The sequence below is a fragment of the Pseudomonas sp. S1_G07 genome (genome assembly GCF_054668565.1).
The window spans coordinates 6,055,665-6,136,488 of the sequence record NZ_CP162778.1 but is presented as its reverse complement, the minus strand read 5'-3'; the positions used below and the strand labels follow the sequence as shown (position 1 = coordinate 6,136,488).

The window sequence follows — 80,824 nt, the reverse complement described above, 5'->3', positions numbered from 1 at the left end:
CGCGGTCGGAAAGTGCAGAGGGGCTCATCGCGGCCGTCTTCAATGCTAAAGTCCATGCCTCGATTTTGCTTTTCCCAAGGAAGCCGTTATGCCGGATGCGACGTCCCTCAGCGCTGGGTTCATGGTGGTTCACGGCAATCGCCTGGACGAACTGCGCAGCTTGGTAGTGAGCTGGATGCGCCGTTATCCCCTGGCGCCCCTGGAAAACGAAATCGCCCTGGTACAAAGCAATGGCATAGCCCAATGGCTCAAACTGGCCCTGGCTGAAGACCCGGAAGATGACGATATGGGTGGCTGCGGTATCGCTGCCGCCATCGACGTGCAACTCCCCGGCAGCTTCATGTGGCAGCTCTATCGCATGGTCCTGGGCCGTGACGAAATCCCCCCCAAATCCCTGCTTGATAAAGCCCCGCTTACCTGGCGGCTGATGCGCCTGCTCCCGGAACTCATCGACCAGCCGCACTTTGAACCGCTGCAGCGCTTTTTGACCCACGACACAGACCTGCGTAAGCGCTACCAATTGGCTGAACGCCTGGCCGACCTGTTCGACCAATACCAGGTGTACCGCGCCGACTGGCTGGAAGACTGGGCTGCCGGTCGCCACCAATTGCGCAATGGTCGTGGCGAATCCAAGCCCCTCAACCCCGCCAATTGTTGGCAAGCCGAGTTATGGCGCGCCTTGCTGTTGGACGTCGGTGAAGAGGGTATGGCCGAAAGTCGTGCTGGCGTACACCAGCGCTTTATCGAACGCATCAATACGCTTGAGCACGCGCCTGCGGGCCTGCCTTCTCGGGTCATCGTCTTCGGGATTTCTTCGCTGCCTGCCCAAGCGCTCGAAGCGCTCGCTGGCCTCGCCCGCTTCAGCCAGGTCCTGCTGTGCGTGCATAACCCTTGTCGCCACCATTGGTCCGACATCGTCGCCGACAAAGACCTACTGCGTAACGAATACAAGCGCCAGGCACGCAAAGTCGGCATGCCAGTCACCATCGACCCCCAAACCCTGCACCAGCACGCACACCCCTTGCTGGCCGCCTGGGGCAAACAAGGCCGCGACTACATCAGCCTGCTGGACAGTTACGACGATCCCAACAGCTACCGCGCAGCCTTTCGCGATGGGCGTATCGACCTGTTCAGCGACAGCGCCCCCACCACAGTGCTCAACCAGCTCCAGGACGACATCCTCGAACTGCGCCCACTCAATGAAACGCGCGAATTATGGCCGGCCGTCGATCTGGGGCGTGACACCTCAATCCGCTTCCACATCGCCCACAGTGCCCAGCGCGAAGTGGAAATTCTTCACGACCAACTGCTCCAGCGCTTCAGCGACGACCCCGCGCTACGCCCTCGGGACATCATCGTCATGGTCCCCGACGTCGACAGCTACGCCCCGCACATCCGGGCGGTGTTCGGCCAGTTGGAAAGAAGTGATCCCCGCTTCATCCCTTTCACCCTGACCGACCAAGGCCAACGCGGCCGCGATCCCCTGCTGATCGCCGTCGAGCACCTGCTCAAACTCCCCGACAGTCGCTTTCCCGTCAGTGAAATTCTTGACCTGCTTGACGTCCCCGCTCTACGCGAACGTTTCGCCATCAAGGAGCGCGACCTGTCCACGCTGCACCGCTGGATCGAAGGTGCCGGTATCCGTTGGGGTCTGAACGCCGAGCAACGTGCCGGGCTTGGTCTACCGGGCGACCTGGAACAAAACAGCTGGCGATTCGGCCTGCGCCGCATGCTCCTGGGCTATGCCGTTGGCACCGGTGCGGCCTGCGAGGGCATTGAACCCTACGATGAGATCGGCGGGCTCGATGCAGCCTTGATCGGCCCGCTGGTCGCTTTGCTCGACGCACTCAACGATGCCCATCAGGCTCTGTCGCAACCCGCGGTTCCCCAGGAGTGGGGCGAGCGCCTGCAACGGCTGATGCAGCTCTTCTTCCTGCCCGCCAGCGAACACGATGACTACCTGTTGGGCCAGCTCGAACAACTTCGGGAAACCTGGCTGGAAACCTGTGAGTCCGTTGGCCTGCAGGATGAGTTACCGCTCACCGTAGTCCGTGAAGCCTGGCTGGCTGGGCTGGACCAAGGGCGCCTGTCCCAACGCTTCCTCGCTGGTGCTGTCAATTTTTGCACCCTGATGCCGATGCGTGCGATCCCGTTCAAGCTCGTCTGCCTGCTCGGTATGAATGACGGCGACTACCCACGCGCCCAGCCGCCCCTGGATTTCGACCTGATGGGCAGCGATTACCGTCCCGGCGACCGTTCGCGGCGTGAGGACGACCGTTATCTGCTACTCGAAGCCCTGCTGTCCGCCCGTGACCAGCTCTATATCAGCTGGGTTGGCCGCAGTATCCGCGACAACAGCGATCGCCCGGCCTCTGTACTGATAGGTCAACTGCGCGACCATATCGCCAGTGGATGGCATAACGTACAAGAACAACCGTTGCTGGAGGCGATGACCCAGGAACACCCGCTCCAACCCTTCAGCGCGCGCTACTTCCACGAAGGCGACCCGCTGTTCAGCTATGCCCGCGAATGGCAATTGCTCCACGAAGCGCCGGATACCATCTCTGACGATGAAGAACTGGCGGACCACCAGCAGGAAGAGCCCCTGAGCCTTGGCCAGTTGCAAGACTTCCTGCGCAACCCGGTCAAACACTTCTTCAGCCAGCGCCTGAAAGTATTCTTCGAAGCCGCCGAGGTGCCCCTGGCCGACGAAGAACCCTTCGTCCTCGACGCGCTGCAGCGCTACAGCCTGAGTGACAGCCTGCTGAACGCCGCATTGACCCAGCCCGATCAACTCGACCAGGCCCTTAATGCCCAAGCCCTGCGTTTGCAAGGCAGTGGCCTGTTGCCCATGGTCGGTTTCGGCGAGTCCCTGCGCAAAGAGCTGATCGAGCCCTTGCCCGATCTGCTGCAACGCTACCAGCACTTGCTGGCTCTTTGGCCAACCCCGCACATGGGGGCCGAACCGATCAGTTTCGAGCACCAAGGCCTTCAGCTGGAAGGCTGGATCAGCGGCCTGCATCGGCGCGCTGATGGTGGATTTCTCAGTGTTACCACCATCCCCAACAGCATCGGTTCGATCAAGACGCGTAAATGGCATCGCCTGATCCGACCATGGGTCAATCACGTGGTGGCCTGTGCCTGCGGCCTGCCATTGAGCACCGGCCTGGTGGCCAGTGACGACACGCTGCTACTGGCGCCGCTGGATAAAACCACCGCCCGGGACATCCTCGGCAACCTGTTAATGGCCTGGCACAGCGGAATGCGAAAACCGCTGCCGGTTGCCGTTAAGACCGCATTCGCCTGGCTCAGCCAAACCGACCCGGTCAAAGCCCACGCCGCAGCGAGTAAAGCCTACGAAGGCGACGGCCTGACCAGCGACGGCGAGCGCCGCGAAACCCCGGCGCTCAGCCGACAATTTCCCGATTACGCGGCGTTATTGGCCAGCGAAGAATTCGAAGGCTGGTGCGAAACCCTGTATCGACCATTGATCAATGCCCCCTGGCGATCACTCATAGGCGAAGAGGCCGGCGCATGAGCAGCACACCCTTGGCCCTGGCGTTCCCGCTAAAAGGCAGTCAACTGATTGAAGCCAGCGCCGGCACCGGCAAGACCTTCACCATCTCCGCCTTGTACCTGCGCCTGGTCCTCGGCCACGGCGACGACGAGTCCGGTTTTGGCCGCGAACTGCTGCCGCCGCAAATCCTGGTGGTAACGTTCACCGATGCCGCCACCAAGGAACTGCGCGAACGCATCCGCATCCGCCTGGCCGAAGCCGCGCGATTTTTCCGCGATGAAATCGACCAGCCAGATGCCTTGATTGCGGATCTGCGCGCGCAATACTCCCCCGAGCAATGGCCTGCCTGTGCCAACCGCCTCGACATCGCCGCCCAGTGGATGGACGAAGCAGCGGTTTCCACGATTCACAGTTGGTGCCAGCGCATGCTGCGCGAACACGCATTCGACAGCGGCAGCCTGTTCACCCAAACCCTGGAAACCGATCACAGCGACCTGCTGGGCGAAGTGCTGCGCGACTACTGGCGGTTGTTCTGCTACCCCCTGCACGACGACGCGCTCAACTGGGTGCGCAGCAACTGGGGCGGCCCCGCCGCGCTGATGCCTCGGGTGCGCGCGCTGTTCGGCAGCGAACGGCCCAACGACGAACATCGCGAGCCGGCCGAGCTGATCAACGCCTGCCTGCAAGAGCGACGTGAAGCCTTGGTCAATATCAAAGCCCCCTGGCAACAATGGGCTGCCGAGTTGCGCGATATCTGCCTGCAGGCCGTGGCCGCCAAAGCGGTGGACGGCCGCAAGATGCAAGCTCGTTACTTCGAACCCTGGTTCGAAAAAATCAGTGCCTGGGCGGCCGACGACACCCAGGAGCAACTGGACATCGGCACCGGCTTCACCCGCCTTTCTCCCGACGGTATGGCCGAAGCCTGGAAGGGCGACCCGCCGCAGCACCCAGGCATCGACGCCATGGCCGGGCTCAAAGCCAGCCTTGACGCGCTGCCAACCCCCGACGCCGCCGTGCTGCAACATGCTGCCGGTTGGGTCGGTAAACGCTTCGAAGAAGAAAAACGCCGACGTGCCGAGATGGGCTTCGACGACATGTTGATCCGTCTCAACGCGGCCCTTCAAGCCGAAGGCGGCGAGCGCCTGGCCAGTGTGATTCGCGAGCAGTTCCCGGTCGCGCTGATCGATGAATTCCAAGACACCGACCCGGTGCAATACAGCATTTTCGACCGCATCTACCGCATCGAAGAAAACCACCTCGACAGTGGCCTGTTCCTGATCGGTGACCCCAAGCAGGCGATCTACGCCTTCCGGGGTGCCGACATCTACACCTACCTGCGTGCGCGCCAGTCCACCACCGGTCGGCACCACACCCTGGGTACCAACTTTCGTTCCAGCCATGCCATGGTCGAAGCGGTGAACCATGTGTTCCAGCGTGCGGAAACGGGCCGCGGCGCGTTTCTGTTCCGTGAACCGAATGGCGACAACCCGGTACCCTTCCATGCGGTGTTATCCCAAGGCCGCAAAGAGGCGCTGCAGGTCGACGGCCAAACGCTGCCGGCGATGAACCTCTGGCACCTGCCCACCGACCAGCCGGTTTCCAACGCCATTTACCGTCAACACCTGGCCGCAGCCTGCGCCACGCAGATCGTCGAGTTGCTCAATGGCGGCCAGCAAGGCCGCGCGGGTTTCCTGCAACCGGATAACAGCTTCAAAGGCGTACTGCCGTCGGACATCGCCATCCTCGTGCGCGACGGTAAGGAAGCCCAGGCCGTGCGCGCCGAGTTGGCTGCCCGCGGCGTGCGCAGCGTGTACCTGTCCGACAAGGACTCAGTCTTCGCCGCCCAGGAAGCCCACGACCTGCTTGCCTGGCTCAAGGCCTGCGCCGAGCCGGACGTGGAGCGCCCGCTGCGTGCGGTCCTGGCCTGCGTCACCTTGAACCTGTCGTTGTCGGAACTGGAGCGGCTGAACCAGGACGAATTGGCGTGGGAAGCCCGTGTGATGCAGTTCCGTGGCTACCGCGCGATCTGGCGCAGCCAAGGTGTGCTGCCGATGCTGCGTCGCCTGCTCCATGATTTCAAACTGCCGCAAACCCTGATCACCCGCAGTGACGGCGAACGTGTGTTGACCAACCTGTTGCACCTCAGCGAGCTGCTGCAGCAAGCCGCGTCGGAACTCGATGGCGAACAGGCATTGATCCGCCATCTGGCCGAACACCTGGCCCTCTCCGGGCAGGCTGGGGAAGAACAGATCCTGCGCCTGGAAAGCGATGAGCAGTTGGTCAAGGTAGTGACCATTCACAAGTCCAAGGGCCTGGAGTACGACCTGGTGTTCCTGCCCTTCATCTGCTCGGCCAAACCGGTGGACGGCAGTCGCCTGCCGCTGCATTACCACGATGAACAAGGCAAGCCCCGCGTCAGCCTGCGCCCGACCGCCGAGTTGATTGCACAGGCCGATGACGAGCGTCTGGCCGAAGACCTGCGGTTGTTCTACGTGGCCCTGACTCGCGCCAAACATGCCTGCTGGCTCGGCGTGGCCGACCTCAAGCGCGGCAACAGTAGCGGCTCGGTATTGCATCTGTCAGCGCTGGGCTATTTGCTCGGCGGCGGGGCTTCGTTGGGGGAATCGGCAGGCCTCGCGCGTTGGTTGCTGGATTTGCAGGGCGGTTGCCCGGCCATCCACTATGCCCAGGTGCCCAACGCCCAAGACATCGTGTTTCACCCGCCACGTAACCAGGCTACGTTGCTCGCGCCGCTGCTGCCCAAGCGCAAGGCCGCCGAAAACTGGTGGATCGCGTCCTACAGCGCCTTGCGCATTGGCGACAGCATGAGTGTCGCCAACCTCGAAGCGCCGGAAAGCCCACAAGCGCAAAAGCTGTTCGATGACGAACGCCTCGACCCTGACGCACCGCGCGAAGTCGCGGCATCCGGCGGTGATATTCACCGTTTCCCACGTGGCCCTCATCCTGGGACTTTCCTTCACGGCCTGCTGGAGTGGGCCGGCGAAGAAGGTTTCAACGTGACACCGCAAGCCATTGAAAAAGCCGTGGGCGCCCGTTGTAACCGCCGCAACTGGGAAGGCTGGATCATCACCCTCAGCGATTGGTTGGGCCACTTGCTGCAAACGCCGCTGCCGGTCGATAACGATCACGTCACCCTGAGCAACCTGCAGCAGTACCAGATCGAGATGGAGTTCTGGTTCGCCAGCCACAAAGTCGACGTGCTCGGCCTCGACAAACTGGTGTGCCAGTACACTCACAACGGCGTCTCCCGCGTGGCCGCCGAACCGGTATTGCTCAACGGCATGTTCAAAGGCTTTATCGACCTGACCTTCGAGTATGGCGGCCGGTATTACGTGGCCGACTACAAATCCAACTGGCTCGGCCCTGACGATTCGGCCTACACCCAGGACGCGATGGAACAGTCGATCCTTGAGCATCGGTACGACCTGCAATACGTACTTTACCTGCTGGCCCTGCATCGCCAACTCAAGGCGCGCCTGCCGGGCTACGACTACGACCGTCACATTGGCGGCGCGTTGTACCTGTTCCTGCGTGGCACTCGGTCGAGCAGCCAAGGTGCGTATTTCACCCGGCCGCCACGGCAACTGATCGAAAGCCTGGACCTGCTCTTCCAGGGCAAGCCCATACCACCCAAGGTTGAGCCCGCCTGGGAACAAGGAGTGCTGTTATGAGCCTGTCGCCGTTACCGCTTGAGGCGTTGGCCCCCCTCCGTCGCGCCACTGACCTGCTGCAACTGCTGGAACGGTGGGTTGACCGGGGATGGCTGCGAGCCTTGGACAAAGCCTTCGTCGGCTTCCTGTACGAGCTCGCTCCACAGGCCGACCCCTTGGTGCTGCTGGCGGCAGCGTTGACCAGCCACCAACTGGGCCACGGCCACGTGTGCCTCGACCTGTTCGAAACCCTCAAGGCGCCGGACTTCGCGCTGTCCTTGCCGCCCGAAGGCGACCTGCAGACCGGCGCCATGCTATTACCGTCGCAGTTGCTTGATGGCCTCGACGGCGCCCACTGGTGCCATGCCCTGGCCGCCAGCCCATTGATCGCCCTGGCGGTGGATGGCAGTGAGTCGGCGCACAGCCGCCCCTTGGTATTGTCGGGCAAACGCCTGTACCTGCGCCGCTACTGGGCCTACGAACGGCGCATCGATAGCGCCCTGCGGCTGCGGCTGGCGACCCGGGAAAGCGTCGCCGCCGACTTGCCCCAACGCCTGAATGGCCTGTTTGATCAGCCGGCGCCCGAGGGTGTGATCGACTGGCAAAAACTCGCCTGTGCCCTGGCCACTCGCGGTGCATTCAGCATCGTCACCGGCGGCCCCGGCACCGGCAAGACCACCACGGTGGTGCGCCTGCTCGCGCTCTTGCAGGCACCGGCCGTGGAGGCCGGCAGCCCGTTGCGCATCCGCCTGGCCGCGCCCACCGGCAAAGCCGCCGCGCGCCTCACCGAGTCCATCAGCCAGCAAGTGTTGTCGCTGAAAGTGCCGGAAAGCGTGAAGGAAAAAATCCCGACCCAGGTCACCACCGTTCACCGCCTGTTGGGCAGTCGCCCGGGCACCCGGCATTTCCGTCATCACCTTGGTAACCCCCTGCCGCTGGATGTGCTGGTGGTGGACGAAGCCTCGATGATCGACCTGGAAATGATGGCCAGCCTGCTGGACGCTTTACCGCCCCATGCGCGATTGGTATTGCTGGGCGACAAAGACCAACTGGCCTCGGTGGAGGCGGGCGCGGTGCTCGGCGACCTGTGCCGTGACGCCGAAGCCGGCTGGTACAGCCCCCACACCCGCCAATGGCTGCAAGCCGTCAGCGGCGAAGACCTCAGCGCCAGCGGCCTGCACGAAGACCTTGACGGTAGCCATCCGCTGGCCCAACAAGTGGTGATGCTGCGCTACTCGCGCCGTTTCGGCGAAGGCAGCGGCATCGGTCAACTGGCGCGTTGGGTCAACCAGCAAAACGCCGAAGAAGCCCGCAAGCTGCTGGCCGCGCGCAGCCACCACGATCTGTTCTGCGTCAGCCTCAAGGGCGAACACGACCACGCCCTGGAGCGTCTGGTGCTGGACGGGCAGGGCGACGGTGCCCAAGGCTATCGCTATTACCTCAATTTGCTGCAGAGTGCGCGTCCCGCCCTCGACACCCCGCGCGACGACATTGCCTGGACTCACTGGGCGCAACAACTGCTGCAGGCGTTTGATGCGTTCCAATTGCTCTGTGCCGTGCGCAAGGGCCCTTGGGGCGTGGAAGGGTTGAACCTGCGCATCACCGCGGCCTTGCGCAAAGTGCGGCTGATCGAGGGGGACGAGCATTGGTACGAAGGTCGTCCGGTGCTGATGACGCGCAACGATTACGGCCTGGGCCTGATGAATGGTGATATCGGCATCGCCTTGAAACTGCCCGAAAGCAACGGCGGCCCCCCGGTACTGCGCGTCGCTTTCCCACGCAACGATGGCCAGGGCGGCGTACGTTTTGTACTGCCCAGCCGCCTGAATGATGTGGAAACCGTGTACGCCATGACCGTGCACAAATCCCAGGGCTCGGAATTCACCCATACCGCGCTGATCCTGCCGGATGCCTTGAATCCCGTGCTGACCAAAGAACTGATCTACACCGGCATCACCCGTGCCAAACGCTGGTTCAGCCTGATCGAACCGCGTGGCGGCGTGTTTGAAGAGGCCGTGCGGCGCAAGGTCAAGCGCTTGAGTGGGTTGATGCTGGAGCTGGGTCAGGAGTCAGAAATATCCGACGCTGTGCTATCGTTGCGGCATCACCCTGAAAACACCTGAGAGTATCGCTGCATGAACGTGGCCGAGCGTAGTTTGAGCGGGAGACGCCTGCTGCTGCTGGCGGTTCTATGCCTGCTGGTGCCCCGCGTATTTGCCGAGGCTCCGGGCCCGGCTGACCAGCGCGCGCAGGCGGTCACCCAAGTGGTACTCGGTATCCTCAGCTATGCCCGCTGGCCCGTAGAGCCTGTGCAACTGCGCCTGTGCATCATCGGCCCGACCCAATACACCGACGACTTGATCAAAGGCACCACCCAGGCCACCGGTCGTCCGGTGGTGGTGCAACGTCTGCTGGCCGACCATCCCGATATCGTCAATGCCTGCGACGCCGTGTATATCGGCAAGCTCAGCAATGACGAGCGCAGCCAGCTTTTCGCCTCGTTGATCGGCCACCCGGTGCTCAGCATCAGCGAAGGTGGCGACCAGTGCACCGTGGGCAGCCTGTTCTGCCTGCGGGTGGACGACGAGCAAGTGTCGTTCGAGGTCAACCTCGACTCGGTGGCGCGCAGCGGCGTGCGCATTCATCCCAGCGTGTTGCAACTGTCCCGTCGTCGAGCGCCCGCGTTATGACCGCGCAGACAATGCGACCGACCCTGCGCTCCGTTATCGGCCGCGGGCACCTGATCCTGGCGCTGGTGGCGGTGACACTGGCCAGTGTGTCGCTGACCCTGCTCGGCGTGCTGGCGCTGCGAGTCTACGCCGAGCACAACCTGCACCTGATCGCCCGCTCCATCAGCTATACGGTGGAAGCGGCAGTGGTGTTCAACGACCGCGCCGCGGCCACCGAGGCCCTCAGTCTCATTGCGTCCACGGAAGAAGTGGCCCAGGCCGAAGTGTTCGACGCCAACGGCAAGTTGCTGGCGCAATGGATACGCCCGGAAACCGGCATGCTGTCCCGGCTTGAACTGGAATTGGCACAGAGCCTGCTCGAACAGCCCATCAGCCAACCGATTCTCCACCAGGGCCGCCCCATCGGCAGCATCCACCTGACCGGCCACGGCGGCAGCCTGCTGCGCTTTCTGCTCAGCGGCCTGGCCGGAATTCTGATCTGCACCGCCCTCAGCGCCTGGGTCGCCCTGCACTTGGCGCGACGGCTGTTGCGCGGTATTACCGAGCCGCTGCAGCGCCTCGCCGCCGTCGCCCACGGTGCCCGTAGCGAGCGTGACTTCGACCGCCGTGTGCCGCCGGCGCGGATCGCCGAACTCGACAGCCTGGGCAGCGACTTCAATGCCTTGCTCGGTGAGATGGAAGCCTGGCAAAGCCACCTGCAAAGCGAAAACGAAACCCTGGCCCACAAGGCCAACCACGACAGCTTGACCGGCTTGCCCAACCGCGCGTTCTTCGAAGGCCGGCTGATCCGAGCCCTGCGCGGCGCGGCCAAGGTCGATGAGCGGGTGGCGGTGCTGTTCCTCGACAGCGACCGCTTCAAAGACATCAACGACAACTTTGGCCACGCCGCGGGCGACGCCGTGCTGGTGGCCGTCGCCAACCGCGTGCGCGCGCAACTGCGTGACGATGACCTGGTGGCGCGCCTGGGCGGTGATGAGTTCGCCATCCTGCTGGCGCCGCTGCACACGGTAGAAGACGCTCAACGCATCGTCGACAAAATCATCGCCAGCATGGACATGCCGATTGCCGTGCCGGGCAATACCCAGGTGTTGACCTCCCTCAGCATCGGCATCGCCATCTATCCCGATCACGGCGCCACACCCGGCGCCCTACTCAACGCCGCTGATGCGGCGATGTACCAGGCCAAACGGGGTACCCAGGGTGGCCAGCAAACGGCGGAGTCGGAGCACTCTGTCGTCAACGTTCAACACAGGAGTTGATCCCTTGTTTTCGACCGCACGCATTTTATTCATCTCGTTGCTCGTAGCATTCCTCGCCCTCGGCGGCTGCCAGACCGCTCCCCCCAAGGGCCTCACCCCGGCGCAGATCGCGGTCCTCAAGCAGCAAGGCTTCAAGCTGACTGACGAAGGCTGGGCATTCGGCCTGTCGGGCAAAGTGCTGTTCGGCAGCGACGTCGAAACCCTCAACCCACCCAGCACCGAGATCGTTCAACGCATTGGCAAGGCCCTGCTGGGCGTCGGTATCCAACGCGTGCGCATCGACGGCCACGCGGACGCCTCGGGTAAAGAGGCCTACAACCAGCAACTGTCCATGCGCCGCGCGAAAAGCGTGGCCACGGTGCTGACCGGCGTGGGCATGAAAGAAGAAAACGTCCAACTGCGCGGCTTGGGCAGCAGCTACCCGGTGGCCTCCAATGACACCGTCGAAGGGCGTACCGAGAATCGGCGGGTGTCGATCGTGGTGATAGCGGACTGAGCGAATGCATCCAGCCTCAATCTGAAATGCAATCAAACGGTGGGAGCGGGCTTGCCCGCGATAGCGGTTGTTCAGCCAAGAATGTATAGACTGCCCCCACCGTATTCGCGAGCAAGCCCGCTCCCACAATTAAACCGCGTTCGCTTAGTTCCTTGATGTCATCGCCTGCGTCAAGTCATCCACCACGGCCTTGCCCATCTCACACAGGTAATGCGCAGCCCATGCGTATTGCTCGCCTCGTACATCCATGGCGGCTTCCATTGCGAGTTTCTTGGAGTAAAAAAGCAGGGTGGAGGCATGCTCCAGGGCTTCCTCGATTGGCATGCCGGCATTGACGCGGAACAAGGGTTTTTGATTTTCGCCATAGTCGCCGAAGGTGACGATGCCGAGGGTGATGATGGAGGAAAGCGGTGGATCGGGGACGATCTTGGACATGGTTTTTCCTTAGGTTAATAAGTAGAAACCGCCACGGCACGTCGCTAAACATGGAGAGGTGGCAGCTGCACGCAGGTTAGCGAACCGGTAACCTAGGGAACCCGGTAGACCCAAAGGTCTCCCGCGCACAGCCGCCATAACACGATAAGGCCGGCAAAAACTGCCGGCCAAAAGAGTTGAGGAAGTCGTACCTACGTTTCTCGGGTCGCTAAACCCAGTCGCCGTTATGCAGCGACCCGAGGAGGCTAGACACTCAAATCCTATGGCGCAATAGGGTGGAGATTCTCTAGGAAACGTCCTGCAATTTAAAGGGAATCGTCGCAGTTAGTGCTTTCATCCTTCAACCATGAGTTCTTCTTTCGACTCGGAGCATGCCCTCTCAGAACGCATTATCCGGTGAGCAAGCGAGGGGTTCTCTGAATGAAACCGGAGAGTTATTGCAAACAGCCGAAAATGAGTGAAGTGGAATTTTTCCTATTTGAGGCGTTAAAGTGCCATTAGTCGGTTCCATATTGACATCATTCGTGTCTCTCGCGAACACTCACCAATAACCCTCGTGTCAATAAGGATATTAACAATGAAAAAGCGCTCATTTTTGGTGCCTCTAGCAACCTTGGCAGCTGCTTTAGCTACAGAGCAGGTTTCAGCTCTGACCTCTAACGACGTTGTCGCTCCCGGCTCGGAAGAAAAAAACACATTTCAAGCTCAGGCTCAAAGCGAGCATCTTTCTGTTCGTGGTGGCAGTGATTTGTTCGCCTTCATTCTCAAGCGCGGAGACCAGGGGCAACTGATGGCCTACCACAGTTCTCATAGCTCCCATGCTTCACATAGCTCGCATAGCTCCCACTACTCGGGGCGATAATGGCTTTTTTTCAAAGTGTTATCTTCGATGAGCAGCTTTACGACGCACAGGTTTTACAGAAGGCGGCTTATCGATCACTCAATTCCCTGACAGTTGAAATCACTACTGGGAAAGGGGAGCTTTGTTGCGCTTTGTCGTCAAATATTGGTGTGGATGAGCCGGCCTTTCTTCTTGCTATCCAAGAGTTTAAGAAAGATGTGCTCGACTATCAGTTACGCCACCAATTGGCGGTTGAGACGCAGCCTATCAAAAATTTAATACTCGGATTGGCTTTTTCAAAAACCGGTTTGATTAGTGAGTAAATTCCAAAAACTCGAGTTTTACGCGCAACTACATTCGTATGAGTTGCTTCCATTTAAATTTGATCGTCTGAATGACGATGAGTACGTCATTACCAGTATGGCTGGAGAGTTTCATGTCATACCGGTGCCGATGCTTGAACCAATTATCCGCAAGACACTACCGTTCTCATCACCGCTGTTTGCTACGCTTCGATCAAAGCAGTTCATTCGCTTTGCAAATGAACAGGCGCCACTTCAGCTTCTAGCGCTGAAGGTGCGAACGCGGCTGTCTAGGTTGGCTGAGTTCACCAATCTGCATATTTTTGTGGTGACACTTCGGTGTGACCATAGCTGTCCGTATTGCCAGGTATCGAGAAGGTCGGAGAGCAAAGGCGAATTCGACATGACCACAGCGATGGCCGACAAGTCGCTTGATTTTGTCTTCAGATCACCCAATCCAGCTATCAAAATTGAATTTCAGGGTGGAGAGCCGCTGCTAAATTTTGAGATGGTGAGGTATGTTGTTCTTGAGGCAAATAAACGTAACCAGCAGGAAGGGCGTGACTTACAGTTCGTTATTGCCACTACGCTTTCACTTCTGACTGATGATGTGCTCGACTTTTGTAGTCAGCATAATATTGTGCTTTCGTCTTCACTCGACGGTCCAATGGACTTACACAATGCGAATCGCCCAAGACCAGGTAGAGATAGTCACCAGCGTTTTGAGGCTGGACTGAAGAAGGCCCGCGCTGCACTTGGTTATGACCAAGTTTCAGCTTTGATGACAACCACAGATAAGAGCTTGCCAAAAGCCCGTGAAATCATTGATGAATATTTACGCTTGGGTTTTGATAGCATCTTCTTACGCACGCTTTCCCCTTATGGCTTTGCGATAAAAACCAGAAAGTTTATGTCGTACGACACTGAGCGCTGGCTTGAATTTTATAAGGAAGGTCTTGAGTACATCATTGAGCTGAATAAGTCTGGAATAAGATTTGTAGAGCAATATTCTGCACTCGTACTTACGAAAATGCTGACTTCAGGTGACCCTGGATTTGTCGATTTGATGAATCCTGCTGGTGCAGGTATCGCTGCCATTGTGTTCAACTACGATGGAGCTGTCTACGCATCAGATGAAAGTCGTATGCTTGCGGAAATGGGTGATCATGCATTCCGTTTGGGCAATATTCTTGAGAGTTCATATGAAGAGATCATTCTTTCTGATCCGTTACTTGATGCGCTTGAAAATTCATTTACTTTAAGTGCTCCAATGTGTTCGGACTGTGCATTTGAACCATATTGCGGTGCTGAACCTGTATATCATCACGCGATCCACGGGGACGTATTAGGAAGAAAACCCGAATCTTCTTTTTGCAAACGGAATATGGCGATCTTCAAGCACCTCATTGAACTTATGAGAAATGATGAGAACACAAAACAGATTTTCATGGGGTGGGCCAACCGATGCTGAAGCTTGGCGGGAAGATCAACCGCATCCACGCGGTTGACGTTTACAAGACCCTAAATCTGTTGAAAATTTCGACCAGTCATAGCCTCCCTGCAATTTTAAGAAGGGAGATGGCCTACTTAGTTTCCAATGAGCATATTCCCCAAGGGTTCGCTCAATATTTACTATTAGAGCGATATAAGCACTTTGCTGAAGTTCTTCCTTCAGGCTCTGGCTACTCAATCTTGCCGAATGACTACAGTTATCTTGGTGATGGTGACATTGTCCGTCTATCGACGGATCGTCAGAGTATTAGCGTATTGTTTCGAGCATCGTCTCCTCACAATAGCATTCTGATCACTGAGCAATGTAACCATTACTGTCTGATGTGCTCACAACCTCCTAAAGATGTTGATGACTCGTGGATACTTGATGAGATCGAAAACCTTATCCCGCTCATTCCAAAAGATACTCGAGAGCTAGGTTTTACTGGAGGGGAGCCAACGACAAACCAAGAACGCTTCCTTAAAATCATCGGATTGACAAAAAGCTATCTACCGAGAACCGCAATCCACATCCTCTCGAACGGTCGCAGCTTTAAAGATAGATATTTCGCAGAAAAGTATGCGCAGCTTAACCTGCCAGATTCGATGATTGGTATTCCCCTCTATTCTGACGATCCGACGTTGCATGACTACATTGTGCAAGCCCGAGGTGCGTTCGACGAAACAATTCAGGGTATTCTTAACCTGAAACGTTTGGGGCAGAAGGTTGAGATCCGAGTTGTCATTCACAAGCTGTCGGTGCAACGCCTTCAAGAACTTTGTGAGTTTATAGCTCGCAATCTGCTATTTGTTGACCATGTAGCGCTGATGGGGCTCGAGATGATGGGTTTCACTAGGGCTAATCTTGATGAGCTTTGGATTGATCCAGTCGAATACAAAGACGTCCTTAGTCGATCGGTAAATACTATGGCTAAGTATGGAATGAATATATCGGTTTATAATCATCAGCTGTGCTTAGTTAATTCAGATGTTCAACCTTATTACCGAAAGTCGATCAGCGACTGGAAAAACGAATACGCACCGGAGTGTACAAAATGCACTCAGCAGCGAGAGTGTGGAGGTTTTTTTGCGTCAGGCGTTAAGTTTGGCTATAGCAAGCACCTAGTACCGTTCTAAAACCCGTAAACCCGTAAACCTGTGAGCACCACGACATCGTTGAAGCTACGCATTAGCTTGATCTGTCGTGGCACTTGTTTGAGTTGGTCGTGAGCGATTTTTTCGAACCCTTTAATCCGCAAACTTTATCTCCCGCGTCTCCCCCATCAACAACCCCTGATTCTGCTCCGTCACCTCCCTGATGTAGTCCCACAACAACGTAATCCGCTTCAACTTCCTCAGATCCTCCCGGCAATACATCCAGAACTGCCGCGTAATCGCAATCTGCTCCCCAAGCACGGGCAGCAAGCGCGGGTCCTGCGCTGCCAGAAAACACGGCAGTATCGCCATCGAGCGCCCTTGCTGCGCCGCCACGTACTGCGCGATCACGCTGGTACTGCGCAAACTCGCGCTGGCGCCAGGCACCACGTTCGCCAGGTAAAGCAGCTCCGAACTGAATGCCAAATCATCCACATAGCTGATAAACGGATGCTCGGCCAAATCCGTCGGGCGGTGGATCGGCGGGTGTTGGTCGAGGTAGTCCTGGGTCGCGTACAACTGCAGTTTGTAGTCGCACAGTTTGCAGCACACGTAGGGCCCGTGTTCCGGGCGTTCCAGGGCGATGACGATGTCGGCTTCGCGCTTGGACAGGCTGATGAAGTGGGGCAGGGGCAGGATGTCCACCGAGATCGCCGGGTAGGTGTCGACGAAGTGGCTCAACTGCGGGGTGACGAAAAAGCTGCCAAAGCCTTCGGTGCAGCCCATGCGTACATGGCCGGACAGCGCCACGCCGGAACCGGAGACTTGTTCGCAGGCCATGTGCAGGGTGCTTTCGATGGACTCGGCGTAGCCCAGCAAACGCTGGCCTTCGGGGGTGAGCACAAAGCCGTTGGTCCGGGATTTTTCGAACAGCAACGTGCCGAGTGACACTTCCAGTGAACTGATGCGCCGCGACACGGTGGTGTAGTCCACCGCCAGGCGCTTGGCGGCGACGCTGGCCTTGCGGGTGCGGGCCACTTCGAGGAAAAACTTCAGGTCATCCCAGTTCAGGGAGCCCAGGGATGTGATGTTTTTTTGCATATTGAACCGGCTTTTATGTGCGTTCTTATTAGAGATTTGCACATCTATACTCCAAAAACAGTCCGAACGCCTCATTCTTCAAGGCGATTCAACGCCTTGGTTCTCTGCATAACGACAAGATCCTGGAGACCACATGAACGCATCTGCCGATATTTCCGTGCAACAGGTCAAATTGCTGATCAACGGTGAGTGGGTCGAGTCCAAGACCACCGAATGGCAAGACATCGTCAACCCCGCCACCCAGCAGGTGCTGGCCAAAGTCCCGTTCGCCACGGCCGATGAAGTCAACGCCGCCATCGACGCCGCCCATCGTGCCTTCCAGACCTGGAAGCTGACGCCCATCGGCGCGCGCATGCGCATCATGCTCAAGCTGCAAGCCTTGATCCGCGAACATTCCAAACGCATTGCCGTCGTCCTCAGCAACGAGCAGGGCAAGACCATCGCCGATGCCGAGGGCGATATTTTCCGTGGCCTGGAAGTGGTCGAGCACGCCTGCTCCATTGGCACATTGCAGATGGGCGAGTTCGCCGAGAACGTTGCCGGGGGCGTGGATACCTACACCCTGCGCCAGCCCATCGGCGTGTGCGCCGGCATCACGCCGTTCAACTTTCCGGCGATGATTCCGCTGTGGATGTTCCCGATGGCCATCGCCTGCGGTAACACCTTCGTCCTCAAACCGTCCGAGCAGGACCCGCTGTCGACCATGCTGCTGGTGGAGCTGGCGCTGGAAGCCGGTGTGCCGGCTGGTGTGCTCAACGTCGTTCACGGCGGCAAGGAGGTGGTGGATGCGCTGTGCACCCATAAAGACATCAAGGCGGTGTCCTTTGTCGGTTCGACTGCTGTCGGTACTCACGTCTACGACCTGGCCGGCAAACACGGCAAGCGCGTGCAGTCGATGATGGGCGCCAAGAACCACGCCGTGGTCCTGCCCGATGCCAACCGCGAACACACCCTCAATGCCCTGGTCGGTGCCGGTTTCGGCGCGGCGGGCCAGCGCTGCATGGCCACCTCGGTGGTGGTGCTGGTGGGCGCGTCCAAGCAATGGCTGCCGGACCTCAAGGCGCTGGCGCAGAAGCTCAAGGTCAATGCCGGCAGCGAGGCCGGTACCGATGTGGGCCCGGTGATTTCCAAGCGCGCCAAGGCACGTATCCTGGAACTGATCGAAAGCGGCGTGAAAGAAGGCGCCAAGCTGGAGCTGGACGGCCGTGACATCCAGGTGCCGGGCTTCGAGCACGGCAACTTCGTCGGGCCGACCCTGTTCTCCGGCGTGACCACTGACATGCAGATCTACACCCAGGAAATCTTCGGCCCGGTGCTGGTGGTGCTGGAAGTCGATACCCTCGATGAGGCGATCGCAGTGGTCAACGCCAACCCATTCGGTAATGGCACTGGCCTGTTTACCCAGAGCGGTGCGGCGGCGCGTAAATTCCAGAGCGAGATCGACGTAGGCCAGGTCGGTATCAACATTCCGATCCCGGTGCCGGTACCGTTCTTCAGCTTCACCGGCTCCCGTGGCTCCAAGCTCGGCGACCTGGGCCCATACGGCAAGCAAGTGGTGCAGTTCTACACCCAGACCAAAACCGTCACCAGCCGCTGGTTCGACGACGACACGGTCAACGATGGCGTCAACACCACCATCAACCTGCGCTGATTCCGGGAGACGACCATGAAGATTGCATTTATCGGCTTGGGCAACATGGGCGCGCCCATGGCCCGTAACCTGATCAAGGCTGGCCACGCGCTGAACCTGTTTGACCTGAACCAGGCGGTGCTCAAGGAACTCGCCGAACTGGGCGGCAGTATCAGCGGCTCGCCGCGCGATGCGGCCCAGGGCGCTGAGCTGGTGATTACCATGTTGCCGGCCGCCGCCCATGTGCGCAGCGTGTGGCTCGGTGACGACGGTGTCCTGGCTGGCATCGGCAAGGGCGTGCCCGCGGTGGATTGCAGCACCATCGACCCGCAGACCGCCCGCGATGTAGCCGCAGCAGCAGCCCAGCACGGTGTGGTGATGGCTGACGCGCCGGTGTCCGGTGGTACTGGCGGAGCACAAGCCGGGACGCTGACCTTCATGGTCGGCGCTTCCCCGGAACTGTTCGCCACCCTGCAACCAGTGCTGGCGCAGATGGGCCGCAACATCGTGCACTGCGGTGACGTCGGTACCGGGCAGATCGCCAAGATCTGCAACAACCTGCTGCTGGGTATCAGCATGGTTGGGGTCAGCGAAGCCATGGCTCTGGGCGACGCGCTGGGTATCGATACCCAAGTGCTGGCCGGCATTATCAACAGCTCCACTGGGCGCTGCTGGAGTTCCGACACCTACAACCCATGGCCAGGCGTGATCGAAACCGCGCCATCAGCACGCGGCTACACCGGTGGTTTCGGCGCCGACCTGATGCTCAAGGATCTGGGCCTGGCCACCGAAGCTGCACGCCAGGCTAAGCAGCCGGTGATTCTGGGCGCCGTGGCGCAGCAGTTGTATCAATCGATGAGTCAGCGTGGGGAAGGGGGCAAGGACTTCTCGGCGATCATCAACAGCTATCGCAAGCCCAAATAATCTTGTAATGGGCAGGCTTACTGTGGCGAGCGGGCTTGCCCCGCGTTGGGCTGCGCAGCAGCCCTGATCCAGACGCCGCGATCTTCCAGCAAGATCGCGGCGTTTTCCTTTAGGGCTGCTGCGCAGCCCAACGCGGGGCAAGCCCGCTCGCCACGAAGTAGTTCACGGTAGACGTGAGTCAGGCAAACACAAAATACTTACGCACAGTCTCGACCACTTCCCACGTGCCCTTCATCCCTGGTTCCACCACAAAGATATCCCCAGCCCGCAGGTGGATCGGCGCCATCCCTTCAGGGGTGATGATGCAGTAGCCTTCCTGGAAGTGGCAGTATTCCCACTTCACGTAGTCCACGTACCACTTGCCCGGTGTGCATATCCAGGTGCCCATGATCTTGCTGCCGTCTTCGCTGGTGTAGGCATTGAGGTTGACGGTGTGCGGGTCGCCTTCGAGCTTTTCCCATTTGCAGGCATCCAGGACCGGCAGGGGGTGGGTGTCGCGCAGTACGGTAATGGGCTTGGACATGATGGCTCCGAGGCAGGAAATGGAAAGATGCACCCTAAGGCCTTGAGCGCTGTGCCAGTGGTCTGAACTCGACATTGGGATGCCCAGAAGCGCAGCACCATGCGATCTCTCAGGCACAGTGCCGTCCCACACTGGATCTTCATCGGCTGATCGACTGTCATCAAACGAAATTTCAAAGCGTGAATCAGCCCTTTCCTCGCAGTAAGTGCGAAAGAAATCACTCTCGACGCAGGAATTCGCAAGAAAATTCACGGCTGGCCCTCGTATCATTCTCCTCAGTAACCGCGAGAGCCTTCAAATGAACCCAATAAAAACATGGTGGGATATCAGCCCGCCGTTGAGTACGGCGACCCCGACATGGCCGGGGGATACGCCGTTCCAGGAAGAGCGCGTGTGGCAGTTCGGCCCGGAATGCCCGGTGAATGTCGGGCGCATTACCTTGTCGCCGCACACCGGCGCCCATGTGGATGCGCCGCTGCACTACAGCGCCGACGGCGCGCCGATCGGCGAGGTGTCGTTGGATGTGTACATGGGCCCGTGCCGGGTGCTGCATTGCCTGGGCAGTGGCGCGCTGGTGCAGCCGCACCAGCTGGAAGGCCGTGTGGATAACGTGCCGGAGCGGGTGCTGCTACGCACTTATTCACAGGCGCCGCTGACCGAATGGGATTCAAACTTCACCGCTATCGCCCCGCAAACCATCGAGTTGCTCGCCAGCCTGGGCGTACGCCTGATCGGTATCGACACGCCGTCCCTGGACCCGCAAGAGTCAAAGACCATGGATGCCCACAACGCCGTGGCGCGCCATGGCATGGCGATTCTCGAAGGCATCGTGCTCGACGACGTGGCCGAAGGCGACTACGAACTGATCGCCTTGCCGCTGCGCTTCGCCAACCTGGATGCCAGCCCCGTACGCGCCATTCTCCGCCCACTCAAGGAGCCCACGCGATGAGCCAATGTCCCTTCTCTGCCGACTACCAGCCCCCGGAAGAATGGCATAACGCCGAACTGAATTTTTCCGAGTCGATGAGCTACGGCGACTACCTGGACCTGGGCAAAGTGCTCAGCGCCCAGCACCCGCTGTCGCCGGACCACAACGAGATGCTCTTTATCATCCAGCACCAGACCTCGGAGCTGTGGATGAAACTGATGCTCCACGAACTCAAGGCCGCCCGCGAACACGTGCGTCAGGGCGAACTGCCGCCGGCCTTCAAGATGCTGGCGCGAGTGTCGCGCATCTTTGATCAACTGGTGCACGCCTGGGCGGTGCTGGCGACCATGACGCCCTCGGAGTACAAGGCGATCCGCCCGTTTCTGGGCCAATCGTCGGGGTTCCAGTCGTTCCAGTACCGCGAGATCGAATTTATCCTTGGCAATAAAAGCCCGGCGCTGCTGCGACCCCATGCCCATCGCCCGGAGCTGTTGCAGGAGCTGCAGGTGGCGATTGCCACGCCATCGCTGTATGACGAGGCGATCAACCTGATGGCCAAGGCCGGTTTGGCGATTGACCCGCAGCGCGCCGAACGCGATCCGACGGCGGCGACGGTACACGATGCTTCCGTGGAGGCGGCGTGGCGCGAGGTATACCGCGACCCGAGCCGCTATTGGGACCTGTATCAGTTGGCCGAGAAGTTTATCGATCTGGAAGATTCCTTCCGGCAGTGGCGCTTTCGGCATGTGACCACGGTGGAGCGGATTATCGGCTTCCAGCCGGGCACAGGCGGCACCGAAGGCGTGGGGTACCTGCGCAAGATGCTCGACACCGTATTGTTCCCCGAACTGTGGCGAGTGCGCTCTACGCTGTAAACAAAAAGCCCCGGATCACCGGGGCTTTTCATTTGCAATGCAATCGGATGTGGGAGCGAGCAAGCCCGCTCCCACAGGCGGTTACTGCGTTACCGCAACTTTCGTGTTTCTGCTGCGCAACCGATACGCAACGTAGATCACCCCCACCCACACCGGCATCGCATATACCGACTCACGAATACCCGGAATCGCCAGCATCACGCTGATGATCATCAGCATGAACGCCAGGCACAGGTAGTTGCTGAACGGGAACCAGAAGGTCTTGAACGACGGCGTCACGCCTTGCTCGTCCATGGCCTTGCGGAACTTGATGTGGGTGATGCTGATCAGCGCCCAGTTGATCATCAGCGACGCAACCACCAGCGCAAACAGCAATTCCAGGGCACTCTTGGGCGCCACGTAGTTGACCACCACGCACAGCATCGTCACCAGTGCCGAGATCGCCAGGGCACGCAGGGGTACGCCCTGCTTGTTGAGCTTCATCAGCGCCTTCGGCGCGTCGCCTTGTTCGGCCAGGCCGAACAGCATGCGGCTGTTGCAGTACACGCCGCTGTTGTACACCGACAGCGCTGCGGTCAGCACCACGAAGTTGAGGATGTGCGCGGCGGTGTCGTTACCGATCAGCGAGAAGATCTGCACGAACGGGCTGCCGCTGTAGGCATCGCCCGACGCGCCGAGGGTTTGCAACAGTTGATCCCATGGGTACAGCGACAGCAGCACGGTCAGTGCGCCGACATAGAAAATCAGGATGCGGTACACCACCTGGTTGATCGCTTTCGGGATGACTTTACGTGGCTCATTGGCTTCGGCGGCGGTGATGCCCACCAGCTCCAGGCCACCGAACGAGAACATGATGAACGCCATGGACATCAGCAGCCCCATGCCGCCATTGGGGAAGAACCCGCCGTGGCTCCACAGGTTGCTGATGGACGCTTGCGGGCCGCCGGTGCCGCTGAACAGCAGGTAGCAACCGAGCACGATCATGCCGACAATCGCCACCACCTTGATGATCGCGAACCAGAACTCGGTCTCACCGAAGAACTTCACGTTCAGGGTGTTGATCAGGTTCACCGCCATAAAGAACACCAGCGCGCTGACCCAGGTCGGGATTTCCGGCCACCAGAACTGAATGTACTTGCCCACTGCCGTCAGTTCGGCCATGCCTACCAGCACATACAGCACCCAGTAGTTCCAGCCGGCCAGGAAGCCTGCGTAACCGCCCCAGTATTTGTGTGCGAAGTGGCTGAAGGAGCCGGCCACCGGCTCTTCGACGATCATCTCGCCGAGCTGGCGCATGATCAGGAACGCGATAAAACCGGCAATCGCGTAGCCCAGGATCATCGATGGCCCCGCCGATTTGAGTACGCCGGCCGAGCCGAGGAACAGCCCCGTGCCAATGGCTCCTCCCAAGGCAATCAGCTGAATATGCCGGTTCTTCAAACCACGCTTGAGGCCCACCGGGTTAACCATGTCATCCGCCATTAACATTCCCTTCTACTTGTTTTTCTTGAGGGTGAATGCAGCCGCATCAGCCCCTCAGAAGTGCTGAGGAGTCAGATATTACTCTGGGTGAACTTTTCGTAATACAACTGGACGCCAACAAGTGCCTGATCCGCGAGCCATTGTTGGATGGATTCGACCATTGGAGGGGGGCCGCACACGTACATATCTGCCGATGTGTCCCGTAGTTCGGCCAGGTCGAAATGCTGGGTGAGGTAGCCGCGCTTGCCGGGCCACTCCGGTGAGGCGTCGCTCAGCACTTCGGTATAGCGAAAACCTGGAATTGCCGATGCGTAGGCCGCGATGCGTGCCGCTTCGCATAAATCCTCGGCACTGCGTACACCGTAGTAGAGATGCACAGGCTGGTCGCAGCCCGTGGCGACCAGTTCATCGAGCATGCCCAGCAACGCTGACAACCCGGTACCGCCCGCGACCAGCACCAGCGGTTGGGTGACATGCCGCAGGTAGAACGCACCCAACGGCGCCTCCATCAGCACCTCATCGCCGACCTGGCAGCGTTCGCGCAGGTAGTTGCTCATCACCCCATCAGGTAGCAAGCGAATCAGAAACTGCAATTGATTGCCCGGTCGATTGGCGAAGGAATAGGAACGCCAATTCTGCGTACCGGGCACCGAAAGGCGGGCGTATTGGCCCGCAAGAAAATCCAGTGTCGTCTCCAATTGTAAAGTCAGGATCGCCGTGCTCGCTGAAACCAACTGCACACCGCTCACCGTGCCACGCACCAGCACCGGGCCCGGCGCATTGCACAGGCTCGAGTCAAAATCGAAATAGAACGTCGCGTCGGACTTCACCCGCGTCTGGCAACTGAGCATTTTGCGTTGTTGCAGGTCGAGGCTGGAGAGCGCTTCGTCGTCCACATAATCCTGGGTGTAATCGCCGGATTCGCAACGGCCCTGACAGGTACCGCACACGCCTTCGCGGCAGTCCAACGGGATCTTGATGCCGTTGCGCAGTGCTGCGTCCAGCAGGATTTCATTGGCGCCCACCGGGAAAAACAGGGTCTTGCCGTCGGCAAAACTGAAGGCCACTTTGTGATTCATGTATGGTTCTCCGCATATTGATTACGTGCGCACAGCCTGTGGCGAGCGGGCTTGCCCTAATGGCCGTTCAGTTAAGGCTCTTTGTAGGAGCGAGCTTGCTCGCGAAGAACTCAGGGCCACCGCGCTTATCGAGAATGAACGCGTTGCCTGGGCGTTTTTCGCGAGCAAGAACTAGGCGTCCCCCTCGCTCCTACAGTGAATCACTTTCGCTTAACTGAACGGCCATTAGGGCGAGCCCGCGTTGGGCTGCGAAGCAGCCCCAATAAAGTCACTGCATTTCTTCAGTCAAAGCGCAGTGTTTGGACCGGGGCCGCTGCGCGCCCCAACGCGGGGCAAGCCCGCTCGCCACAACAAGCCCGCTCACTACAACAGGGCTGCTCGTCACAAAGGCACGTTTAGAGGTGATAGAAATCCAGCACTGAGTTAATGGTGTCGTTGAGCAACAACGCATGCTTACGGGTGATCAACCAGCTGTCGCCATCGGGCTTGAGGGTGTAAGTGGCCTGCCCGTAAAACTGTTCCGAAGTCGCCAGGCGATAGAACAGCGTGTGCCAGTTCAGTTTCACCTCCAACGTGCCGTCGGCCTGCTCGGCAATGCGCACGTTGTTGATCAGGTGCAAGGTGCGCGGCATCGGCGTGGCTGACGCCGCTTTGCCGGTGCGCAGGCGGAATACGCGGTCTTCCAGGCCGGAACGGTTGGCGTAGTAGATCAACGACATCTCGCGTTTCGGGTCGCGGGTGTAGACGTGTTCCGAGTCCCACTGCGGCAGGTGGAACTCGCTGTGCGGATCGAACAGTTGCACATAGGCGTCCCAGTCCTGGGCGTCGCACAGCTCGGATTTACGGTAGAAGAACTGTTCGATCTGGTACTGCAATTGGGCATTCATCATTTCACCTCCCGCAATTTCAGGGCTTGTCCATCCAGCCCTTTGAGCAGGAAGCGCTGCCAGTTGCTGTGCTGGTTGACGTACAAGCCTTCGTGGGTGAATTCGGTGCCGGTCATGGCCGGTTGGATGCCGATGGCTTCGCTGTTGGGCGTCGGCCCGGTCTGCCAGCGATGGCTACCACGCGAGATGTCGCTCCAACGCTCCAGGCGCCCCTGGAAACCGCGCTGGGCCTCGCGGAATTCCACCAGGTCATCCGGTGTGCCCATGCCCGATACGTTGAAGAAGTCTTCGAACTGGCGAATACGGTTTTCGCGGTCGGCGTCGGACTCGTTCTTCACCCCCAGGCACTGGCTGATGATCTCGGTCTTGTTCCACGCCACCGGACGGATGATGCGCAGTTGCGAGCTGATCTGGTCGAGGAAGAACAGGCTCGGGTAAATGTTCAGGTTGCGCAGGCGGTGCATCATCCACTCGGCTTTCGGTTGGCCGTGTTCTGCCACCAGGCGCGGCATGATGGTGCTGTAGCCGGAGCGTACGCTGGGGTTGGGCATGTCGCTGAAGAGCAGGCTATGGCCGTTGTTGAAGGCGAACCAGCCGTCATCGGTATTTGCATCACCTGCGCCGAGTTTGCTGTAGTCCAGGGTGGTGCCGGTGCCGGTGCCGTTTTCGGTATTGACCTGTTGGCGATGCTGCACCGTGGCCACGTAGTTGTAGTGCACGGTGCTCACGTGATAACCGTCCAGGCCGTTTTCGTTTTGCAGCTTCCAGTTGCCGTCATAGGTGTAGGCAGACTTGCCCGGCAGCACTTCCAGCTCGCCACTGGCGGACTGGGCGACCATCATGTCGAAAAACACTTTGGCGTCGCCGAGGAAGTCTTCCAGGCTGTCGGTGCCGTTCACGTCCAGGCTGATAAACACAAAGCCCTTGTAGCTTTCGATGCGCGCCTTTTTCAGGCCGCGCGTGGCTTTGTCGAACCCTTCCGGGTATTCCCCCGGCGCCTTGACCTTCACCAGCCGGCCATCGCTCTTGTAGCACCAGGCGTGGAACGGGCAGGTAAACGTCGATTGGTTACCCTTGACGACCCGGGTGAGGGTGGTGCCGCGATGCTGGCAGGCATTGATCAGCGCATTGAGCTGGCCTTCGCCATCGCGGGTGATGATCAGCGGCTGGCGCCCGGCGCGCATTGTCACGAAGTCGTGGTTATTCGCCAGTTCGCTTTCGTGGCAGGCATAGATCCAGTTCTTCTCGAAGATCAATTCCATCTCCAGCTCAAACAACTCTGGCTCGGTGAACATGTCGCGGGCGATGCGGAACACCTCATCGGCCGGGCGAAAATCCAGGCAGCTTTCGATAAAGCTCTTCCATTGCTCAACGCTTTTTGCACCACTCATGGGAGGCACCTTTTTGATAGGGCTAATCGGGTGGTTTATTAGAGGCAGCGGGGCCGCGCGCGGGCTATCCGTTAATTGGGGGAAGATGGGCCGAAAAGTTGTGCAGCAAATACCCAATACGGTGCGGCGAGGCCACGTCATGCGCTACTGTCTTAACAGGCAAAAGGGGCCAAACCCTGTGGTTTATCCACATAGTCGCCCCTTGCTATCCACCCAGTGGCGATACCGCTGGCGTGGCGTAGAACTTGCTGCCCAATAACAACGACGCGCCGCCAGAGCGCGCAACCGCCTAACCGCCGTGGGTGCACCCTGATGAGTAGCCAGACACGCGATATCCATATTCAACGCTTTGACCTCGAAGGCGCCTGCAGCTGGATGTCGGGCATCTGCGGGCCGCACCGCCTGGCGACTTCCACACCCGAGCGCCTGCGCTTCCATCACAACGCCAATGTGTTCAAGTCCCGCGCCACGACCTTGGGTGTGATCGAATACGGCACCGACGTGACCATCGACATCGAAGACGCCGAACACTTCAGCAGCTACAGCCTCAGCCTGCCACTGGTGGGCGAGCAGGAACTGAGCAAGAACGGGGAGCGCCTGAGCTCCAACCGCGACCAGGGCGTGATCATCTCGCCCCACGAGCACCAGTTGCTGGCGATTTCCGGTGACTGTCGCAAGCTGCAAGTGGTGATCACGCGGGCGGCGATGAGTGAGTCGCTGGAAGGTTTGCTGCAACGGCCGATCGAGGCGCCACTGCGCTTTGAACCGGTGATGGACGCGGTGGACGGTGCCCCGGCCTCGTGGTGGCGCATGGCGCGTTACTTTATCGCCGAGCTGGAGCGCAGCAGTGAGTTGTATGAGCAGGCGGCATTTACCCGTGACCTGGAAAGCTCACTGATCAAGGGCCTGATCCTGGCCCAGCCGAACAATTATTCCGAAGAACTGCGCGACGTACTCGGCGTGAAACTGCCGCATTACTTGATTCGTGCGCGCCAGTACCTTCACGACAACGCGCGTGAAGCGGTGCACCTGGAAGACCTGGAAGCGGCGGCCGGGGTGTCGCGCTTCAAGTTGTTCGATGCCTTTCGCAAATACTTCGCCCTGTCGCCCATGGCCTACCTGAAAAAACATCGGCTGGGCGCTGTGCGCCAGGAAATCCTCGAACACGGCTCAACGCGCACCATCTCTGAAATTGCCCTGGGTTGGGGCTTTACCCACCTGGGACGATTTTCGGCGGAGTACCGGAAATTGTTCGATGAGTCGCCAAGCCAGACATTGCAACGTAACCGCCTGCGCATTACCTGAACATGCTGAAGATCAAAATGCAGAAGCTGGCTTGTGTCGTGTCGGGGCTGTCTCAGATCAGCTCTTCCACCAACTGCAGGCAATGACTCAGCCCCGGCGACTGATCATTCACCCGCCGGCTCAGGATAATCGGCGAGGTCGCGGTGGTTTCCACAACCGGCGTGTAGCCAATGTCCGCCCGATGCAACACCTGCACCGAGGCCGGTACCAGCGTCGCGCCCATCCCGGCGCCGACCAGGCCGATGGCGGTCTGCAGTTCGTTGGTCCACTGCGCCACCTTGATGCTCAAACCGTGGGCGTCGAACAGCGCGATCACATGGTCGGCATAGCTGGGGCGCGGGTTGCCGGGGTAGAGCACGAACGGCTCGGCGGCCAGTTGGGCGAGGGTGGCGGGGGCGGCCAGCAGGGGATGGCCGGTGGGCAGTACCGCCACCAGCCGATCCTCCACCAGCACGCGCTGGACGATGGCCGGGTCGTCGATGCGAATACGCCCGAACCCTACATCGATGCGTCCGGCCTTGAGCGCTTCGACCTGCTGCAAGGTGGTCATCTCCGACAGGCCCAACTCCAGCTCCAGCGCATCGTGGGTGCGCAGCCGCCGGATCAGTTCCGGCAGAATGCCGTACAGGGTTGAGGGCGCAAAGCCGATGCCCAGCCAGGTCTTCTCGCCCTGGCCGATGCGCCGCGTGCTGTCGCACACCTTGTTCAACTGTTCGAGCAGCACATTGGCGTGCTCATAGAAAAACCGACCTGCCTCGGTCAGCCGCAGCGGCCGGCCACGTTCCAGCAGAATCACCCCCAGCTCATCCTCCAATTGCTGGATCTGCCGGCTCAGTGGTGGCTGGGCGATGTGCAGGCGTTCGGCGGCGCGGGTGAAGTTGAGGGTTTCGCCCAGCGCCTGGAAATAGCGCAGATGACGCAGTTCCATAACGGCTCCTTTCATACCTTGGGGGTATTGTTCAAGACTAATTCTATATTGGAACCCAGGAAAAATGCGGAACAGAATCAGCTAAAACCAATAAAGAACCCAACGGGTATTGCCATGCCGATTTGCGCCATCGAGTCGATCGAGACCATCATCGTCGACCTCCCCACCATCCGCCCGCACAAGCTGGCCATGCACACGATGCAAAACCAGACCCTGGTGATCATCCGCGTGCGTTGTGCCGACGGCATTGAAGGCATCGGTGAGTCCACCACGATCGGCGGCCTGAGCTACGGCAACGAGAGCCCCGACAGCATCAAGGTCAACATCGACCGCCACTTCGCTGCGCTGTTGGTCGGCCAGGACGCCAGCAATGTCAACGCCGCCATGTTGCGCCTGGAACGCAGCATTCGCGGCAATACCTTTGCCAAATCCGGGATCGAAAGCGCCTTGCTGGATGCGCAGGGCAAACGCCTGGGCCTGCCGGTCAGCGAACTGCTGGGTGGCCGCGTGCGCGATGCGCTGCCGGTGGCCTGGACCTTGGCCAGCGGTAACACGGCCCAGGACATTGCCGAAGCCGAGAAGATGCTCGACCTGCGCCGCCACCGCATCTTCAAACTGAAGATCGGCGCCGGAGAAGTCAGCCGCGACCTGGCCCATGTGATCGCGATCAAAAAGGCCCTCGGCGAGCGTGCCAGCGTGCGGGTCGATGTCAACCAGGCGTGGGATGAAGCCGTGGCCCTGCGCGCATGCAAGGTACTGGGCGACAACGGTATCGACCTGATCGAACAGCCAATCTCGCGCAACAACCGTGGCGGCATGGCGCGGTTGAACCTGTCGAGCCCGGCGCCGATCATGGCCGATGAATCCATCGAGTGTGTCGAAGACGCCTTCAACCTGGCCCGCGAAGGCGCGGCCTCGGTGTTCGCCCTCAAGATCGCCAAGAACGGCGGCCCGCGTGCGGTGTTGCGTACGGCGGCGATTGCCGAAGCCGCCGGCATCGGCCTGTACGGCGGCACCATGCTTGAGGGCGGCATCGGCACGCTGGCCTCGGCCCATGCGTTTCTTACCTTGAACACGCTGGCCTGGGACACCGAACTGTTCGGGCCGCTGCTGCTCACCGAAGACATCCTCACCGAGCCGCCGCTGTACCGTGATTTCCAGCTGCATGTCTCCACCGCGCCGGGCCTGGGCCTGGCTATCGATGAAGAGCGTCTGGCGTTCTTCCGTCGTGATAAACCCTAAGAGGCGCCTGCTATGTTGTTCCACGTAAAAATGACCGTGAACCTGCCCGTCGACATGAACCCCGAGCGCGCCGCAGGCCTCAAGGCCGAGGAGAAAGCCTTGGCGCAACGCCTGCAGCAAGAGGGCAAATGGCGCCACCTGTGGCGCATCGCCGGGCTGTACGCTAACTACAGCGTGTTCGATGTCGACAGCGTGCAGGAACTGCACGATCTGTTGATGCAACTGCCGCTTTACCCCTACATGGCCATCGAAGTGAATGCGCTGTGCCGGCACCCTTCGTCGATCCATGCGGACGACCGTTAAGCCTGTTTTGCACCTGATAACTACAAGATGAGGATTGCACCATGTCCATCCGACTGTCCCATACTGCCCACGCCCAACAGTTTCTCGAAGAAGCCAGCGGCAATCTCAACGATGGCGGTAACCCGCGCACCAAGGCATTGATCTATCGGATCCTGCGCGACACCGTGAACATCATCGAAGACCTGGAAGTGACCCCGGAAGAGTTCTGGAAGGCGGTCAACTACCTCAATGAGCTGGGCAAAAACCAGGAGGCCGGGCTGCTCGCCGCCGGGCTGGGGCTGGAGCATTACCTGGACATGCTGATGGACGCCGCCGATGAAGAGGCCGGCAAAACCGGCGGCACACCGCGCACCATCGAAGGCCCGCTGTATGTGGCTGGCGCGCCGCTCTCCCAGTACGAGGCGCGCTTGGATGACGGGACGGACGCAGCGGTGCCGCTGTTCATGCGCGGGCAAGTGCGCGATACCGATGGCAAACCATTGGCCGGGGCGATTGTCGATGTGTGGCAGGCCAACACCGGCGGTACCTATTCCTGGTTTGATACCACGCAATCGGAGTTCAACCTGCGTCGCCGTATCGAGACCGATGCCCAGGGCAACTACCGTTTCCGTAGCATCGTACCGTCGGGCTACGGCTGCCCGCCGACCGGACCGACCCAGCAACTGCTCGACCAATTGGGGCGTCACGGGCAACGGCCGGCGCATATCCACTTCTTCATCTCGGCGCCGGGGTATCGGCACCTGACCACGCAGATCAACCTGTCGGACGACCCGTACCTGCATGATGACTTTGCCTACGCCACGCGCGATGAGTTGATCGCCCAGATCCGCTTCAGCGACGACCAGCAACTGGCGCGGGAGTTTGGCGTGGAAGGACGCTTTGCGCAGATCGATTTTGACTTTGAGTTGCAGGCGGCCGCTGCGCCGGTGGAGCAAAAGCGCATGCAACGCGTGCGTGCCCTCGAGGACTGATCGACGCGGTCAAAATGTGGGGAGCTGGCTTGCCTGCGATGGCGGCCGCCCATGTACCCCTCGCTCCTACAAACGTTACCGGTCAGTGCCCATGCCGAGCGGGGGCACGTGGGCAAGCCCGCTCGCCACAGAGGTCGCGTTTGCTGCGCGACAGCGCTATGTCGAAGAGGGAGTGGGGCCTCCCACATGCACCTCTTTGCACCCTTGAATCAGGGGGTGGCTGCTTATTTGCGCAGCACCAGATCAAGCACCTCATCCCGATCCTTGATTTTCTGCAACACAATCTCCGAACGTATATCCATCACCCCCGCCGTGCGGTTCAGGTGGTTCACGATAAAGTCCGAAAAGTGCTTGAGGTTGCGCGCCTGTACCCGCAGCACATAGTTGCTGGCGCCGGTGATCACATAGGCACTGGCCACCTCCGGCCAGCCTTGGACCTTCTTGATAAATGTCTCGTGCCAATCCTCCACATCCTGGCGCAACGACAGGTGGACGATGGCTTCCAGCTCGATCCCCAATTGCTCGGCATTCAATACCGCGCGATAACCGCTGATGATTCCCTCGCTCTCGAGCAGGCGTAAACGGCGCAGGCACGCGGAGGGCGACAGCGCGACTTTTTCCGCCAGTTCCTGGTTGCTGATACGGCCATCCTGTTGCAGAAAATGCAGGAGGCGCAGGTCGGTGGCGTCAAGCATCATGGTTAGAATAAATCCGCGTGTTTTCAGGTTAAATTCGAATTTCCTACAGCTTAATTAGCCTGTTGCCTGCCACTTTGCACGAAAATTCTGTAAATCTTCGTTCATTATTTGCTCCATCCTCACCTGAAAAAACAGGACTGCCCATGATTGATCGAAGCCACTGCCAAGCCCTGGATGCCCAAGACCCGCTGGCGCCTTTGCGTCATCAGTTCGCGTTGCCCGCGGGGGTGATCTACCTCGACGGCAACTCCCTCGGCGCCCGCCCGGTGGCAGCGCTGGCGCGGGCGCAACAGGTGATTGCCGAGGAGTGGGGCAATGGCTTGATTCGCAGCTGGAACAGCGCCGGCTGGGCGCAGTTGTCCCAGCGCCTGGGTAACCGCCTGGCACCGCTGATCGGCGCGCGCGATGGCGAAGTGGTGATCACCGATACCACCTCGATCAACCTGTTCAAGGTGCTCAGCGCCGCGCTGAGCGTACAGCGTCAACGCCAGCCGCAGCGCAAAGTGATCGTCAGCGAAGCCAGCAACTTCCCCACCGACCTGTATATCGCCGAAGGCCTCGCCGAGCTGCTCCAGCAGGGCTATTGCCTGCGTCTGGTAAACAGCCCCGATGAGTTGCCCCAGGCCATCGACCAGGACGTGGCGGTGGTGATGCTCACCCACGTCAACTACAAGACCGGCTACCTGTACGACATGCCAGCGATCACAGCCTTGAGCCATGAATGTGGCGCGCTGAGCCTCTGGGACCTGGCGCACTCGGCGGGCGCGGTGCCCATCGACCTGCACAAGGCCGGGGCCGATTATGCGATTGGCTGCACCTATAAATACCTCAACGGCGGCCCTGGCTCTCAGGCATTCGCCTGGGTCAATCCTGCGCTGGTGGACCTGGTGCGTCAGCCGCTGTCGGGCTGGTTCGGGCACACCCGGCCGTTTGCCATGGAGGCCAACTATGCGCCGAGCACCGGCATCGCCCGTTACCTGTGCGGTACCCAGCCGATCACCTCGCTGGCCATGGTGGAATGTGGCCTGGAGATCTTTGAACAGACCGACATGGCCAGCCTGCGCAACAAGTCCCTGGCGCTGACCGACCTGTTTATCGCGCTGGTTGAAACCCGCTGCGCCGCCCACGGCCTGGTGCTGATCACCCCGCGCGAACACGCCCGGCGCGGCAGCCATGTGAGCTTCGAACACCCTGAAGGTTATGCGGTGATCCAGGCCTTGATCGCCCGAGGCGTGATCGGTGATTACCGTGAGCCGCGCATCATGCGTTTTGGTTTTACACCGCTGTATACGAGCTTTGCCGAGGTGTGGGACGCCGTGGAAATCCTTGGTGAGATTCTTGATGAAAACACCTGGGACCAGCCGCAATTCAAAGTCCGTCACAGCGTCACTTAAGGGCAACACAAAACAAATGTGTATGGCCTGCCTGCGATGACGGTGGTGAATGCAGCGACGCTATCGCAGGCAAGCCAGCTCCCACAGGGTTCAGTGTCAGCAGTAAACATCACAATAATAAAGGAGCATTCCACGTGACCACGCCAGACAACGGCTTTGCCGAGATCACCCATCGCGAACTGGGCCTGCGGCGCCAGCTCACTTGCGGCCAGATGAGCATGATCGCCATCGGTGGCGCCATCGGCACCGGGCTATTCATGGGCAGCGCTTATGCCATCGGTTACGCCGGGCCCAGCGTGCTGGTGAGCTACGCCATCGGGGCGTTGATCACGTTGCTGCTGATGGGCTGCCTGGCGGAGATGACGGTGGCCCACTCCACCTCCGGCTCGTTTGGCGCGTATGCCGAGTTCTACATCAGCCCGCTGGCGGGGTTCCTGGTGCGCTATGCCTACTGGGCGGCGATTGTGCTGGCAGTGGGCGCCGAGGTCACGGCGGTGGCGATGTACATGAAGTACTGGTTCGCCAACGTGCCGGAGTGGGTATGGATCGTGTCGTTTTCCAGCGTGCTGATCCTGCTCAATGCCATCAGCGTGAAGACCTTCGGCAACTTCGAATACTGGTTTTCCACCATCAAGATCAGCGCCATCGTCGGCTTTATCCTCCTGGCGGTGTATGTGGTGTTCGGTTCGGGCAACCCGGAGTACGGTGTGCGCAACTACACGGCCCACGACGGTTTTTTCCCCCATGGCCTGAGCGGCATGTGGATCGCGGTGATCGTATCGATCTTCAGCTACCTGAGCGTGGAAATGATCGCCGTGGCTGCCGGAGAAGCCGCCGATCCGGAGCAGGCGGTGAAGAAGGCCTTTCGCGCGACCATCGTGCGTCTGGTGGTGTTTTACCTGCTGACCCTGGCGCTGATGCTGGCCATCGTGCCGTGGAACCAGGCCGGCCAGACCCAGAGCCCGTTCGTGACGGTGATGCAGACCATTGGCATTCCCGGTGCCACCGGGGTGATGAACTTCGTAATCCTGATCGCCGCGCTGTCGGCGATGAACAGCCAGCTCTACATCACCACGCGCATGATGTTCAGCCTGTCCCGCGCAGGGTTTGCGCCCAAGTCCATGGGCGCATTGAGCAAGAACGGCGTTCCGCTGAATGCGCTGTTGCTGTCCAGCTCGGGCATTGCCCTGGCGACCTTGCTGAACGTGGTGTACCCGCAAAGCTCGTTTACCCTGATGATGGCGATCTCGATGTTTGGCGCGATCTTCACCTGGTTCATGATCTTTCTCACGCACCTGTTCTTCCGCCGTTATCGCCAACGTCATGGCGGGGCGAAGTTGTCTTTCGAGCTGCGCCTGTTTCCCTACAGCACATTGCTGGGCCTGGTGCTGATGGGCGCGGTGATGCTCACCACGTATTTCACCGAGGCATTCAAGATGACCTTGGTGTTTGGCGTACCGTTCCTGCTGATTCTGTCGGCGGTGTATTACGGGTTTTTCCGCAAGGGCAGGGCCAAGGCGTCGAACAAGGCCTTGGCATAACCTGGCAGGTGCTCGAACGAGCGTGCGCATAGCAGCAGGTGTCGACAGGCCCAGTCTTCCCGCAACGGCTGGGCCGTGAAGCGATGTTCCAACGGCCAGCGGTCCAATGCGGCCTGGGGCACGATACCCAGGCCAGCCCCTCGGGCGACCATGCGCATCACGCCGTCAAAGCCCTCGGCGCGGATGCGTGTCTGCAAGCGGAAACCCGCGTGCAACGCCTGCTCTTCCAGGTACACCGCCAACGCGCTGTGGGCGGCCAGGCCGACATAGTCGTGTTGCAGGCTGTCGATAAAACTCACTGTACGGCCCGCCAAGGGGTGACCCAGGGGCACGATCAGCACCAGCGGGTCATGGCAAAACGCTAGGGTCTGTAAACCATGGGTGTCCACTGCGTCGGAAATGATCCCCAGGTCGGCCGTGCCCTGGCGCAGCGCCTGGGTGATGCGCAGGCTGGGCAACTCCTGCAGGTCGATCTCGAGGTTGGGGTGTTCGCGCAGAAAGTCCGCCAACCGTTCGGGCAGGTATTCGCTGAGGGCGGTGGTGTTGCACAACAGGCGCACCTGGCCTTTTACACCCTTGGCGTATTCCGCCAGGTCCTGTTGCAGGTGGTCGGCCTGTTGCAGCAGCAGGCGAGCGTGGCGGGCCAGTGCCGTGCCTGCGGGGGTAGGTGTGACGCCTCGGCGGCCGCGTTCAAGCAACGCGATACCCAGGGACGCTTCCATCGCGCGGATGCGTGCACTGGCGGCGGCCAGGGATAAATGGCTGCGGCCGGCGCCGGCGGTGATATTGCCGGTGTCGAGGGTATGCAGGTAGAGGCGCAGGTCGATCAGGTCAAAGTGCATGGCTGGGGTCCTCAGCCTCACATAAAACAAGAGGCTGCCTCAGTATATGGCGAATTTCCAGCCCCGCTCAAAAACCGCACAATCGCCCCATGAATACCTTCCTCAGCTTTTACCAAAACCTCGGCTTCGCCTTGACCCTGCTGGTGATGGGCACCTTTCTGCTGGCGGGTACCGTCAAAGGCGTGATCGGCCTGGGCTTGCCCACCGTGGCCATGGGCCTGCTCGGCCTGGCTATGTTGCCGGCGCAGGCTGCGGCGTTGCTGATCATCCCGTCGATGGTCACCAACCTGTGGCAATTGGCGTTTGGCGGTCATTTGGGGGCGTTGCTCAAGAGGCTGTGGCCGATGCTGCTGTTGATTTTCCTCGGCACCGGGCTTGGCACCGTGTGGCTGGGCATGGACGGCGGGCAGTGGGTGGTGCGTGCGCTGGGCGGGGCATTGCTGGTGTATGCGCTGAGCGGGTTGTTATTGCCCACGTTCCACGTAAAGCCTGAAACCGAGCGCTGGCTGGGCCCGCTGTGTGGGCTGGTCACGGGTGTGATCACTGCGGCGACCGGGGTGTTTGTGATTCCGGCGGTGCCCTACCTGCAAGCGCTGGGGTTGCATCGCGATCAGTTGGTGCAGGCCCTCGGGCTGTCGTTCAGCGTGTCGACGCTGGCGCTGGCGGCAGGGTTGGCCTGGCGCGGCAACTTGGGCGCCGGGGCGTTCAGTGCCTCGCTGCTGGCACTGGTGCCGGCGCTGTCAGGCATGTGGCTGGGCCAACGGCTACGCCGGCGCATCAGCGCGGTGCTATTCAAGCGGGTTTTCTTCGTCGGCATGGCACTGTTGGGCAGCCATCTGCTGATCGCTGGTTAACAATAGCGTTCTATTCGTGCTTTCTGGTCAAATGTATTTTGCGGCTTTGTGGCTTATTCCAGAGGGCCGTTGCCGATAGCCTGCGTTCAGACATTTTCAACCTTCTGGATGCACTCTCATGAAAAAAGTACTCCTGCTCAACGGCGGCAAAAAATTCGCCCACTCCGACGGCCGCTACAACACCACCCTGCATGACGCTGCCCTGGCCTTGCTGGACCGTGGTGGCATCGACGTTAAAGTCACGCATATCGACGAAGGCTACGACGTGGCCGAAGAAGTGGCCAAATTCCTCTGGGCCGATGTGATCATCTACCAGATGCCCGGCTGGTGGATGGGCGCGCCGTGGATCGTCAAGAAGTACATCGACGAAGTCTTCACCGAAGGCCACGGCAGCCTGTATGCCAGTGACGGTCGCACCCGTTCCGATGCCTCGCAGAAATACGGCAGTGGCGGCCTGATCCACGGCAAGCAGTACATGCTCTCGCTGACCTGGAACGCGCCGCAGCAGGCCTTCGACGACCCGAGCGATTTCTTCGAAGCCAAGGGGGTGGACGCGGTGTACTTCCCGTTCCACAAGGCCAACGAATTCCTCGGCATGACCGCCCTGCCGACTTTCCTCTGTGTGGACGTGATGAAGCGCCCAGCCATCGAGTCTGACGTGGCGCGTTACGAGCAGCACCTGGCGCAGGTCTTCAACCTCTCGGTGTAAGCTGCGCTGAACCGATAGAGAGGACAGCCCGTGAAAGCCCGATCCGATGAGCTACAGATCTTCGTCAGCGTCATCGAGTGTGGCTCGATCTCGGCGGCGGCGGAGCAGGTCGGGCAGACGCCGTCGGCGGTCAGCCGCACCTTGTCGCGCCTGGAAGCCAAGCTCGACACCACGCTGATCAACCGCACCACGCGGCGCATGGACCTGACCGAGGAGGGCAAGTACTTCTTCGAGCAGGCCAAGCTGATCCTGGCGCAGATGGATGAGTTGGAAGAACGCTTGTCTTCACGCCAGAAGAACCCCGCCGGACGCCTGCGGATCAACGCTGCCGTGCCGTTCATGCTGCATGGGATCGTGCCGTACATCGCTGAGTTTCGCAGCCTCTACCCGGATATCCAGCTGGAGCTGAACAGTGATGACTTGATCATCGACCTGTTGGAGCAGAGCACCGATATCGCCATCCGCATCGGTGTTTTGGCCGACTCCACCCTGCACGCGCGTTCCCTCGGGTGTACCCCGCTGCACATCCTTGCCAGCCCCGATTACCTCAGGCAGTACGGCGCGCCGCAGACCGTCGCCGAACTGGCGGATCACACGCTGCTCGGCTTCACCCAGACCGAAACCCTCAACCATTGGCCGCTGCGTCATGTGGAAGGCGACCGCTGGCGGATCGAACCGGGCATTGCCGCGTCCAGCGGTGAAACCCTGCGCCAGTTGGCACTGGAAGGGCAGGGTATTTGCTGCCTGTCGAACTTCATGACCAGCGCCGACATCGACGCCGGGCGCCTGGTGCCGGTGCTGGAGGCGTTCAACAGTGGTTACCGCCAGCCGATCCATGCGGTGTTCTACCGCAACTCGCAATTGGCCTTGCGTATTCAGTGCTTCCTCGACTTTATCCAGGCCAAGCTGGCGCGGTATGCCTGCTGATGCTGGAGACCGAGGTGTTGCCATCGCGGGCAAGCCCGCTCCTACAGGGGATGTTCGTTGCTTTAGCATTGCGTTCGCTTAACTGATCGGCAGTGGGGCAAGCCACAGATCAAAATGTGGGAGCGGGCTTGCTCGCGAAGAGGGCCGCTGGGTTCATCTGTTGTTACACATTACTGGCCCCACCGACCGCAATTCCGTACCATCCCCAGGCTAATCCCCCGCAACTCCCTGGTACCCCATGAAGCTCACCCGTCTGCGCGCCGATGCCCTGGCCGGCCTCACCACGTCTTTCGCGCTGCTGCCCGAATGCATCGCTTTTGCCCTGGTCGCCCACCTCAACCCACTGATGGGCCTTTACGGTGCCTTTATCATCTGCACCCTCACCGCGTTGTTCGGCGGTCGGCCGGGCATGGTTTCCGGGGCCGCCGGCTCGATGGCGGTAGTGATCGTCGCGTTGGTGGTGCAACACGGCGTGGAATATTTGCTCGCCACGGTGCTGCTGGGCGGGCTGATCATGGTCGCCTTCGGCCTGCTGCGCCTGGGCAAGCTGGTGCGCATGGTGCCGCACCCGGTGATGCTCGGGTTCGTCAATGGCCTGGCGATCATCATTGCTCTGGCGCAGTTGGAGCATTTCAAACGCGGTGAAACCTGGCTCAGCGGTACGCCGCTGTACGTGATGACCGGGCTGGTGGCCGCGACCATGGCCATCGTCTATCTGCTGCCGCGCATCACCCGCGCCGTGCCGCCGGCCTTGGTGGCGATCCTCGGCGTGGGCCTGGCGGTGTATCTGCTTGGCCTGCCGACCCGTACCCTCGGCGACATGGCCCACATCGCCGGCGGCCTGCCAACGTTCGCGTTGCCGCAGATTCCCTGGACCCTGGAAACCCTCGGCATCATCGCCCCCTATGCGTTCCTGATGGCAATGGTGGGCCTGCTGGAAACCCTGCTGACCCTCAACCTTACCGACGAAATCACCGAGACCCGTGGCTACCCCGACCGCGAAAGCGTGGCCTTGGGCGCGGCCAATATGGTCTCGGGCCTGTTCGGTGGCATGGGCGGTTGCGCGATGATCGGGCAGACCGTGATCAACCTCAGCTCCGGTGGGCGCGGGCGTTTCTCCGGGGTGTTTGCCGGAGTGATGATTCTGTTGTTCATTCTGTTTCTGTCGCCGCTGATCGAGCGGATCCCGCTGGCGGCGCTGGTGGGGGTGATGTTCGTGGTGTCCCAGCAGACGTTTGCCTGGGCCTCGTTGCGGGTGCTCAACAAGGTGCCGCTCAACGATGTGCTGGTGATCATTGCGGTGACGGTGATCACGGTGTTCACCGACCTGGCCACGGCGGTGCTCTGCGGTATCGTGATCGCGGCGCTCAACTTTGCCTGGCAACAGGCTCGCGAGCTGTACGCCGACGAGCATCTGGAGGCCGACGGCAGCAAGCTCTACCGCCTGCACGGCACGTTGTTCTTTGCCTCGACCACACCGTTTCTGAACCAGTTCGACCCGGCGAACGACCCGGCCCAGGTGACGCTGGATTGCCGCCACCTGAGCTTTGTCGACTACTCGGCGATTGCCGCGCTGATGACCTTGCGCGAACGCTACACCAAGGCCGGCAAACATCTGCGCGTGCTGCACTTGTCGGAGCGCTGCAAAAAGTTGCTCAAGCGCGCGCGGGTGCATCACGAGTAACGGGTCAAGGTCCGACCAGGTTTTCCAGTTCCTGGGCACGCGCCTGGGTCATGTCCAGCATGCAACCGGTGCCGTTGACCTGATCAATGGTGCCGCCGGTGGCTGAGCCGATAAACCCGCAATTGGCATCGCGGTATTTTATCCACAGGCGCTGCACGTCTTGCAGCTCCTGCTTGCGGTTGCCTTCCTGAGCCTCGAGGGCGGTCTTGTAGGCTTTGTTCAAGCGTGCGTCCTGCACCTTGGCTTCCTTGACGTTGCAACCGACCATGTCGGCGGTCGTGTCGGCGCCATCCAAGCATTTTTTCAACGTTGGGTTGTCGTCTGCGGCGGCCATACCGCACATGGCGAGAAGCAGGGCGCCAGCGGCGAGTGTCGTGCGAATCATGGTCGATGTTCCTGGGTTTAAAGGGATGTGCATTCTATGACTCAACGCGGTTCATTGAGTTTCCAGCCTTTTCTGACCGTCATGTAAGAACACCCCCCGAATTTTCATGCACGGCTGTTGCGCATATCCCGACGCGACAGCGCTTATCCGTGGACGAAAATTACTTTCATAAAAATTGAAAACTCTTCTCGGAGATGATTTATGAGTTTCACAACAGATTTGACGTGACCCTTTCTCGAGGAGTACCGCATGGCCGCATCACCGGGCTTCGGGCTATTGGCATATGCTGCCATCGCCATCATTGCTTTGATCGTGCTGATCGCACGTTACCGACTCAACCCGTTTATCGTCATCACTCTGGTCTCCATTGGCCTGGCGCTGATGGCCGGGATGCCGGCGGACACCATCATGGGGTCCTACGAAGCGGGTGTGGGCAAAACCCTGGGGCATATCGCCCTGGTAGTGGCGCTGGGCACCATGCTCGGCAAGATGATGGCCGAGTCCGGTGGCGCCGAGCAGGTGGCGCGTACCTTGATCAACCGTTTCGGCGAGCGCAATGCCCACTGGGCCATGGTGTGTATCGCCTTCCTGGTGGGGCTGCCGCTGTTTTTCGAAGTCGGGTTTGTGTTGCTGGTGCCGATCGCCTTTACCGTGGCCCGGCGTGTGGGCGTATCGATCCTGATGGTCGGCCTGCCGATGGTCGCCGGTTTGTCGGTGGTGCATGCGCTGGTACCGCCGCACCCGGCGGCGATGATGGCGGTGCTGGCATATAACGCGTCGGTGGGGCAGACCGTGCTGTATGCGATCCTGATCGGTATTCCTACGGCGATCATTGCCGGCCCGGTCTACGCCAAGTTCATCGTGCCGCGCATTCACCTGCCGGCGGAAAACCCGCTGGAACGTCAATTTATCGAACGCGAACCGCGCAGCCGTCTGCCAAGCTTTGCGCTGACCATGGGCACTATCCTGTTGCCGGTGGTGCTGATGATGATCGGCGGCTGGGCCAACGTGATCTCCACGCCGGGCACAGGGTTTAACCAGTTCCTGCTATTTATCGGCAACTCGGTGATCGCGCTGTTGGTGGCGACCCTGGTGAGTTTCTGGACCTTGGGCCTGGCCCAGGGCTTCAACCGCGAATCGATCCTCAGGTTCACCAATGAATGCCTGGCACCGACCGCCAGTATCACGTTGCTGGTGGGCGCGGGGGGCGGGTTGAACCGCATCCTGGTGGACGCCGGAGTGACCAACGAGATTCTCGGCCTGGCCCATGCGTTCCATTTGTCGCCGCTGGTGATGGGCTGGTTGTTTGCCGCGTTGATGCGCATCGCCACCGGCTCGGCCACTGTGGCCATGACCACCGCGTCCGGCGTGGTGGCGCCCGTTGCTCTGGGCCTGGGTTATCCACACCCGGAATTGCTGGTGTTGGCCACCGGCGCCGGCTCGGTGATCTTTTCCCACGTGAATGACGGCGGCTTCTGGCTGATCAAGGAATACTTCAATATGACGGTGATCCAGACCTTCAAAACCTGGACCGTATTGGAAACGCTGATTTCGGTGGTGGCCTTCGGTCTTACCTATGGTCTGTCCTGCATCCTGTAACCCGGAGCCTCCATGGACATCCTCTACCAGATCCGCGCCCGCCAGGCTTCTTTCAGCGCTGGTGAAGGGCGTATCGCCCGGTTGATACTCGATGATGTGGGCTTTGCTGCGTCGGCCAGCCTGGAGGCGTTGTCGCAGCGGGCCGAGGTGAGCACGGCGACCTTGTCGCGCTTTGCCCGCAGCGTCGGGTGCCGGGACCTGCGCGACTTGCGCCTGCAATTGGCCCAGGCCAGTGGTGTCGGCAGCCGCTTCCTGGACCCTGCCGGTTTACCGGAGCAGTCGGCCTTCCACCGGCAGATTCTCGGCGATATCGAGGCGACGTTGCGTCAGCACTTGTCGGGCTTTAACCAGGCGAGTTTTGTCGATGCGGTCAGTCTGTTGGGCAAGGCGCGGATGATCCACGCATTCGGCCTGGGCGGCCCGTCGAGCGTGTGCAGCGATGAATTGCAGGTGCGTCTGGTACGCCTGGGCTACCCGATCGCCGCTTGCCACGACCCGGTGATGATGCGTGTCACCGCCGCGACATTGGGCCCTGAGCATGCGCTGATTGTCTGCTCGCTCACCGGTCTCACCCCCGAGTTGCTGGACGTGGTGGAACTGGCGCGCAACTACGACGCGCGCATCATCGCCATCACCCTGGCCGACTCACCCCTGGCGCGGTTGGCGGATGTGCTGTTGCCGCTGCAACCGGCCGAAACCAGTTTTATCTACAAACCCACGGCGGCGCGCTACGGCCTGCTGCTGGCCATCGACCTGCTCGCCACCGAACTGGCGCTGGCCCTGCCGGACGACAACCAGGAGCGCCTGCGCCGGATCAAACTGGCCCTGGACGATTATCGCGGCGGCCCCGATAGCCTGCCGCTCGGAGATTGATATGAAGTACGACACGCTGATTCGCCAGGCGCTGATCATTGATGGCACCGACACGCCGGGTTACGTCGCCGACGTGGGGCTGCGCGATGGGCGTATCCAGAGGATCGGCGATCTGTCTGCGGCAGCGGCCGAGCATGAGATCGACGCAGCCGGCCGCGTGTTGGCGCCGGGCTTTATCGATGTGCACACCCACGATGACACCGTGGTGATCCGCCACCCCCAGATGCTGCCCAAACTCAGCCAGGGCGTGACCACGGTGATCGTCGGTAACTGCGGCATCAGCGCTTCGCCGGTCAGCCTGCGCGGTGATCCGCCGGACCCGATGAACCTGCTGGGTACGCGTGAGGCGTTCAGCTACCCGCGCTTCAGCGATTACCGCCGGGCCGTGGAAAACGCCCACCCCGCGCTCAACGTGGCGGCGCTGATCGGCCACACGGCGCTGCGCAGTAACCATATGGATGACCTGCACCGCACGGCCACAGCGGATGAAATCGCGGCCATGCGGGTGCAGTTGAAAGACAGTCTCGAAGCCGGTGCCTTGGGGTTATCCACAGGCCTGGCCTACGCCAGTGCGTTCAATGCCGAAACCGATGAAGTGCTGCAGCTCAGTGAAGAACTGACGGCGTACGGCGCGGTGTACACCACCCATTTGCGCAGCGAATTCGAACCGGTGCTGGAGGCGATGGACGAGGCGTTTTCGATCGGCCGGCACGCCAGGGTGCCGGTGATTATTTCCCACCTCAAGTGCGCGGGGGCGGGTAATTGGGGGCGCAGCCCGCAGTTGTTGGCGGCGCTGGAGCGGGCGGCGAAAACCCACCCGGTGGGTTGTGATTGCTATCCCTATGCGGCCAGTTCTTCGACGTTGGACCTCAAGCAGGTGACCGACGCGTTTCGCATCACGATCACCTGGTCGACGCCGCACCCGCACATGGGCGGGCGTGACCTGCAGGACATTGCTGCCGAATGGGACGTTTCCCTGATGGACGCCGCGCGCCGCCTGCAACCGGCGGGGGCGGTGTATTACGGCATGGATGAGGCGGATGTGCGGCGTATTCTGGCGCACCCGTTGTCGATGGTCGGTTCGGATGGGTTGCCCGAAGACCCATTCCCGCATCCGCGTTTGTGGGGCGCTTTTCCGCGGGTGCTGGGGCATTTCAGCCGGGATGTCGGGCTGTTCCCGCTGCACACGGCGGTGCACAAGATGACCGGTCTGTCGGCCGCGCGTTTCGGTCTGGCCGAGCGTGGCGAAATTCGTGAAGGGCATTGGGCGGATCTGGTGTTGTTTGACCCGTTGCGGGTGCGCGATGTGGCGGACTTCAAGGAACCTCAGCGCGCGGCCGAGGGGATTGAGCAGGTGTGGGTCAACGGCGTGCTGAGCTACAGCGACGGGCAGGCCAACGGTCGGCGGCCGGGGCGCTTTCTGGCGCGCAACGGCGATTTGCGTCGGGGTTTTTCCTGTTTATAGTGGGCAGTCTCACACACGGAGCGGTCGCCATGCACTTAGGAAAAGTCACCCCCATCCTGCGAATTTTCGACGAGGCCAAGGCATTGGAGTTCTACGTCGATTTTCTCGGGTTCAAGGTCGATTGGCAGCACCGCTTCGAGGAAAATTTCCCGCTGTATCTGCAAGTGTCATTGGGCGAGTGCGTGCTGCATTTGTCCGAGCACCATGGCGATGCTTCGCCGGGGGCGGCGGTGCGGATTCAGGCGCAAGGGGTGGACGCTTACCAGCAGCAGTTGCTGGGCAAGGATTACCGGTATGCCAAGCCTGGGGTTGAGCAAACGCCGTGGGGCTCACGGGAGATGAGCATCAAGGACCCGTTTGGCAATCGCGTGGTGTTTGTCGAGGAAGGCGAGGGTTGAACGCCAAATCGCAGGCCATAAAAAACCGCCCTTGGTAGAGGGCGGTTTTTTTTTGCAATCCCAGTGTGTGGTTGGGGTTGCGATCTCACAGGAAGCTGACCGGCGGGTGAGTACTACCGCCGGTCATAGCATCTCGCAAGACCAGAGCACGACCTACACCCTGAAGTGGCTGACCATCTGCTGCAGCTGGCTGCCCAGGCGTGCCAGTTCCACACTCGACTTGGCGGTCTCGTCACTGGCCGTGGCGGTCTGTTCGGACACATCACGCACATTGACGATGCTGCGGCTGATCTCTTCGGCCACGGCGCTTTGCTGTTCGGCGGCGGCGGCGATCTGCTGGTTCATCGACTGGATGTTCGACACCGTGCGGGTGATGTTTTCCAGGGATACACCGGCCTTGCGCGTCAGCTCAACGCTGCTGTCGGTGAGGCTGCGGCTGTTGTTCATCACGTTGGCCACTTGCTGGGTGCCGTTTTGCAAACCGGCGACCAGGCCTTCGATCTCTTCGGTGGATTTCTGCGTGCGTTGAGCCAGGCCACGCACTTCGTCGGCCACCACGGCAAACCCACGCCCGGCTTCACCGGCACGCGCCGCTTCAATCGCCGCGTTCAGCGCCAGCAGGTTGGTCTGCTCGGCCACGGCCTTGATCACGTCCATCACGCTGCCGATCTTGTTGCTCTCCTGCTGCAGGTGGCTCATCGCATCGGTGGAGCGCGCCACTTCGGCGGCCAGGCGTTCGATCTGGGCAATGGCTTCGGCCACCACTTTGTCGCCGGCTCGGGCCTGGCCATCGGCATCGGCAGCGGCGAGCGACGCCTGCTCGGCGTTGCGCGCTACTTCCTGCACAGTGGCGGTCATTTCATGCATTGCGGTGGCGACTTGATCGGTCTCGATCTTCTGGCTGTTCACGCCGGCGCTGGTCTGCTCGGTCACGGCAGACAGCTCTTCGGCGGCGCTGGCGATCTGGGTCACGCCGTCCCGGATACCGCTGATCAATTCACGCAAGGTGCTGCCCATGCGCTGGATGCCTTGTTGCAGCACGCCCAGTTCATCGCGGCGGGTGACCTGGATGGTGTGGCTCAGGTCGCCGGAGGCAATGCGTTCAACCACGGCCAGGGTTTCCTGGATCGGGCGGGTGATCTGGCGGGTAATCACCAGGGCGGCGATGATGCCAACCAGCAGGGCCAGCAACGTGCTGATCAGCTGCAGGCTGCGGGCCTGGGCGCTTTCGGCGTCGCGGCGGCTGAGCTGGATCTCGTAGAGTTTGTCGCTGATGGTGACGATATCCGCGCCTTGGGTGGTCATTTCGGCGCGGGCGGCGACGATGTTGGCGTTGGCCGCTTTGTAGTTCTGCACTGCGGTGCGGTAGGCGCCAAGGGCGGTCTCCAGTGCGCTCAGCGCAGTTTGCTGGCTGGCGCCGAAGGCGGCGCTGAGGTCTTTCAAACCGCTGATGGCTTTTTCAATCTGTGCGGCGGCGCGGGCTTCGGTGTCCGGGTTGACGTTGCCGGTATAGCCGCGCACCTCGTAGCGGGCCAGTTGGAACTGCATCTTGGCGTCGGCCACGGCCTGGAACTGGGCAAGGTGCTCTGAACTGTCAGGCATTTGCTTCACGTTGCTTTCCAGCGCGTCGATTTGCGCGTTGGCGATATCGGCCTTCTCACCCATCACCTGGCGAGAGGCGCTGCCGTTACGGTAAGCCTCGCGCATTTTGTTCAGGGACTGTTGGTAAGCGGTGATGACCGCTTTCTGCTCGTTGAGCAGCTTGACGTTTTCCGGGCTCTTGAAGCTGTCCAGCAATTTCTGTTGCTGGGCGACAAAGGCGTCCAGGCTGGTTTGTACGCTCTGCGCCACGGTTTCATCGCCGTTGGCCAACATGTATTGCAGGCGCACGATGCGCAGTTTGGTCAACGAAGCATTGAGCTGGGTAATGTCGCTCATCCAGTTGCTGCGGTCGATCAAGCCGCCCAGGCTGGTCCAGCCGGTGAGGGCCAGGATCGAGGTGAGGACGAGTACCAGGCCGAAGCCCAGGCCCAGTTTGAGGTTGACGCTGATGTTACCGAACCAGCTGTTCATCGAGTGCTCCGCAAAAGTGATGTCTGTCTGCTGGACGGTGTTGTTGTTGGACCCAGCTAAGGTGTGTAGGGCTGTATCGGCAGGCGATGCGAGATCTGAAACGGTTTTTTGCATAGGCGTTACAGCGTGCGTGAGCGCCATTGCCCAGGTTCCTGTCGAACAAGGGCAATGGGCTGCGGTTACGGTGCCGGAGTCAGTTGTATGACGTTTCTGAGTGCCTGGATCAGGCTGTCCTGCGTCAGGAACCGCTGGTCTTTCAGCGCCTCCCAACGGTCGATGAAGAAGTGCCCCGCGTCATCGATCTGGATGGGCGTGGAGACAATCTGGCCGCTGTTGGATTTGTGCAGCAGGTTCGTCTGTTCAGGGGTAGGGCGTTCAATCAGGAAATGGCCGATGTCCTTCAGGCGTGAGCGGTCCACGGGTACGAACGGCTCCGGGGTTTTTATGCGCTCGAACCCCACGTTCAGCACGAAATCGCTGCGTAGGGCTCGCCATTTGGTTTCGCTGAAAACCTGCCAGGCCCCCGGTTCAAATCCTTTTGCCAGGCGGGTGGCGGTGTCGCGTATGTGCAGGCTGAGGACGCCTTGCATGGGCGCCAGGCCCGGAATGCCCAGGTAGGTGTCCGTATGGGCGCTGCCCATGAACGCCACCCACTTGTGCGCCCCGTGTGCGGCCTGGTCGGCCTGGATAGCGTGGGAGGCGAAGTAGCTGAACATCGAGTTGCGCAAGACGTCGGGATCCAGGAGCGACTGTGACGCCCCCTGAGCCCTTTGAGGTTGTAGCTTGCGGCGCAGTCGATGGCTTGAACGCGGATCCCGTGTTTGTTGGCTGCTTGCAGGATATTGGTATAGGTGTAGGGGCCTTGGTAGTGGACGGTCTTGCCATCGTAAAAGCGCATGTGCCCGAAATCCTGGCGTTGGAGAAAGGCTTTCAGGCTGTCGGGCATTGTTGCTGTCTGGTTGAAGAGGTTGAGTTCGAGTTGGTGCAAGTCCGTTTGCAGATGTTCGACATACAGGGTTTGTACGCCCTGTTTTTTCAGGTCCGCCATGTGCTCGATGAGAAACTTCTTGGCCGACTCCGAGGCATGAGCTTCGCCGATCACCAGGCCTGGGGCATAGGTGTAGGCCGCTTGGATAAAATCTCGTTCTGTGCGCAGCAGGGCCGTATCGGGCAGCGTAGCTTTGGCGGGAGGCACGTAGCTGCTGAAATACTCTTCGGCGGCGCTGTAGAGGCGGCGCCGCGTTTGGGTAAAGGCGCTGAAGGGCTCTTGCAGTTCCGGCAGCGCCGGTGCGTAGGTCGAGTCCAGGCCCCTGTGCGTCATCTGCAGCTCGCGCAGAGGCTCCCTGAAAGCTGGCGCGACATCGAATGTGTTGAAGTGAGTCGGCTCGGGCAACGCCGCAGTGCTGGGGACCAGAGGCGGCGGCAGTGCAGCGGCAGGCGCGGGGGGCTGGTATGAGGTTTTCAGGGTCAGCCTGAAATCCACTGGATCGCTCCAGAGGCCCACTGCCGAATCGGTGTTGACGTCGTCGATACGCAGGCCGATTGCCGTGTGCAAATCGGCCAGCCCGGGTATCTGCTCAGAGGTGCGCACCCGGCTGTGTTCAGCCAGGGCCACCCAGCGTGTTCTCGGCTGCTCGGCCAGGTCGGCGTTGATTGCTTTATGCGAGTAGAAATTGCGCAAACCATTGGCGCGCGGTGGCCACTTGGCGTTTTCGATGATGTGGAAGGCATGGTTCATGTCATACGACGTTGCGGCATCCAGGGCCTTGAGTTCAATGCCGTGCCTGCGCGCCGCTTTCATCAGGTTCAGGTAGGACGGCGAAGCCCCGTCGCCCAGGCCGAAGGTGCGGTCCACGCGGCCCAGGTGTTTTTCGATATGCCGGGAGGAGCCCTTGGTGTTGAGCTTTAGCAGCTTGAGGCGGAACACGTCGTTAGGCAGGTGTTCGATGTAGAGGCGCTTGACGCCCTGCCTGGCCAGTTGCGCCATGTTGTCGATCAGAAACTGCTTGCTGGCGATCGACTCGCTCACTTCGCCGATCACCAGCCCGTCGCTGTGCTTGAACAGTGACTCGAGGATCTGCGGGTGAGCCGCGTCGCTGGCCAGTGGCGGGCGTGAAGGGCGCGGGGCGGCGGGCGTTGGCACGGAGAAAAATGCTTCGGCGTCCCGGCTCAGGGTATCGACCTGCTTGAGGTAGGCCTGGTGAATCGGCGCCATATGTTCACGGTGTTTATCGATGAAGTACATGGGGGGAAACACCGGGTCATCCGTGATCAGCGACCGCCTGAAGTCGGGCGCGAGCAGTCGTTCCACATCTCGCCAGTGTTGTGCATCGATCTCGTAAGCCTTGAGTGCATTGGCGCCGTCGGGCAGTTTTTCATATTTTGGGGCGCCGCCTGCGACCCCGGAGCGCTGCCAGCGACCGTCGGTGGTTTTTTCCACCAGGCGCGCCGTTGATCGCAACTGACCGCTGGCGGCGTCTGGGCGAAACAGCAGGTAACGGCCCAAGGGATCCGGGGCAGTGGGCGCCCAGTACCACTCACTGCGGAACAGCACGGGCTGCATGTTTTCTGGCGACGGCTGCGGGGTTTGCAGGGTGCGGGTATGTGCGATGGCCTGGGCATCGGGTGTGCCGTGCAGGCTTGGGCGTACGCGGATGCCAGACATCCTGATCGAGCCGAGGGCGGGACGCAGGTCGGTAAACAAGGCACCGCCGGCGTTGAACAGGTAACCGAGCAAATGCTGGAGGGCGGCATCGTTGTGGCCCTGATGGTAAGCCTCCAGAGCCAACATGGCGTCCTTGAAGGCCAGCAGCAGGCCGGTGCCCAGGCTCAGGATGGGAAAGGGGGCGGTCGCAATCGCGGCCACCCATTCAACACAGCTCCACACGATGTTCGTGATCATCTGGGTACGCTGCGGGGTGGTGGCAAGGACATCATCTATCTTGCGTTGCAGTTTCAGGTTGTACAGTTCGTGCCGTAAGTCCTTAAGCGGCGTGACACGTGCAAGGCTGTCGTAACGAGGTGGGCTGGGGGTGGTTCGATTGATGTGCTCGGGCAGTTGCTCGCGGGCAGTTTTCAGGAATTGCCCGACGCGCGTACGCGATTGGATGGGCGCTCGCTCGGTCAGGTAGCCGACCATGCCGTCGATCTTTTTCAGGGTGTGGTTGAACAGCCGTGCTTCGCGAAAGGCGATGTGATCGGGGGCATTGGGGGTGTAGAGCAACACCGGATCGTCGCCATGGCTGAACAGGAAAGTATCGATGATCCAGTCACCGTCTATCCTCAGGCGATGAATCGGGTACCGGGCGCGAACGGCGGCCGATGTGTCGCCCATGCTTTGAATGCTGGCGTCAAGCCAAGCCAGGTCGATGCTGCTGATATGGCCTTTGAGCTGGCATTCCAGAGCGGCATTGCGCATCTGCAATTGCGTGATTGCCAGGGTCGCATCGCGGCGTTTTGCATAGCCTGGGCTGTTGGCGTTTTGCAGCTTGCTGCGCACTTCGTTGATATAGCGTTGGCCGATCCAGGTACCCCGCACCGAGGCAGCGACCTTTTGCGCGGTCAACGGGCTGAGGTCGACGCCCTCGGGACCTTTGAACGTGGCGGACTGTGAGAATGCCTCGTTCAGAAAACCGATGCTGTCGTCATACCCGTCGCGGTACAACGTGGTGTAGTTGACCGGTGGCGGGGTCGCCGTCCCCACGTGCCTTGGGTAGTAGGCCCACACTTCATTCGGGTCCACATCGTTTTGTTGGCGGCCGAGCAGACCGTTGAGCGCGGTTTTCGCGTGTTGGTGCAGATACGCCTCGAATGTCGCAAAGGCATGCTCCGATTGCGGGTCGGCATTGTAGGTGCGCAATGCGCCTTCGGCGTCATCGGCCAGTGTCAGCAGCTTGCGGCGATGGGCGGCGCTGGTGGAAGTAAACCAGGAGGGTGTGCTGGAGCGTTGGTCATCCACTTGGGTGGCGAGGAAGTGTTCGGCCATGCTGGTGAGGCAATCGGCGTGGTTGCAGGGGCTGTCGAATTTGACTTCCTTGTACTCCTGCTCGTGGGGTTTGAAGCTCAGGCCCATCAGGGTTTTTGCCATGGCCAGGCGAAACCGCAGGGCCACGCGTTCGAGCAGGTAGTCGGTCATGGTGTGCCTGCCGGGAGGTGCGCCGTTATCCCGGCTCCAGCCCAGCACGTGGGTCTGGCAGGCGATCTCGCTGTCGAACGCCATGAATTGTTCCGCCCTGGGCGCTGATGGGGTGCACAGCAGCAGGCGCATTGGCCTGCCGTTGGCATCCACTTGGCGCAACACCCAGAGGTCCTGGAGCTGGGCATCGTGCAGGGACAGGGTTGATGCGCTCAGGCGTGGGTCGCTGCCTTCACGCAGTTGCTGGATCAATTGGTAGTCCGCCTCGGTGATGTGGTTTTGCAGCAGGGCGGCATAGGCCAGGCAGTTGATGCGCCGATCCAGCATGTGCCGGATGGCGCCCTTGAGTCCCGGTTTACTGTGAATGCCCTGTTGGACCTGGGGGAACGCCAGGCGCGGTTGCACGGTGTTGAGCAACTGCACGAGATAGCTGGGTGTGAGCTCTGCGTAGTGCTCGGGCATCGGCTTGTCTGCATAGCTGAGGGTGGTCCTTTGCAGAAAGTCCGAGCCCGGTTGCTCATCAGTGCTGTGCAGGCCGCGCAGGGCCAGTTCGGTCAGGGATTTTTTATGTTCGTAGTCGCCAACGCCCTGTACGTGACGCTGTGCGGTGACCCACAGTTGATCGGGATTGAAATCCTGGATATCCAGATCGAGGTCGAGCTGTTCGATCAATTGATAGCGGGCCAGCGCCTGCGGTGAGGCAGCGGGGCCAAAAAACTCGTTCAGTGCCTGGCGTGCCTGGTTGTACTGCTGGATGTGTTCGGCCAGCCGTGTCTGCTGGGTGGCATTGGCGCTGCGATACCAGCCCGGTGCGCTGTAGCGCAGGCTGCGTTCCAGCAAGGCTTGGGCATGCAGTGCAAGGCGTTGGTCGTAGGTGGGCAGCGCGGCGGCAATGGCCTGGTCCAACTGTTGATAGAGCCGTTTGCCGCTGTGTTCGGGGTTGTCGATCAGGCTCAGCGCCCGCTCGATGTCCAGGCTGCGTTTGTTTATACGAGCGTTATAGAGGTGTTCAAACAGCGGCTCGCCGTTGATTTTTTCAAGCGCCAGGGGCCAGATGCCGGCTGCGCTGAGCCCGTGGTAGCGCTGTGGCAGGCAGTCGATGAAGGCCTGGCGTCGAGCGGTACTGTGCAGCGATTGCTGCAGCCAAGTGTCGAGTTCGCTCAGGGAGTCAAAGGCTTCCAGGCCGCGCGAGGGTAGAAACAACAGGATGGGCCCAACCTTCACATCGCCGCTCAGGTCTTCGACCACAGGCGTGGCCTGCGCGGTGAGCACAAAGGCCCCGGCGACCTCGACGGGTAAATCCTGGTAGGTGAACGTCAGTGCATACAGACCGGGTCGTGCCTCTGGGCCCAGGCTTATTTTTTCAAGCGTTTTGATCCATTCCGGGTGCAGCAACCGATCCTTGATGCGCAGCCTGGCCTCTTGCTTCAGGGCCGTGACGCCGGCTTCGAATGTGAGGTAGGACTTGCGGCTCTTGTTCTCGATCTGGTGGCGCAGATCGAGTTCATTGAGTTTTGTGACCAGCTCGGCGTTCAATTCGCTGAGCAGCGCCTGGCCCTGCTCGTTATCCAGGTGGCTGTCTTCGACGGACTGATACAGCAGACGAGCGCTGTGCAGCAGTGCTTGATTGCTGGTCTTGAGGACCTGGTTCAGGCGCTCCAACTCGATGAGCTCTTCAGCTTTGCTCTGCGCCGCGATAGGGGTGCCTTCCAGCAGGTAATCGCTGATCAGCCCCAGGTTGTTGCGTATCTCCTCGAAAGTGGGAGGGTGGTCCAGCGGGGTGGCGGTCATGTCTAAAACTCCATAATGCAGGGAGCTTTAGCTTGTTGCCTCACGTTACGGGCTCGGTGGTAGATACATAATGGCCCGCGAGGGGGCTCATCATGGGCTGGCCTTGTGTGCTAGTCTGCGGGCCCTTTTAGTTCTGGGCTGTACGAAAAAACCTGCTCTCGTGACGGTTTTCAGTGTTGCCCTACAGCGGAGCCTCTTCATGTCCGAAGTTAATCTGTCCACCGACGAAACCCGCGTCAGCTACGGTATCGGCCGTCAGTTGGGCGACCAACTGCGTGACAACCCGCCGCCTGGTGTGAGCCTGGACGCGATCCTGGCTGGCCTGACCGACGCGTTTGCCGGCAAGCCAAGCCGCGTTGACCAAGAGCAAATGGCCGCCAGCTTCAAGGTGATCCGTGAAGTCATGCAAGCCGAAGCCGCAGCCAAGGCTGAAGCAGCCGTCGGTGCGGGCCTGGCGTTCCTGGCTGAAAACGCCAAGCGTGATGGCATCACCACCCTGGCTTCCGGCCTGCAATTTGAAGTGCTGACTCAAGGTGACGGCGCCAAGCCGACCCGTGAAGATCAAGTGCGTACCCACTACCACGGCACCCTGATCGACGGCACTGTATTCGACAGCTCCTACGAGCGTGGCCAGCCTGCTGAATTCCCGGTCGGCGGCGTGATCGCCGGTTGGACCGAAGCCCTGCAACTGATGAATGCCGGCAGCAAATGGCGCCTGTACGTGCCGAGCGAACTGGCTTACGGCGCCCAAGGCGTTGGCAGCATCCCGCCGCACAGCGTTCTGGTGTTCGACGTCGAGCTGCTCGACGTTCTGTAAGACCTGCTGGCTACCCGTGGGAACGAGTCCGCTCGTTCCCACAGGGGGTTGCCGGGTTTTTCATGGATGGAACTTGCCATTGAGTTCCGTCGTCGGGCGCAACGCTCGGGCATAGCAGAACAGAAACAGGTTGCGCACCACCTCTTTCAGCACACCGGGTTCACTTGAACTCAGGCCAATGACGTCCAGGTCGCCCTGGTCCTGCAGTTCATTCAGCGCTTCTTCTTCCAGTACCGCACAGACTTCGCCGGTTTCCCGATGCAGGATCCGCAGGTAAGGGTGTGGGCGATCCAGCCAGGCATCTATCAAATAAGTCATGGGTTGCATCTCCTTGATGGGTTTCAATGAGAATAATTCTTATTAGTAGAATAGCAAGTGCCTATTGGCAGTTTCGTGTTTTTTCTGAATGGGCAGTGAGGGGGATCAAGGGGGAGGGCAAAACGCCATCCCGCGGCGGGCGCGGGATGGATGCAGCAGATTCAGACCTTGCGCACGAACTCGGACTTGAGTTTCATCGGGCCGATACCGTCGATCTTGCAGTCGATATCGTGGTCGCCGTCACATAGACGGATGTTCTTGACCTTGGTACCGACTTTCACGACCAGGGACGTACCCTTGACCTTGAGGTCCTTGATCACAGTGATGGTGTCGCCGTCCTGCAGGACATTGCCCACAGAGTCTTTCTTCACGGATTCATCGCTGGCCACTTCGGCCTCGCCACTGGCGGACCACTCATGGGCGCATTCCGGGCAGATCAGCTGGGCGCCGTCTTCGTAGGTGTATTCGGAATTGCATTTCGGGCAGGGTGGCAACGTGCTCACTAAGGCTCCTTGACAGTCAGGATGGCTAGAAGTCGCACATTGTATAGGGTTTTAGCGGCGAAGTGGCTAACCCTGCAGGAGCGAGCTTGCTCGCGAAGAACTCAAATGCACCGCGTCACATCAGAATGAGCACGTTATCGTTGGCGTTGTTCGCGAGCAAGCTTGCTCCTGCAGTGAGGGGGTCAGTGGGTACGCGCGACCGCAAACTCGCTCAGCTCGACCAGGGCATCCCGGTATTCGCTGGCTGGAAGGGCTTCCAGGCACGTGATTGCACGGGCCACGTAATCACGTGCCAGCTGCGCGGTGTAATCCAGTGAACCGGAGGCTTCCACGGCAGCGCGGATGCTTTCCAGGTCTTCGATGCCGCCTTTCTGGATCGCCTTGCGCACCAGGGCAGCCTGTTCCGGCGTGCCTTCGCGCATGGTGTAGATCAGCGGCAAGGTCGGCTTGCCCTCGGCCAGGTCGTCACCGACGTTCTTGCCCAGGGTCTCGGCGTCGCCGCGGTAATCGAGCAGGTCATCGACCAACTGGAACGCCACGCCCAGATGATCACCGAAGGTGCGCAGGGCTTCGGCCTGCTCGGCGGTGGCGCCACACAGCGCGGCGGCACTGTGGGTGGAGGCTTCGAAGAGCATCGCGGTCTTGCCGCGAATCACTTCCATATAAGTTTCTTCGGTGGTGCTGGCGTCGCGTACCTTGGACAGTTGCAACACTTCGCCTTCGGCGATGATGCGCGTGGCCTGGGAAAGAATCTTCATCACCGGCATCGAGCCCAGCTCGACCATCATTTCGAACGAGCGCGAGTACAGGAAGTCGCCGACCAATACGCTGGGGGCGTTGCCCCACATCGCGTTGGCCGTCTCGCGACCACGGCGCATGCCGGACATGTCGACCACGTCGTCATGCAGCAGGGTGGCGGTGTGCAGGAATTCGATGGTGGCGGCCAGCAGGCGCAGGTCATCGCCTTCGCGGCCCAGGGCCTTGCCACACAGCAACACTAATAAAGGACGCAGGCGTTTACCGCCCGCCGACGTAATGTAGTCACCAATTTTGGAGACCAGCGGCACTTTAGACGTCAGCTGCTGCTTGATGATGCCGTCGACGGCGCTAAAATCGTCCGCGACCGCGCGGTAGAAAGCTTGGGGTTGCATCAGCGACAGTCGCTCCAGAAGGGTTGCGCGGCATGCTAGGACCCAGGCCCCCAGGTGTCAAGGCGCGATGGACGGCCACTTGCAACGCGTCAAAGCCTTGCGTACAATCGCGCACCCTGAACTTCCTGGGCAGCACCTGCCTTACGCAATTGCATTCGGGACGTCCATCCCATGCAGCCATGCCAGCCAATACCTCTTCTTATAAAGCGCTGGGTGAGCAGGATTATCGGAGAAATACCATGTCGTACGCAGTAATTGTTACTGGTGGCAAGCAATACAAGGTCGCCCCAGGTGAATACCTGAAGATCGAAAAACTGGAAATCGCTACCGGCGAATCCGTGACTTTTGATCGCGTTCTGTTGGTCGCCAATGGCGATGACGTGAACATCGGCGCTCCAGTCGTTGCTGGCGCTACCGTTGTGGCTGAAGTGATCTCCCAAGGTCGTCACGATAAAGTCCGCATCATCAAGTTCCGTCGTCGTAAGCACCACATGAAGCGTATGGGCCACCGCCAGTGGTACACCGAGATCAAAATCACCGGTATTCAGGCTTAATTTCAGCCTAATTCCTCACTAGGAGAATTGACTCATGGCACACAAAAAAGCTGGTGGTAGTACCCGTAACGGTCGCGACTCAGAAGCCAAACGCCTTGGCGTTAAGATGTATGGCGGCCAGAAAATCATTCCGGGCAACATCATCGTGCGTCAGCGCGGCACCCAATTCCACGCCGGTTACGGTGTAGGCATGGGTAAAGATCACACCCTCTTCGCGAAAATCGAAGGCGTGATCAAGTTTGAAGTAAAAGGCGCGTTCAACCGCCGTTACGTGAGCGTTGTCGCAGCTTAATTGCGAGATCGCTGGAAAAGCCCTGTCTTGCGACGGGGCTTTTTCGTTTATGGAGTGAGTCTCTTGCAAAGCTGTTTGTAATGGGCGAGAGCAGCAGGATACGCGGTCGCTGTTTGAGGTCGCTGCGCTCATTTTTGCAAGAGTCTTATGTCTTGGTTTTTTAAGCTCGTCCGTGCGGCGAGAGGCGTTTTGTTATGAAGTTCGTTGATGAAGTTTCCATCCGAGTAAAAGCAGGCGACGGCGGTAACGGTTGCATGAGTTTCCGTCGCGAAAAATTCATCGAAAACGGGGGCCCGAACGGCGGTGACGGCGGTGACGGCGGTTCCATCTACATGATGGCCGACGAAAACCTCAACACCCTGGTCGACTACCGTTACACCCGGCACTTCGATGCCGAGCGTGGCTCCAACGGCGGCAGCACCGACTGCACCGGTAAAAAAGGCGAAGACCTGGTACTGCGCGTACCGGTCGGCACCACGATCATCGACTCTGCGACCCAGGAAGTGATCGGCGACCTGACCAAGGCCGGCCAGAAGCTGATGGTTGTGCAGGGCGGCTGGCACGGTCTGGGTAACACCCGATTCAAGTCCAGTACCAACCGTGCTCCACGCCAGACCACGCCAGGCAAGCCGGGCGAGCAGCGTGACCTCAAGCTGGAAATGAAAGTACTCGCGGACGTGGGCCTGCTGGGCCTGCCGAACGCCGGCAAGAGCACCTTCATCCGCTCGGTCTCGGCCGCCAAGCCGAAAGTCGCCGACTACCCGTTCACCACCCTGGTCCCGAACCTGGGCGTGGTCAGCGTTGACCGCTGGAAAAGCTTCGTGATCGCCGACATTCCCGGCCTGATCGAAGGCGCTTCCGATGGTGCCGGCCTGGGGATTCGCTTCCTCAAGCACTTGTCCCGTACCCGTTTGCTGCTGCACCTCGTCGACATGGCGCCACTGGATGAAACCAGCGCGGCGGATGCCGCTGAAGTGATCGTCAGCGAACTGACCAAGTTCAGCCCGGCCCTGGCTGAGCGTGATCGTTGGTTGGTGCTGAACAAGTGCGACCAGATCCTCGAAGAAGAACACGAGGAGCGCGTCAAGGAAATCGTCGACCGCCTGGAGTGGACCGGCCCGGTGTATGTGATCTCGGCCATCGCCAAAGAAGGCACCGAGCGCCTGACCCGCGACATCATGCGCTACCTGGAAGACCGCGCCGACCGCCTGGCGGCCGACCCGGTCTACAAGGCTGAACTGGCCGAGCTCGACCAGCAGATCGAAGACGAAGCCCGCGCCCAGCTGCAAGCCCTGGACGACCAGCGTGCCCTGCGCCGCAGCGGCGTGAAGTCGGTCCATGACATCGGTGACGACGATTGGGACGAGGAAGACGTGGATGATGAAGACGGTCCGGAAATCATTTACGTGCGCGACTGATTCGTTGCAGTAAACTTAAGCGCCGCTCAATTGAGCGGCGTTTTGGTATCTGGGTATTACGTAGTCACGAATAACGTTATGGGCGGCGCTGGGTCGCGCGGCCCTCACTCTAAGGTTGAAGATGATGCGGAGCAAAGTGACAGGTGCGCAGCGCTGGGTCGTGAAGATCGGAAGTGCGCTGCTGACGGCGGATGGCAAAGGTCTGGATCGCGCAGCCATGAGTGTCTGGGTTGAGCAGATGGTGGCCTTGCATGCAGCGGGCGTGGAATTGGTGCTGGTATCGTCCGGGGCGGTTGCCGCCGGGATGAGCCGCCTCGGCTGGACCGCGCGACCCAGCGCGATGCACGAACTGCAAGCCGCCGCCGCCATTGGCCAGATGGGCCTGGTGCAAGCCTGGGAATCCAGCTTCGCCGAGCACGGCCGGCACACGGCGCAGATCCTGCTGACCCACGACGACCTGTCCGACCGCAAGCGCTACCTCAATGCGCGCAGCACCTTGCGCGCCCTGGTGGAGCTCAAGGTGATCCCGGTGATCAACGAGAACGACACGGTGGTCACCGACGAAATCCGTTTTGGCGACAACGACACACTGGCTGCGCTGGTAGCCAACCTGGTGGAGGCCGACCTGCTGGTGATCCTCACCGACCGCGACGGCATGTTCGACGCCGACCCGCGTAACAACCCCAATGCCCAGTTGATCTACGAAGCGCGCGCCGACGACCCTGCGCTGGATGCCGTGGCCGGTAGCGTCGGCGGTGCCCTGGGGCGTGGTGGTATGCAGACCAAGCTGCGCGCTGCGCGCCTGGCCGCGCGTTCTGGCGCCCATACCATCATCGTTGGCGGGCGCCTGGAGCGTGTGCTGGACCGCCTCAAGGCAGGCGAGCGCATCGGTACGCTGCTGTCGCCGGAACGCGGCATGCTCGCGGCACGTAAGCAATGGCTGGCCGGGCACTTGCAGACCCGTGGCACCCTGGTGCTGGACGATGGTGCAGTATCGGCACTGTCCCAGGGCAACAAGAGCCTGCTGCCGGTGGGCGTCAAGCTGGTGCAGGGCAGTTTCCGCCGTGGCGAGATGGTGGTGTGCGTCGCGCCTGATGGGCGCGAGATCGCCCGTGGCCTGGCCAACTACAGTGCGCTGGAAGCGCAGAAAATAATTGGACAATCGTCTGACGCGATTGTCGGACTCTTGGGTTACATGGCCGAACCGGAACTGGTTCACCGCGACAACCTGATCCTGGTTTAACCATAGGAAGTACACGATGCGCGTGATGACGGGATTGCTCGGCCTGCTGTTGGCCCTGCCGCTGTTGGCCTCGGCCGAAGAGATTGGCCAAGTGTCGACGGTGTTCAAGTTTGTCGGCCCCAACGACCGGATCGTGGTCGAAGCGTTTGACGACCCCAAGGTCGACGGCGTGACCTGCTACCTTTCGCGCGCCAAGACCGGCGGCGTGAAAGGCGGGCTGGGTTTGGCCGAAGACCGCGCCGAAGCCTCGATTGCCTGCCGCCAGGTGGGCCCGATCCGCTTCAAGGGCGAGCTCAAGGATGGTGATGAAGTGTTCAAGGAGCGCACTTCGCTGGTGTTCAAGACCATGCAGGTGGTGCGCTTCCTCGACAAGAAGCGCAATACCCTGGTCTATCTGGTCTACAGCGACCGCCTGATCGAAGGCAGCCCGCAGAATGCCGTGACGGCAATTCCGATTTTGCCGTGGCCGACTGCTCAGTAACCGCAGGCGAGTTTTGTCATCGGCGTCTATGATTGCAGGCTTGCGGGTTGTAATCTCGAAACGCCGCAATGCAAAGAACATGGGATATCTGGAGTTCGTCATGAGTGCTTTCCACGACCTGAAACTCAAAACTTTAGACGGACAAGAGCTGCCGCTGGCGCCCTACAAGGGGCAAGTTGTGCTGGTGGTCAACGTGGCTTCCAAATGTGGCTTGACCCCGCAATACGCGGCGTTGGAAACGCTCTATGAAACGTACAAAGGGCAAGGGTTTACCGTGCTTGGCCTGCCGTGCAACCAGTTTGCCGGCCAGGAGCCCGGGACCGAAGAAGAGATTCGCGAGTTCTGCAGCCTGAACTATGGGGTGACCTTTCTCCTGGGCGGCAAGCTCGATGTGAACGGCCCCGATCGTCACCAGCTGTATCGCTTGCTGGCGGGGGAGGGCGCCGAGTTTCCCGGGGACATCACCTGGAATTTCGAGAAATTCCTGCTGGGTAAAGACGGTCGTGTGCTTGCGCGCTTCTCGCCGCGTACGGCGCCAGACGATCCGGCCGTCGTCCAAGCCATCGAAAAAGCCCTGAGCTGACCCCACCCCTGTAGGCGCGAGCAAGCTCGCTCCTACAGGGTGGCGGCATTTCTAAGCCTTAATCACCCAGATCAATAGTGCTACTCAGTGCGGTGCGCTCGCCATATTATCCATGTCATAAAATTCGTCTCCTGTGGAGTGCCCCATGCCTGTCCAAGCCTTGTTCAAACCATTCCAGCTCGGCGCACTGCAACTGTCGACCCGCGTGGTCATGGCGCCGATGACCCGCTCGTTTTCCCCAGGCGGCGTGCCCGACTCCAACGTCATCGAGTACTACCGCCGCCGCGCGGCTGCCGGTGTGGGACTGATCATCACCGAAGGTACTGTGGTCGATCACCAGGCCTCCAACGGTTACCCGAATGTCCCGCATTTTTACGGTGAGGCTGCGCTGGCCGGCTGGAAGAAAGTGGTCGAGGCCGTGCATGCCGAAGGCGGCAAGATCGTCCCTCAGCTCTGGCATGTGGGCAGTGTGCGGCGGGCCGGCACCGAGCCTGACGCCAGCGTGCCAGGCTACGGTCCGATGGAAAAACTCAAGGACGGTAATGTGGTCGTCCACGCCATGACCGTCCAGGACATCCAGGACGTGATCAACGCCTTTGCCCAGGCCGCCCAGGACGCCCAGCGTATCGGCATGGATGGTGTGGAGATCCACGGTGCCCACGGCTACCTGATCGACCAGTTCTTCTGGGAAGGTACCAACCAGCGCACCGACGAGTACGGCGGCAGCCTGGCCAACCGTTCACGCTTTGCCATCGAGTTGATCCAGGCCACCCGCGCGGCCGTTGGTCCGGACTTCCCGATCATCTTCCGTTTCTCCCAGTGGAAGCAGCAGGATTACACCGCGCGCCTGGTGAAGACCCCCGAAGCGCTGGGTGAATTCCTCAAGCCGTTGTCCGACGCTGGCGTGGATATTTTCCACTGCTCTACACGTCGTTTCTGGGAGCCGGAATTCGAAGGTTCCGACCTCAACCTGGCCGGCTGGACGCGTCAGCTCACCGGCAAGCCAACCATTACCGTCGGCAGCGTCGGCCTGGATGGCGAGTTCCTGCAGTTCATGGTCAATACCGACAAGGTCGCGCAGCCGGCCAGCCTGGAGAAGTTGCTGGAGCGCCTGAACAACGACGAGTTCGACCTGGTTGCCGTGGGCCGCGCGCTGCTCGTCGACCCGGACTGGGCCGTAAAGGTGCGTGAAGGCCGCGAGGGTGACATCCTGCCGTTCAGTCGTGAGGCGTTGACGACTTTGGTTTAAGTGGGGCCAGGACGGGCACTGGGTGCTCGTCCTCGCATACCCCGCGCAACTGGCGCTCGAACTGCTCGACAATCGCCGGCCAACCCTGGCGACTGGCATGCTGGCGCGCATTGAGCCGGGCCCGGCGCAGGTTCTCGCGCTCTTCCAGCAGCCAGATGGCCGCATCGCAAAACGCGCCTTCATCCCCTGGCATCGCCAACGCACCGCTATAACCGTGGCGGATGTGCTGGGTGGCGGCTGCCTGGTCGTAAGCCACCACGCCAAGGCCTGAGGCCATGGCTTCCAGTACCACGTTGCCAAAGGTTTCGGTCAGGCTGGGGAAGAGAAACAGGTCTCCCGACGCGTAGTGACGTGCCAGTTCTTCGCCTCGCTGAGTGCCGCAGAACACCGCTTCGGGCAGGTCGCGTTCCAGCTGTTGGCGTTGCGGGCCATCGCCGACGATGATCAGCTTCAGTCGCCGCTGTGGACACGTGTCCCGTAGTGCGTCAAAGCATCGTTTGAGCAGCCCGAGGTTTTTCTCTTGGGCCAGGCGCCCGACGTGCAGCACGGCAATATCGTCGTTGTCCAAGCCCCAGCGTTCACGCAGGGCATTGTCACGCTTGACCGGGTGAAACAGCTGGCTGTCGACCCCGCGCGACAACATCCCCAGACGCTCGAAATGCCGACGCTCCAGCTCCAGGCGTTGGCTGGCGCTGGGCACCAGGGTCAAGCTTGAGCGGTTATGAAACCAACGCAGGTAGTGCGTGACCACGCGGCTCAACAGGCTCAAGCCGTATTGATTGGAGTACTGCTGGAAATTGGTATGGAAACCGCTGACCACGCTGATCCCCAGGCGCCGTGCCGCACGCAGCGCCGACAGCCCCAATGGCCCCTCGGTGGCGATATACAGCACGTCCGGGCGCTGGCGCGTCCAGCGCCGCAACAGCTTGTGCATTGACGACTGGCCCCACTGCAGCCCCGGATAACCGGGCAACGGCCAGCCACGGCAGAGCAGCAACCCGTCGTCACTGCGGCGGCTCTGGTCGGCGCCCTGGCGCGGGCGTACCAGCTCGACCTGATGGCCGCGCGCGCGCAAACCGTCACACAGGCGGCCAAGGGTATTGGCCACCCCGTTGATCTCTGGCGGGAAGGTTTCGGTGATCAGAGTGATGTGAAGCGAAGCTGTCGTCATGACCCACAGTGTCACCGTGGGCCATGTCGTCATTGTGTCATGCAGATGATGGATTTATGACTTGATCGTCTTTGGCGCCGCCATCGCTTCGGCCCCTTGCTCCCGCACCCAGAACAACGTCGCCCCGGCTACCGCCGCTGGCATCATCAGCAGGTTGACCACCGGCACCAGCAGCACCAGGTAGACGATGCCGCCGAAGCTCATGCTCTGCCAGCGTTTCTGGCGCAGCCAGGCGAGCATTTCGTTCCAGCCCAGCTTGTGGTTGTCGGCCGGGTAGTCGATGTACTGGATCGCCATCATCCATACGCCGAACAGCAGCCACAGTGGCGCGGCGATCAGGTTGACCACCGGAATGAACGACAGGATAAACAGACCGATGGCCCGCGGCAGGAAGTAACCCAGCTTGCGCATTTCCCGCGCCAGGGTGCGCGGTACCATGGCGATCAACTCGCCCCAACTGAACGGTGGGAAGTCATCGGTGCCGCGCACGACCACCTCGACCTTCTCGGCGAGAAAGCCGTTGAAGGGCGCTGCGATGATATTGGCGAGCATGGTAAAGGTGAAAAACACCATCAGCACTACCAGCACCACAAACAACGGCCATAGCAGGTAATTCAGAAAGCTCAGCCAACCGGGCAGCGTCGGCATCAAATGGTCGACCCACAGGCTGAACTGATGGCCGGCGAAGTAGATCAGGCCGACGAACAGCACCAGGTTGATCGCCAGCGGCAACAGCACGAACAGGCGCAGGCCGGGGCTCAACACCAGTTTGAGGCCTTCACGCAGGTACTGCGGGCCGGAAAGGACAGGGGCGGGCATGGAGAACTCCGAGCAGGATGACAAACGCGCCGACCTTACCGGCTTTGCATTCAAGGCGAAAGCGTGGCTGCTATGGCGACATCAGCAGTAACAAAGGTGTTGATCAGCAGAGCTGACTGCATAGAGACCACCTATGAGCTGGATTGTTATTCCGTATTTCCTTAATCTTGCCCCCCTCTATACGCTGCACCCATTATTTTTCAGGATCTGCGAGTTAAAGCCTTCCCCAAGTGCTTCGCGGTCCTTTTTTATTCCAGCCGCCTTGTAGTCCGGGCGGTCGATAGGAGTGAGTCATGTCTGATACCCGTCATTCGCGAGTGATTATTCTCGGTTCCGGCCCCGCCGGTTACAGCGCTGCGGTCTACGCTGCCCGAGCCAACCTCAAGCCGCTGCTGATCACCGGCATGCAGGCGGGCGGTCAGTTGACCACCACCACAGAAGTCGACAACTGGCCGGGCGACGTCCACGGCCTGACCGGCCCGGTGCTGATGGAGCGCATGAAAGAACACGCCGAGCGCTTCGAGACCGAAATCGTCTTTGACCACATCAACAAAGTCGACTTCTCCAAGAAGCCTTACAGCCTGACCGGCGACAGCGGCGTGTACACCTGTGACGCGCTGATCATCGCCACCGGTGCCAGCGCCCGCTACCTGGGCCTGCCGTCGGAAGAGGCGTTCATGGGCAAGGGCGTTTCGGCCTGCGCCACCTGCGACGGGTTCTTCTACCGCAACAAGCCGGTCGCCGTCGTCGGTGGCGGCAACACTGCCGTGGAAGAGGCGTTGTACCTGGCCAACATCGCCAGCACCGTGACCCTGGTTCACCGCCGCGAGACGTTCCGCGCCGAGAAGATCCTGATCGACAAGCTGCACGCCCGTGTTGCTGAAGGCAAGATCATCCTCAAGCTCAACGCCACCCTGGACGAAGTGCTGGGCGACAACATGGGCGTGACCGGTGCCCGTCTGAAGAACAATGACGGCAGCTTCGATGAACTGAAAGTCGACGGCGTGTTCATCGCCATCGGTCACACCCCGAACACCTCGTTGTTTGAAGGCGTGCTGGAAGCCAAAGACGGCTACCTGGTGGTGCAGGGCGGCCGTGAAGGCAACGCCACCGCCACCAATATCGAGGGTATCTTTGCCGCCGGCGACGTGGCCGACCACGTGTACCGCCAGGCCATCACCTCGGCCGGCGCCGGTTGCATGGCGGCCCTGGACGCCGAGCGCTACCTCGACGGCTTGAAGGACGCTGCCTTCTAAAGTGTTGAAGTAAAAAAACCGGCTGCGAGGCCGGTTTTTTATGTCTGCAATTTAAGTGTGGGAGGGATGCTTGACTCAGGATTTGCGGGTCAGGGGTTGTGCCGCAAATTTCACACCTGCCAACCCATGGGTAATCAATGCCCTAATATTGCCATGGTCACTGCCCTCCGGCGTGGCCACCACCGAACGGTAATGCTCACCAAACGCCAGCAGCGCTTGCTGATCGCTCAAGCCTTCCAGCAGCGCCAATCCCAGGGTCTTGCACGAACCTTCGTTCTGCCCGGCAGCGTTTTCCACGCCGCCGTTGGTGAAGGCTTGAGGCTGGTAGTCGTAGCCGGCAGCGACAAAGGCCAAGGTATCGGCAAACGCGTGTGTGCCGCTGTTGAGGCTGACGCGCAGGGTATTCAAATCAGTCATGATTTCTGGAGCCTTACTAACTGTTATGTGAGTTTTATCTTTCATAAATCAATCAGTTATCTGATGCAATTTTTTTGCGATTTTTTAACGACCGAAGGATGAATCGCCCCGGAGGTTCCAGCACTTCTTTTGCCGCCTGACCGGTGCACTGGTAGGGAAAAGCACGTCGGTCGGCCGAAAACGGGCGATGCCACAGGCGGCGGCGATGCGCTGGCGTTGCAGGCCCCGGGCAAGCGCTTGCTTGAAACTGCTTTCGCTTTGAGGCAACCCCAGTATGTAGGCGACGCCTGCCTGGAAATCGCCTCCATGGGCTTGCCACCACACAGTGATGGACTGCGGGTCGGGCCAGGGCAGGTTCTCATCGGGGTCCATGACGACATTGGAGTCTTCGGCGTCGTCGTTCGGGCCAGCATCGAAATCCGGCAGCTGCTGCAGTTCCAGATTGAGCAGCGCCAGGTCTACGCCGGTCATCAGGCTGAAGGCTTCGCCGGCGACGCGGGCATAAGGCAGGTCGCTCATCTGTTGGATCAGCCACGGCACGCCGACGGGATCGCCCAGCAGCCCAATGGCCTGGATGCCGATGCGGCGCTGCTCAGGGTTCTGTATCAACCGGTGTGTCCACGCGATGCTGTACTCACGTTGTTGCCAGGCCAGCAGGACGCAGAGCGCACGGTACTGGAACTCACCCGGTTGCTCGGCGAAGGGTTGCAGTGGCTCCAGGGCATGTTCATCGCCCGTCTGTGCGGTGGCCCAATTGACCCAGAAGCGCGTCGCTGCATCTGGATGCAGACGGTGGGCACGAATGGCCGGCATCAGGTCATGCCGACGCAGCTCGCCGGCCGTGCGGGCGGCACGTGCCAGCACACAGGGGTCGGCTTGCGAAAGCTCCGTAAGCAGCGCAGCGCCGGGATCGTGGCGATGCATACCGCAAGCGGCAAGGCCGAGGCGGCGGAACAGGGGCTTGGGGGAGGCGAGCATGCGGTCGATCCAGGGCGATACCCACTCCCAGTCGAGCCACCCCAGGGCCATCAGATAACCTCGCTCCGTTTCCACAGCGTTTCTCACGTGTTCGCTGAGTTGCGCCAACCCGTTCGTATTGTGTGCCTGGAAGGCCAGGACCACGCTGGCGAATACCTCGCCAACCGTGTGTGGGCCGAGTTGGGCCAGCAAGGTTTCCAGGCCGGCGGGGCCGGCGATACGCAGGCCATCGAGATGAGCGTCGATACGGTCTTCCAGTTTGCCGAGGTCGTCCAGGTCGTAATGTGGCGCGCGCAATGCGTAGTCACGCAGGACAGCTAGGAAGCTGGCTTCTTCAGCATGCAGGTCAAGGACGACGGGAAGCGTGTTCATCAGTCGTCGCTCCTGATGCAAGGGCAGGGCAGGAGCGTTGGGTTAGTCAATTCGCAGGCACCGCGTCCAGGTCGAACCATCGAACTGCATGACATCCTTGGGCCCGATGGACCACATGATCCCGTCGGCCGCGCTCAGGTGATAACAGGTCAGTGGAACGTCGTCGCCGAAGTCGACGGGCTTGAGCTTGCCGTCCTCGAGCCGGTAGACGAAATGGGTGGACGACACATAAAGCTGCCCATCGAAAACCTCCATGCCCCAGAGGTCTTCCTCGGTGCTTTCATGTTCGATCATTTCCCATTGGTCATGGCGCCCCCGAAGCAAGGTGCCGAGTTGGCCGCAGGCATAGACGAAGCCGTCCGGCGCGCAGCGAACCTTGTAGAGCGCCAGGTTGGTCGGGCTGTTCTGTTGGGTGAAGAGGGCACCGTCGTATTGCCAGATTTCGCCTTCCCAACCGACGGTATAGATTTCCTGTTCGCTGAAGCCATCGATGGATTCGAAGCTGGTGTCGGTGATCGGGGTGTCACCGACCTGGGCGCTCTGGTCGATGCATCGCCACTGGTCTTCGTCTTCGCGAACATAGGCCTGCCGGCAGGTGCCTACGGCATAAGCTCGACCTTTGGCGATGCCACGGATTTCACGCAGAGGGCCGCGTTTTTTGGGGTCTACGCCGCAGGTGGCAATAGGTGTCTCTTCCTTTATCACGCCGCCGCCACTGGCCCGGATCGACCCATCGATGCCCAGCACCAGATAACGTTCTGCCGGCACATGGCAGACCGTTCCGGAGCAGGCAAGCCATGGCACAGTGCCGGCGCCCCAGGTTCCACGATCCAGAGAGATCAGAATCGAATCTGTGTAACCTTCGCTAATAGCGGCATCGTGTGTGGCGATCAAATAGCTGAGGTCTGAGTAACGAACGGCTCCAGTAGCGATGCTGAGTCCGCTGAACCGTGGATCTCGGGTATCCATGTTGGCCTCCAAATGTGGATAAATTAACGATTAGATTCGCTAGCGAGCATCTCGGCAGCAGCCTTGCTGCGCTGATGTGGATCACTGGTCATCGACACACTGGCATTGATCGGCTTTTCCTTGCCAGGATCCTTTGCTTTGTCGTGATATTTGTTCAACTGAGCTTCCAGACATTCCTGACTGCAGTCGGAGTCCGGAAATGTTTTCTTCGCCGCCTTGGCCCCAGTCTGCGTAGCCTTGGCCCTTGGCCACTCCCCCTTTGCATCGGCCTCATGCAAGGCCACCACCCCACGCCGTGTATGCATCTGGCCGTGGGTCGCGGTGGTCTGATTGGGCCCCTCTGCACACATCACCGGAGCTCTGTCGGTCTTGTATTTGCTCCAGCCGGCTTTGGTGGGGTGCTTGCTTCTGGGTTGGCCGGGAAAGGCCGGCCCGTCGGTAAAGGATGCCGAATCGATCAGATGGTCACCGGTTTGTCCGGGGCAGCATCTGTTGGGTTTGAACGGCGCGAGAAAACAGCGCATCGCTTTTTGGCAAGGATCGCTGTTGATGGTCCTGGCCAGGGCCGAATACTCGCCCTGGACTTCGGCATGTTTGCCCAGATAGGCCGCATTATCCTTAAACCCGGCGCCTGCCGCGTCTTTAGCGGCTTTCCTGGCGTTGGTCGCAGCCTGTAGCTTGCTGATATCCGGGCAGATCATTTTCTGCTTGAGGTCCCCGCAAGCGTCTTTCGCCCGGCCTCGTTCGCCCTCGCATTGGGCCAAATCCTTGGCCAGTGCCATTCTGTCCGTGTAGGTCCAGGGCATGGTGTTGCCCGGTTGGGACGCGTGATTGTGGGTGGTCAGGTCCATGTGTCGGACAACGTTCTTCCCTTCGTATTTCACGTCCATCGACCAGGAGGTGAAATACACCTTGCCCTTGATCTTGCTGGTGACGACGCCCTTTTTGGGAGCGTTCCCAGCCTCATCCCCATAGCTGGTCTTGAAGTAGCTCTGGTCCTTGAGCATGATTTCCTTACCACTGATCTTCACCGTCCGACTGCCCTTGGTCGTGTCCTTGGCCATGCCGGTATTGGGGTAGGGGATGGGCACACCCAGCGGGGTGGGCGGGGCCACGGGCGGGGTGAAGCAGACATCCGGAAAGCAGGCGATCGACTTGCCGTCGGCCGATTTGCAGGACACTTCCATATTGTTGGCAAATACTTGGTTGGCCATCAGGCAGCCCTCACGGTCTGGTAGCTGAGCAGCGCGACGGCGCGTTGGCCGGCGTCGTTGCCCAGGTGGCAAAAAATATTCGGCCCTTCGCCGTAGCCCTTATGGCTGGCGGCCAACGCCACGGCGAGCATCGCCGGGCCGATGGCGGCGCCGACTTCGCCGATGCAGTCGGCGGGGTGCCAGAGATGGAAGAACTCCTTGCGTACCCGCAGGTTGCGGCTCAGGGCCAGGGAAGCTTCCTTGAAGTAATACTGTTCGCCGGAAATATCCGTCAGGCGATAATCCATCTGCTCCAACCCGCAACCGGCTTCGCTCAGGGCCGCGCGGACGGCCTGGGTCAGGCCTTCGGCACGTAGCGGAATGTCTTCTGATTCCACCGTAGCCTGTTCCGTGCCGAACCCCAGGCCGATGCAGGCCAATTGCGGCTTTTCACTGGCAACGGGGGCGGCCAGCACCACGGCTGCAGCCCCTTCGCCGGGGATAAAACCGTTGGAGTTCTGACGGGTGAGCAGGCGTTCGCGTTGTTCGAAGGCGGCCAGCGTTGGTCCGTTCAGGAAGGAGTCGACGCCGGCAATCAGCACGTGGCGATGGCCGCCCTGGTAGATCAGCGTGCGTGCATCAAGCAGGGCTACGGCGGCACTGACCCGGCCCTGGGCGATGATGCTGGAGGCTGGATGAAAGCGCAGGCCCAGTTCGTCTTCGATGGCGTGCAGCAGCCCTTTATCGAGACCCGCGAGGCGGCCGGGGCGCTCGAGTTCCGCCAGCCCCAGCAGCAGCGGGGTCTTTTCCGGATCGACATTGGGGGTGCTGTGCAGGGCCTCGGCAATGGCTCGGGCGGCCATCTTGATCAGCTTGGTGCGGCCGCGCCAGGGCTGTTCCAACGGCACGCTGGCAGCAATGAGCCATTCACCGTCGTGATCGATAAAACGGGTTTCCTGGAAGTTGTCGATGGCACAGCGGATCGCCGCGCAACTGGCCGGTGCGCTGAGGCCGACAGCGCTGACCATGCCGGAGCCGATAATGCTCAGAACACGCATCAGTGCGTTTCCTCCGGGGCGCGCCTGGCGTTTACCAGGGCGCGCAGCGACGGGTAGTAATCTTTACCCAGTTCTCGGGCGCGCCACCAGCCGGTGGACAGGGTGCCGACCAGCACTTGGGCAATTTCGAACATGTTACGCCGTAGCGGACGGGAGATACGCCAGGTCAACTGCACCTGGCGAGCGTCTGTGTCGATCAGCAGGGTGTCGATCACCGCTGACACCGTTTCATGGCCACCTTTTTTCAGGAAGAAGGTCACCGGCACCTCCATTTCAGGGATGCGAAAGCCTGCATGCTCCTGAGCGGTGAGGTTTAGCAGTCGCACTTCCTCGCCGCCGCGCAGGTAATCGACCTGCTGGTCCTCAGGGGCGGCCTGAAAGTAGCGGGTGTCGAAGTCCGCTGGCAGAAACGGAAAGCAGTCGGCCTTCCAGGCATCGTCGTAGGTACCGGCGAAGCGGGCGCGTTGCGGCCAGCTACGACCGATGGGGCCGAGGGCCATAGGGCGGAAGTCGCCACTGGGGTTGTCGATCGGTTTGCCCACTTCCTCGGTGTTAGGCATTGGCCTTCCCACGATGCAGGCGTTATCAAGGCCGCGCGGGTACCAGCCACAACCGCTTGGGTTGTCCAGGTAACCGTCACGCATGTCGGGGGCGTTCACCATAGGATGAGAGCCACCATAGGCCTGGGCATAGGAAATGCTCTGTTCGGTAAAAGGTTGCGGCGAGCCGGGAGATATACCCAGTAGTCCCAACTGCCAGTGCCGCGGGCCAAGGACGGAAAAAGCCTTGCTCACCCGACCCACGCGAATACCCGCGGTCAACTGCGTCACGGGCCGCCCGCCGGGCGCATAGGCCTTGCCACACACCAGCACATCGCAGAAGGGCTTGACCGGGGCGAAGTCCATTTCCTGCAGCGGGGCGCTGATGCCCGGCTCGCCGAGGAAGGTGTCGGCCATCAGTAGCGGTTGCTGGCTGTCAGCGAGGGTCAAGGCGCGGCCGTCCAGCGCCAGGTTGAAGGTGCCTTTGGCCACCACCACCAGGGATTCGCGCCCATCGCGCCCCATGCCCAAGGTATAGGCAGTCATCAGCTTGCTGGCATTGAGCAATTCCATTGCACGACTACCTGTCTAGTTGATTTGCACCGAGCCACCCTTGATACGGTTGACTCCGCTGGAGCGGCTGGACAGGTAGGCGCCCTGGATGATCACTTTGCCGGCGCGGGTCAGCGTGATGCTGGCTTTGCCGCAACGCAGCACGATCTCGCGCTCGGCGCTCAACTCCAGGCACTGCTCATCCAACTGCACGCAGGCGACGGAAGCAGGTGCGGCCTGTGCGCCAAGCAGAAGGCCGATCACCAGAGGGCGGATCGGGTCGCCGTCTTCGAACATGAGTGCCACCGGGCTGCCGATATCCGCCGGGCTTAGCCGCGCGGTGCAACGCGCGACGATGCCGCCGCTGTTCGGGCAACCGGGGTAGGTGACCGTGGGCGCACCGGCATGCGGCAGTTCAAGCAGGGTGCCGATGACGACCCCGTCGATGCGGGCCTGGGTGGGGAGCGGGTACTGAACCGTCATATACATACCTCCATGTCCTAGTTCTGCAGGATCTTCTGCCCTTTGATCACCACGTTCTTGTTGGCCTTGATGTTGATGGCGCCGGAACCGTCGATGATGATGTTCTTGCCGCGAATCGTGATGGAGCCGTCCTTCTTCATGGTGATGCTGGACGCGCCCGTGGTCAGGGTAATGGAGTCGCCGGCGGTAAGGGAAAAGTGCTTGCCAACGTCCAGGCTGTCGTTCTGCTTGATGCTTGTGGTTCGGTTCCGGTCAACGTTACGGGATTCGTTCTGGCCGATCTGGGTACTCTGGTTGCCGTTGATCTCGATCCCTTCGTTGCCGTTGACCGTTTCGTTACGGTTGCCCGTGATGTCGATGGTCTCGTTGCCGCCTACATCTTCGGTGCGGTTGCTGACGATGGTGATCTTTTCGTTGGCGCCGACCTTTTCTGTGCGGTTTGCTCCGATGGTGATGCTTTCGTTGCTGCCCACGTGCTCGGTGCGATTGACACCGATGGTGATTTTCTCGTTATTGCCCACATCCTCGGTACGGTTCACGCCGATGGAGATGGTTTCGTTGTTGTCCACCGTCTCTGTGCGGTCGTGTTTGACGTGTACGGTTTCATCGTTGTCGATGGTTTTGCTGCGGTCATGACCGACCCAGTGGGTCTCGTCGTTCTCTACCTCGATGTCCTGGTTCTTCTCTGCGTGGATAAACAGTTGCTCCGCGCCTTTTTTGTCCTCCATACGGATTTCATTGAAGTTGGCGGGTGAGCCGTCTTTGCTTGAACGGCTTTTCACTCCGCTCTGGGTGGCATTGGCCGGCAGCTTGTAGGGCACCGTCTGTTCGGCGTTGTAGACACGACCGGTGATGATCGGTCGATCCGGATCGCCTTCGAGGAAGCTGACGATCACTTCCTGACCGATCCGCGGGATCTGCATGGCTCCCCAGTTCTTGCCGGCCCAGGCCTGGGATACGCGAATCCAGCAGGAGCTGTTTTCGTTGGACTGGTCATGGCGGTCCCAGTGGAAGTGCACCTTGACCCGGCCATACTGGTCGGTCCAGATCTCCTCGCCACTGGGGCCAACCACCACGGCGGTCTGCGGCCCGCGGACGATGGTCATGGGGGTCAAGGGTAGGGGACGGAAGGCCTGGCCGGCATCCATGCAGTCCAGCTCACTGATGAACTGCTCGGCCAGTTCCAAGTGCCCGCTTTCATAGAGTTCCTGGCGGAGCTGATAGCGTGCGGCCACCACCAGGTATTCGCGGTTCTGGTCCTCACGGTTGTAGCCAGTCAGTCTGAACAAATGGCCGGAGCCCAGGCCGCGGGCGCAGCCGCGCAACTGCACGCGCTCGAACTGGCTATGAATGGCTTCGATGCGGGTACGCGCGTAGTGCTCGCCATCGTCACTCTGTACGTATTCACCGGGATAGTCGTAGAGGGGGTAGTCGCCGTTGCTGTGGTTGCGCGGCACACTGGAGCGCACATCAAGGCTGGCACGGGGGCGCTGGAAGTCATAGTCGTTCAGCGCCAGCGAACCGGATTGTACTTCCCGCGCCAGTTGCCAATCGTAGAAATGATCGCGTTCGCGCATTTGCCGATCGGGGGGATAAAAAGGCACCGAGGCGTAGTCTGCCGCTGTGGAATGAGCACCATAGGCATCGGCCAACACCAGTACGTGACGCGTCTTTTCATGGCGAAAGTAGTAATAGATGCCTTCCTGCTCCATCAACCGGCTGACGAAGTCGAAGCTGGTTTCGCGGTACTGCACGCAATATTCCCACTCGTGATAGCTGCCGCTCAGGCTGTCTTCGAAGTCGGAGAAACCGAGGTCGCGAAATACTTGCTTGATGATATCCGGCACGGTCTTATTCTGGAAAATCCGGCAATCCGAGGTGCGCGTGAGTAGCCAGAACCAGGGCCGCAGGCTGACGCGGTAGCCCGCGAACTGGCCATGGCCGGTCAGCTGTCGGCAACTGCCGACAATGCCGTGAAAGTAGCGATGGCCACCCTCGAACAGTTCCAGCGTGAGGCCCATCGGCTTACCCAGCAACTGGTCGAACTTGATCGCCTGATCTTCGGAAGTGAGGTCCAATTCGTAGTGAAACAAACGCCCCAGCTCTTCACTGCCTGCCATGCTCTGCAGCAAGAGGGCATCGCCGCCGAGTGGGCTGTCAACCTGCACCCAACGGGTATTTTGCGTTATTGCCATAAATTGCCTTCCAAGGTGGCATAGCACCTAGAGTTGTAGCGCATCTGGCCGCAGAATCAATGCTCGGTTGCGATTCAAAGTCAAAGGTGGGACGAGGCTGAGGGAACCGCGCCTCAGGATAGGATCGCGCATAAACATTTCTAACTGACGCTTGGCAAGCGCCTAGTCATGAGGTTTTCCTTTGGCGAACGCTGCCTGTTGCTCGGCGCTGGCTTCTTGCTGGTATCGGGCTTTCCACTCGGCGTACGGCATGCCGTACACCACTTCACGGGCGTCATCGAGGCTGACGTCGATCTGGCGTTCATCGGCCTCGGCCTTGTACCACTTGGACAAGCAGTTACGGCAGAAACCGGCGAGGTTCATCAGGTCGATGTTCTGCACATCCTTGCGGCTGTCCAGGTGCGCCACCAGCCGACGGAAAGCGGCGGCTTCAAGTTCGAGGCGTTGTTGGTCGTTCATATGAAGTCTCTTCGAGACAGCTTCAAGCGGGTCAGCTTCAAGCTGCAAGTTGGAATGGGGTCAGCTTGTCGCTTGTAACTTGTCGCTTGAAACTGAGCGGCTTGCCGCGAGCGTTATCGAAACCGACTCGGCAAAGCGCAGCGCGTGGGGCTTGTCCACTTCGACTTCGGCATACAGCACCGACTCATTGCTCATCACCAGGTCCAGCAGTTCCTGGGTCAGGCGCTCCAGCAGGGCAAAGCGGTTGCCTTCTACATGGGCGATGATTGCCTTGGTGATGGTGCGGTAGTTCAGTGCGTGGTCGATGTCGTTGTCGCGCACGGCCTCCTGGGCGGCATACAGGATGCTCAGGTTGATCAGCACATCCTGCTTGTTGAGAATCTCGTCCTCATTGATGCCGATGTAGGTGCGCAGGCAAAGGTCCTTGACCCGGATACGCGCCATGCCTGGTTGAAGTTGTGGCATTGCTACTTGCTCCGTCCAATCAGTTGCAGGAACTCCATGCGCGTGGTGCTCGACTCGCGGAAGGCGCCGAGCATCACCGAGGTGTTCATGGTTGAATTCTGTTTCTCCACGCCGCGCATCATCATGCACATGTGCTTGGCCTCGATCACCACCGCCACGCCGGCGGCCTGGGTCACGCCCTGGATGGCATCGGCGATCTGCCGCGTGAGGTTTTCCTGGATCTGCAGGCGCCGGGCGAACATGTCGACGATGCGCGCCAGTTTCGAAAGCCCCAGCACCTTGCCGGTCGGAATATAGGCCACATGCGCCTTGCCGATAAAGGGCAGCAGGTGGTGTTCGCACAGCGAATACAGCTCGATGTCCTTGAGAATCACCATCTCGTCATTGTCTGAAGCGAACAGCGCGCCGTTGACGATCTCTTCCAGGTTCTGCTCATAACCATGACACAGGTATTGCATGGCCTTGGCAGCGCGCTTGGGGGTGTCGAGCAGGCCTTCACGCTCCGGGTCTTCACCCAAGCCCTTGAGAATCTCGTGGTAATGGTGGGGCAGGGATAAAGTCATACAACATCCTCACAAACGGCTTACTTGATATGCCGCCCGCCGTTGACGGTCAGGGTGGTACCGGTGACATAGGGGTTGTCCAGCAGGTAGCGCACGCTCTGGTAGATCACTTCGGGCCCGGGTTCGATGCCCAGGGCCGACTTGGCCAGCACCTTGGCGCGGTAGGCCGCGTCGTCGTCCTCGTTGAACATCACCATCGCCGGGGCAATGCCGTTGACCTTGATCAGCGGCGCAAACTGCGCGGCAAACGACAACGTCAGGCTGTCGAGCCCGGCCTTGGTGGCACAGTAGGCGATGTGCTGGCGGCTGCCCTTGCGCACCACATCATCGCTGATATGCACGATATCGGCAGGTGATGAGCGTTGCAGCAAAGGTGAACAATGCAGGTTGATCAGGTAGGGCGCAAGCATGTGCACGTTGAACATGTCGGTAAACGCGCGGCTTTCGTCGCCTGGTATTTCCGCGATCCAGGCCGAGGCGTTGTGGATGATCGCGCGCAGGGTGTGGGTATGGGTCTGCAATTGAGCGATAAACGCCAGTATCCCTGCCTCGCTGGAGAAATCGGCAAACACGCCGATCGCGCCACGCTCGCGCAAGGCCTGCACGCCGGGACGTTCGCTGCGGTAGCTGAAAATCACCGGTTGGCCCTCGTCCAGCAGGCGCTGGGCGCAATGCAGGCCGACACGTTGGCCGGCGCCGGTGATCAGGATCGGGGCGTTCGTAGCAGTCATGGGGAGGCTCGCGTCGCTGGCAGGCGCAAATCATACCAGCGACGGCCTCCCCTGTACTCACGCCGCCGCTTCGGTGCTCTTGCGCGGTGGCGGCACGGGGTGCAGCCAGTTCGCCAACAGGTGAGTCGACAAGGGAATGAACCCATAAACCATCAGGGGGGTTAGCGCCAGGGTACTGACCAGTATGCGAGGCACCAGGTCCAACTGACTGAGCAGCGGGCCCAGGCCAAAATTGAACAGCAGCGACACCGGGAAAAACGCCAGCCATATCGCCACCGCCTGTTTCCAGCGCGGCGGGCGCGCACCCACGGCGCCGAACCAGCCGTCAATGCCGCGTACGCGATGCTCGGACGGGTCGGCAAACAAGTCGCTGCCACGGCTCAGCCAGGCACTGCGGGATGCGGAAAACTCCCAGGCATGCAGGGTGGGTTCATCGGCGAAGCGGAAAATGATCTGGAACTCATCATCGTTGGGCGGCGGCGCCAGCACGCCCGACCCCAGATAACCGGGGAAGTCGGTGGCCAACTGCTCGCCTTCTTGCAGCCAGGCCATGAGTTCTTCGTAGCGACCCTTGGCCACGCGGCGCGCGACCAACAAGGTGACGGGGGAGGTAGACATTGTGTATCTCCAAATATTCGAATGCGCTGAACCGGGTAGGTGGCGCACGGACGACGCTGCGGGGTGATGCAGCGAAGTTGCTCTTTACACAGGAGCAGACAGGCAAGAATTATTCCGGTTCTGCCGTAATACGCCAGCATTATTGGTGCGAAATGTTGAACACTTGAAAAAGACAGATATAAAGGCGTTAAATGGGCGCCCAGTTAACGTTGGCTTTTTGGTCTCCAATGCCCGTAATTACAGCTCCCGTTGATAGTGTTTCGCATCTTGATACGATCGATTCCACTGAGCTTTTTCCGATTCGTGAAGTCTCGAGATTGACAGGCGTCAACCCGGTCACCCTGCGTGCCTGGGAGCGGCGTTACGGCCTGATTCAGCCCGTGCGCACCGAAAGCGGGCACCGTCTCTACTCCAGGGGCGATATTGAGACCGTCAATCGTATCCTCGAGTGGATCGAGCGTGGCGTTGCGGTCAGCAAGGTGGGTAAGATCCTCGCGCGCGACGATCAGCAGGCCGAAGCGATTCGCGCAGCGGAGGGAGATGGGGCCGACGAAGAGCATGTGTCGCAATGGCGCGCGCGCCTGTTGCAGGCTGTCCACGCCTTTGACGACCGTCAGCTGGAAAGCCTGTACGGCCAGATTTTCGCCACCTACCCACTCAATGTGGCATTCCAGGGCATCCTGATGCCGCTCTGGACCGAGCTGTTGCGCCACCAGGAGCATTTTGGCCAGGCCAGCGAATGGCTGTTCTTCGACACCTTCCTGCGCATGCAGACGTTTCAGCGTCTGCAAACCGCAAGCCTGTCGTCTGCGCCTCGGGTCCTGCTCACCGCCATTGCGGGTGAGTGTCGCAAGTTGGAATTGCTGGTCGCAGCGCTGTTCATGAGCCGGGACGACCTGGCCGTGAAGGTGCTGGGCATGGGCCAGCCTTTGGATGAATTGACGCTGGTCTGTGAAAAGATTCGCCCCCAGGCGCTGATCGTCTTCTCCAACCACGCGCACAATCAGGACCTGGCCGGGCGCCTCAATCGCCTGGCATTGACCCTGGATTGTCCCTTGTTCCTGGCCGGTGCCGCCTCGGATTTTGCGCAGAAAGCGTTGGCGGGCTCCGCCGTCGGTTGCCTGGGCAGTGAGGGGCGCCAGATGCAACGCCGCTTGCAGCAATTTCTCAACGGCAGTCTGGATACCTGATATCAGGCATGCATCTGCGGATGCGCCAGGCGGTGCTGATGCAGGATGAACTGGCGCAGGCGCTCGGTTTCATCGGCATCCTCCTGGCTCAGGCGATAAGCAAACAGACCCCGCGCCGTTTCCCGCTCGAACGTGCCGCGCAGCGCGATGCGCTCGTAACCGGAAGGGCTGAACCACAGGGAAAAGCGCTTGGGTGGCTTGATCCGACCTCGAATCTCCACCAGTACGCCCTTGAACGACACTTCATGCACCCAGAGCGCGCCAGGGGTGCCCTTGATGTTTTCCAGTGCCACCGGCATTTCAAGCGCCAGGCGCCACGGACGGATCATCGGCCCGTCCTCGAAGATGCTCGGTACCCCCAGGCGCAGATGCAATGCGTTGAACTCATCCTCCACCAGGCGCAGGGGAAAGGTCAGTTGCTGGTTGTCGAACTGCGCCTGGATGGTCACATGGTCGTGGGCGGCCAGGCGGGTCAGCAAGTCGCGAATCTGGGCACCGCCGTTGACCGTCAGGCTCGATGAAGCGTCCCGCAGGTTGAGTTGCGGGTTGTGCTGCATGTTCTGAATGAAGTCCAGTTCGTCCTGGGTCAGAAGCGTGTCGCGTTGCATTACGGGTGCTCGATGAATGAGGGGGAAGAGCATTAAAGTGCCATTATCCCCCCTAGTGACCACATTATCTAAATATTGTTAGATCCGCTCGTCGCTTTGAGCGCGGCCAGCTCGGCCTTCACCTGCGCCAATTCGCTTTCCAGTTGGGCGACACGCTGCTGGGCCTTGACCTGCAAGGTGACGTCTTTTTGCACACCCACAAAATACGTCTGCCTGTCGGCCTGGTTGTAAACCGTCGAAAGCGACAGCTCGTTCCAGAAATGGCTGCCGTCCTTGCGGTAATTACGCAGGGTCTCCCGGCAGGCACCGCCGCTCTCCAATGCCTCTCGAATTGCCATCAGTGCCGGCTGGTCGCGGTCCCCTGACTGCAGGAAGCGGCAATCCTGGTAGAGGATTTCATCCAGGGTGTAACCGGTCAGGCGTTCGAAGGCCGGGTTGACGTAAATCAGCGGCTTGTCCTTGCCTTCGCGTTCGGCGACCACAATGCCGTCGTTGGAAGCGTTGATCACCATTTGCATCAGCTTGGCGTTAATCATTGAGCGGTCCATGGCTGGTTGTTGAACTGGCAGTTTATGACATGCGTTGAATGTTGCACGGCATGCCCCGAAATATTTGCGTCGCTGTTAATATCCCAGGCTTTCGCTCAACTACAGGATCAGATTGATGAAAGTCGCCATCCTTTCCGGCTCGGTTTACGGCACGGCGGAAGAAGTCGCCCGCCACGCTGAAAAAAAACTCAAGGATGCCGGTTTCGACGCCTGGCACAACCCGCGTGCGACCTTGGCCGACATGCTGGCCTTTGCGCCTGACGCCTTGCTGGCAGTGACTTCCACCACCGGCATGGGTGAACTGCCCGACAACCTGCAACCGCTGTATTCGACGATTCGTGATCAGTTGCCCGCCGCCTGGCGTGGCCTGCCCGGTGCAGTGATTGCCCTGGGCGATGCCAGTTACGGCGATACCTTCTGCGGCGGTGGCGAGCAGATGCGCGAGCTGTTCGGCGAGTTGGGCGTGCGTGAGGTGCTGCCGATGCTGCGCCTGGACGCCAGCGAAAGCGTCACCCCGGAAACCGACGCCGAGCCCTGGCTGGCGGAGTTGATCACTGCACTGCGCGCTTGACTGGATATTCGCGCAACAACGCCAGCCAGGCCTGGGCGGCTTTCGACAGATAGGCGCCCTCGCGCCAGATAAACGCAATGTCCCAGCGCAGGTAGTCGGGCGCCTTCAGTGTGAGGCGTACCACCCCTGGTCGCACCAGCCCTCGGGCGACCACGCTGGGCAACAGCACCACGCCCTGGCCGGCCGCGACCAGCGCGGCGAGAAAATCCGCCTGGCCACTGCGGCCGATTTCCCTCGGGGTAAAACCCAACTGTTGGCACGCCCGCATCAGGCGGTCATTGAGGACGAAACTGCGCTGGTACATCAGGAATGGCGTGTCGGCCAACTCCTCCAGGCGCACGTGTGCGTTGACGGCCAGCGGATGATCCATCGGCAACAGCGCATCCAGCGGCTCGTCGCAGAACGCTTGCCAGGCAAACGCCGGATCGCTGGGTTTCAGGCTGCCACCGACTTCCAGTTCGCCGCTCAGGATCGCCTGCTCGATATGGTGGCTGCCGCCCTCCAGCAATTGGATGGTCACGTTCGGATAGCGCCGGCGGTACTCGGCAAACAGCCCGGCGAACAACGTATCACCCGCCAGTAACGGCAGGCCCAGGCGCAGCTCGCCTCGGGTCAGTTGCTGCAGGTCATCCAGTTCGCTGAGCAGTTCGGTCTGCAGGCGCAGCATCGCTTCGGCGCGTTGCAGCACCACTTCACCCGCGGCCGTCAGGCGGATCTGCGAGGCCATCCGATCGAGCAGGGGCGTGCCGAGGCTGTGCTCCAGTTGCGCGACCTGCTTGCTGACCGCGGACTGACTGATATGCAGGGTTTTCCCGGCTTGGGTGAATCCGCCTCGGTGGATCACTTCGACAAAACTGCGCAGCTGTTTGAATTCCATATGCATGATTCCAGTTTGGAATAGCCAACAGTCTAACAATTCGCTGTGGGGATGGAAGGCGGGCCTCTAAAATGAAGGCTTGCGAGGACCTAACCCTTATGAAACGTCTCATCCGTCTGTTGACTGAACTGCTGGTGTTACTGGCCATCTACCTGCTTGGCTGCCAATTGGCTGTATGGCTGGCGTGGCCGATTCCTGGCGGCGTGGTGGGCCTGGGTTTGCTGTTGGCGAGCTTCGCCAGCGGCCTGGTCAAGCCGGCAACCCTGCAATTGGGCGCCGGGGTGTTGATGGCCGAAATGCTGCTGTTCTTTATTCCCGCCCTGATGAGCCTGCTCGACTACGGTGGCCTGCTGCGCAGTGACGGTTGGCGCATCCTGCTGGTGATCGGTTTCAGTACCTTGGCGGTGATGCTGGTCACGGCCTTCACCGTAGAGTGGGTGTGCCGCTGGAGGTTGCGCCATGAAGCTTGAACTGATGCCGGTGTTCTGGCTGGTACTGACACTGACGGCGTATACCTTCAGCCGCTGGATCTACCGTCGCACCGGGCGTTATCTGTTGTCCCCGTTGATCCTGGTGCCGGCGCTGCTGCTGGCGGTGGCTGTGCCGATGCACACCGCTTATGCCGAATACGCCACCGACACGCATTGGCTGATGTGGGTGCTGGGCCCGGTTACCGTGGCGTTTGCGGTACCGATCTGGCAACAGCGCCGCCTGCTGGCGCGCCACTGGTCGGCGTTGCTGCTGGGCATGGTCGCTGGCAGCGCGGCGTCCATTGCCACCTCGTTCGGCCTGGCCAAGGCGTTAGCCTTGAACAGCGCGGTGACGATGTCCCTGGTGCCGCGCTCCATC

General features: G+C 60.5%; 76 protein-coding genes and 1 pseudogene (1 of these 77 running past the window's edge). 41 read left to right on the top strand and 36 right to left on the bottom strand.

Annotated elements, in window-relative coordinates; genetic code table 11:
• Positions 1-88: 88 nt before the first annotated feature.
• Genes recC through AB4O05_RS28020 form a run of 6 tightly spaced genes read left to right on the top strand, consistent with a single transcriptional unit; the run spans position 89 to position 11,633 of the window.
• Entirely contained in the window at positions 89-3,538 is a 3,450-nt protein-coding gene (recC, locus tag AB4O05_RS28045) for an exodeoxyribonuclease V subunit gamma (protein ID WP_460133993.1), read from the top strand.
• The gene (recB, locus tag AB4O05_RS28040) at positions 3,535-7,209 is read left to right on the top strand and encodes an exodeoxyribonuclease V subunit beta (protein ID WP_460133994.1); all 3,675 of its coding nucleotides are present in this window, start codon (positions 3,535-3,537) and stop codon (positions 7,207-7,209) included. Before recC ends, recB begins: the two co-directional genes overlap by 4 nt.
• A complete protein-coding gene (gene recD / locus AB4O05_RS28035; protein WP_460133996.1) occupies positions 7,206-9,311 on the top strand; it encodes an exodeoxyribonuclease V subunit alpha in 2,106 nt (701 codons plus the stop codon). Before recB ends, recD begins: the two co-directional genes overlap by 4 nt.
• Before the next feature lie 12 nt (positions 9,312-9,323).
• Positions 9,324-9,878 (top strand): YfiR family protein, encoded by a 555-nt coding sequence (locus tag AB4O05_RS28030; protein WP_460133998.1) that lies wholly within the window; start codon positions 9,324-9,326, stop codon positions 9,876-9,878.
• Positions 9,875-11,137 (top strand): diguanylate cyclase domain-containing protein, encoded by a 1,263-nt coding sequence (locus AB4O05_RS28025; RefSeq protein WP_460134000.1) that lies wholly within the window; start codon positions 9,875-9,877, stop codon positions 11,135-11,137. The genes AB4O05_RS28030 and AB4O05_RS28025 overlap by 4 nt, the downstream gene beginning before the upstream one ends.
• Before the next feature lie 4 nt (positions 11,138-11,141).
• The gene (locus AB4O05_RS28020; RefSeq protein ID WP_460164824.1) at positions 11,142-11,633 is read left to right on the top strand and encodes an OmpA family protein; all 492 of its coding nucleotides are present in this window, start codon (positions 11,142-11,144) and stop codon (positions 11,631-11,633) included.
• 144 nt (positions 11,634-11,777) lie between these two features.
• Here AB4O05_RS28020 and AB4O05_RS28015 read toward each other — a convergent pair whose 3' ends face one another.
• Positions 11,778-12,068 (bottom strand): DUF3077 domain-containing protein, encoded by a 291-nt coding sequence (locus AB4O05_RS28015; RefSeq protein ID WP_460134001.1) that lies wholly within the window; start codon positions 12,066-12,068, stop codon positions 11,778-11,780.
• 577 nt (positions 12,069-12,645) lie between these two features.
• Between AB4O05_RS28015 and hxsA2 the strand changes: the two genes are divergently transcribed.
• The 4 genes from hxsA2 to hxsC are packed head-to-tail and all read left to right on the top strand — an operon-like array spanning position 12,646 to position 15,839.
• Positions 12,646-12,930 carry a His-Xaa-Ser repeat protein HxsA2 gene (gene hxsA2 / locus AB4O05_RS28010; protein ID WP_460134004.1) on the top strand — a complete coding sequence of 95 codons (285 nt, stop codon included), beginning with the start codon at positions 12,646-12,648 and terminating at the stop codon, positions 12,928-12,930.
• Complete coding sequence (gene hxsD, locus AB4O05_RS28005; protein WP_460134006.1) at positions 12,930-13,232, top strand: His-Xaa-Ser system protein HxsD; 303 nt, start codon at positions 12,930-12,932, stop codon at positions 13,230-13,232. The genes hxsA2 and hxsD overlap by 1 nt, the downstream gene beginning before the upstream one ends.
• Positions 13,225-14,682 (top strand): His-Xaa-Ser system radical SAM maturase HxsB, encoded by a 1,458-nt coding sequence (gene hxsB, locus AB4O05_RS28000; RefSeq protein ID WP_460134007.1) that lies wholly within the window; start codon positions 13,225-13,227, stop codon positions 14,680-14,682. The genes hxsD and hxsB overlap by 8 nt, the downstream gene beginning before the upstream one ends.
• The gene (hxsC, locus tag AB4O05_RS27995) at positions 14,676-15,839 is read left to right on the top strand and encodes a His-Xaa-Ser system radical SAM maturase HxsC (RefSeq protein ID WP_460134008.1); all 1,164 of its coding nucleotides are present in this window, start codon (positions 14,676-14,678) and stop codon (positions 15,837-15,839) included. Before hxsB ends, hxsC begins: the two co-directional genes overlap by 7 nt.
• Before the next feature lie 111 nt (positions 15,840-15,950).
• Here hxsC and AB4O05_RS27990 read toward each other — a convergent pair whose 3' ends face one another.
• Positions 15,951-16,898, bottom strand: coding sequence for a LysR family transcriptional regulator (locus AB4O05_RS27990; RefSeq protein ID WP_460134009.1), 948 nt, complete (start codon positions 16,896-16,898; stop codon positions 15,951-15,953).
• 133 nt (positions 16,899-17,031) lie between these two features.
• Here AB4O05_RS27990 and AB4O05_RS27985 point away from each other — a divergent pair, with 133 nt between their 5' ends.
• On the top strand, positions 17,032-18,549 hold the full coding sequence (locus AB4O05_RS27985; protein WP_460134012.1) for a CoA-acylating methylmalonate-semialdehyde dehydrogenase: 1,518 nt from the start codon (positions 17,032-17,034) through the stop codon (positions 18,547-18,549).
• A 15-nt stretch (positions 18,550-18,564) separates the two neighbouring features.
• A complete protein-coding gene (gene mmsB, locus AB4O05_RS27980; RefSeq protein ID WP_460134013.1) occupies positions 18,565-19,452 on the top strand; it encodes a 3-hydroxyisobutyrate dehydrogenase in 888 nt (295 codons plus the stop codon).
• A 178-nt stretch (positions 19,453-19,630) separates the two neighbouring features.
• Here mmsB and AB4O05_RS27975 read toward each other — a convergent pair whose 3' ends face one another.
• A complete protein-coding gene (locus AB4O05_RS27975; protein WP_104504735.1) occupies positions 19,631-19,975 on the bottom strand; it encodes a cupin domain-containing protein in 345 nt (114 codons plus the stop codon).
• A 298-nt stretch (positions 19,976-20,273) separates the two neighbouring features.
• On the opposite strand from AB4O05_RS27975, the gene kynB reads away from it, so the two are divergent.
• Together kynB and kynA are read left to right on the top strand one after the other, a co-directional pair.
• On the top strand, positions 20,274-20,924 hold the full coding sequence (gene kynB / locus AB4O05_RS27970; protein WP_460134015.1) for an arylformamidase: 651 nt from the start codon (positions 20,274-20,276) through the stop codon (positions 20,922-20,924).
• The gene (gene kynA, locus AB4O05_RS27965) at positions 20,921-21,778 is read left to right on the top strand and encodes a tryptophan 2,3-dioxygenase (RefSeq protein WP_460134017.1); all 858 of its coding nucleotides are present in this window, start codon (positions 20,921-20,923) and stop codon (positions 21,776-21,778) included. Before kynB ends, kynA begins: the two co-directional genes overlap by 4 nt.
• A gap of 81 nt (positions 21,779-21,859) precedes the next feature.
• Here kynA and AB4O05_RS27960 read toward each other — a convergent pair whose 3' ends face one another.
• From AB4O05_RS27960 to antA, 4 genes are all read right to left on the bottom strand, one after another.
• Entirely contained in the window at positions 21,860-23,260 is a 1,401-nt protein-coding gene (locus tag AB4O05_RS27960) for an amino acid permease (RefSeq protein WP_460134019.1), read from the bottom strand.
• A gap of 71 nt (positions 23,261-23,331) precedes the next feature.
• A complete protein-coding gene (antC, locus tag AB4O05_RS27955) occupies positions 23,332-24,339 on the bottom strand; it encodes an anthranilate 1,2-dioxygenase electron transfer component AntC (RefSeq protein ID WP_460134021.1) in 1,008 nt (335 codons plus the stop codon).
• Between the two features lie 395 nt (positions 24,340-24,734).
• Positions 24,735-25,226, bottom strand: coding sequence for an anthranilate 1,2-dioxygenase small subunit (gene antB / locus AB4O05_RS27950; protein ID WP_460137724.1), 492 nt, complete (start codon positions 25,224-25,226; stop codon positions 24,735-24,737).
• The gene (gene antA / locus AB4O05_RS27945; RefSeq protein WP_460134023.1) at positions 25,226-26,617 is read right to left on the bottom strand and encodes an anthranilate 1,2-dioxygenase large subunit; all 1,392 of its coding nucleotides are present in this window, start codon (positions 26,615-26,617) and stop codon (positions 25,226-25,228) included. The genes antB and antA overlap by 1 nt, the downstream gene beginning before the upstream one ends.
• Before the next feature lie 312 nt (positions 26,618-26,929).
• Here antA and AB4O05_RS27940 point away from each other — a divergent pair, with 312 nt between their 5' ends.
• Positions 26,930-27,922 carry an AraC family transcriptional regulator gene (locus tag AB4O05_RS27940; RefSeq protein ID WP_460134025.1) on the top strand — a complete coding sequence of 331 codons (993 nt, stop codon included), beginning with the start codon at positions 26,930-26,932 and terminating at the stop codon, positions 27,920-27,922.
• Positions 27,923-27,974: 52 nt separating this feature from the next.
• On the opposite strand, the gene AB4O05_RS27935 is transcribed toward AB4O05_RS27940, so the two are convergent.
• Complete coding sequence (locus AB4O05_RS27935) at positions 27,975-28,850, bottom strand: LysR family transcriptional regulator (protein ID WP_460134027.1); 876 nt, start codon at positions 28,848-28,850, stop codon at positions 27,975-27,977.
• A gap of 114 nt (positions 28,851-28,964) precedes the next feature.
• On the opposite strand from AB4O05_RS27935, the gene AB4O05_RS27930 reads away from it, so the two are divergent.
• Genes AB4O05_RS27930 through catA form a run of 3 tightly spaced genes read left to right on the top strand, consistent with a single transcriptional unit; the run spans position 28,965 to position 31,366 of the window.
• Positions 28,965-30,092: a muconate cycloisomerase family protein gene (locus AB4O05_RS27930; RefSeq protein ID WP_460134029.1), complete on the top strand. Its 1,128-nt coding sequence runs from the start codon at positions 28,965-28,967 to the stop codon at positions 30,090-30,092.
• Between the two features lie 12 nt (positions 30,093-30,104).
• Positions 30,105-30,395 carry a muconolactone Delta-isomerase gene (gene catC / locus AB4O05_RS27925; protein WP_460134030.1) on the top strand — a complete coding sequence of 97 codons (291 nt, stop codon included), beginning with the start codon at positions 30,105-30,107 and terminating at the stop codon, positions 30,393-30,395.
• Between the two features lie 41 nt (positions 30,396-30,436).
• A complete protein-coding gene (gene catA, locus AB4O05_RS27920; RefSeq protein WP_460134032.1) occupies positions 30,437-31,366 on the top strand; it encodes a catechol 1,2-dioxygenase in 930 nt (309 codons plus the stop codon).
• A 224-nt stretch (positions 31,367-31,590) separates the two neighbouring features.
• Here catA and AB4O05_RS27915 read toward each other — a convergent pair whose 3' ends face one another.
• A complete protein-coding gene (locus AB4O05_RS27915) occupies positions 31,591-32,064 on the bottom strand; it encodes an Lrp/AsnC family transcriptional regulator (RefSeq protein ID WP_460134034.1) in 474 nt (157 codons plus the stop codon).
• Positions 32,065-32,207: 143 nt separating this feature from the next.
• Between AB4O05_RS27915 and kynU the strand changes: the two genes are divergently transcribed.
• Positions 32,208-33,458 carry a kynureninase gene (kynU, locus tag AB4O05_RS27910; protein WP_460134036.1) on the top strand — a complete coding sequence of 417 codons (1,251 nt, stop codon included), beginning with the start codon at positions 32,208-32,210 and terminating at the stop codon, positions 33,456-33,458.
• Between the two features lie 134 nt (positions 33,459-33,592).
• Complete coding sequence (locus AB4O05_RS27905; RefSeq protein WP_460134037.1) at positions 33,593-34,999, top strand: amino acid permease; 1,407 nt, start codon at positions 33,593-33,595, stop codon at positions 34,997-34,999.
• Here AB4O05_RS27905 and AB4O05_RS27900 read toward each other — a convergent pair.
• Positions 34,945-35,841, bottom strand: a complete 897-nt coding sequence (locus AB4O05_RS27900; protein WP_460134039.1) for a LysR substrate-binding domain-containing protein — start codon at positions 35,839-35,841, stop codon at positions 34,945-34,947. The genes AB4O05_RS27905 and AB4O05_RS27900 overlap by 55 nt on opposite strands.
• Before the next feature lie 89 nt (positions 35,842-35,930).
• On the opposite strand from AB4O05_RS27900, the gene AB4O05_RS27895 reads away from it, so the two are divergent.
• From AB4O05_RS27895 to AB4O05_RS27880, 4 genes are all read left to right on the top strand, one after another.
• A complete protein-coding gene (locus tag AB4O05_RS27895; RefSeq protein WP_460134040.1) occupies positions 35,931-36,695 on the top strand; it encodes a sulfite exporter TauE/SafE family protein in 765 nt (254 codons plus the stop codon).
• Positions 36,696-36,813: 118 nt separating this feature from the next.
• Positions 36,814-37,404: an NAD(P)H-dependent oxidoreductase gene (locus AB4O05_RS27890; RefSeq protein WP_460134041.1), complete on the top strand. Its 591-nt coding sequence runs from the start codon at positions 36,814-36,816 to the stop codon at positions 37,402-37,404.
• Positions 37,405-37,434: 30 nt separating this feature from the next.
• Positions 37,435-38,331, top strand: a complete 897-nt coding sequence (locus tag AB4O05_RS27885; RefSeq protein ID WP_460134042.1) for a LysR substrate-binding domain-containing protein — start codon at positions 37,435-37,437, stop codon at positions 38,329-38,331.
• 238 nt (positions 38,332-38,569) lie between these two features.
• A complete protein-coding gene (locus AB4O05_RS27880) occupies positions 38,570-40,015 on the top strand; it encodes a SulP family inorganic anion transporter (protein ID WP_460134044.1) in 1,446 nt (481 codons plus the stop codon).
• A 4-nt stretch (positions 40,016-40,019) separates the two neighbouring features.
• Here AB4O05_RS27880 and AB4O05_RS27875 read toward each other — a convergent pair whose 3' ends face one another.
• Positions 40,020-40,400 carry a lysozyme inhibitor LprI family protein gene (locus tag AB4O05_RS27875; RefSeq protein ID WP_460134046.1) on the bottom strand — a complete coding sequence of 127 codons (381 nt, stop codon included), beginning with the start codon at positions 40,398-40,400 and terminating at the stop codon, positions 40,020-40,022.
• 249 nt (positions 40,401-40,649) lie between these two features.
• On the opposite strand from AB4O05_RS27875, the gene AB4O05_RS27870 reads away from it, so the two are divergent.
• Genes AB4O05_RS27870 through AB4O05_RS27855 form a run of 4 tightly spaced genes read left to right on the top strand, consistent with a single transcriptional unit; the run spans position 40,650 to position 44,735 of the window.
• On the top strand, positions 40,650-41,999 hold the full coding sequence (locus AB4O05_RS27870) for a GntT/GntP/DsdX family permease (protein ID WP_460134048.1): 1,350 nt from the start codon (positions 40,650-40,652) through the stop codon (positions 41,997-41,999).
• 12 nt (positions 42,000-42,011) lie between these two features.
• Positions 42,012-42,872 (top strand): MurR/RpiR family transcriptional regulator, encoded by an 861-nt coding sequence (locus tag AB4O05_RS27865; RefSeq protein ID WP_460134050.1) that lies wholly within the window; start codon positions 42,012-42,014, stop codon positions 42,870-42,872.
• Position 42,873: 1 nt separating this feature from the next.
• Positions 42,874-44,337, top strand: coding sequence for an N-acyl-D-amino-acid deacylase family protein (locus AB4O05_RS27860; RefSeq protein ID WP_460134053.1), 1,464 nt, complete (start codon positions 42,874-42,876; stop codon positions 44,335-44,337).
• 29 nt (positions 44,338-44,366) lie between these two features.
• A complete protein-coding gene (locus AB4O05_RS27855; protein ID WP_460134055.1) occupies positions 44,367-44,735 on the top strand; it encodes a glyoxalase superfamily protein in 369 nt (122 codons plus the stop codon).
• Between the two features lie 153 nt (positions 44,736-44,888).
• Here the strand turns inward: AB4O05_RS27855 and AB4O05_RS27850 are convergent, their stop codons facing one another.
• The 4 genes and pseudogenes from AB4O05_RS27850 to AB4O05_RS27835 all read right to left on the bottom strand — a co-directional run bounded on the left by AB4O05_RS27850 (position 44,889) and on the right by AB4O05_RS27835 (position 52,734).
• Positions 44,889-45,752 (bottom strand): methyl-accepting chemotaxis protein, encoded by an 864-nt coding sequence (locus AB4O05_RS27850; RefSeq protein WP_411736595.1) that lies wholly within the window; start codon positions 45,750-45,752, stop codon positions 44,889-44,891.
• A pseudogene (locus AB4O05_RS27845) lies at positions 45,744-46,673 on the bottom strand (methyl-accepting chemotaxis protein); the annotation flags it as partial. The gene AB4O05_RS27850 and the pseudogene AB4O05_RS27845, both read right to left, overlap by 9 nt.
• A 314-nt stretch (positions 46,674-46,987) precedes the next feature.
• On the bottom strand, positions 46,988-47,278 hold the full coding sequence (locus tag AB4O05_RS27840) for a hypothetical protein (protein ID WP_460164823.1): 291 nt from the start codon (positions 47,276-47,278) through the stop codon (positions 46,988-46,990).
• A complete protein-coding gene (locus AB4O05_RS27835; RefSeq protein ID WP_460164822.1) occupies positions 47,272-52,734 on the bottom strand; it encodes a dermonecrotic toxin domain-containing protein in 5,463 nt (1,820 codons plus the stop codon). The genes AB4O05_RS27840 and AB4O05_RS27835 overlap by 7 nt, the downstream gene beginning before the upstream one ends.
• 199 nt (positions 52,735-52,933) lie before the next feature.
• Here AB4O05_RS27835 and AB4O05_RS27830 point away from each other — a divergent pair, with 199 nt between their 5' ends.
• A complete protein-coding gene (locus tag AB4O05_RS27830; RefSeq protein WP_460134058.1) occupies positions 52,934-53,551 on the top strand; it encodes an FKBP-type peptidyl-prolyl cis-trans isomerase in 618 nt (205 codons plus the stop codon).
• 60 nt (positions 53,552-53,611) lie between these two features.
• Here AB4O05_RS27830 and AB4O05_RS27825 read toward each other — a convergent pair whose 3' ends face one another.
• From AB4O05_RS27825 to AB4O05_RS27815, 3 genes are all read right to left on the bottom strand, one after another.
• Complete coding sequence (locus AB4O05_RS27825) at positions 53,612-53,869, bottom strand: PA4570 family protein (protein WP_460134060.1); 258 nt, start codon at positions 53,867-53,869, stop codon at positions 53,612-53,614.
• Positions 53,870-54,030: 161 nt separating this feature from the next.
• Positions 54,031-54,372, bottom strand: coding sequence for a zinc ribbon domain-containing protein YjdM (locus AB4O05_RS27820; RefSeq protein WP_020296444.1), 342 nt, complete (start codon positions 54,370-54,372; stop codon positions 54,031-54,033).
• A gap of 182 nt (positions 54,373-54,554) precedes the next feature.
• The gene (locus AB4O05_RS27815; RefSeq protein WP_460134061.1) at positions 54,555-55,523 is read right to left on the bottom strand and encodes a polyprenyl synthetase family protein; all 969 of its coding nucleotides are present in this window, start codon (positions 55,521-55,523) and stop codon (positions 54,555-54,557) included.
• 239 nt (positions 55,524-55,762) lie between these two features.
• Here AB4O05_RS27815 and rplU point away from each other — a divergent pair, with 239 nt between their 5' ends.
• From rplU to AB4O05_RS27780, 7 genes are all read left to right on the top strand, one after another.
• On the top strand, positions 55,763-56,077 hold the full coding sequence (rplU, locus tag AB4O05_RS27810) for a 50S ribosomal protein L21 (protein WP_003176051.1): 315 nt from the start codon (positions 55,763-55,765) through the stop codon (positions 56,075-56,077).
• A gap of 34 nt (positions 56,078-56,111) precedes the next feature.
• A complete protein-coding gene (gene rpmA / locus AB4O05_RS27805; protein WP_003176049.1) occupies positions 56,112-56,369 on the top strand; it encodes a 50S ribosomal protein L27 in 258 nt (85 codons plus the stop codon).
• 194 nt (positions 56,370-56,563) lie between these two features.
• Positions 56,564-57,787, top strand: a complete 1,224-nt coding sequence (cgtA, locus tag AB4O05_RS27800; RefSeq protein ID WP_003176048.1) for an Obg family GTPase CgtA — start codon at positions 56,564-56,566, stop codon at positions 57,785-57,787.
• Positions 57,788-57,911: 124 nt separating this feature from the next.
• Complete coding sequence (gene proB, locus AB4O05_RS27795) at positions 57,912-59,030, top strand: glutamate 5-kinase (protein ID WP_460137725.1); 1,119 nt, start codon at positions 57,912-57,914, stop codon at positions 59,028-59,030.
• Positions 59,031-59,046: 16 nt separating this feature from the next.
• Positions 59,047-59,511 carry a CreA family protein gene (locus AB4O05_RS27790; RefSeq protein ID WP_460134063.1) on the top strand — a complete coding sequence of 155 codons (465 nt, stop codon included), beginning with the start codon at positions 59,047-59,049 and terminating at the stop codon, positions 59,509-59,511.
• Between the two features lie 100 nt (positions 59,512-59,611).
• Positions 59,612-60,094 (top strand): glutathione peroxidase, encoded by a 483-nt coding sequence (locus tag AB4O05_RS27785; protein ID WP_460134064.1) that lies wholly within the window; start codon positions 59,612-59,614, stop codon positions 60,092-60,094.
• Between the two features lie 145 nt (positions 60,095-60,239).
• Positions 60,240-61,343 (top strand): NADH:flavin oxidoreductase, encoded by a 1,104-nt coding sequence (locus tag AB4O05_RS27780; RefSeq protein WP_460134066.1) that lies wholly within the window; start codon positions 60,240-60,242, stop codon positions 61,341-61,343.
• Here AB4O05_RS27780 and AB4O05_RS27775 read toward each other — a convergent pair.
• Both AB4O05_RS27775 and cysZ read right to left on the bottom strand, forming a co-directional pair.
• On the bottom strand, positions 61,312-62,514 hold the full coding sequence (locus AB4O05_RS27775; RefSeq protein WP_460134067.1) for a glycosyltransferase family 4 protein: 1,203 nt from the start codon (positions 62,512-62,514) through the stop codon (positions 61,312-61,314). The genes AB4O05_RS27780 and AB4O05_RS27775 overlap by 32 nt on opposite strands.
• A gap of 54 nt (positions 62,515-62,568) precedes the next feature.
• The gene (cysZ, locus tag AB4O05_RS27770; protein WP_460134069.1) at positions 62,569-63,333 is read right to left on the bottom strand and encodes a sulfate transporter CysZ; all 765 of its coding nucleotides are present in this window, start codon (positions 63,331-63,333) and stop codon (positions 62,569-62,571) included.
• A gap of 293 nt (positions 63,334-63,626) precedes the next feature.
• Between cysZ and trxB the strand changes: the two genes are divergently transcribed.
• The gene (gene trxB, locus AB4O05_RS27765) at positions 63,627-64,589 is read left to right on the top strand and encodes a thioredoxin-disulfide reductase (protein ID WP_025858049.1); all 963 of its coding nucleotides are present in this window, start codon (positions 63,627-63,629) and stop codon (positions 64,587-64,589) included.
• A gap of 75 nt (positions 64,590-64,664) precedes the next feature.
• Here the strand turns inward: trxB and AB4O05_RS27760 are convergent, their stop codons facing one another.
• The 13 genes from AB4O05_RS27760 to AB4O05_RS27700 form a co-directional block, all read right to left on the bottom strand.
• A complete protein-coding gene (locus AB4O05_RS27760; RefSeq protein WP_460134070.1) occupies positions 64,665-65,006 on the bottom strand; it encodes a HopJ type III effector protein in 342 nt (113 codons plus the stop codon).
• An 84-nt stretch (positions 65,007-65,090) separates the two neighbouring features.
• Positions 65,091-66,356 carry a TIGR02270 family protein gene (locus AB4O05_RS27755; protein ID WP_460134072.1) on the bottom strand — a complete coding sequence of 422 codons (1,266 nt, stop codon included), beginning with the start codon at positions 66,354-66,356 and terminating at the stop codon, positions 65,091-65,093.
• Between the two features lie 42 nt (positions 66,357-66,398).
• On the bottom strand, positions 66,399-67,124 hold the full coding sequence (locus AB4O05_RS27750; protein ID WP_460134073.1) for a beta propeller repeat protein: 726 nt from the start codon (positions 67,122-67,124) through the stop codon (positions 66,399-66,401).
• Positions 67,125-67,348: 224 nt separating this feature from the next.
• The gene (locus tag AB4O05_RS27745) at positions 67,349-68,539 is read right to left on the bottom strand and encodes a PAAR-like domain-containing protein (RefSeq protein WP_460134074.1); all 1,191 of its coding nucleotides are present in this window, start codon (positions 68,537-68,539) and stop codon (positions 67,349-67,351) included.
• A complete protein-coding gene (locus AB4O05_RS27740) occupies positions 68,539-69,579 on the bottom strand; it encodes a hypothetical protein (protein ID WP_460137726.1) in 1,041 nt (346 codons plus the stop codon). The genes AB4O05_RS27745 and AB4O05_RS27740 overlap by 1 nt, the downstream gene beginning before the upstream one ends.
• The gene (locus AB4O05_RS27735) at positions 69,576-70,688 is read right to left on the bottom strand and encodes a DUF2169 family type VI secretion system accessory protein (protein ID WP_460134076.1); all 1,113 of its coding nucleotides are present in this window, start codon (positions 70,686-70,688) and stop codon (positions 69,576-69,578) included. Before AB4O05_RS27735 ends, AB4O05_RS27740 begins: the two co-directional genes overlap by 4 nt.
• A 15-nt stretch (positions 70,689-70,703) precedes the next feature.
• A complete protein-coding gene (locus tag AB4O05_RS27730; protein ID WP_460134077.1) occupies positions 70,704-71,150 on the bottom strand; it encodes a DUF6484 domain-containing protein in 447 nt (148 codons plus the stop codon).
• A 17-nt stretch (positions 71,151-71,167) separates the two neighbouring features.
• Positions 71,168-73,345 (bottom strand): type VI secretion system Vgr family protein, encoded by a 2,178-nt coding sequence (locus AB4O05_RS27725; protein ID WP_460134079.1) that lies wholly within the window; start codon positions 73,343-73,345, stop codon positions 71,168-71,170.
• 162 nt (positions 73,346-73,507) lie between these two features.
• A complete protein-coding gene (locus tag AB4O05_RS27720; protein WP_460134082.1) occupies positions 73,508-73,804 on the bottom strand; it encodes a DUF1244 domain-containing protein in 297 nt (98 codons plus the stop codon).
• A gap of 60 nt (positions 73,805-73,864) precedes the next feature.
• Positions 73,865-74,269: a dihydroneopterin triphosphate 2'-epimerase gene (folX, locus tag AB4O05_RS27715; protein WP_460134085.1), complete on the bottom strand. Its 405-nt coding sequence runs from the start codon at positions 74,267-74,269 to the stop codon at positions 73,865-73,867.
• 2 nt (positions 74,270-74,271) lie between these two features.
• Complete coding sequence (folE, locus tag AB4O05_RS27710; protein ID WP_460134086.1) at positions 74,272-74,832, bottom strand: GTP cyclohydrolase I FolE; 561 nt, start codon at positions 74,830-74,832, stop codon at positions 74,272-74,274.
• 20 nt (positions 74,833-74,852) lie between these two features.
• Positions 74,853-75,563 (bottom strand): dihydromonapterin reductase, encoded by a 711-nt coding sequence (folM, locus tag AB4O05_RS27705; protein ID WP_460134088.1) that lies wholly within the window; start codon positions 75,561-75,563, stop codon positions 74,853-74,855.
• A gap of 57 nt (positions 75,564-75,620) precedes the next feature.
• Positions 75,621-76,181, bottom strand: coding sequence for an antibiotic biosynthesis monooxygenase (locus tag AB4O05_RS27700; RefSeq protein WP_460134090.1), 561 nt, complete (start codon positions 76,179-76,181; stop codon positions 75,621-75,623).
• Between the two features lie 227 nt (positions 76,182-76,408).
• Here AB4O05_RS27700 and AB4O05_RS27695 point away from each other — a divergent pair, with 227 nt between their 5' ends.
• Positions 76,409-77,371, top strand: a complete 963-nt coding sequence (locus tag AB4O05_RS27695) for a MerR family transcriptional regulator (RefSeq protein ID WP_460134093.1) — start codon at positions 76,409-76,411, stop codon at positions 77,369-77,371.
• A 2-nt stretch (positions 77,372-77,373) separates the two neighbouring features.
• Here the strand turns inward: AB4O05_RS27695 and AB4O05_RS27690 are convergent, their stop codons facing one another.
• Together AB4O05_RS27690 and AB4O05_RS27685 are read right to left on the bottom strand one after the other, a co-directional pair.
• Complete coding sequence (locus AB4O05_RS27690; protein ID WP_460134096.1) at positions 77,374-77,979, bottom strand: hypothetical protein; 606 nt, start codon at positions 77,977-77,979, stop codon at positions 77,374-77,376.
• A 68-nt stretch (positions 77,980-78,047) separates the two neighbouring features.
• The gene (locus AB4O05_RS27685; protein WP_460134097.1) at positions 78,048-78,515 is read right to left on the bottom strand and encodes a PAS domain-containing protein; all 468 of its coding nucleotides are present in this window, start codon (positions 78,513-78,515) and stop codon (positions 78,048-78,050) included.
• A 127-nt stretch (positions 78,516-78,642) separates the two neighbouring features.
• On the opposite strand from AB4O05_RS27685, the gene AB4O05_RS27680 reads away from it, so the two are divergent.
• Positions 78,643-79,098: a flavodoxin gene (locus AB4O05_RS27680; RefSeq protein WP_460164821.1), complete on the top strand. Its 456-nt coding sequence runs from the start codon at positions 78,643-78,645 to the stop codon at positions 79,096-79,098.
• On the opposite strand, the gene AB4O05_RS27675 is transcribed toward AB4O05_RS27680, so the two are convergent.
• Positions 79,079-79,975 carry a LysR family transcriptional regulator gene (locus tag AB4O05_RS27675; RefSeq protein ID WP_460134099.1) on the bottom strand — a complete coding sequence of 299 codons (897 nt, stop codon included), beginning with the start codon at positions 79,973-79,975 and terminating at the stop codon, positions 79,079-79,081. The two genes, AB4O05_RS27680 and AB4O05_RS27675, sit on opposite strands and share 20 nt — an antisense overlap.
• 98 nt (positions 79,976-80,073) lie before the next feature.
• Here AB4O05_RS27675 and AB4O05_RS27670 point away from each other — a divergent pair, with 98 nt between their 5' ends.
• Together AB4O05_RS27670 and AB4O05_RS27665 are read left to right on the top strand one after the other, a co-directional pair.
• On the top strand, positions 80,074-80,445 hold the full coding sequence (locus tag AB4O05_RS27670; protein WP_460134101.1) for a CidA/LrgA family protein: 372 nt from the start codon (positions 80,074-80,076) through the stop codon (positions 80,443-80,445).
• Positions 80,435-80,824: the 5' portion of an LrgB family protein gene (locus AB4O05_RS27665; RefSeq protein WP_460134103.1), read on the top strand. 297 nt of this gene lie beyond the right edge of the window; the window shows 390 of its 687 coding nt (coding positions 1-390); the start codon lies at positions 80,435-80,437; its stop codon lies beyond the right edge, outside the window. Before AB4O05_RS27670 ends, AB4O05_RS27665 begins: the two co-directional genes overlap by 11 nt.

Bases quoted from the DNA above. Each gene is read 5' to 3' on its own strand.
- cysZ (WP_460134069.1), bottom strand. From the start codon at position 63,333: ATGCCCGCCCCTGTCCTTTCCGGCCCGCAGTACCTGCGTGAAGGCCTC.
- AB4O05_RS27850 (WP_411736595.1), bottom strand. From the start codon at position 45,752: ATGGGCAGCACCTTGCGTGAATTGATCAGCGGTATCCGGGACGGCGTG.
- trxB (WP_025858049.1), top strand. From the start codon at position 63,627: ATGTCTGATACCCGTCATTCGCGAGTGATTATTCTCGGTTCCGGCCCC.
- AB4O05_RS27860 (WP_460134053.1), top strand. From the start codon at position 42,874: ATGAAGTACGACACGCTGATTCGCCAGGCGCTGATCATTGATGGCACC.
- AB4O05_RS27775 (WP_460134067.1), bottom strand. From the start codon at position 62,514: ATGACGACAGCTTCGCTTCACATCACTCTGATCACCGAAACCTTCCCG.
- AB4O05_RS27985 (WP_460134012.1), top strand. From the start codon at position 17,032: ATGAACGCATCTGCCGATATTTCCGTGCAACAGGTCAAATTGCTGATC.
- antC (WP_460134021.1), bottom strand. From the start codon at position 24,339: ATGAATCACAAAGTGGCCTTCAGTTTTGCCGACGGCAAGACCCTGTTT.
- AB4O05_RS27930 (WP_460134029.1), top strand. From the start codon at position 28,965: ATGCCGATTTGCGCCATCGAGTCGATCGAGACCATCATCGTCGACCTC.
- AB4O05_RS27890 (WP_460134041.1), top strand. From the start codon at position 36,814: ATGAAAAAAGTACTCCTGCTCAACGGCGGCAAAAAATTCGCCCACTCC.
- kynU (WP_460134036.1), top strand. From the start codon at position 32,208: ATGATTGATCGAAGCCACTGCCAAGCCCTGGATGCCCAAGACCCGCTG.
- AB4O05_RS27935 (WP_460134027.1), bottom strand. From the start codon at position 28,850: ATGGAACTGCGTCATCTGCGCTATTTCCAGGCGCTGGGCGAAACCCTC.
- AB4O05_RS27720 (WP_460134082.1), bottom strand. From the start codon at position 73,804: ATGAACGACCAACAACGCCTCGAACTTGAAGCCGCCGCTTTCCGTCGG.
- folX (WP_460134085.1), bottom strand. From the start codon at position 74,269: ATGCCACAACTTCAACCAGGCATGGCGCGTATCCGGGTCAAGGACCTT.
- recB (WP_460133994.1), top strand. From the start codon at position 3,535: ATGAGCAGCACACCCTTGGCCCTGGCGTTCCCGCTAAAAGGCAGTCAA.
- AB4O05_RS27870 (WP_460134048.1), top strand. From the start codon at position 40,650: ATGGCCGCATCACCGGGCTTCGGGCTATTGGCATATGCTGCCATCGCC.
- AB4O05_RS27700 (WP_460134090.1), bottom strand. From the start codon at position 76,181: ATGTCTACCTCCCCCGTCACCTTGTTGGTCGCGCGCCGCGTGGCCAAG.
- hxsC (WP_460134008.1), top strand. From the start codon at position 14,676: ATGCTGAAGCTTGGCGGGAAGATCAACCGCATCCACGCGGTTGACGTT.
- AB4O05_RS27760 (WP_460134070.1), bottom strand. From the start codon at position 65,006: ATGACTGATTTGAATACCCTGCGCGTCAGCCTCAACAGCGGCACACAC.
- AB4O05_RS27755 (WP_460134072.1), bottom strand. From the start codon at position 66,356: ATGAACACGCTTCCCGTCGTCCTTGACCTGCATGCTGAAGAAGCCAGC.
- AB4O05_RS27825 (WP_460134060.1), bottom strand. From the start codon at position 53,869: ATGACTTATTTGATAGATGCCTGGCTGGATCGCCCACACCCTTACCTG.
- AB4O05_RS27670 (WP_460134101.1), top strand. From the start codon at position 80,074: ATGAAACGTCTCATCCGTCTGTTGACTGAACTGCTGGTGTTACTGGCC.
- folE (WP_460134086.1), bottom strand. From the start codon at position 74,832: ATGACTTTATCCCTGCCCCACCATTACCACGAGATTCTCAAGGGCTTG.
- AB4O05_RS27785 (WP_460134064.1), top strand. From the start codon at position 59,612: ATGAGTGCTTTCCACGACCTGAAACTCAAAACTTTAGACGGACAAGAG.
- antB (WP_460137724.1), bottom strand. From the start codon at position 25,226: ATGAATGCCCAATTGCAGTACCAGATCGAACAGTTCTTCTACCGTAAA.
- AB4O05_RS28025 (WP_460134000.1), top strand. From the start codon at position 9,875: ATGACCGCGCAGACAATGCGACCGACCCTGCGCTCCGTTATCGGCCGC.
- folM (WP_460134088.1), bottom strand. From the start codon at position 75,563: ATGACTGCTACGAACGCCCCGATCCTGATCACCGGCGCCGGCCAACGT.
- cgtA (WP_003176048.1), top strand. From the start codon at position 56,564: ATGAAGTTCGTTGATGAAGTTTCCATCCGAGTAAAAGCAGGCGACGGC.
- AB4O05_RS27875 (WP_460134046.1), bottom strand. From the start codon at position 40,400: ATGATTCGCACGACACTCGCCGCTGGCGCCCTGCTTCTCGCCATGTGC.
- kynA (WP_460134017.1), top strand. From the start codon at position 20,921: ATGAGCCAATGTCCCTTCTCTGCCGACTACCAGCCCCCGGAAGAATGG.
- catC (WP_460134030.1), top strand. From the start codon at position 30,105: ATGTTGTTCCACGTAAAAATGACCGTGAACCTGCCCGTCGACATGAAC.
- AB4O05_RS27730 (WP_460134077.1), bottom strand. From the start codon at position 71,150: ATGACGGTTCAGTACCCGCTCCCCACCCAGGCCCGCATCGACGGGGTC.
- AB4O05_RS27880 (WP_460134044.1), top strand. From the start codon at position 38,570: ATGAAGCTCACCCGTCTGCGCGCCGATGCCCTGGCCGGCCTCACCACG.
- rpmA (WP_003176049.1), top strand. From the start codon at position 56,112: ATGGCACACAAAAAAGCTGGTGGTAGTACCCGTAACGGTCGCGACTCA.
- catA (WP_460134032.1), top strand. From the start codon at position 30,437: ATGTCCATCCGACTGTCCCATACTGCCCACGCCCAACAGTTTCTCGAA.
- AB4O05_RS27780 (WP_460134066.1), top strand. From the start codon at position 60,240: ATGCCTGTCCAAGCCTTGTTCAAACCATTCCAGCTCGGCGCACTGCAA.
- hxsD (WP_460134006.1), top strand. From the start codon at position 12,930: ATGGCTTTTTTTCAAAGTGTTATCTTCGATGAGCAGCTTTACGACGCA.
- AB4O05_RS27815 (WP_460134061.1), bottom strand. From the start codon at position 55,523: ATGCAACCCCAAGCTTTCTACCGCGCGGTCGCGGACGATTTTAGCGCC.
- recC (WP_460133993.1), top strand. From the start codon at position 89: ATGCCGGATGCGACGTCCCTCAGCGCTGGGTTCATGGTGGTTCACGGC.
- AB4O05_RS27835 (WP_460164822.1), bottom strand. From the start codon at position 52,734: ATGACCGCCACCCCGCTGGACCACCCTCCCACTTTCGAGGAGATACGC.
- kynB (WP_460134015.1), top strand. From the start codon at position 20,274: ATGAACCCAATAAAAACATGGTGGGATATCAGCCCGCCGTTGAGTACG.
- antA (WP_460134023.1), bottom strand. From the start codon at position 26,617: ATGAGTGGTGCAAAAAGCGTTGAGCAATGGAAGAGCTTTATCGAAAGC.
- AB4O05_RS27960 (WP_460134019.1), bottom strand. From the start codon at position 23,260: ATGGCGGATGACATGGTTAACCCGGTGGGCCTCAAGCGTGGTTTGAAG.
- AB4O05_RS27725 (WP_460134079.1), bottom strand. From the start codon at position 73,345: ATGGCAATAACGCAAAATACCCGTTGGGTGCAGGTTGACAGCCCACTC.
- AB4O05_RS27940 (WP_460134025.1), top strand. From the start codon at position 26,930: ATGAGTAGCCAGACACGCGATATCCATATTCAACGCTTTGACCTCGAA.
- AB4O05_RS27900 (WP_460134039.1), bottom strand. From the start codon at position 35,841: ATGCACTTTGACCTGATCGACCTGCGCCTCTACCTGCATACCCTCGAC.
- hxsA2 (WP_460134004.1), top strand. From the start codon at position 12,646: ATGAAAAAGCGCTCATTTTTGGTGCCTCTAGCAACCTTGGCAGCTGCT.
- AB4O05_RS27685 (WP_460134097.1), bottom strand. From the start codon at position 78,515: ATGATTAACGCCAAGCTGATGCAAATGGTGATCAACGCTTCCAACGAC.
- AB4O05_RS27790 (WP_460134063.1), top strand. From the start codon at position 59,047: ATGCGCGTGATGACGGGATTGCTCGGCCTGCTGTTGGCCCTGCCGCTG.
- AB4O05_RS27975 (WP_104504735.1), bottom strand. From the start codon at position 19,975: ATGTCCAAGCCCATTACCGTACTGCGCGACACCCACCCCCTGCCGGTC.
- AB4O05_RS27680 (WP_460164821.1), top strand. From the start codon at position 78,643: ATGAAAGTCGCCATCCTTTCCGGCTCGGTTTACGGCACGGCGGAAGAA.
- AB4O05_RS27745 (WP_460134074.1), bottom strand. From the start codon at position 68,539: ATGGCCAACCAAGTATTTGCCAACAATATGGAAGTGTCCTGCAAATCG.
- AB4O05_RS27830 (WP_460134058.1), top strand. From the start codon at position 52,934: ATGTCCGAAGTTAATCTGTCCACCGACGAAACCCGCGTCAGCTACGGT.
- rplU (WP_003176051.1), top strand. From the start codon at position 55,763: ATGTCGTACGCAGTAATTGTTACTGGTGGCAAGCAATACAAGGTCGCC.
- AB4O05_RS27915 (WP_460134034.1), bottom strand. From the start codon at position 32,064: ATGATGCTTGACGCCACCGACCTGCGCCTCCTGCATTTTCTGCAACAG.
- AB4O05_RS27735 (WP_460134076.1), bottom strand. From the start codon at position 70,688: ATGGAATTGCTCAATGCCAGCAAGCTGATGACTGCCTATACCTTGGGC.
- AB4O05_RS27990 (WP_460134009.1), bottom strand. From the start codon at position 16,898: ATGCAAAAAAACATCACATCCCTGGGCTCCCTGAACTGGGATGACCTG.
- AB4O05_RS28015 (WP_460134001.1), bottom strand. From the start codon at position 12,068: ATGTCCAAGATCGTCCCCGATCCACCGCTTTCCTCCATCATCACCCTC.
- AB4O05_RS27855 (WP_460134055.1), top strand. From the start codon at position 44,367: ATGCACTTAGGAAAAGTCACCCCCATCCTGCGAATTTTCGACGAGGCC.
- AB4O05_RS27675 (WP_460134099.1), bottom strand. From the start codon at position 79,975: ATGGAATTCAAACAGCTGCGCAGTTTTGTCGAAGTGATCCACCGAGGC.
- proB (WP_460137725.1), top strand. From the start codon at position 57,912: ATGCGGAGCAAAGTGACAGGTGCGCAGCGCTGGGTCGTGAAGATCGGA.
- recD (WP_460133996.1), top strand. From the start codon at position 7,206: ATGAGCCTGTCGCCGTTACCGCTTGAGGCGTTGGCCCCCCTCCGTCGC.
- mmsB (WP_460134013.1), top strand. From the start codon at position 18,565: ATGAAGATTGCATTTATCGGCTTGGGCAACATGGGCGCGCCCATGGCC.
- AB4O05_RS27895 (WP_460134040.1), top strand. From the start codon at position 35,931: ATGAATACCTTCCTCAGCTTTTACCAAAACCTCGGCTTCGCCTTGACC.
- AB4O05_RS27690 (WP_460134096.1), bottom strand. From the start codon at position 77,979: ATGCAACGCGACACGCTTCTGACCCAGGACGAACTGGACTTCATTCAG.
- AB4O05_RS27695 (WP_460134093.1), top strand. From the start codon at position 76,409: ATGCCCGTAATTACAGCTCCCGTTGATAGTGTTTCGCATCTTGATACG.
- AB4O05_RS28030 (WP_460133998.1), top strand. From the start codon at position 9,324: ATGAACGTGGCCGAGCGTAGTTTGAGCGGGAGACGCCTGCTGCTGCTG.
- AB4O05_RS27865 (WP_460134050.1), top strand. From the start codon at position 42,012: ATGGACATCCTCTACCAGATCCGCGCCCGCCAGGCTTCTTTCAGCGCT.